The sequence below is a fragment of the Citrobacter sp. RHB36-C18 genome, assembly GCF_013814485.1.
GTDB classification, from domain to species: domain Bacteria; phylum Pseudomonadota; class Gammaproteobacteria; order Enterobacterales; family Enterobacteriaceae; genus Citrobacter; species Citrobacter braakii.
Genome location: NZ_CP057125.1, coordinates 748,071 through 863,413, shown reverse-complemented (window position 1 = coordinate 863,413; position 115,343 = coordinate 748,071). Strand labels below are relative to the sequence as shown.

Below are 115,343 nucleotides of genomic sequence, written 5' to 3'. Positions count from 1 at the left end.
TTTGAAAGCTTATTTACATTGAAAATAATTTATATACCCTAAATAATTCGAGTTACATGAAGGCGGCAAGTGAGTAAATCCCCAGGAGTTTAGCGAACTATGTGACTGAAGTGAGCTAGCGTAGCCAAGGTACATGCAGCTTAAAGAATGACGGGTATAGACACATAATTTTTTGCACTTACCTTCCCTCCAGCCTTTGAGGTAATTTGGACACAGATGCCAATGGGAGCTGGTCAATGAAAATCGTTAACGCTGAAAAAAAACACATCCCCGCCATACGCGATATCTACGCCCATCATGTTATTCACGGTACCGGCAGCTTTGAAACTGACCCACCGGATATCCGCGAGATGCAAGCTCGTCTGGAAAAAATCCGCAGTCTGGGACTGCCGTGGGTTGTCGCATTGCAAGAAGATAAGGTCATCGGGTATTGCTATCTTACCCGCTACCGCGAGCGTTATGCCTATCGCTATACCCTCGAAGATTCGATTTATATTGACCCGACGGCACAGCGTCAGGGGGTGGGAAAAGCGTTGCTACGCCATGTAATTGAGTGGGCTGAAACGCAGGGTTATCGGCAGTTGATCGCTATCGTCGGCGACAGCAATAATCAGGGATCGCTGAAAGTCCATCAGCAGGCCGGATTTACGAAAATAGGTACGCTGACGAACATTGGATTCAAGCATGGGCTCTGGCTTGATACGGTATTAATGCAACGCAGCCTGGGTACAGGTAACAGTACGCTACCAGCGGATTTCGATGCCGCTATTTAACATTGCTAAGGGATGACTTCAGGATACTGTCTTCTGGTAACCCTCAGACAAACAGAACCACAATCAGGTATAACGTAGCTATTATATAATTCTCCGTTTTTCAGCTCGTTAGAACGAAAAAAGCACCCGAACGTTAATGAACGGATGCTTTCTAAATCGAATAACTCAGTTTTACTTAGCGGGCGGCCCCGCCTGGTGCGCCAAAGGCATCGCGGGGCAAACATCTTTTCAGCCCGAAGATGATTCATCCCTGCGCGTGATATTTCGCCAAATCCCCCCCGACAGTCTCAGGTTTTCCGGCCCGCTATTCAGGATTTGGGTTACACATTTCAGGTAATTGTCTTTCCAGCGCTCAATAAAAGAAGACTGGCTTTCGAACCTCTGCGGATCGACCATTTTCTCCAAAACAAAATGGATGCGCCCGTCTCGCCACACCGGAACACCAAATACGGTGGGTAAGTGCATTTTCCAGGCAAGTCGAGAGCAAAAGGTGGAGTAGGTAATCTGCTGGCCGAAAAAGTCGATAGTCGGCGCGCTCAAATTCAGCGCGCCGTCGATCGCCACAACAAGCGACTGCCCACTATGTAAGGTCTGTATGCAGGCTCTGACCACGTCCGCTTCGCTTTTGTCACTAACCGAAATCAACCGCTCACCGTAGCCCCCTTTGAGCACGCCAGGCGTGGAAGCCACCCATTTGCTGTTCATTTCCAGCAAGGAGAGGATCATCGGCCCGGCATACATTGCGCCCATATGAGCCGATACAACAATGCAACCACGCTTATCGAGCTGCAGCCGTTGGAAAAACTGCTCGACATGCGATATATCGGCCAACCGATACATCGGTTCGTCGGCCTGCTCTCCACGGCATTCAAGCCAGTCGAGGAGATAATTATCGGCAAGATACCCCCACTTCGCCCGGCGTTCCCATTCATCGCGCTCGATACCGGACTGTCTGCCGGCAACTTCCCATGCCCAGTCAAGGCGCTCAGGCGGTAGATTAACGGCAGATATTTGCCCATCAAGCGCCAGCAGCCCCTCTTCGAATGACTGAGGCAGATGGCTTGCTCTGGCCTGAATATAGTGCTCAAAGATGCTTTCCGCTTCGCTTGTTTTCCCCGCCTGTAACAACGCCGCCGCGGCATAACGGTTCCATTTACTGGTCACCCCTTTTTCCCTTGCCAGTTGTACAAACTCATCGCTGGCAGCAGCGTATTGCCCAACCTGGCGCAGTGCTCGGGCATACATGGCTCTGACATAAGGAAGATCAGGATGAGTCGCGAGCGACTGCTGCAGTAACGGAATGGCTTTCTCATTCTGACCCGTTCTGATTAAGGCATCGGCATACAGGGTCACGATCCGTAAATTATCAGGGTTAAATTGCAGGGCATGACGCCAATGCTCAGCGGCCTGAAGCTTCGCTTCCCGGCTGCGGCCAGATTGATAGTGGGCAAGCCCCAGGCTACGACGCAGCGCCGCACCATCCAACCCACGGGCTAATGCGGACTCCCCAGTCTGAATGGCTTCCTGATATTTACCGACAGCGCACAGCGTATCAACCGCCAGCCCCGCCGACTCCTGCTTTTCTAACGCAAAGAAAGGGAGCAATGCGCGGGCCAGGTCATGATCTTCTGGTAGGCGGCTTTTATTTAAGAAACGGAGGCAGGTCTCAATCATATCTCCCCGCGGGGGAACTTCCTGCGCCTGTGTTCTGGCCAACGAGATTGCCTGTAACTCTTTATCCACCAGCGTCAGGCTGCGCAAATGGAGGGCAAAAATTTTGCTATTGCCCGAAAAAGCGAGCCATGCCCGCTCGGCTAAGTCAGCAACAGTCGCATATTGTTTACTCTTAAGCAGCACGCTTGCGACCAGCAGGACATCCTCCGGCTGGCACACATTCACCGCCAGCAGTTTGTTAACCACCTGTAGTACAGCGTCCCGATGATGTGATGCCAGCGGCGAAATAACCCAGCGTCGCAATAAATCACGGCTATTCTTTGCTGTCAGCACACGGTCGGACAACAAAGTCAGCGCGGCATCTGTTTCATCTTTACGCAAACACGCGATAGCGAAGAGAAGAATGTTTTGCTCATTTCCAGCACTATCTCGCACTTTTTCGGGATGCTGCCCGAAATAGTGACATAGCCCCTCCCAATCCTCTTGTTTGAGCAGGGTGGTTGGCGATTTTTTTTTACATGTAGAGTGCAAGCTCATCGTATTTCCTTACTCCGCCTTATTCACGCATCCGCCTGATAGTTATCAGGAGAGAAGTCACCAGGTACGCGATGCCCAGCAACACGAAGAACAGTAACCACTTTGTTCCATCGGCATAGCGAGTGGTGTCAGACACCACCATCGGTTGAGAAATGATCAGCAAATACCGTCTCTCACGTAACGCTTGAAGCTTCCCTTGCTGTAAGGTCTGTAAGGCAGATTCCCAGCGTGTTTTGGCGATCTCACTCTGCAGGCGAAGATCTTCAAACAGGGACAGGCTTTCTGAAGAGCCTTGCGACCCTAACTTATTTGACAGGCGGTTACGTTGTTCGCCGATCTGCTTTTCCAGGACCTTGATTTTGGCCGACAGGCGAGGAATAAGGGGGTTCTGATCCAAACCATTAGCCATTAGTTGCGCGTATTCCGCTTTCGCCTCCGCCAACTGCGTTTCAAAGCCAGCAATTAATTGATAAATCGCGGTCACGGTTTCCTGCGGTTCAATATCTTTTTGTATATGCTGTATTTTTAGCAATTCAAGCCGAGCTGCCCCCAGATTTTCCTGGGCCGATTTAACATCGTTTTCCAGCCATAAAATTCGTTCCTGCTGCATCCGCGCTGAAACGGTATTAACGTGCTGTTCAGCAAAAGCCAGAATGCGCTGGGCAAAAAACTCAGCCTGTTTCGCACTCCGCGCCTTGACGTTTAAACGCAGCATGCCCTGTTGAATATCGACAGCAACCGAGACTTTCGATAAATAGTAACGATAAGGATCATCATTAATACCCAGCGGTGCGTGGTAGCGGGAAAATAATGCGATATCGTCTTGCGCGAAATAAGATAAAAAACCGAGATCTTTTTCCATCCGCTCCATCATTTCTTTCGAAAGTATAAACTCGCGAACCTGAAAGCCCTCCGACATCTCATTGCCTGCACCAAAGAAAGATGTTCCAGAAAAATTATCCTGGCTGGCATCAGTTTGCACAATAAAGGTGGCATCCGCGCTATAAAAACGCGAAGTTAATAGCCATGACATAAGCATAATAACCAGCAGCGGCAAAGCAATATAAAGAAAGAGCCGACGTAGCGATTGCTTGGCTTGCTGAACACGTCGCTCTTTAATAACCAATGACGCTCTACGGACGGAATCAGCATCCGTCGCGGACCACCCGGCGTCTGGGCGATGATGACTTTTCGCATCGGCCGTTTTTTCTGTCTGGCGAAGGGCGCGTTCATCCTCTTTTTGTTTCAGTCGCAAGGCTCGGCTTTCTTCTGCTACCTTCGCCCTTTCCTCTTTCCATTTTTTAATACGTTCTGAATTTTCCACTCTCTATCCGTATATTTTCTATTTATATATCAAAGGAATAATTATCAGTTTGAAGCATCGCCTGATTTGATTGATATTGTTCAAAAAGCGCAGATGCCTGTGCTAAATCTTCACACATCGTAATTTTCCCATGCAGCAGTACGCCAAACGCATGACAGTGTTCTTTAATAAGCCGAGGGTTACGCGTTAGCACAATCAACCCTTTCTGTTGCAGCTCATAAGCTAGCGCCGCCTGCATACGCAACTGTGAGGTATTATCCCCGGTGTACAGCTTGTCATCGGCAATATAAAGGCGACAGGGAAGCAGTAAATTAATGGCAAATGCCAGATGCGCTTTCATCGTGACAGAATATTCACTCACCCTGTCGGTATAGCGCTGTTCAAGCTGGGTCAATTGATAGCAGAAATGTGAAAACTCATCGCCATCCAGGCCATAAAGACTGGCCATCATGCGCGCATTCTCTTCGCCGGTTAACCCCGGCAGAACAAAAGCATTTGCCCCCAGTGGGAGCGCATCACCCCGTAGCCCAATAAAATCCCCTTCATCAGGAGCATCTATACCGCACAGCAATCGGGTTAGCGTCGTTTTGCCTGAACCAGGGGCGGCCAGAATACCGATATGCTCATGGTAATCCATGACAAAATCTGTTTTATCAAGGACCACCCGCGGGCCCTTATCAGACTCAAAATAGCGTGTACAACCTAATAAACCGAACACGAACGCGTCTCTCCTGAAGCTAAAGTCAGTGATTTTCAGTGTCACAAATCAGGTGAAAAATGATGCCCGCGAGGAATAACGTTGCGGAAAATGCCAGAGGGTAAAGAGGCTCAAGGTACAAGGAGTTATACCCCTCAAACATTCCTTCTCTGACTATCTCATTAGCATGAAGTAGAGGGTTCCAGCTGAATATGCTTAATAATGAATAGGGCAATTCATTCGCCGTATAAAAGACAGCTGAAATCAAAAACATCGGTCTTAGCACCACAGGAACGGCTTTGTAGACCAGCGGAAACCGTTCAGACAGTGCGTCACAAAAGTAACCAAACGATAACCCCAGAAGCCATGCGATAACCATCCCTTCAAAAATCAGGATCGGTTTCTGGGCTTCCCAGCGGGAGAAGATAAGAAAGTTAATTAATGAAACAATAATATAAATGATAACCGCATTAACAAATTCGACTGCGGCAAGAGCAAAAATCACATGTCTTTTCTTAACCTGCGAGACAACCGCCAACGATGTGGAGAATGAACGGGTGCGCATGGTTGCGGTAATGGTATAACGAAATAACAGATACGGTAATATACCTGCAATAACAAAGCTGATATCGTCAGTGAATATTGGCACGGTGCGATTTAAATATTGAAAAGAAATAACGGTAATGGTTATCCATACCAGTGGTACGGCCAGTACCATCATATAGTTTAGCAAATTACCGTTATAGCGTGTTTTGATATCGCGTGACATTAACAAAATGATTAACTCACAGACGGTAATGAGTTTCATAAAATAATAAGTATTATTTTTCAAAATATTCATATGGCGACGTTAGAAAGAATTAGAGCCGCGGATCAAAAAGCTATCGAATGCGGCTTTCACCTTAGCGAAATCAGTCAAAGAGGCGTTCGAGATATAGATAACATCGCCGTCTTCCACCCGCATGGCCTGTGCTAAAAACACCGAGTCAGGTTGGCTCATATCGACATGATAGATATTCAGTTTACGCATCTGCTGTTTCGCTTGCTCCGCTTCGTCATGCTTGTACAGAAAAACCGCCTGCGGATCGGCAAGATTGTCGTTTAATCCTTTCGCCAGCGCCAAAGCATCCACTACGCTGGAATGACGCTGAACCAGAGCATGTTTCCCCTGAACACCCGCCGCGCCGAGCACATTAACATACTCGGTCACTTGACGCAGAGTGATACGGTCATCCGGCTGTAAGACAATATCCAACCCGGGATACTGATAAATATCTGACAGTCGCGCATTGAAATAATGCTGCTGGCGCGTCACGTGAACTTCCATCATCTCTGCGCTGGTATTTTCTACTGCCGCCGCCGTTGCCAAAAAATGACTAAGACGATTCATACTCTGTTCGAGAGGGTAGCGACCCGTTTTCCCGCTGCCCTCGACCGTCACCATGGCTCCGGTGCGGGCGGTAAGCGTCACCAGCACCTGAGGATTCAGGACAACGCGCGAAAGTCGCTTTCTGATCTCTTCAGCCAGTTGTGTCACATCCAGCCCGGTAACCGGAATGATCCCGGCATAAGGCACCTGAACGATATTACCGTCAGTCACAAGAATATTTTCAAAATCCGCCCGGTCGCCGCTCGCGTTATTGGATAAATACCCCGCCCCGCCCGAGGATAAAATAGTGATATGCAGCACATCGCCTTTAGCCAAAGATGTCCAGTGCCAGTTATTTTCGGCAAAGACCGGATCGACAATAGTTTTCGGCACAGTATCGGCATCACTCAGTTTTAATGTCGGTGTGACTTCAACCAGATGATAATGAGGATCGTCCTGATTAATCAGGCTGGATTTAAATACCGCCCTGGGAATAGTGCATCCCGAAAGCAGAAAAAACGTCGTTAATAATATAATAATTTTTTTCATAACTTATTTTATAAATGAAATAGCTGAAAAAATGCTGCCCATTAATTAACGAGGCTGAGAGGCAATGGTTTGTACAAACGTTCCCACCATATGTTCAACGGTGAAGCGTTCTTGTAAAAATGACTGCGTCTGTTGGCAAATACCGGTTCTGCTGCGCCATAAATTGACCAACTGTTCTGCATAGCGGCAAGCCTGGTCAAGATTGACCGTCTGTGCATCATCAAGAATGAAACCCGAAACACCCTCAATAAAGCATTCTGCCGATCCACCTGCAGGGGTTGAAATCACCGGCACCCCGACCATTTGTGCTTCAATGAGCACATTGGGTAGCCCTTCATAACGCGAAAACAAAATGAATACGTCCATTTTTTGCAGCCAATACCCCACGTCACGCGAGACGCCAACGAATAGTATTCTCTCCAGAATCCCCAACTGTTCGGCGCGTTTCTGCGCTTCAGCGCGCAAATCACCATCGCCTACCAGCACAAAGCGTGTGGCGGGGTGGTGCTGTAAATAGCGTGCTGCAAAATCAATCCATGCAAAAGGGTTCTTATCGCCTACAAAGCGGAAAACGCCACCAATAGTTGTGTCCGCATCCTGGGTTTTTTGCGTAAACTGCTGCCAGATTTTATGTGGCACCTCAGAAGAGGGGTCGGTAGATGGCGGTAAGACGCCGTTATATACAACCTGGAAGTGCTTCGCCTCCAACTTTAGCCAGTCGGCATAATGGCGGGTCACACAATGGTTGTTACTCATAAAATCAACGCCAGGCACGGCCGCCAGCGCCTGGTAGAGAGGCTCATATTCCGGCTTGAACAGACGCTTTCTCACCACCGGCGGTAAGCCACGTAATCCCAGTTGAATTCTGGGCACGCCAGCAATCAGCGCTGCAAGCGCAATCATCAGACAAGCGCCATCCTGCCAAACGGAGAGATAATCCGGCTTGCGCTCGCATAAGTGGGGGACCAGATGCTTGATGCCGTAGTTACACACCGGCGGCAGATGAGAGAGCAATAAGCGCAACTCCGGAGATTCTATTGTCGCATCGTCAAAGAAGTTTCCGGTAATCTTCGCGATTTCAAGCACCTCGACCTGTTCTTCCAACACTTCTTTCAGGAAAAAGTCTTGTCTGAGTTCCGGTGCCAGGGAGCGAATAATGAGCTCTACCGGCTCTTCTACTTTCAGGCCGCCAATTTTCCCCTGTTGCCGATATTTTCTGGCGATCTCGATAGCCAGCCTGGAAATCTGACGCTCTGCACCGCCGCTACCTAGCGAGCCTGTACAGAGCGCAAGGCGACCAAAAGATCCGACGGGAAGCTGCCGCGGCTGACGATTTCGATAAAACAAGATGGCATGCTTCATTGCAATAATACGGGTGTTGGTCCCCACAGGGATCGCTTCCTCTTCAAGGCGTTCAAGCAAATCGCAGATCTTATTTATTTTGCCTAAATAATTGTTATATTTTTTCTGCACGCCAGTGCTAACCTTTTTAAGAATTTGCTGCGCATCTTTGGCTAGTCCCGCATTATATAAACGCCGCGCATACTCATAACGTGCTTCATCATTGTTTTGTGCAATCAGCGTTTCGTAGAGCGCGTATGCACGCGCCGTTTCATTGAAATCATGAAGAAATTCTGCTTTTTTTAGCATCGCTAATGAAGTTAAAGCCTCAGCCGGTAATTCACTGTCAATTAACGCAATAGCTTGCGCAAGCTTCCTCTCTTGTTTCAATGTTAAAAGCGTTTTCCCTAGCGCAGCTAACTTTTCTTCCTCCGTAATCATTACGACTTCCCTGATATATTTTTTTGTAATGCGGTTATGCAGGTCGAGATCTGCCTTGTCACCGGCTCCGTTGGCCCATTCACTTTCTCCAGTCGCTGCCAATACTGCAAAGCCTGGGTGTAGTCGCGTAAATGCATTGCATTTAATGCGGCATATTTCAAGGCATAGGCATTTTCGCTATCAAAAACGAGTAATTTTTTCGCATAATCCAGATGTTCATAAGACGCGATAGTGCTGCCGCCATCCTTCAGTGACTCATTAAATAATCTGATAATTTGCTTATATTCACGCATCAGGCGAGAAACATCAGGATCAATTCGTTTCAGGCTAATCAATACAGACAATGCTTCATCCAGACGCCCTTCAGTTTTCTTCTGGCGTACATATTTAAGGGCTCTGGTTGCAACATTGCGACACTCTTTCTCAAACAGCTCGTTCATCGAGGCATTCTGGAATGATGGAGAAATGCTCATGACGTTAGCAATCAAATCAATGAGGAACGGAATGTCGTTAATATGACGTATGCTGCGTAACATAATCGACTGCAGGCTGGTAATGTTCGAGTTACGAATCAGGGTCATGTGGGCCAACGTGCACGCATCCTTCCAGGCACCAAGATTCACCAGCGTTCTTGCACAATATACTGTGCTAACAGGATCGAACTCCAGAAGTGGCCACACAATTTTCGCCCCTACCAGGATATTTTCATAATCCTCACGCTCATACATTTCTCTTAATTTCTCGCGCCATGCCGTTTTAACTTCATTATTAAAGCGAGAAATACGTGCATGGGGATAAACCATAAATGCAGAGAAGGTGTAGACCAGCGAAGTACTCAGTGAGACAAAATCATCAACCGAATGTAGCGACAGCGCGGTATTGTTCCATGCCACAAAAACGTCGTGGAGTTTATCTTTATACGAGGTGCTAAGCGCCTGATGATAGCTCATATTCTTGATGCAGAAAGCTGCGTGGATGACGAGACCGGTATCATGAATCGTCGACAATACCGTCAGCGCAAATTCTGACTCATGGCGGAGTAACTGCTCAAGCGCATGCTTGAAAATCAATTCATCACTGAATTTGATTGCCAAAGATAACGCTGTTTCCATAAACGCATCATTTAGGCGCTGCGATTGAATGCCGGCATGGAAAGCTTCGGAGAATGCGTTGCCATCATTGAAATATTGCGTGCTGCTCAGGAAATTAACCCATCCGCTTTGGGTTTCAGGATTCAATAACAGTACACTTTTCCAGTATTGATATGACTTATCAAACAGCTGTAAAGCATCGGCTGAGCCGGCGGCAACGGTAAGGACTTCTTCATCTTCAATTTCATTGGAAAGCATCATCTCGGCCGTCGATAAGGCTTCCCGCCAACGCGCTAATCCATGCAGAGACCTCAGCCGACAACGTAATGTGCTGTCCGTCGTACCGATAATTTTCTCAACATCACTAATATCCTGATAAGCCTGTTCATAATAACCTAAACGGCTGAAGATTACGGACCGAAGTTGGATCAGAACGGGCTCTTGCTGCTGATTTCTTAATGCGGCAAAAAGTTGCTGTGATGCAGCAATAATGTCGCCATCGGCAAGCAGCTTAGTGATCGATAATGTAATCTCACGTATTTGGTCCTGTTTCTCTTGCCGCCTCTCATCAAGATGATGCTTAGTATTGTTGATCACTCCCTTAAAAATAGCCGCAACGATCGCATCACCAAACATGTCGGTATAATGAGTAAGATCGTCGCCATTTTTTTCCAGGGCTCGTTTCTGCCCCCACTTTTCCATCAAATTTGTCGGGTTAACGCAGGGAATATCCATCCTGGCGGCGATGGTCTCGACATTTTTAATCAACCGACTGCGGGACTGAATGACGGTTCCAGCACGAGTCACAGCATCAACATGGGTCATAAACATAACGCGATCGCGACCAAGAAGCTGAATGATTTCCATCATATCCTGTTCGATAGCATGCTCATCCATCTGCTCAACATTAATATTGCTTAATAAGGCACGATCGTCTTCCGACATTCCGGCAAAACAGGGATCGTCTTTGAGATAGGCCAGCAGTTTGTGTTGATTCCCTTGCGTGGCCAGCGACCAGTACACACGCGCTCGCTCTGTTTGGCTAAAGAACTCATAAAAATGACGAGTTATATAATTTTGTTGTAAGCACAACCCATAGGCCATAATCTTCTTCTGACTTGAAATCTCAACGATATAGAAATCAGAACGACTATGAACGTCGGTTTTTGAATAATTTACAGCAGTTCTAAAAATAAAAGGCCGGACCTTTTCAGGAATATCTATCAATCCCAAAATAAAACGGACCTGCTGTAATGCCTCGCTGCTCGTATGCGTAAATCCATATATTTTCTTAAAATTAGCCTTAAAATTAAAATAAGGCTGAGCTCTTTTTACCGGACTCGCGATACGGCAACTACCAATGGCGGTAAGCGTAAACATCTCTGACGATTTCATTAAATTCATCCACGTGAAAAGAAAGTGAGTAGTTATACTCAGGAATACAAAGCAGTCTGTTTATCGATATACCATTTTAGAGTCTGCTTAAGTCCTTCTTTGATATCAAACTCAGGCTCATATGAAAGAAATGTTTTTATTCTGGTAATATCTGCCTGACTATGCTTAACGTCACCGTCACGAAAATCTTTATAAATTGGTTCAGCACTAATTTGTTCGTCCCGCCATAAATTCAACCCATCGCGGATGAGATAATAAAGCTCATTTAGCGAAGTTCTGTCTCCAACAGCCACATTATAGACTTTATTTTTTGAGGCTAAATCATTAGTCGTTGCTGATAATAAATTTGCCTGAATCACATTTTCTATATAGCAAAAATCGCGGCTTGTTGAACCATCGCCATTGATATAAATTGGTTCATCTTTAAGAAGCGATAGTATCCAGCGAGGAATGACTGCAGAGTATGCTCCGTTAGGGTTTTGGCGGCGGCCAAATACATTAAAGTAGCGCAGGCCAATAGTGTTAAAATCATAGCTGCGAGCAAACACCTCGGCGTACAATTCATTGACGTATTTTGTAACCGCATACGGGCTTAATGGCCGGCCGATCCGGTCCTCAATTTTAGGTAAATCGGGATGGTCACCATAAGTACTACTGCTTGCGGCATAGGTGAAACCAGATACATGTGCATCTCTCGCCGCCGTCAACATATTTAAAAAACCATCAATGTTAGCGCTATTTGTCGTGATAGGATCCTGCAAGGAACGTGGTACGCTTCCCAGAGCGGCCTGATGTAAAACGTAATCGACATTCTCACAAACAGCCTGACAATCGGCAAACGATCGGATATCCCCATGAACAAAGGTAAACCGCGACCATTGTTCTTCACTGACAGCGGCACGCACATCCTCTAAATTATGTTGATAGCCAGTTGAAAAGTTATCCAACCCAATTACTGTTTGATTTAAATAGAGTAGTTCTTCTAATAATCCGGAGCCGATAAAACCTGCTACGCCAGTAATAAGCCAACGTTTTGGTTCAAGAACGAGTTGTATTTTTAATTCATCATAGGCTGTCATGATTATAACCTCACATCTGACTGCTCAGGCGAAAGGATATACTTCAAATCATAAAGCACATGTTTATCTTTTCCAAAGCCACGAATATCAGTACTCCCCATCTTCTTAAACTGCTCATGGCCAACGGCAACAATAATGGCATCATAAGAAGCCGCCTTGATTTCCGATACAGGTATAATCCCATATTCCTCTTCGACTTCCTCAGCATCCACCCAAGGGTCAAAAATATCAACATTACAGCTGTAATTACCCAACTCTTTTACAACATCGATAATGCGGGTATTCCTGATATCCGGGCAGTTTTCTTTAAAGGTGAACCCCAGAATCAGAACGTTAGAACCCTCAACATTAATTCCTTTTTTGATCATGGCTTTGATCAACTGTCCCGAAACATAGTTACCCATATTATCGTTCAGTCGACGACCCGCGAGGATAATTTCCGGATAGTAACCGATGCCCTGAGATTTATGAGTGAGATAATAGGGATCGACGCCAATGCAGTGACCACCAACCAGTCCCGGACGGAATGGCAGGAAGTTCCATTTACTTCCCGCTGCTCGCAGCACGGCTTCAGTGTCAATCTCTAATCGGTTAAAGATAATCGCCAATTCATTTACCAGCGCGATATTGAGATCGCGTTGGGTATTTTCAATCACCTTTGCCGCTTCCGCGATCTTAATGCTTTCCGTTTTGTACGTTCCTGCCGTGATGATCTGTCGATAGATCTCATCAACCAGACAGGCCGTTTCTGCAGTTGAACCTGAGGTAATTTTCTTGATAGTTGTCAGACGATATTTTTTATCGCCGGGATTGATGCGCTCTGGGCTATATCCGACAAAGAAGTCTTTGTTAAATGTCATCGCTGACATACGCTCAAGGATCGGCACGCATTCTTCTTCAGTACACCCTGGATATACCGTAGATTCATACACCACGATATCCCCCGGCCTCAGTACTTTGCCAACAGTTTCACTTGCCATAATCAAAGGGGTGAGATCTGGTTGCTTATAATCGTTGATCGGCGTCGGGACGGTAATGATGTAAAAATTGCATTCTCTGATTTCATCAATTGATGAGGTAAACGTCAGATGGCGAGCATCACGTAGCTCTTCTTCTGTGGTTTCGAGATTGACATCGATCCCTTCTTTTAGCTCGAGTATACGTTTATGATTAACATCAAAACCAACCACCTGACGAATTTTCCCAAATTCAGCAGCCAATGGTAAGCCAACATACCCGAGTCCAATAATGGCAATTTTTACATCATCTTTGCTGATCATTACTGATAAGTCCCTTATTTAATAATTATTAACTTTAAATAAATCCCAGATGTTTTCTGGAACGCTACCGCCCCTGACGTTCTTAGCCAGCGTATCTATTCTTATCGAAATCACGACAGTTTCTAGTCTAAGCAAGGCTAGAAATTTTATATTTCCTAATTTTAGTTAAATGGAGGTCGTATGCAGTATCCATTCTAAAACAACAATTAAAGATCGGATCTTTAATTGTAATTCTTAATGAGAAAACGCATAGTTTTTTATTCTGGCAATAGAAGATATCGAGGGTCTCGCACGCCGAATTTAAGAGCGATTTCTTTTCTCCAACGATACAATGTTGACGGCGAGTTCATAAATCTATCCTGAAGCTCCTCCATACCGCTTTCGGTTAAGAAGTACTTCATCTTCATGATATCTTTGTTGCTAATCTTAAAGTTACATTCCCTTCGCCCTGCCGTTATCTTGTCACCATTTCGTCGATATAGGCTTATTTTCTTAATCATCTCCGACACAGATGTTGAGGTATCGAAAACAGCAATAACATTTTTGATATTATCCAACCAAAAAAGAGCCAAAGGCATCAACCGTGAGCTGGAAATGATGATTATGATTTTATTGATATTTTTATTCCGTGAGAAAAAAACCAAGGTGCTACGTAAGCTATATTGATTAAGATTCACGAATAAATAATTTCTTTCGTTTGTAATCAGTGACATTTCATCAATAACACTAGCGGCACCACCCCCAAAGTAAATATCATTAGGTGGCCAGAAATGTTGATACTTCATGAAGCCTCCATAACCTCAAAAAACTCTATTTCATCCATGGAAAGGTAAGTGTCTACTTTTAAGCACACCGACCCTCTAAAAAATACCTAACAATCGAGTAATTGATTTTATTAATATTGCTAAATACATGAGATGAACTTTTACACAACAAGGATGTGATATCAACCCCTCGCCATTCATAGCTAAAAGCTATCAATCACTCATTCTTAGATTTGAATTACTAATGGATATCGGCATTTTAATACGATTATTGGTTGTATTATTAGCACTACCTGTGAAACCGCACTTTCATCTTTTATTCAAAATGAGAAAATTCTCAAAACACAAGGAAACATTTTCTTACAAATTACCAGCATACATACTGGGGTTAAAGGTAGCCTGACTGAATTGTCACCCATGTCTCTACCTTTAAATTCTTAGCTATACCGTGTGAGATTTTAATCAGTACAACTGAAGTCTATCTAACTATATTTGCTATATTTTTCAACAACAATGACATAATATACACAAGGCTAACGAGCCCCCCGGCATAGCAAGCATTCAAAATGGTACAAAGTACTAAACTGACTCGTATATTTTTGTGTATCTACATAATTTCGTGACCGGATAATGAGAACAAAACTAGTCACCTTAAGAAATTATCAGCAGTAATTAAACTCCTGAAGATGTTTTTAACAAAATAGATGTCACCATGTTTATCCAGGTAAAATCATACCAAGTCTAAACCATTTAAAACCTGTTACTGCCGATTAGATAAAATTGACCTACAAAAAGGCTACATTACTTATTTATGAAGAATGACCAATCTTATATCGTGTTAAATAAAGATAACTTTGGAATTATAATCTAACAATTAACTACGTGACCTGTATTAACGTTGATATATTTTCAGACAGACAATCAAACATACTCCTTAAAATTTCTTAAATAAATTCAATTGATTGATAGTTGATTTTTTGTACCACGGGGGAAATGCGATATTTAAGACACCAGTATCGCGAATTGTAAGGATTAACCAGCATATACAAGGCTCTACTATCCGAGAACGTCAAAGATTTCTCTTTGGCCCCTGTGGATAGTTAGTTTCATATGAGGTATCTCCCGCCAGGGGGGCTATCGTCTCCCACAATCGCTTTAGCCTGCATAGTCGTGCATTGAGTCTGTCTGACCGTTAAACAAAGAAACACATTGAGATTACGAAGGATAATTGAATCAGGAGAGTCAGTGAGAAGTAAGTCGTGGAGCGGGCGAAGGGAATCGAACCCTCGTATAGAGCTTGGGAAGCTCTCGTTCTACCATTGAACTACGCCCGCATTGGAGTGCGTAAGGGATTATAAACCTTACGCTCTTCTTGGCAAGGGACTAACTGACTGACTGGCGATTAATTCACCGTCAGCATTTTGGCTTACTGCCCTTTGGTGGCAAATAACGCAGCGGATCGATAGCCGTCGCCCGATAGCGGATCTGGAAATGCAGCCGCACCGTGGTCGCATCCGAGCTGCCCATCGTCGCGATCTTCTGCCCGGCTTTCACGTTTTGACCGTTGTTCACCAACATCGTGTCATTATGCGCATACGCAGTGATGTAGTCCTCACTGTGCTTAATCATAATGAGATTACCGTAGCCCCGTAGCTGATTACCGACATAAACCACCTTCCCGGCTCCGGCGGCATAAATCGGCGTACCGCGCGCAGCTGAGATATCAATGCCTTTATTGCCGCCGTCCGCGGTTGAATAAGGCAGAATCACTTTACCGCTGGCAGGCCACTGCCAGCAACGCTGTCCGACCGGTGGCCAGGAGGATTGCGGTACGGACGAAGATGGTCTGACCGCCGCCGTTTTGGTTGAGGATTTCGTCGTTGTTTTGCCAGAGCCTGAACTGGTTTTCGCGCCGCCGCTGACCTTCAGCTTTTGCCCCACTTCAATGGTATAGGGCGGTGAAATATTATTCAGGCGTGCAAGCTCTTTTACGCTGGTCCCGGTGGCGCGCGAAATACGGTATAGCGTATCTCCCCGCTTCACGGTATACACGGAGCCGGAATAACTTCCTGTATCAGACGACTTGCTCCCGGAACAGCCAGCTAACAGCAGACCGACACACAGCAGCATCGCGATACTCAGGCCATTTTTCTTCAGGCGTCCTGCACTCAAAACAATACCTCGCAACATTTTCAGACGCTTTATCATAGCAGCCAGAAACCGGATGCCAAATCATATCGCGCAACGAAGCGTCGACTCTGGCATTTCACACCCTCTGTTAATCATTCTGACTTAATACAGCATATAATGTGAATGCTTAAGATTGATGGTGGACGCTATGCGACAGGAACATGTCATTTTATTGAATGAGCAGGGCCAGCCCTGTGGAACACTGGAAAAGTATGCGGCGCATACCGCCACAACCCCCCTGCACTCTGCTTTCTCATGCTGGATATTTAACGAGCAGGGTCAACTGCTGGTCACCCGCCGTTCGCTGCACAAAAAAGCCTGGCCAGGCGTCTGGACCAACTCTGTCTGCGGTCACCCGCAGTTGGGTGAAACCACCGAAGCCGCTATTATCCGTCGGGCTAGCTTCGAGCTGGGTGCAGACATCGACTCGCTCAGCCCCGTGTATGCTGATTTTCGTTATTGCGCCACGGATCCGAGTGGAATAGTGGAAAACGAAGTATGCCCGGTTTATGCCGCACATATCGTCAGTGAGCTACAGCTAAACCCAGATGAAGTGATGGATTCCCAGTGGAGCAATCTTGAGGATGTTTTAAGCGGGATTGACGCGACGCCGTGGGCTTTTAGCCCGTGGATGGTAATGCAGGTTTCAGATGTTAAGGCACGAGAGTTACTGCGCAAGTTTGCCAACGGGAATTGATTGCCTGACGGGGCTACGCCCATCAGGCCTACATAACGCATTGTAGGCCTGATAAGGCATCAGCCGCCATCCGGCATTTCACATCTTACTTAACCGGGCGCATTGCCGGGAACAGGATTACGTCGCGGATAGTATGGCTGTTTGTGAACAGCATAACCATACGGTCGATACCAATGCCCAGGCCCGCAGTCGGCGGCAGACCATGTTCCAGAGCGGTAACATAGTCTTCGTCGTAGAACATCGCTTCGTCGTCACCTGCATCTTTGGCGTTAACCTGATCCTGGAAACGCTGCGCCTGATCTTCTGCATCGTTCAGCTCGCTGAAGCCGTTACCGATTTCACGTCCGCCAATGAAGAATTCGAAGCGATCGGTGATTTCCGGATTTTCATCATTACGACGCGCCAGCGGAGAAACTTCTGCCGGGTACTCGGTAATGAAGGTCGGTTGAATCAGGTGCGCTTCTGCAACTTCTTCAAAGATCTCGGTCACGATACGACCCAGACCCCAGCTCTTCTCAACTTTGATGCCGATAGATTCCGCAATCGCTTTTGCAGAATCGAAGTTATCCAGATCGGCCATGTTGGTTTCCGGACGGTATTTCTGAATCGCTTCGCGCATCGTCAGTTTTTCGAACGGCTTACCAAAGTCAAAGACTTCTTCGCCGTAAGGCACTTCAGTCGTTCCCAGAACGTTCTGCGCCAGCGTACGGAACAGCGATTCGGTCAGTTCGATCAGATCTTTGTAGTCCGCATAAGCCATGTAGAGTTCCATCATGGTGAACTCTGGATTATGGCGAACAGAGATGCCTTCGTTACGGAAGTTACGGTTAATTTCGAATACGCGTTCGAAGCCGCCAACCACCAGGCGCTTGAGGTACAGTTCCGGCGCGATACGCAGGTACATGTCCAGATCCAGCGCGTTATGATGGGTGATAAACGGACGCGCTGCCGCCCCGCCAGGGATCACCTGCATCATCGGGGTTTCTACTTCCATAAAGCCACGACCAACCATGAACTGGCGGATACCAGCCATAATCTGTGAACGCACTTTAAAGGTATTGCGGGATTCATCGTTAGAGATGAGGTCCAGGTAGCGTTGACGATAGCGCGCTTCCTGATCCTGCAGACCGTGGAATTTATCCGGCAATGGGCGCAACGCTTTCGTCAGCAGACGCAGCTCGGTGCAGTGGATAGACAGCTCACCGGTCTTGGTCTTGAACAACTTACCTTTCGCGCCGAGGATATCGCCCAGATCCCATTTTTTGAACTGCTCGTTGTAGACGCCTTCCGGCAGATCGTCGCGAGCAACGTACAGCTGGATACGGCCGCCAACATCCTGCAGCGTAACGAATGATGCTTTACCCATAATACGGCGAGTCATCATACGGCCAGCAACGGAAACCTCAATGTTCAGCGCTTCCAGCTCTTCGTTTTCTTTCGCGTCGAAGTCAGCATGCAGTTGGTCTGAGGTATGATCGCGACGGAAATCGTTCGGGAAGGGGATCCCCTGCTCGCGCAGGCTCGCCAGCTTCTCACGGCGCGTTTTCAGTTCATTGTTAAGGTCGGCTACCGCGTCAGCGCCCTGTACGTGTTGTTCAGACATGTTGGTTCCTCATAACCCTGCTTTCAAACTTGCTTCGATAAATTGATCCAGGCTGCCATCCAGCACCGCCTGCGTGTTGCGGGTTTCAACCCCGGTACGCAGATCTTTGATGCGGGAGTCATCAAGGACATAAGAACGAATCTGGCTACCCCAGCCGATATCTGATTTAGTATCTTCCATCGCCTGTTTCTCGGCATTCTTCTTCTGCATTTCCAGTTCATAAAGCTTCGCTTTCATCTGCTTCATGGCCTGGTCTTTGTTCTTGTGCTGGGAACGGTCGTTCTGACACTGCGTCACAATCCCGGTCGGGATGTGGGTGATACGCACCGCAGATTCGGTACGGTTAACGTGCTGACCGCCCGCACCAGAAGCGCGGTAAACGTCAATACGCAGGTCCGCCGGGTTGATATCGATATCAATATCATCGTCAACTTCCGGGTAGACAAACGCAGAGCTGAACGACGTATGGCGACGACCGCCGGAGTCGAATGGGCTTTTACGCACCAGGCGATGTACACCGGTTTCGGTACGCAACCAACCGTAAGCATATTCGCCAGCAATTCTGATGGTCACGGATTTAATACCCGCCACTTCACCTTCAGATTCTTCAATAATTTCAGTCTTAAAGCCGCGCGCTTCAGCCCAACGCAGGTACATACGCATCAGCATGCTTGCCCAGTCCTGGGCTTCCGTACCGCCTGAGCCAGCCTGAATATCGAGATAGCAATCTGCGCTATCATATTCACCGGAGAACATACGACGGAATTCCAGCTGGGCCAGCTTATCTTCCAGCGTATCAAGTTCTGCTACGGCTTCGTTAAAGGTTTCTTCGTCGTCGGCTTCTACAGCCAGTTCCAGCAGGCCGGAGACATCTTCCAGGCCCTGGCTCATCTGATCAAGCGTATCAACGATGGCCTCAAGGGAGGAACGCTCTTTACCCAGCGCCTGCGCGCGTTCGGGTTCGTTCCATACGTCCGGCTGTTCCAGCTCGGCGTTTACTTCTTCCAGACGCTCTTTCTTGGCATCATAGTCAAAGATACCCCCTAAGAACGTTAGAGCGCTCCGTGAGGTCCTGAATGCGGTTATTTACCGGATTAATTTCAAACATTGTCTGATTTCTTTTATTGGACTAGTCAAAATGCGGTTATAAGAGCGGGATTGTAACTAATCCACACCCTTTTTTATAGCGAATATACACATCATCCTTCAAGCTGCCTCTTTGTTGGCTGCGCGATTTCTCCCCAGTCACGTACTACTCATACGCTCATGGAGACTCATCCACTTGCCGCCTCGATGCAGCTTGAATGATTTTGTGTAAAGTGACGCTAAAGTGGCCAGATATTATCGATTATAATCTGCAGGCTGCGGTTGCCGCGAAACTCATTAATATCCAGTTTGTAGGCAAGCTGAACTTCGCGAACACCGTTATCCGGCCAGCAGGTGGTATCAACGTTAAACGCAATACCGTCCAGCAACGGTCCACCACCGACGGGCTCCACCATCACCTTCAGATGACGCTCACCGACCAGACGCTGCTGGAGCAGACGGAAATGCCCGTCAAACAGCGGTTCCGGGAACATTTGTCCCCACGGTCCGGCATCACGCAGCATTTGCGCGACCTCCATGGTCATCTCCGCCGCGCTCAGAGCACCGTCTGACACCACTTCGCCCTGCAGCAAGGCGGGGTCCAGCCACTCGGTTACCAGTTCGCCGAAACGCTGCTGGAAACGCTCAAACTGCGCCTCTTCCAGCGACAAACCCGCCGCCATAGCGTGACCGCCAAACTTGAGGATCATACCTGGATGAAGAGTGTCCAGGCGCTCCAGCGCATCGCGCATGTGCAACCCCTGAATCGAGCGCCCGGAGCCTTTCAGCGTACCGTCACCGGCCGGGGCAAACGCAATTACCGGACGGTGAAAGCGCTCTTTAATACGCGATGCCAGAATCCCCACCACTCCTTGATGCCACTCGGGATGATACATCGCCAGACCGCCCGGTAGCGTATCGCTACTGCGCTCCAGCTTTTCACACAGAGTCAGCGCTTCCGCCTGCATCCCCTGCTCGATCTCTTTACGCGTCTGGTTGAGTGCGTCCAGTTCATTGGCCAGCACGCGTGCTTCACCAATGTTGTCGCACAGCAACAGCGCCACGCCAACGGACATATCGTCCAGACGCCCCGCTGCATTCAGCCGTGGCCCGAGGGCAAAACCTAAATCACTGGCAGCCAATTTGAGTGGGTCGCGATTGGAAATCTCCAGCAGCGCTTTTATACCAGGGCGGCACTTTCCGGCACGAATACGGCTTAAGCCTTGCCACGTCAGAATGCGGTTATTGGCATCCAGCGGGACCACGTCGGCCACCGTGCCAAGCGCAACCAGATCGAGCAAATCCGCCAGGTTCGGCGGCGCAATTCCTCGTTCATCAAACCAGCCTTTGTCACGCAGGAAGGTGCGCAGCGCCAGCATCAGATAGAAGGCCACGCCAACGCCAGCCAGCGATTTAGACGGGAATTCACAATCGTGCAGGTTAGGATTGATGATCGCTTCAGCGCCCGGCAGCGTGTCCCCTGGCAGATGGTGATCGGTCACAACGACCGGGATCCCCAGCGTTCTGGCATGTTCAACACCCGCGTGGGACGAGATGCCGTTGTCGACGGTGACAATCAGTTGAGCGCCACGGGCATGGGCCTGATCAACGACTTCCGGGCTTAAGCCATAACCGTCTTCAAAACGATTAGGCACCAGGTAGTCCACGTTACTGCAGCCCAACGCGCGCATCGCCAGAATGCTGAGCGCGGTGCTGGTCGCGCCATCGGCGTCAAAATCGCCGACCACGATGATTCGGGTTCCTTCGCGAAAAGCGTTATAGAGGATTTCAACCGCTTTTTCGACACCGTTCAAATGCTGCCACGGCAGCATGCCTTTCACACTACGCTCAAGCTCCTGCGCGCTGCGCACGCCGCGGCTGGCGTATAAACGGCGCAGCAATGGCGGCAAGTCGGCAGGTAGCTCGGCGGTCTCGTCGGCTTCACGCCGACGAAGTTGTATCTGTTGTTTCACGCGAATTATTTACCGCTGGTTTGTTTTGCATGTGCGTCGAGGAATTCTTTCATCTCTTTCGGGCCCTGATAGCCAGGCACTACATAGCCATTGCTCAGCACAATCGCCGGCGTACCGCTGACGCCAAACTGTACGCCCAGCGCGTAGTGGTTAGCGATGTCCACATTACAGGTCGCAGGCTTCACATCTTTGCCAGCCATGGCGTCGTCAAAGGCTTTGTTTTTGTCCTTCGCACACCAGATAGATTTCATATCCTGCTCGGCCTGGCTTTCCAGTCCCTGACGAGGGAAGGCCAGATAGCGTACGGTAATCCCTAACGCATTGTAGTCTTTCATCTCTTCATGCAGCTTGTGGCAGTAGCCACAGGTGATGTCGGTGAAAACGGTAATGACGTGTTTTTCCTGCGGCGCTTTGTAGACGATCATCTCGTTTTCCAGCGCGTTCAAATGCTTCATCAGCAGTTGGTTGGTGACGTTTACCGGGCTTGCACCGCTCACGTCATACATCGGTCCCTGAATAATATGTTTACCGTCTTCGGTAACGTACAACACGCCGCTATTGGTCAGTACAGTTTTCATGCCCGCAACCGGAGCAGACTGAATCTCGGTACTCTGAACACCCAGCTTCGCTAATGACTGGCGAATCGCCGCATCGTCTGCATGTACCATGCCGGAAAACGCCGTCGCCAGCAGGGTGAACATCATAAAACGTTTTTTCATAACCTATCCTTTCCTGTCAGCACTCACGCTCGCGGGTGATGCTGTTGATGTAGTTGCCGCAAGCGCTCCGTTGCGACATGAGTATAAATCTGCGTTGTCGAGAGGTCGCTATGCCCCAGTAGCATCTGCACCACGCGCAGGTCAGCGCCATGGTTGAGCAGATGCGTGGCAAACGCATGCCGCAGGACGTGCGGGGACAGCTTTTCGCTGTCGATTCCAGCCAACACAGCATAGTGTTTGATACGATGCCAGAAGGTTTGACGAGTCATCTGTTGCGCCCGCTGGCTGGGAAACAGCACATCTATTGATACACCGTTGAGCAACCACGGCCGCCCATGCTCCAGGTACGTTTCCAGCCAGTACACCGCCTCCTCACCTAACGGGACAAGGCGCTCTTTATTACCTTTACCGATCACCCGAACCACGCCCTGACGCAGGCTGACGTCACTCATCGTCAGCCCCACCAGTTCAGACACGCGCAGGCCTGTGGCATACAATACTTCCAGCATGGCTTTGTCGCGAAGTTCCAGCGGTTGTTCTATCAGCGGTGCCTGCAGAAGTCGTTCGACCTGTGCTTCGCTGAGATCTTTGGGCAGACGCTGCGGAAGTTTAGGTGATGCAAGCGAGGCGCTGGGGTCATCTTCGCGATATTTTTCACGGTACAGATGCTGAAAAAAACGCCGCATTGCACTGAGCAAGCGTGCGGAACTGGTGGCTTTATATCCCCCATCCATCCGCTCAGCCAGCAATGCTTGCAGGTCATCACTCTGCGCGGTCGCAAGCGAGGCGCCGCGGTGATGTAGCCATTCAACAAGCATGGTCAGATCGCGACGATACGCACTTAGCGTGTTTTCCGCCAGATTTCGTTCCAGCCACAGGGCATCAAGAAACTGCTCGATGCGCGCCAGATCCTGTTCCACTCGCGCCCCTTATTTCACTCTCATTTTTGATGCATTATGCCTCATTGTGCCGAGAATGCGGCGATTCTGTTACACTACCCGCAACGCTACAGCAGAATTGAGATGTTTACGTCATGAACATGGGTCTTTTTTACGGTTCCAGCACCTGCTATACCGAAATGGCAGCAGAAAAAATCCGCGATATCCTGGGTCCCGAACTGGTGACACTGCACAACCTCAAAGATGATTCCCCGACCTTAATGGAGCAGTATGACGTGCTCATTTTAGGCATCCCAACCTGGGATTTCGGTGAAATCCAAGAGGACTGGGAAGCGGTCTGGGAGCAACTGGACGACCTCAACCTGGAAGGCAAAATTGTTGCGCTTTACGGTATGGGCGATCAGTTGGGATACGGTGAATGGTTCCTGGATGCGCTGGGTATGCTGCACGATAAACTGGTCACCAAAGGCGTAAAATTTGTTGGTTACTGGCCAACCGAAGGGTATGAATTTACCAGCGATAAGCCCGTCATTGCCGATGGACAGCTGTTTGTTGGCCTGGCGCTGGATGAAACAAACCAGTACGATCTCAGCGATGAACGCATTCAGGCCTGGTGCGAGCAAATCCTTGGTGAAATGGCCGAACACTGGTCCTGATAACCATTTTGCCGGATGTAGGCGTAAACGCCATATCCGGCCTACATGCCGCACCGAACCGTAGACCTTAACGCTGCACGCCATCAGGCATTCATCAGCATTATCCCTGCTTCGCCTGTTGCAGTATTAACCGCCGCAAATCCCGCCACTCCGCGTCATCCATACTGTCTGCCGCCAGCCACAAATGCTGACGTTTTCCGGCATCGGAACGTAAACGCAGCATCATGCCTGTTTTGACCATCCAGGGTGCGCTAGCAATAGTCCACTCTTGCCCTTGCCAGCGCAGACGACCGTCCATCAACAGCCGAATCTCGCCCTGACAGGCATTGATTCGGCGCTGGCTACGAACGCTATCGAACACCACCAGAGAGAGCAGAACCAGCCATAATGGGGTGTAGCTCAATGGCCAGGGCATCAATAAAATAAATACCGCGACCAGCCCATGAATGAGCAGCGAAAGCCATTGCGCGCGCCATGAAACGCGTAAATCAGATTGCCACTGGACCACGTTCCCGATTCCGTGTCTGGATAAGTCGCACCATCTGCTCTAGCTGAGCATCAGCCGGTTTCCCATGATTCATCAACCAGTTAAATAAGTCTGGATCATCACATTCTAGCAGACGGATAAAGATACGTTTTTCTTCATCACTTAAGCTGTCATATTCATGTTCGAAAAACGGCATGATCGAGATGTCCAGCTCACGCATACCGCGACGGCATGCCCAATGAATACGTGCTTTGTTGTTAATATCCATGTTCTTCTTCCTGTCTCGCGAAAACGAAGTATCCCGCTATTGTAACGTGTTTTTCCCTCATATTTACGGGAATATCAGCAAACGGAAGCGTGCTCGCTAAATAAAACCACATTAAGTCAAAGGATTCAGCATTTTTGGATGTCTCCTCGCAAAGCTTAATATATGGCACAAATAGCCTGTTTAAACCGCTTGCAATGGGCCATAGCTCTTTTACCATTAGTCATTATCACTGCGTTAAGCAAATCAGGACATTAATTATGGCTTTTATATCTTTTCCTCCTCGCCAGCCTTTCGCGTCAACGCGCTTGCCTCTGACGCTAATGACGCTCGATGAATGGGCGCTCGCCACCATCACCGGTGTCGACAGTGAGAAGTATATTCAGGGTCAGGTCACAGCGGATGTCAGCCAGATGACTGAGCATCAGCACGTGTTGGCAGCACATTGTGACGCCAAAGGTAAAATGTGGAGCAACCTGCGTCTGTTCCGCCAGGGTGACGGTTTTGCATGGCTTGAGCGCCGTAATCTGCGCGATGCGCAGCTCACCGAACTGAAAAAATATGCGGTCTTCTCGAAAGTGGCGATTGCCCCGGACGACGAGCGCGTACTGCTGGGCGTCGCGGGATTCCAGGCGCGTGCTGCGCTGGCCAATCTCTTTAGCGAATTACCAAACAGCGATAAGCAGGTCATTACTGAAGGTTCTTCCACCATATTGTGGTTCGAACATCCCGCTGAGCGTTTCCTGCTGATCGTTGATATTGCAACGGCGGAAACCCTGGTAGAGAAGCTGCGCGGTGAAGCGGAGTTAAATAACAGCCAACAGTGGCTGGCGCTGGATATCGAAGCAGGTATTCCGGTGATTGATACTGCCAACAGCGCACAGTTTATTCCGCAAGCCACCAATCTGCAGGCTCTGGGCGGGATCAGCTTTAAAAAAGGCTGCTATACCGGTCAGGAAATGGTTGCTCGCGCAAAATTCCGCGGAGCTAACAAACGTGCCATGTGGACGCTGGCAGGTGCGGCCAGTCGTGTACCGGAAGCAGGTGAAGACCTGGAGCTGAAAATGGGCGAGAACTGGCGTCGTACCGGCACCGTACTCGCCGCGGTGCAACTGGCGGATGGACAGGTACTGGTGCAGGTTGTGATGAATAACGACATGGAAGCCGACAGCGTGTTCCGCGTTCGTGACGACGCGAAAACGCTGCATATCGTACCGCTGCCGTATTCGCTGGAAGAGTAAATCGCCGGGTGGTGACTTTATCTTACCGGGTCGCGCGTTTTAAAGACCCGGTAAGCACAGCACCGCTGGGTAATGATAATTACGCCTGCCCCACGTACAGGTAGATCGCCAGGAAATGGCAAACGCTGCCACCCAGCACAAAGCCGTGCCAGATCGCGTGGTTGTATGGAATGCGCTTACAGACGTAGAAAATAACGCCCAGCGAATACACCACACCACCAACTGCCAGCAACGTCACACCACCCACCGCCAGCTTAACCGCCAGTTGATACACCACAATCAGCGATAGCCAGCCCATCGCCAGGTAGGTTACCAGCGACAGAACCTTAAACCGGTGCGCAATGGTCAGTTTGAATAAAATACCGAGCAGCGCCAGGCTCCAGATAACAATCATCAGTCCACGTGCCAGCGGCGAATCCAGCCCCACCAGCAGAAATGGCGTGTAGGTCCCGGCAATCAGCAGATAAATCGCGCAGTGGTCGAACTTTTTCAGCCAGACTTTCGCTCTTTGATGGGGGATCGCGTGATATAAAGTTGAGGCGAGGAACAGCAGGATCATGCTGCCGCCATACAGGCTATAGCTGGTTATCGCCATGGCGCTGGCGTTGGTATCCACTGCCTGAACCAGCAACAATACCAGTCCGACAATCCCAAACACCAGCCCGATACCGTGACTGATGCTATTGGCTATTTCCTCTGCCAGCGAATATCCCTGCGCAATTAATGGCTTCTGAACCATATTTTACTCCCGAGAAACGAACACTATGGTGATTGCTCCTCTAGCGTAACTGAGAATGGTTCCAGTGAACACCTGTTAGCTAAAATATTTGCCAACTAAATAACAATCCATAAAAATCATGATGTTATATTTTAATATTCAGCTAACATGCGTACCTTTAGAATCAAAGGCATTTAAAATCAATCACATAAAATTGTGTTTGATCCGGGTAAATCTCGGCAATCACGTGTTTAAGTTCTTCTAGCGTCATGTTTTCCTGGTGAGCATGTTTCTCTGTCAGCGTATCCAGCGTGACGGTTGAGGTGTCAACAACCTCAATCGTGCAGAAGTACCCCTCATCCTCGAAGCGCCCAACCCGTAGAATGTCACCGGCTTTGAAGTGTGATTCGGACTCGTCACGAATCGTAATGGTTTTGCGTCCGGCCAGAATGTCATCCTGGAAACGCTGAAAAAAAGTGATGTCATTTGGCTGCATGTTATTATTCCCTGTAGATGAAGTCTGATGAGTGAGTTTTGCCATTGTGAGTATGTTCTCCCACGCTGCCATCGCCAGTCTCAACAATCTTGAGATGCTGGTCTACAACTATGTCATCAAAAACCGTGACAAAGTCATGTACATGACCATTCGCGAACTGGCTGATGCCGTGGGCGTTTCCACCACCACCGTACTGCGCTTTTGCCGCAAGCTTAAGTGTGAAGGTTACTCAGAATTTCGCGTACGCTTCAAATTATATTTAGAGCAGAATGAACCGCAACAGGCTAATTTCGGTGCCAGCGAAATTATCAGCTTCTTTAAAGGCGTCAATAACGACGAGTTCGACAATTTACTCGATCAGGCTGTTGATATTATATTATCTTCCGAGCGTATTATATTCGTCGGGGCGGGAACATCCGGAGCTCTGGCAAAATATGGCGCTCGTTTTTTCTCAAACGTCGGAAAATTTAGTAACCACATCGATGACCCTTATTTCCCGGTAACTAATGATATGGCCAGAAACGCGCTGGCGATCGTGCTTTCCGTTTCTGGAGAAACCGAAGAGATCCTACGCTTTGCCAGCCAGTTCAGCCTGCATAACTGTAAGGTTCTGTCGGTCACCAGCCATGAACATTCGCGCCTCGCGAAACTTGCCGACTTTAATCTCTCCTGGCACGTTCCACAGACACGCATTGCCGGGGTATACGATATAACCACGCAGATCCCCGTTATTTATATTCTGGAATCACTCGGTCGCAAGCTGGCGAAAAGAATAGCGTAAAAAAACAATATGTTTTTTTGATGTAACAAATCACATTAACGCTATTTTGTTATATCGTGACATTTATCTTTCCTTTGTTAGACTCAAAATCAGATTGTATTAATTTGAGACTGAGCGCAGATGAAAAAACTTACCTTACCAAACGATTTTTTATGGGGCGGCGCGGTTGCGGCGCATCAGGTTGAAGGCGGCTGGAATAAAGGTGGCAAAGGGCCCAGCATTTGCGACGTACTGACCGGGGGGGCACACGGCGTTCCGCGAGAAATCACTCAGGACGTCGTGCCAGGTAAGTACTACCCCAACCACGAAGCCGTCGATTTTTACGGTCATTACAAAGAAGACATTAAGCTGTTTGCCGAGATGGGCTTCAAATGCTTCCGTACGTCAATTGCCTGGACCCGTATCTTCCCCAAAGGGGACGAAACCCAGCCAAACGAAGAAGGGCTAAAATTCTACGACGACATGTTTGATGAACTGCTAAAGTACAATATCGAACCGGTCATCACCCTTTCCCACTTCGAAATGCCGCTACACCTGGTTCAACAGTACGGTAGCTGGACCAATCGTAAAGTCGTCGATTTCTTTGTCCGTTTTGCTGAAGTGGTCTTTGAGCGCTACAAGCACAAGGTCAAATACTGGATGACCTTCAACGAGATCAACAACCAGCGTAACTGGCGTGCACCGCTGTTTGGCTATTGCTGCTCCGGCGTGGTGTATACCGAGCATGAAAACCCGGAAGAGACTATGTACCAGGTGCTGCACCACCAGTTCGTGGCCAGCGCTCTGGCGGTGAAAGCCGCACGTCGCATCAACCCTGAAATGAAAGTCGGCTGCATGCTGGCAATGGTCCCGCTATACCCGTACTCCTGTAAGCCTGAAGATGTGATGTTCGCGCAGGAATCGATGCGTGAACGCTATGTATTCACCGACGTTCAACTGCGCGGCTACTATCCATCTTATGTACTGAACGAGTGGGAGCGCCGCGAATTCAATATTCGAATGGAAGCTGGCGATGAACAAATCCTGCGTGAAGGTACCTGCGACTATCTCGGGTTTAGTTACTACATGACCAACGCGGTAAAAGCGGAAGGCGGTAGCGGCGATGCCATTTCCGGTTTTGAGGGCAGCGTGCCGAACCCGCACGTCAAAGCATCCGACTGGGGCTGGCAGATTGATCCGGTCGGCCTGCGTTACGCCTTATGCGAACTGTACGAGCGTTATCAGAAGCCATTGTTTATCGTTGAAAACGGATTTGGCGCTTACGACAAAGTGGAAGAAGACGGCAGCATCCACGATGACTACCGCATCGACTATCTGCGCGCCCACGTCGAAGAGATGATGAAAGCGGTAACGTATGACGGCGTAGATCTGATGGGCTACACGCCGTGGGGCTGCATCGACTGCGTCTCGTTCACCACCGGCCAGTACAGCAAACGCTACGGTTTTATCTACGTGAACAAACACGACGACGGCACCGGCGATATGTCGCGCTCGCGTAAGAAAAGTTTTGAGTGGTATAAAGCGGTGATTGCCAGCAACGGCGAGAATCTGTAATTTTTTGCCGGATGGCGCTGCGCTTATCCGGTTTACGGGAACTGAACCTGTAGACCAGAGCAGACATTTACGCCGCCATCCGGCAAGCAACGCATTACTTCCCGCCGGCCAGCTCCAAAAAACTGCCCGTGACGTAAGACGCCTTTTCACTCAGCAGCCAGGTAATCGCCTGCGCGACCTCTTCCGGCTGTCCGCCGCGCTGCATAGGCAACATGGATTTCACGCGATCGACCCTTCCCGGCTCACCGCCTGACGCATGCATTTCCGTGTAGATAAGACCGGGTCGCACGCAGTTCACGCGTATCCCCTGCGCCGCAACCTCCAGCGCGAGGCCGGTGGTGAGCGTGTCCACCGCACCTTTTGAGGCTGCATAATCAACATATTCGAACGGGGCACCAAGCCGTGACGCCGCCGAAGAGACATTCACAATCGCCCCGCCCTGACCGCCGTGCTTAAACGACATGCGCTTTACCGCTTCCCGACAACACAGAAAATAGCCGGTAACATTCGTCGCCAGGACGCGATTAATACGCTCAGCGATTAGGCTTTCCACCGTGCTCTGTTCAAACAAAATCCCGGCATTGTTCACCAGCGCAGTCAGCGGCTCGCCCTCGCGGTCAATGGACTCAAACATCGCCCCGACCTGGCTTTCATCGCTGATATCTGCCCGCAGAGCAAACGCCCTTCCTCCCGCAGCGGCGATATTGTTCACCACCTCCGTTGCCGCACGAATATTGTGATGAAAATTAACGGCGACCGTGTAACCCTCTTGCGCTAACTGCAGCGCGGTTGCCCGACCAATGCCGCGACTGCCCCCCGTAACCAGTGCTATAGCCATCACTATTCTCCCCAAAAATAAAGGCGCCGAAGCGCCTTTAAAACATAGTCGAATCAGCCGATTACTGATATTCGCTCATCGGCACGCAGGAGCAGAACAGATTGCGGTCACCGTAAACGTCATCCAGACGCTTCACGGTCGGCCAGTATTTGTTTGCCACCCCTGCCGGGAAGACGGCGATTTCGCGGCTGTAACCGTGATTCCACTCCGCGACCAGCTCATTTTGCGTGTGCGGGGAGTTAACCAGCGGGTTATCTGTAAGCGACCATTCACCGGCTTTCACGCGATCGATCTCTGCGCGGATTGCCAGCATCGCATTGATAAAGCGATCCAGTTCCACTTTGCTTTCAGATTCAGTCGGTTCCACCATCAGCGTACCCGCTACCGGGAACGACATGGTCGGCGCATGGAAACCGTAATCGATCAGACGCTTGGCAATATCCAGTTCGCTGATGCCGGTCTCTTCTTTCAGTGGGCGAATGTCGAGAATACATTCATGTGCCACTCGACCATCGCGACCGGTATACAGCACCGGATAGGCATCTTTCAGACGGCTGGCAATGTAGTTAGCATTGAGAATCGCCACCTGGCTTGCCTGCTTCAGACCTTCTGCGCCCATCATACGGATGTACATCCAACTGATCGGCAGAATGGATGCGCTACCGAACGGTGCCGCAGAAACCGCGCCCTGACGGGTGAGCATCCCTTCAATCTGTACTACGCTATGACCCGGCACGAACGGCGCCAGATGCGATTTAACACCGATTGGACCCATACCTGGGCCGCCGCCGCCGTGCGGAATGCAGAATGTTTTATGCAGGTTAAGGTGTGAGACATCGGCACCGATAAAGCCCGGTGTGGTGATCCCAACCTGAGCATTCATGTTCGCGCCATCAAGATAAACCTGGCCGCCAAACTGGTGCACAACGTCGCACACTTCACGGATCGTTTCTTCATACACGCCATGAGTAGAGGGATAGGTCACCATGATGCAGGAGAGGTTTTCACCCGCCTGCGCCGCTTTTTCACGCAGATCGCCAAGATCGATGTTGCCGTTCTTATCACAGGCGACAACCACTACCTGCATACCCGCCATCTGTGCGGAGGCCGGGTTGGTACCGTGGGCAGAGGCCGGGATCAGACAGATATCGCGATGGCCTTCGTTACGGCTTTCGTGATAATGGCGAATCGCCAGCAGACCCGCATACTCGCCCTGCGCGCCGGAGTTCGGCTGCATGCAGACTGCGTCATAACCGGTCAGTTTTACCAGCCATTCGGAAAGCTGGCCGATCATCTGGTGATAACCTTCTGCCTGCTCTGGCGGGCAGAACGGATGCAGTTCAGCGAATTCCGGCCAAGTGATAGGGATCATCTCGGCGGCAGCGTTCAGCTTCATGGTGCAAGATCCCAGCGGGATCATTGCCTGGTTCAGGGCCAGATCTTTGCGCTCCAGCGAGTGCATGTAACGCATCATCTCGGTTTCGCTGTGATAGCGATTAAACACCGGATGGCTGAGGATCGCATCATCACGCAGCATGCTGTCCTGAATGGAACGGCTGTCGAGCGCCACGTCTTTGTCCAGCGTTTCGATGTTCAGACCGTGGCTGTCTCCCAGCAGAACATTGAACAACTGCACCACGTTTTCACGGGTGGTGGTTTCATCAAGCGTAATACCTACCGCGTTATGGATATCGCTACGCAGGTTGATTTCTGCCGCTTCAGCACGCGCCAGTACCGCAGCCTTATCGGCCACTTCAACACACAAAGTGTCAAAGTAGTGCGCATGACGCAGCTTCAATCCTTTTTGTTGCAGACCGGCTGCCAGAATATCGGTCAGACGATGGATGCGATTAGCGATGCGTTTCAGGCCAACCGGGCCATGATAAACGGCATACAGGCTGGCGATGTTGGCCAGCAGAACCTGCGAGGTACAAATGTTGGAATTCGCTTTCTCGCGGCGGATATGCTGTTCGCGAGTCTGCATCGCCATGCGCAGGGCGGTATTACCCGCTGCATCTTTGGAGACGCCGATAATACGGCCTGGCATGGAGCGTTTGAATTCGTCTTTAGCGGCAAAGAATGCCGCGTGCGGGCCGCCGTAGCCCATCGGTACGCCGAAGCGTTGCGCAGAGCCGAAAACGATATCCGCGCCCTGTTTGCCCGGTGCAGTCAGCAGTACCAGCGCCATAAAGTCGGCAGCGACGCTGACCACTATTTTACGGGATTTCAGCTCAGCCATCAGGGCGCTGTAGTCGTGCACTTCACCGGTGGTGCCAACTTGCTGCAACAGCACGCCGAACACATCCTGATGATCCAATGCTTTTGCCGCGTCATCAACAATGACGTCAAAACCAAAAGTTTGCGCACGAGTACGCACTACGTCCAGCGTTTGCGGATGAACATCAGCCGCCACAAAGAAACGGTTAGCGTTTTTCAGTTTGCTGACGCGTTTGGCCATCGCCATGGCTTCAGCTGCAGCAGTAGCTTCATCCAGCAGAGAAGCGGAAGCCATGTCCAGGCCGGTCAGATCCAGCGTCACCTGCTGGAAGTTCAGCAGTGCTTCCAGACGGCCCTGGGAGACTTCCGGTTGATACGGGGTGTAGGCGGTGTACCAACCCGGGTTTTCCAGCATGTTACGCAGGATAACCGGTGGCAGTTGCACGGCGGTGTAGCCCATGCCAATGTAGGACGTGAAGCGCTTGTTACGCCCGGCGATGGCTTTTAATTCAGCCAGCGCAGCGTATTCGGTCGCCGCCTCGCCCACCTGTGGCGGGGTTGCGAGCTGAATGTCTTTCGGCACAATCTGGCCGATCAGCGCGTTTAACGACTCGGCGCCAACCGCATTCAGCATCTCTTGCTGCTGCGCGGCGTCCGGTCCGATGTGGCGTTCAATGAAAGCGCCGCTATTTTCAAGCTGGCTTAACGTCTGTGTCATGGGCGATGGTTCCTGAAACGTGCAGTGAATCGTAGGTGTCTCTACTTACCTGAATACGCAAAAAATTCGCGTTGCAGGAAGGCGGCGACGCAGCACATCCCCAGGGCTTACATCAGTAAGTAACTGAGGTGTGCAAGAAAGCCAACACACCTGCAACGTGAAGAATGAAGCGTATTTATTCGTCTTCTAACAAAGCTTCATATGCAGTCGCATCCAGCAGCGATTCAATTTCGCTTTCATCGCTGGCTTTGATTTTGAAGATCCAGCCCCCTGCATACGGCTCGCTGTTGACCAGTTCCGGGGAGTCGCTGAGCGCGTCGTTAACCGCAACAATCTCACCGCCTACTGGCGCATAAATATCGGATGCCGCTTTTACGGATTCCGCAACGGCGCAGTCATCGCCCGCGCTGACGGTTGCGCCAACTTCGGGCAGGTCAACGAAAACCATGTCACCTAACAGCTCCTGAGCATGTTCGGTGATCCCAACGGTGTAAGAGCCGTCAGCTTCTTTGCGCAGCCATTCGTGTTCTTTGCTGTATTTCAGTTCTGCAGGTACGTTGCTCATCAATCAATCTCCAAAAAAGGATGAATTACGCGACGGCTTTGCCGTTACGCACAAAAACAGGTTTAGTCACTTTTACCGGCATTTCGCGGTTACGGATCTGTACGATCGCGGTCTCACCAATACCCGCAGGGACACGTGCCAGCGCGATGCTGTAACCCAAGGTTGGGGAGAATGTTCCGCTGGTGATAATGCCTTCCTGCTGATTGCCGGAAGCATCGGTGAAACGCACCGGCAGTTCATTACGCAGTACGCCTTTCTCGGTCATCACCAGTCCGACCAACTGTTCGTGGCCTTTTTCACGCTGCATTTCCAGCGCTTCCCGACCGATAAAGTCGCGGTCAGTCGGTTCCCACGCGATGGTCCAGCCCATGTTGGCCGCCAGCGGAGAAATGGCTTCGTCCATCTCCTGACCGTACAGGTTCATGCCGGCCTCCAGACGCAGCGTGTCGCGCGCGCCAAGACCGCAAGGTTTGACACCTGCTTGTACCAGCGCACGCCAGAAGTCTGCCGCCTTTTCACTCGGCATGGCAATTTCATAGCCTGCTTCGCCGGTATAACCGGTGGTTGCGATAAACAAATCACCCGCCTGAACGCCGAAGAACGGCTTCATGCCTTCTACCGCCTGGCGCTGCTCGTCAGTAAACAATGTGGCTGCTTTTTCCTGCGCGTTTGGGCCCTGCACCGCAATCAGCGATAGATCGTCTCGAACGGTGATGTCGATGGCGTAGGGTTCAGCGTGTTGGGTAATCCAGGAGAGGTCTTTTTCGCGGGTGGCGGAGTTTACAACGAGGCGGAAGAAATCTTCAGTGAAGTAGTAGACAATCAGGTCATCTATCACGCCGCCCGAAGCGTTGAGCATACCGGAGTAGAGGGCTTTACCCGTCTTCGTTAGCTTCGCGACGTCGTTTGCCAGCAGATAACGCAAGAACTCCCGGGTGCGGCTACCGCGCAGGTCGACGATGGTCATATGTGACACATCAAACATTCCGGCATCGGTGCGAACAGCATGGTGTTCATCAAGCTGAGAACCGTAATGCAGTGGCATCATCCAGCCATGGAAATCTACCATGCGCGCGCCACATAGCGTGTGTTGTTCGTACAAAGGAGTCTGTTGAGCCATCTTTTCCTCGTTGAATAAGCGGGGCTACCAACTCTTTCGCGGTGAAATTTTCGCCACGAAACCCAGCACCGCAGCCGCTCCAGGGGCCACGACGCAAACGTTCTCTTTGTCTTGAACTTACCACCGAAACAGACGCTAAACCATAAGGCAAAATTAACCATCACATTAGCTTATGGCCAAAAACAGCAAAATCACCGGCAGAACAAAACCACATCCATACGGCAAATAATCAGAACAAAAAATAAATAAAAGCTGGAATTAACAGCACCAACCAACATTAAATGTGGAAAAATTGTCAAAAATGGCGTTATGAAAAAAACGTAATATTAAAAAAACTAATGCGAAAAAAGGCGTGGAATTAGATTATTTCAAATGAGAGAAGCACCCCGGCGCGCAGGCCGGGAGTGGAAAGTGTGACGGGTCTCAAACTCTTAAGATTGTCCTTACGGACGCTAGCGTAACCACTCAGGAAGATCGTTCAGTCCCATCGCCTGGCGGATGAGCTGTGGTTTTACGCCTGGCAGGGTATCGGCCAGTTTCAGACCAATATCACGCAGCAGTTTTTTCGCCGGATTCTCGCCTGCAAACAGTTCACGAAAGCCCTGCATACCGGCCAGCATCATCGCTGCGCTGTGCTTACGGCTGCGCTCGTAGCGGCGCAAATAGAGATACTGACCAATATCTTTGCCCTGACGCTGTAGCCGCTTCAGCTCATCGATCAGCTCCGCCGCATCCATAAAGCCAAGGTTAACCCCCTGACCCGCCAGCGGGTGGATGGTATGCGCCGCATCCCCCACCAGCGCCAGACGATGAGCAGCGAACTGACGGGCATAGCGTCCCGTCAGCGGAAACGCCTGACGCTCGCTTTCAAGGCTGCACAGCCCCAGGCGATTATCAAAAGCGATATTCAGCGCCTGATTAAACTCGTCAACGCTTGTCTGCTGCATGCGTTCTGCTTCCTTCGGCGAGAGCGACCAGACGATAGAGCACAGGTGCGGGTCACTGAGAGGCAGGAACGCCAGGATCCCCTCACCGTGAAACGCCTGCCGCGCAACCGCGCCGTGAGCTTCCTGCGTACGGATAGTCGCCACCAGCGCATGATGACGGTAATCCCAGAAAGTGAGCGGAATATCCGCTTTGTTGCGCAGCCAGGAGTTAGCGCCATCGGCGCCGACCACCAGGCGAGCTGTCAGCATTGCGCCATCTTTCAGGGACAGAAATGCCTCATTCTCACCCCAGGCTACCTGCTGTAACTCAGCGGGCGCCATCAGCGTAATATCCGCTGAACGCTGTGCTTTTTGCCAGAGTGCGTAATGGATCTCTGAGTTTTCAACGATGTGGCCTAAATGGCTGTAGCCCATGCTCTGGTCATCAAACGCAATACGCCCAAAGCTGTCTTTGTCCCAGACTTCCATGCCGTGGTAGCAACAAGCGCGACGGGCAACAATGTCGGACCAGACGCCCAGTCGGCTAAGCAGTTTTTCACTGGCGGCATTAATGGCCGATACGCGAAGCTGGGGAGGTGCATCCGCCGCCAAAGGCTGCGGAACATGTTGTTCTAACACCGCAACGCGCAACCCGCTGCCCTGCAAGCCGCAGGCAACCGCCAGTCCCACCATGCCGCCACCAACAATTGCTACATCAACACTTTGCACTGTTTGCTCCTGAAAATAGGACAATCAAAAACCGTAGGCCGGATAAGGCAAAGCCGCCATCCGGCATTACTTCCGCGACATTGCCTGATGGCGCTGCGCTAATCAGGCCAACTTCTTTAATTCGGCCTACAGGATATATCTATCGCGCAACCCAACCGAGGGTCCGCTCCGCCAGCGCATCGCGTGCAGGCGTGAATAATTCCATCGCCATCAGCCCGACATTCCGCCCAACGACCAGCGGGGCCCAGCGATTGGCAAACAAATACACCAAATTGTTGGTCACACCAATCGTCGTTTCGCGATCGCGTTCGCGGCGCTGCTGATAGCGTACCAGCACCGCATAATCACCGATATCTTCCGCGCAGTTTTGCGCCTGCGTCAACGTCTCAGCCAGGCTCATCACGTCGCGCAGACCAAGGTTGAAACCTTGTCCGGCAATGGGATGCAGCGTCTGTGCTGCGTTCCCCACCAGCACAGTACGATGGGTAATGGCTTTTTGCGCCGAGGTTAATGAAAGCGGATAGGCGTTGCGTTTACCGGCCTGGGTAATACGCCCCAACCGCCAGCCAAACGCAGTTTGCAGTTCGCGGCAAAATTGTTCGTCGGACCAGGCCATAATCTCATCCCGCCGCTCCAGCGGATGGCACCACACCAGCGAGCAGCGACCATCAGACATCGGTAGCATTGCCAGCGGACCATATTGCGTGAAACGTTCGAACGCTCGCCCGTCATGCGCAACGGAGGTCGTCACGTTGGCAATCACCGCCAGTTGTTCATAGGGTTGTTGCTGCCAGTCAACGCCGCAGGCGGTAGCCAGCGCGGAGCGCGTGCCATCGGCGGCCACCAACAGGCGACCATTAATCATCTCGCCATTTTCCAGCGTAACCTCAACGCGTTCCTGCGTGCGTGACACGCTGGCTACACGGTCGGGGCAGTGCAGCGTGATGCCCGGCGCTTTACGCAGCAGCGCAAACAAACGCAGCCCGACATCGTGCAGTTCTACCACCTGGCCCAGCGCCGGAATACGGTATTCCTGCGCATCCAGCGTCACAAATCCGGCATGGCCGCGATCGCTGACGTGAACCGTTTTGATCGCCGTTGCGCAATCGGCAATCGCCTGCCATACGCCAATTCGCGCCAGCTGTTGGCAGGTCCCTGCCGCCAGCGCGATCGCCCTGGCGTCAAACCCTGGATGGCGGTCAGTTTCAGGTTCGCTCGCTTCTATCAGGTGAACAGGCAGAGTCCCGTGGCTGAGCTGAGAAATGGCCAGCGCCAGCGTCGCACCGACCATACCACCACCAACGATAATCACGCTCATTGCAGTCGCGCCGCAGCCATTAAGGCTTCAATGTCATCCGCTTTCTTCACCACGCTGGCGGTCAGGTTCTCATTGCCGTCCTCGGTGATGAGGATGTCATCTTCAATACGAATGCCGATACCTCGATAAGCAGGCGGCACATCGGCGTCCGGCGCGATATACAGCCCCGGTTCGACAGTGAGTACCATTCCTGGCTCGAGAGTACGTGAGCGGTCCTGACCATAAACGCCAACGTCGTGCACATCCAGTCCCAGCCAATGGCTAAGACCATGCATAAAGAATGGGCGATGCGCATTTTCGGTAATCAGTTGGTCGATCTCGCCGTGCAAAATGCCAAGCCTCACCAGACCCGTAATCATGATGCGCACCACTTCGCCGGTGACTTCCTGGATGGACGTCCCCGGGCGATACAGGCGCAGACTGGTCTCTAATGACTCCAGTACGATGTCGTAGATTTCACGCTGGGCAGGGGAAAATTTGCCGTTTACCGGGAAGGTACGCGTAATGTCGCCCGCATAACCTTTGTATTCACACCCGGCGTCAATTAACACCAGATCGCCATCGCGCATTGCACTTTCATTTTCAGTGTAATGGAGAATACAGCCGTTTTCGCCGCTGCCGACAATCGTGTTATAGGATGGGTAACGCGCGCCATGGCGAGTAAACTCGTGGTGAATCTCCCCTTCCAACTGGTATTCAAACATTCCCGGACGGCATTTTTCCATCGCGCGGGTATGCGCCAGCGCACTGATCTCTCCGGCACGGCGCATGACCGCAATTTCTTCTGGTGATTTGAACAGGCGCATTTCATGCACCATTGGACGCCAGTCGATGATCGCGGCGGGTGCGTGCAGATTTTGTCTGGAGCCTTTACGCAGTTTATCCAACGCCGTGCACACAATCTCATCTGCCCAGGCATATTCGCCCTGCGCGTGGTACACCGCGTCCAGGCCATTGAGCAACAGGTGCAGCTGTTGGTTGATTTCACTGAAGGCCAGCGCCCGGTCAACGCCGAGTTTTGCCGGTGCGGCATCCTGGCCCAGACGGCGGCCAAACCAGATCTCCGCCGTCAGATCGCGAACTCGATTAAACAAAACGCTGTGGTTATGAGTGTCATCACTTTTAATCAGCACCAGCACGGCTTCCGGTTCGTTAAAACCGGTGAAGTACCAGAAATCACTGCTTTGGCGGTACGGGTATTCACTGTCCGCGCTGCGCGTCGCTTCAGGCGCGGCAAAAATCAGCGCGGCGCTGCCGGGCTGCATTTGTGCCAGTAAAGCCTGGCGACGACGCTGGAATTCTTGCTGAGATATCTCGCTCATCACACTCTCCTTTGCGTTTCGTTCTTAGTGCAGAGTCGGTTTACGGACTTCCGGCGCGGTCGGCTGCTGACGCGTAAACGTGTCATGACACAGCAAGGCGGCTACGCGCACGTATTCGATAATCTCTTCGAGCGACATTTCCAGCTCTTCCTGATCTTCGTCTTCGTCATATCCCAACTGAGCGATATTGCGCAGGTCGTCAATCGCTTCACCGGTTTCACCGGTCACTTTGTCGAGCTTTGGCTGCGTAACGCCAAGGCCCAGCAAAAAGTGGTTTACCCACCCCGCCAGCGCATCGGCACGATCAAACACGCTAACGTCGTCGCCTTCAGGCAGATAAAGCTGAAAAAGGAAGCCGTCGTCCTCGAGGGCATCGCTGGTGGCAGAGTGCATTTTCATCAGTGCCTGAGCCAGCTCGTGACCGAAGGCCAGACCTTCGTTCGTCAGGTCGTGCAGCAGCGGCTGCCATGAGCTGTCGTTGTTGCCGCCGCAAATCATCCCGCTGATCAAGCCGTGCATTTCGGCCGGGGTTAATCCAGCCCCTTGTTGGTTCAAAAACTGGCTAACGTCGTTGTAGCCAGGCATTTCGTTCTGTATAGACATAAGCATTCGTCATCAAAGGGAGGAATATTCATGGTATGCTACCACTTTGGGCCCTGGTGGACCAGAAAAGGGCTTGTATCTTGATACCAGGGTAGCTATAGTGTCGCCCCTTCGCGGACCCAAGGTCTGGAGACGAAGGCAGCGCAGTCAATCAGCAGGAAGGTGGCATGTCTGCACAACCCGTCGATATCCAAATATTTGGCCGTTCACTGCGAGTGAATTGCCCGCCTGAACAAAGGGATGCGTTGAATCAGGCTGCGGACGATCTCAATCAGCGATTGCAAGATCTGAAAGTTCGCACTAGAGTCACAAATACTGAGCAGTTGGTTTTCATCGCCGCGTTGAACATCAGCTATGAATTAACTCAGGAAAAAGCGAAGACGCGTGAGTACGCGGCGAGCATGGAACAACGTATTCGGATGCTACAACAGACCATCGAACAGGCGTTGCTTGATCAGGGTCGCATAACCGAAAAAACGGGCCAAAACTTTGAATAACACTTTTCGGTTTACTGTGGTAGAGTGACCTTGAAGACAAAATTTCTCTGAGATGTTTGCAAGCGGGCCAGTCCCCTGAGCCGATATTTCATACCACAAGAATGTGGCGCTCCATGGTTGGTGAGCATGCTCGGCCCGTCCGAGAAGCCTTAAAACTGTGACGACGCATTCACCTTGAACCAAGGGTTCAAGGGTTACAGCCTGCGGCGGCATCTCGGAGATTCCCTTCTACCTGGCAACAGCCATGACACTACTTTCTGAACTCCCTTTATCCCGGCAAGAAATTCGTCAACTGATTCGACAGCGTCGTCGCACGTTGACCTCTGAACAGCAACGACAATACGGTCAGCAAGCCGCGACCCGAATGCTCAGTTTTCCCCCTGTTGTACTCGCGCATACTGTGGCGGTATTTCTCTCGTTCGATGGCGAACTCAATACCCAGCCGCTGATAGATCAGCTGTGGCGAGCGGGCAAGCGCGTTTACCTTCCGGTTCTTCATCCCTTCAGTCCCGGTAATTTACTGTTCCTGCACTATCATCCGCGCAGCGACCTGGTGACCAATCGCTTAAAGATCCAGGAACCACGGCTTGATGTACGCGACGTATTGCCGCTGTCAAAGCTGGACGTACTGATTACGCCGTTAGTGGCATTTGATGAGGACGGGCAACGCCTGGGCATGGGCGGCGGATTTTATGACCGCACGCTACAAAACTGGCAACAGCATAAGATCCAACCCGTGGGCTACGCGCATGACTGCCAGTTAGTAGAAAAATTGCCGGTTGAAGAGTGGGATATCCCGCTGCCAGCGGTGGTGACGCCGTCCAAAATCTGGGAGTGGTAGCCGTTTTTTGCCGATTGACAGCGTCGTTTTTTTGACCTAAATTCCTCGGTGAAGGGTGAGGGAGGCGAACCTCCCTCCTGCGTACTCTCTGTTAATATGCTGGCCAAGCGATGATTAACAGGATCAGCAGCATGATGACGTATCTCATCATCGTCCCTTTCCTTTTTAGAGCCCCTGCTTCGGTAGGGGCTTTCCCGTTTCAGCGCTATGCTGCGCCCCTATCGTAAATTCCTTTTATTGCTGTACAACACGCAACGCTGCCTTTAGTTGCCAACTGCGGCAAAGCTCGAAAAACAGAATGTATGCGTTACAGAAAGAGATTTTGAGGCAGGGAAATCAGAGGAAAGATGGGCAGGTCAACCGCCTGCCCATGTAGAGGAAATCAGTACAGCAGACGCGCGCGAATGGTTCCCGGAAGGGCTTTCATCGCCAGCAGCGCTTTCTCCGCCACATCTTCATCCGCTTCAATATCGATAACCACATAACCTACCTGCGCGGAAGTTTGCAGATACTGCGCGGCAATGTTGACGCCCTGCTCGGCAAAAATCTGGTTCAGTGCCGTCAGTACGCCCGGACGGTTTTCGTGAATGTGCATCAGACGACGACCACCGTGCAGCGGCAGCGAAACTTCCGGGAAGTTTACCGCAGACAGCGTAGACCCGTTGTCGGAATACTTGGTCAGTTTCCCAGCTACTTCCAGACCGATGTTTTCCTGCGCTTCCAGCGTTGAACCACCAATGTGCGGCGTCAGGATCACGTTATCGAAATCACACAGCGGCGAAGTGAAAGGATCGCTGTTAGTTGCCGGTTCGGTTGGGAATACGTCGATTGCAGCCCCCGCCAGATGTTTAGTCGCTAATGCGTCGCACAGCGCAGGAATATCAACAACCGTACCGCGTGCGGCGTTAATCAGCAGCGCCCCCGGCTTCATCAGCGAAATCTCACGCGCGCCCATCAGGTTTTTGGTGGAGGCATTTTCCGGTACGTGCAGACTAACCACGTCGCTCATATTGAGCAGGTCGGAAAGATGCTGTACCTGCGTGGCATTGCCAAGCGGGAGTTTATTTTCAATATCATAGAAAAAGACATGCATCCCGAGCGATTCCGCCAGAATGCCCAACTGAGTACCAATGTGGCCGTAGCCGATGATCCCCAGTTTTTTACCACGCGCTTCAAAAGAGCCGGTAGCCAGTTTATTCCACACGCCGCGGTGCGCTTTGGCGTTCGCTTCGGGTACGCCACGTAGCAGTAGCAGCAGTTCGCCAATCACCAGCTCAGCAACGGAACGTGTGTTAGAGAATGGTGCGTTAAACACAGGGATCCCGCGCTTTGCCGCTGCACTTAGATCAACCTGGTTGGTGCCAATGCAGAAGCAGCCAATCGCGACCAGTTTCTCTGCGGCGTCAATCACATCTTCAGTCAGATGGGTACGGGATCGCAGGCCAATGAAGTGGGCATCACGGATGGACTCTTTCAGTTGTTCAGTGTCCAGAGCACCTTTGTGAAACTCGATGTTGGTATAACCTGCTGCACGAAGGCTTTCGAGTGCTTTTTGGTGCACGCCTTCAACCAGCAGAAATTTAATCTTATCTTTCTCCAGTGATACCTTTGCCATTTCCCCGACCCTGTCTTTTTTTGTTCAAACTGATGTGTTGTGTGTGGGATTTTCATCCGTCTCTTCAACATATCAAAAAATAATATTGCGGCAATATGAACGTTTGCGTCGCCGTGCTGAAGAAATGTCATTCAACGGGAAATGTCAGAGGAAAATACTGGCGATAACTTTTTCTTTGGAGAGATCGGCAGGACAATATTATAAACGTGACACAAGTCACCAAATTTGCCCTGCCAAAATTTTTTTAACGGGAGAAGACGCTCCCGTCAGATCATTTTACGATAGTTTTCACGCCGTCAGGAGTACCGATCAGCGCGACATCCGCACCACGGTTGGCAAACAGGCCGACGGTTACCACACCTGGAATCGCATTGATGGCATTCTCCAGCGCGATGGCGTCGAGGATCTCCAGACCGTGCACATCGAGGATCACGTTGCCGTTGTCCGTCACGACGCCCTGACGGTATTCAGGACGACCGCCCAGCTTCACCAACTGGCGAGCCACAGCGCTGCGCGCCATTGGGATCACTTCGACCGGCAGCGGGAAGTTGCCGAGAATATCGACTTCTTTAGACGCATCCGCGATGCAGATAAATTTCTTCGCCACGGAAGCAATGATTTTTTCACGGGTCAACGCTGCGCCGCCGCCCTTGATCATCTGCATGTGACCGTTGATTTCATCCGCGCCGTCAACGTATACGCCGAGGCTATCCACTTCGTTAAGATCGAACACGTGGATGCCAAGGCTTTTGAGTTTTTCAGTCGATGCGTCCGAACTGGATACCGCACCTTCAATCTGACCTTTCATTGTGCCCAGCGCATCAATAAAGTGTGCGGCTGTTGAACCTGTACCTACGCCCACAATGGTGCCGGGCTGTACATACTGAAGTGCCGCCCATCCTACTGCTTTTTTCAGTTCATCCTGCGTCATGATCGTTTCGCCTGTGGTGTGAATATGGTGGGAAAATTCACGCGCATTATAGAACATTGTGCAGAAAAATGTCCCCACACCCGCTCGCAAGCGGCGGATTTCGTCTTTACCCAATCAAAAATTGTGTCATAGTGCAGAACAAGCAAAAATTTCAGGAGTGCGTCAAAGCAATGAAACGTCCGGACTACAGAACACTACAAGCACTGGATGCGGTTATTCGTGAACGAGGATTTGAGCGCGCGGCGCAAAAGCTGTGCATCACGCAATCCGCGGTTTCACAGCGCATAAAACAGCTTGAGAATATGTTCGGACAACCGCTGCTGGTGCGCACCGTACCGCCGCGCCCAACGGAACAGGGACAGAAACTACTGGCGCTTCTGCGCCAGGTTGAACTGCTGGAAGACGAGTGGCTGGGCGATGAACAAACCGGCTCGACGCCGCTTCTGCTTTCGCTGGCGGTGAACGCCGACAGTCTGGCGACCTGGTTACTTCCGGCGCTGGCCCCGGTACTGGCTAATTCACCGATTCGACTGAACCTGCAGGTTGAAGATGAAACCCGAACCCAGGAACGTCTACGTCGGGGTGAAGTGGTCGGTGCGGTGAGTATTCAACATCAGGCGCTGCCAAGCTGTCTGGTGGATAAACTGGGCGCGCTGGACTACCTGTTTGTTGGCTCTAAACCTTTCGCCGAGCGTTATTTCCCAAACGGCGTCACCCGTTCCGCCCTGCTGAAAGCCCCGGCGGTCGCGTTTGACCATCTTGATGATATGCACCAGGCGTTCCTGCAACAAAACTTTGACCTGCCGCCGGGCAGCGTACCGTGCCATATCGTTAACTCGTCTGAAGCCTTCGTCCAGTTAGCCCGTCAGGGAACAACCTGCTGCATGATCCCACACTTACAGATTGAGAAAGAGCTGGAAAGCGGTGAGCTTATCGACTTAACGCCAGGCCTGTTCCAGCGTCGGATGCTGTACTGGCACCGCTTTGCACCAGAAAGCCGCATGATGCGCAACGTCACCGACGCGCTGCTGGCCTATGGCCACAACGTACTGCGTCAGGATTAATTCCTCGAACAGAGGCCGGATAGCGGCGTAAAGCCTCATCCGGCCTGCAAGCCTTTCCCCTCATTTCATGCTATTCCCGCCACGTCTTTGAAATACATCACAAAATAAAACACGCCACACGGCAAAAAACGACGTCCTGTTGGCTATTTTTTGCTGGCGACAAGCCAAATGAAAAAGCACACCGTATTCGCAAAGATTCAACTTATTGCGTAATACGGAGCAAAAAATGGCAAACGTGCAGGAGTGGCAAACACTCGCCAATAAAGAACTCAGTCGACGGGAAAAAACCGTTGAGTCGCTGGAAAGACAAACGGCGGAAGGGATTGCCATCAAGCCGCTGTACACCGAAGCGGATCTCGATAATCTGGAAGTCACGGGCACCCTGCCCGGTCTGCCGCCTTACGTGCGTGGCCCGCGCGCCACTATGTATACCGCGCAGCCGTGGACGATTCGCCAATACGCCGGTTTCTCTACCGCCAAAGAGTCCAACACCTTTTACCGCCGTAACCTCGCCGCTGGGCAAAAAGGGCTTTCCGTCGCCTTTGACCTTGCCACTCATCGTGGCTATGACTCAGACAACCCGCGCGTAGCGGGCGACGTCGGCAAAGCCGGCGTGGCGATCGATACCGTCGAAGATATGAAGGTGCTGTTCGACCAGATCCCGCTGGATAAGATGTCGGTATCGATGACCATGAACGGCGCGGTGCTGCCGGTACTGGCGTTTTATATCGTCGCGGCGCAGGAGCAAGGCGTGACGCCGGAACAGCTCACCGGGACCATTCAGAACGATATTCTGAAAGAGTACTTGTGCCGCAACACCTACATTTATCCGCCAAAACCCTCCATGCGCATTATCGCCGACATCATCGCCTGGTGCTCAGACAACATGCCGCGCTTTAATACCATCAGCATCAGCGGCTATCACATGGGTGAAGCCGGGGCAAACTGCGTACAGCAGGTGGCGTTTACGCTGGCAGACGGTATTGAATACATCAAGGCCGCGCTTTCCGCCGGACTGAAAATTGATGACTTCGCCCCGCGCCTGTCATTCTTCTTCGGCATCGGCATGGATCTGTTTATGAACGTCGCCATGCTGCGCGCTGCACGGTATCTGTGGAGCGAAGCGGTCAGCAGTTTTGGCGCGACCAACCCGAAATCTCTCGCTCTGCGTACCCACTGCCAGACCTCAGGCTGGAGCCTGACCGAGCAGGACCCGTACAACAACGTGGTACGAACCACCATTGAGGCGCTCGGCGCTACGCTTGGCGGCACCCAGTCTCTGCATACCAACGCTTTTGATGAAGCGCTCGGTCTGCCCACCGATTTCTCCGCCCGTATTGCGCGTAATACGCAGATCATCATTCAGGAAGAATCAGAGATCTGCCGCACCGTCGATCCGCTGGCCGGATCGTATTACGTCGAATCACTCACCGATCAAATCGTGAAGCAGGCGCGCACGATCATCAAGCAGATTGATGAGGCAGGCGGCATGGCGAAGGCGATTGAAGCCGGACTTCCTAAACGGATGATCGAAGAAGCGTCCGCGCGCGAACAGTCGCTGATCGACCAGGGTAAGCGCGTTATCGTCGGGGTGAACAAATACAAGCTGGATAAAGAAGACGACACGTCGGTGCTGGAGATCGACAACGTGAAGGTGCGCAACGAGCAGATTGCCTCACTGCAGCATATCCGCGCCACCCGCGACAATGATGCGGTTAAAGCCGCGCTATCCGCGCTGACCCACGCCGCGCAACAGAATGAAAATCTGCTGGCCGCCGCCGTCAACGCCGCCCGCGTTCGCGCCACGCTCGGCGAAATCTCCGATGCGCTCGAGGCCGCCTTTGACCGTTATCTGGTTCCCAGCCAGTGTGTTACTGGGGTGATTGCGCAAAGCTATCACCAGTCCGACAAATCCGTCGATGAGTTCGATGCCATTGTTGCGCAAACTGAACAGTTCCTCGCAGAAAATGGCCGCCGCCCGCGTATTCTGATCGCCAAGATGGGTCAGGACGGCCACGATCGCGGCGCAAAAGTGATCGCCAGCGCCTACTCCGATCTCGGCTTCGATGTCGATCTCAGCCCGATGTTCTCCACACCGGAGGAAATTGCCCGTCTGGCGGTAGAAAACGATGTGCATGTCATTGGCGCATCATCGCTGGCGGCGGGTCATAAGACATTGATCCCGGAGCTGGTCACCGCGCTCAAAGGCTGGGGACGCGAAGACATTTGCGTCGTCGCCGGCGGGGTTATTCCGCCACAGGATTACGCTTTCCTGCACGAACATGGCGTGGCAGCCATTTATGGCCCAGGCACGCCAATGCTCGACAGCGTCCGCGATGTGTTAACCCGTATCAGTAAACATCATGATTAACGCCGCCACGCTTGAGGATACCGTCCGCCGCTTGCGACTCGGTGAACGGGCTACGCTCGCCCAGGCGATGACGCTGGTCGAAAGCAATCACCCGCGCCACCAGCCGCTGAGTACGCAATTGCTGGACGCGATTATGCCGTTCACCGGTAACGCCCTGCGTCTGGGGATCACCGGCACGCCGGGCGCGGGTAAAAGCACCTTTCTGGAAGTATTCGGCATGCTGTTAATTCGCCGTGGGTTACGGGTAGCGGTGATCGCCGTCGATCCCAGCAGCCCGGTCAGCGGCGGCAGCATTCTGGGTGATAAAACCCGCATGACGGAACTGGCTCGCGCAGAATCTGCGTTTATACGTCCGGTTCCTTCCAGCGGTCATTTAGGCGGCGCCAGCCAGCGCGCCCGCGAATTAATGCTGCTGTGCGAGGCAGCGGGCTTCAACGTGGTGATTGTGGAAACCGTCGGCGTTGGGCAGTCAGAAACCGAAGTCGCAGGCATGGTGGATTGCTTTCTCTCACTGCAAATCGCCGGCGGTGGCGACGATTTGCAGGGCATCAAAAAAGGCCTGATGGAGATGGCGGATCTGGTCGTCATCAACAAGGACGACGGTGATAACCGTACCAGCGTTGCCATCGCCCGCCATATGTACGAATCCGCCCTGCATATTCTGCGCCGCAAATATGACGAGTGGCAGCCGCAGGTTCTGACCTGTAGCGCCCTGGAAAAACGCGGCATTGAGGAGGTTTGGCAGGCGATAACCGACTTTAAAACGTGCCTTACCGCCAGCGGTCAACTGGAAAAAGTCCGCCAGCAGCAGGCGGTGGAATGGCTACACAAGCAGGCTGAAGAAGAAGCCTTGCATCTGCTGTTTGCCCGGGCTGATTTCGACCAGTATTTCCAGCAGACACTGCTGGCCGTCAAAAACAATGATCTTTCGCCGCGCACCGGCCTGCGGCACATCAGCGAATTTATCCAGCATCATTACTTTTAATAAAGAGAACATTATGTCTTATCAATACGTCAACGTGGTCATCATCCAGAAAGTCGCGGTCATTGAGTTCAATTACGCCCGCAAGCTCAATGCCCTGAGCAAAGTGTTTATTGACGATCTGATGCAGGCGCTGAACGACCTCAATCGTCCGGACATTCGCTGCATCATTCTGCGCGCCCCGAGCGGGGCCAAAGTGTTCTCTGCCGGGCATGATATTCATGAACTCCCCACCGGACGTCGCGATCCGCTCTCTTATGACGATCCGCTGCGTCAGATAACTCGCATGATCCAAAAATATCCGAAGCCGGTGATCTCCATGGTTGAAGGCAGCGTCTGGGGCGGCGCGTTTGAGATGATCATGAGTTCCGATCTGATCATCGCAGCCAGTACGTCTACCTTCTCCATGACCCCGGTCAACCTCGGCGTGCCCTATAACCTGGTGGGCATCCACAACCTGACCCGTGACGCTGGTTTTCACATCGTTAAGGAGCTGATTTTTACCGCCTCGCCCATCACCGCTCAACGCGCCATGGCGGTCGGGATCCTCAACCATGTCGTTCCAACCGAGGAACTGGAAGATTTCACCCTGCAAATGGCGCATCACATCTCGGAAAAAGCGCCGCTGGCAATCGCCGTCATCAAAGAAGAACTGCGCGTGTTGGGCGAAGCACACACCATGAACTCTGACGAATTCGAGCGCATTCAGGGCATGCGCCGCGCGGTGTATGACAGCGAGGATTATCAGGAAGGGATGAACGCGTTTATGGAAAAACGTAAACCTAATTTTGTTGGCCATTAATCAAGTCCGACGAAGGAGACGGCCATGAAACGGATGAGCGCCGAACAGGCGGCAGAAATTATCCAGCACGATGATATGGTGGCGTTCAGCGGCTTTACCCCCGCGGGTTCGCCAAAAGCGTTACCCACCGCAATTGCCCAACGCGCCTGCGAACGGCATCAGGACGGGCAGCCTTTTCAGATCCGCCTGCTGACCGGGGCGTCAATTGGCGCCGCCGCTGATGATGCACTATCCGCGGCGGATGCCGTTTCCTGGCGTGCGCCTTATCAAACCTCATCTGGCCTGCGCGAGAAAATTAACCAGGGCCAGGTGAGGTTTGTCGATCTCCATTTGAGCGAAGTCGCGCAGATGGTTAATTACGGCTTTTTTGGCGATATCGATGTTGCCGTCATTGAAGCTTCCGCCATTGCGCCGGATGGCCGGATTTGGCTTTCCAGCGGTATTGGCAATGCACCCACCTGGCTGCTGCGGGCGAAAAAGGTGATTATCGAGTTGAATCATTACCATAATCCACGCGTGGCTGAGTTTGCCGACATCGTAATACCCGGCGCACCGCCGCGGCGTAACAGCGTGCCCATATTTCATACCATGGATCGCGTGGGCAGTCAGTGCGTGCAGATAGACCCCAGGAAAGTGGTCGCGGTGGTGGATACCGAGCTGCCCGATGCCGGGAATGCGTCGGATAAAACCAATCCGGTCAGCCAACAAATTGCCGATAACGTCGTCACTTTCCTACTGGCAGAAATGGCGCACAAACGCATTCCAGCAGAGTTTCTGCCCTTACAAAGCGGCGTGGGCAATATCAACAACGCGGTAATGGCGAGACTGGGAGAGAATCCGGATATCCCGCCCTTTATGATGTATTCAGAGGTGTTACAGGAATCGGTGGTGCATCTGCTGGAAACGGGCAAGATCACCGGTGCCAGCGCCTCCAGCCTGACCATCTCAGCCCCGTCGCTACAGAAGATTTACGACAACATGGACTTCTTCGCCAGCCGAATTGTGCTGCGCCCGCAGGAGATCTCCAATAACCCGGAAATCATCCGTCGGCTGGGGGTCATTGCACTCAACGTTGGGCTTGAGTTTGATATCTACGGCCATGCCAATTCCACGCACGTTGCGGGCGTGAACCTGATGAACGGTATCGGCGGCAGCGGGGATTTCGAGCGCAACGCCTATCTGTCTATCTTTATGGCGCCGTCGATTGCCAAAGGCGGGAAAATCTCAACCATCGTGCCGATGTGCAGCCATGTCGACCACAGCGAACATAGCGTTAAAGTGATCGTGACCGAACAAGGGATTGCCGATCTGCGTGGGTTATCTCCGATGCAGCGGGCGCACACGATTATCGATAACTGTGCGCATCCCCTTTACCGGGACTACCTGCACCGCTATCTGGAAAAAGCGCCCGGCGGGCATATCCATCACGATCTCAGCCATGCGTTCGATCTGCATCGCAACCTTCTCGAGACAGGATCGATGCTCGGTTAACTTGCCGTACCGTCACGATCTTCAGCAATATGCTGGAGCATGGTGCCGGTATAGCGATGATTTTTCAGCGAATAGAGAAACTCCTGCATATACATGGGGCTGCCGGGCGCGTCGAAATACTTTAGCGTCGACGGATTCACCAGCCGCCAGGCAAAATGAGGGATCACCGTCAAAAACTGCCCGCGCTCCACCGCGCTAATCTTGGCCATAAAGCTGTACGGACGGTAGATAATCGTCGGATTGATCCCACAGGGCCGCATATAAGCATCCAGCATTGCCTCAAAGTTGGCGCGATTCTGGAAGCGCATTTGCAGCCAGGGTAGCTCGCGCAGCAGATCCTGCGGCTGTTTCTCTTCGTAGCGCCGGGAAACGAGAAACCCCAGACGTAGCGGAGGCAGTTCGCTGATCGCCAGATTTTCCAACTCCTGTACGCGGGGGGAAACGTGCTGTGGCGAGATAATGAAATCCAGTTTGCGGTCGAACAGATTATCAATCACCCCATTCTCACTGAATTCAACGGCCTGGGCCGTCACGCCGTCATATTTATCGCCAAGGCTAATCAACTGGTCAAAAATAATCGTTGGATAAGTATTATCGATACCGATGACGATTTCCCGCGAGCGACAAGAGGCGTTATGGATTTCGTTATCAATGGCAGAGAGGCGCTGATAGACGGGAAACAGCTTCTGATACAGCTCCTGTCCGGCTTTATTCAGGCTGATGTTGTTATCTTTACGGGTAAACAGCGTATAGCCGATTTGATCTTCCAGTGCAGCAATGCTTTTACCGAAAGGCGATGCGGTCATATGTATTTTTTCTGCCGCTCTGGCGATGTTATTGGTTTGCGCCAGCAGAATGAAATTACGCATTTTTTTCGAGATAAAAATATCCATAGCGTCCCCTTAAAAATCGCTATGGCCTATCCTCATTACCACGAAAAAAAAGACTGAATGTGAGGTCTCATTTTTACAGTTGCTCACAGAAAAAACCGGCTGGAATGTTTTGTCGGCCTGATGAGACGAGACGCGTAAGCATCGCCATCAGGCTAAAAACTTGCCGGATGGCGACTTACGCCTTATCAAGGCTACTTATTGGTTACTGTAGGCTCAATCTGGAAGACGACATCAACCTGATCGTCAAACTGAATAACCGGCTGTTCGTAGGTTTCCTGAGCGGAGGTTGCAGGCGCTGCATCTGCTTTCATCATCCGTACCATCGGGCTCGGTTGATAATTGGAAACGTGGTAACGCACACTGTAAACGGGACCCAGTTTGCTATTAAAGCCCGCGGCCAGCTGTTCAGCCTGATGAACCGCATCATCAATCGCCGCTTTACGCGCTTTGTCTTTGTACGCATCCGGCTGGGCAACGCCCAGCGATACCGAACGAATCTCATTCAGACCGGCCTTCAGCGCGCCATCAAGCAGAGCGTTGAGTTTGTCCAACTGACGCAGCGTGACTTCAACGGTGCGCACTGCACGATAACCTTTGAGGATGCTTTTGCCGTTCTGGTAGTCGTAGTCCGGCTGCGTACGCAAGTTTGCAGCGCTAATGTCTTTCTTCGCTATCTGGTTCTGTTCAAGGAAAGACAGATATTGCGCCACGCGCTCATCGGCCTGCTTCTTCGCGGAAGCCGCATCCTTTGCAGCAACGTTCACTTCAATCGCCAGGGTGGCGATGTCTGGTGTTGCATCTACGCTTGCCGTTCCGGAAGTCACGATGTGCGGTCCATTTGGCAACTCATTTGCCTGTACCGATAGTGCGCTGAATCCGACTAATGCCGCCAGGGCCATTATTTTGAACTTCACGGTCGTTCCTCCATGTTTCATTAATTACCCCAAAACTCAGGGCACATGCAGGCAAGCTTAGCCGATCTCGCTGCGTTGTCCATCAGACAACACTTAGTTGAACAGCGCATGAACGTGCGCAACACCTTCTTTTGCCAACTGAAAAGCGATAAACCACATCACTAATCCTACCAGCGTATTGATGATGCGCTGTGCTTTCGCAGTTCGCAGACGCGGTGCCAGCCAGGCCGCCAGCAATGCCAGACCGAAGAACCACAGGAACGAAGCGCTGACGGTTCCCAGTGCAAACCAGCGTTTAGGCTCAACATCCAGTTGTCCCCCCAGACTCCCGAGCACCACAAAGGTATCCAGGTAAACATGTGGGTTGAGCCATGTCACCGCCAGCATAGTGGCGATAATTTTCCAGCGCCCCTGCTTCATCACTTCGGCGCTGGCCAGTTCCAGATTACTGCTCATCGCCGTTTTTAGCGCACCGAATCCGTACCAGAGTAAAAATGCGACCCCGCCCCAGGTGACCAGCGCCATCAGCCATGGCGACTGCATTAGCAAGGCGCTACCGCCGAAGATACCCGCGCAAATCAGCACTAAATCGCTGATGGCGCAGAGTAAAGCAATCATGATGTGATACTGACGACGGATCCCCTGATTCATTACGAAGGCATTTTGTGGACCAAGCGGAAGTATCATGGCTGCACCAAGCGCAAGCCCTTGAAAATAGTAGGATAACATGTAAAACATCTCACATAATTGTCTTGTGGGCAGACTATACTGCGCGGGATTCATTAGAGGAAATGGATAATATTAATCAGTAATTAGCATTATTAATAATACCGCGCACACTCCCCTCCATATTCAGTCTCTGACAATAGCGATTGTGCGTTACCCGGGGTATGCTGAAAGATAAATCTGTCTATACCAAAGGAATGGGTATGAAGCATAACGCGAACATTTTTCTCTTCTGTGCCTCGCTGATAGTTACCAGTTTGTGGCCCACTGTCGCCAGCGCAGACAGAACGCTGCGCTATACCGATCACGAGCCATATGGCAACATGCGTACCCGGCTCATAAAAGAGACTTTTTTTCGTGCGATCGAACAAGAGTCGCTTGGACGTTTGAAAATCGACGCTCACTGGAACGGCGAGCTGTCCACCAGCTATGACGCCTTAAAAACGATCGGCCAGGGCAGCGTGGCGGATATGGGGATCGTGGTCCCTGAGTACACGCCCGAACAACTGCCGCGACACCAGATTTTTAAGAGCTTCCCCCTCGGACCGGGTCGTGGTGAAGCGCAGGTTAACGCCTTTCAGCGGATTTTCCGCGAGTATCGCCAGTTTGGTCGCGAGCTGGAAAACAACAATCTGGTGAATCTTCAGTTTTTCCTCGGCTATCCGGTTGGATTTTTTACTACCAAGCCGAACGTCGATTTGGCACAGCTGAATGCAAGCCAATGGCGGACCGCCAGCTTTTGGCATCAATCATTTTTACGCAACGCAGGCGGCGTGCCGGTCAGCATGCCATGGAATGAAAAAATTACCGATGCGCTTCAAACCGGACAGCTTGACGGCCTGATGGTTAACCTCGACAGCGGAGATGATATCCATGCCCAGCGGGCGGCCCCCTATATTCAGCTCTCCCCTTCGCTCTGGCTCGGACACGTTTATCTTCTGGTGATGAATAAAGACGTCTGGGATAGCCTGGACGTGAAAGATCGCGCAGCCATCAATCGGGCCGCCGCCATGACGCAAAAGCGTATTGGCGCAGTGCAGGACGCAAGCCTGACCGCAATGGCGAAAAAGATGGCAAAAGAGGGCGCACACGTTCACTACCTGAGCAACAGCGAGCTGAATGCGTGGCAAGCCGCTACCGGGTATCAGCACGTTCAGGCCGAATGGATTGCCCAACAGGAAAGTAAAGGAATAAACGATGTTGGCGAGCTGATGCAGGGTGTCAGCGCAATTCTTAACAAGACGAGATAAATCAACGCCCGCCTCTCTCTGGCGGGCGTTTTTAGCTGAAGTTACTCGGTCGCGTTCTCTTTCACGCGTTTAAAGTTCACATCCATCTGCGGGTACGGGAAGCTGATACCGTTGGCGTCAAACTCGCGCTTAATACGCTCCAGTACATCCCAGTAGACGCTTTGCAGATCGCTGCTGTTGCTCCAGACGCGTACGACGAAATTAATCGAGGAAGCGCCCAGCTCATTCAGGCGTACCGTCATTTCACGGTCTTTTAGGATGCGATCTTCAGACTGGATGATATCAGTGAGGATTTTTTTCACCTGATCGATATCGGAGTCGTAGGCCACGCCGATAATAAATTCGTTACGACGGACCGGCTCGCGAGAGAAGTTAATGATGTTCCCGGCAATGATTTTACCGTTTGGGATCACCACAATCTTACCGTCTACGGTACGCATAGTTGTGGAGAAAATCTGCACGTTAAGCACGGTTCCCGCAACGCCGCCAAGGTCTACATATTCACCCGCGCGGAACGGACGGAACATCACCAGCAGCACGCCTGCGGCGAGGTTGGACAGCGACCCTTGCAGCGCCAGACCGACAGCTAAACCTGCGGCACCGAGAACGGCGATCACGGAGGCAGTTTGCACCCCAACGCGACCCAGCGCGGCAATCAGCGTGAAAGCGATAATACCGTAGCGCACCAGTGCAGAAAGAAAGTCGGCAACGGTGGCATCAATTTTACGCGCCAGCATCAGGCGGTTAACGGTGTTTGATACGATACGCGCCACGATCATACCGATAATGACAATCGCGAGAGCCGCAACGATGTTGACGGCATAGCTCAACAGTAGCTCCTGATTGCGGACCAGCCAGGTGCCCGCACCGTTTATGCTGTCGACAACATTCAAATCTTCCATTCAATATTCCTTTTTTGCTTACCCAAACGGGAGAAATAAAGCCGCCCTAACGGGACTGGCAACCTGACAAGGGTAAACAATAAACTCAGATTTTGCCAAACAGATCACAGAATTCTCTGTCAGCAGCACATTGAAATGGCAATAAAAAAGGCCCGCATTTGCGGGCCTCATGTCACGTTGGACGGCGTAAATTACAGAACGTCAACCGCGTTCAGTTCTTTGAAAGCCTGTTCCAGACGGGTGATCATAGTTGCCTGACCAGCACGCAGCCATACGCGCGGATCGTAGTATTTCTTGTTCGGCTGATCTTCGCCTTTCGGGTTGCCCAACTGACCCTGCAGGTAAGCTTCGTTTGCTTTGTAGTAGTTCAGAACGCCTTCCCAGGTAGCCCATTGGGTATCGGTGTCGATGTTCATTTTCACTACGCCGTAGCTTACGGAGTCTTTGATTTCCTGAGCAGTAGAACCGGAACCACCGTGGAAGACGAAGTTCAGGCTGTTATGCGGCAGGTTATGTTTCTTAGAAACATAGTCCTGAGAGTCGCGCAGGATGGTCGGGGTCAGAACTACGTTACCCGGCTTGTAAACGCCGTGTACGTTACCGAAGGACGCTGCGATGGTGAAACGCGGGCTGATTTTGCTCAGCTCGGTGTATGCGTAGTCAACGTCTTCCGGTTGGGTGTACAGTGCAGAAGCGTCCATGTGGCTGTTGTCCACGCCGTCTTCTTCACCACCGGTGCAACCCAGTTCGATTTCCAGAGTCATGCCCATTTTGGACATGCGCGCCAGGTATTTGGAGCAGATTTCGATGTTCTCTTCCAGAGACTCTTCAGACAGGTCGATCATGTGAGAAGAGAACAGCGGTTTGCCAGTTGCTGCGAAGTGTTTTTCACCCGCGTCCAGCAGACCGTCGATCCACGGCAGTAGTTTCTTCGCGCAGTGGTCAGTGTGCAGGATAACCGGAACACCATAGTGTTCAGCCATCTGGTGAACGTGATGCGCACCAGAGATAGCACCCAGGATTGCAGCGCCCTGAGGAACGTCAGACTTCACGCCTTTACCCGCGATGAAAGAAGCACCACCGTTGGAGAACTGGACGATTACCGGCGCTTTAACTTTTGCAGCGGTTTCCAGAACGGCGTTGATGGAGTCGGTACCAACGCAGTTAACAGCTGGCAGAGCAAAGTTGTTTTCTTTAGCTACCTGGAAAACTTTCTGTACGTCATCACCAGTGATTACGCCTGGTTTTACGAAATCAAAAATTTTAGACATGTTGCGAGTCCTGTATCTTCGGCCTTGGAAAGGGGGCGCGCTCGACAGCGCGCTAATAATTGGGCAGGTTTCCCTGCCCATCAATGTCTTACTTTTTAGCACGCTCTTCGAGCATGGCTACTGCTGGCAGTACTTTGCCTTCCACGAATTCGAGGAATGCGCCGCCGCCAGTAGAGATGTAGGAGATTTTGTCAGCAATGCCGAACAGGTCGATTGCTGCCAGGGTGTCACCGCCGCCTGCGATAGAGAATGCTTCGCTGTCTGCGATAGCATTAGCAACGATTTCAGTACCTTTGCGGAAGTTCGGGAATTCGAACACGCCAACCGGGCCGTTCCACAGAATGGTTTTCGCATTCTTCAGGATGTCAGCCAGCTGCTGTGCAGAAGCGTCGCCGATATCCAGGATCTGCTCGTCTTCTTTTACATCGCTAACGGATTTAAGCGTAGCCGGTGCAGTTTCAGAGAATTCAGTCGCTACGCGAACGTCAGTCGGGACCGGGATATCGCAAGTCGTCAGCAGACGCTTAGCTTCATCAACCAGGTCAGCTTCGTACAGGGATTTGCCGACGTTGTGGCCTTGAGCAGCAACGAAGGTGTTCGCGATACCACCACCAACGATCAGCTGGTCAGCGATTTTTGACAGAGAGTCCAGAACGGTCAGTTTGGTAGAAACTTTAGAACCACCAACGATAGCCACCATCGGACGAGCAGGTTCTTTCAGCGCTTTACCCAGCGCGTCCAGCTCAGCAGCCAGCAGCGGACCAGCGCAAGCTACGTCGGCGAATTTACCGATACCGTGGGTAGAAGCCTGCGCACGGTGGGCTGTACCGAAAGCGTCCATTACGAATACGTCGCACAGCGCAGCGTATTTTTTGGACAGTGCTTCATCGTCTTTCTTCTCGCCTTTGTTGAAGCGAACGTTTTCCAGAACAACCAGTTCACCGGCAGCGACTTCAACGCCGTCCAGGTAATCTTTTACCAGGCGAACCGGAGCAGACAGTTTGTCTTTCAGGTAGTTAACAACCGGCAGCAGAGAGAATTCTTCGTTGTACTCGCCTTCGGTAGGACGACCCAGGTGGGAAGTTACCATCACTTTAGCACCCTGTTTCAGGGCCAGTTCGATGGTCGGCAGGGAAGCACGGATACGCGCATCGCTGGTTACTTTCCCTTCTTTAACTGGTACGTTCAGGTCCGCACGGATAAAAACGCGTTTACCAGCCAGATCCAGATCGGTCATCTTAATTACAGACATGGTGAATCCTCTCGTTGATTCATAAAGTTTTGTCGACGCTCAAGCGTCGAGCCTGAAACCAATAGCAGCCATCGCTAACGTTGTATCGAGCATACGGTTAGCAAAGCCCCATTCATTATCACACCAGACCAGCGTTTTGATCAGGTGAGCGCCACTCACGCGCGTTTGCGTACCATCAACGATGGCGCTGTGCGGGTCGTGGTTAAAATCTACAGAGACCAACGGTAATTCCGTATAGTCAACTATACCATGAAATGCACCTTGTGCTGCTTTTTGCAGCAACTGGTTGACTTCACTGGCTTTTACTGGTTTTTTCACCGTCACGCTTAAGTCGATCGCCGTCACATTTATGGTCGGTACACGCACCGCAATCGCTTCAAAACGATCGTTAAACTGCGGGAAAATTCGCGTGATGCCCGCCGCCAGTTTGGTATCAACCGGAATAATAGACTGGCTGGCCGCTCGCGTGCGACGCAGGTCAGGATGATAGGCATCAATAACCTGCTGATCGTGCATCGCGGAGTGGATCGTGGTGACGGTACCAGACTCAATGCCGTAAGCATCATCCAGCAATTTAATGACGGGTATTATGCAATTCGTGGTGCAGGAGGCGTTGGAAACGATCCGGTGTTCAGCGCGCAGCTGATCCTGATTAACGCCATACACAACGGTTGCGTCGATGTCGTGACTACCAGGATGTGAAAAGAGCACTTTTTTTGCACCAGCGGCAATATGCGCCTCGCCGTGTTCGCGGTTGCCGAAGACCCCCGTACAATCCAGCACAACGTCGACACTCAGTTCGCGCCAGGGAAGCGCATCGAGCGTTCGCTCATGCAGAATGCGGATCGCGTCATCGCCAACGATGAGCTGGTCACGTTCCTGACGAACATCCCAGGCAAAACGTCCATGGCTGGTGTCATATTTCAACAAATGCGCCATGCCTGCAGCATCCGCCAGTTCGTTGATTGCCACCACGGTGATTTCCGCCCGACGCCCGGATTCATACAAAGCACGAACCACGTTGCGTCCGATGCGACCGAAACCATTAATCGCTACGCGTACGGTCATAGGTCTCCTGCAAGGATTTCTCAGAAACGATGTGGCAGACAGAGTAATGCAGCAAATCGCTCAGGGAAACCTTACCTGTCGCAAACTGCGACTAATTGGTTAATTGTCGAACATTTAATCGACTGAAACGCTTCAGCTAGAATAAGCGAAACGCGGAATAAAAGGAATGATTGTCCAGCCAAAGAAAACAGTTATCTGACGTACATCACATTTTTCCCGCTGAGACCGGGGGAAATTATTCCAGTAAACCGTAATAATCATTACGGCTTAACAGGAATAATTGGCCTTCACGCAATCCGATATTCACCAGATTCCAGCATCTCCAGCGTCAGGTCTCCAGGCAGACTTGCTTCCAGTACCCGATGAACATTCGGTCCGTCGGTACGCTCATAAAACGCCTCAGCGTCAGCTTGTGATAGTCCGCCCGCCAGTTTACGGCCTACCAGTCGTGTACGGAGCGCGTTGGCAGGAGCACGAATAAACAGCGAGTAATCACAAAACTCAGCTAACGCCCGCCACCTTTCATCATCGCGTAATAACCAGTTTCCTTCCACAATCACAATCGGCGCGGTCACTGTTATGGCCGCTTCTACCGGATCGTGTTTTTGCCGGTCGTACTGTGGCCAGGTGCCCTCCCCCTCCCTTATCAGACGTAGATTCTGTGCAAGTTTATCCACATCAAAGGTTTCCGGCGCACCTTTGTATGCTCGCAGGTTATGAGCATCCAGCCAGGTGTTGTAGTGATGGAAGCCATCCATCGGCAGCGTCTGGATCTCCGGCAGGCCAGGATCCTGACGGGAGAGATATTCCCAGAAGGTGGTCAGCGTCGATTTACCCGTACCAGGCGGTGCGCTGAGAAAAACGATCGTTCGTCGCTGCGGGTGAGTGGCGTGTATTTTTGCCAGCTGTTGTAATAACGGTTTGTGGACGTTCTCTATCTCATCATCACGGTAATGTGCTTCAACCTGTAGCCCATTCACCGTTAGTTTGATTTTCACGGCGTTAATTCCTTTAAAATCGCCGTCACTGCCAGCGTCATTGCCGTCTTGACCATTGCGCTAAAGCGCACTTCGGACCACGCAGCAAAGTCGGCAAATTTCATCGACTCCAGCGCACCGTAGAGCGTTGCGTTGCGGGTGATACTGTTCACGTTGCTGACAAAATCCCAGGTAATGTCATCGGCAAAACCGGGGATATTATCCTGCTCATTCAGATACTGATAAAACTGAGAGAAATGGGTGATGTCGGCATAAAGCCATTTATCCATTTTTCCCAACGCATAAATCAGACGTAACGCAACGTCGATATCGTCAAGCGGTCCACTCTGGGCGAGTAACGGCTTCACTGCATATTCCACGATCTCTTCATCGTTATTAACGAACAGCGACGGTAGAAAGCGCTTAATGCCCTGGAGCAAAATGTTATGTGCCGTCGTCATAAACGAGAGTAAATTATTTTGAGCATCCAGTTGCTCAAGCACATCGTCTTCTGTCAGCGTCGTCATTCGTTTCTCGATAAATCACCATGAATGCAGAGAGTCTATTATATTACACGTTCGATCCGCGCCGCCGATCAGTAAAGTTTGCGTGCGCACACCATTCGCAACCTGTTGGATCCCTTTCACAAGATCGCCACCCGTGACTCCTGTCGCGCTGAAGAGGATCTTATTTCCCCCTACCAGTTCGTCCAGCGCGTAGATCCGGTTGATCGCAACGCCCATTTCCGCGCAGCGCTGATGTTCCTGTGCCGCAATCAGACGATTATCTGCGTTATTTCCTTTCGCTTCACAAAAATCAATCAGTTCAGCCTGCATATCGCCCCCCAGCGCTTTAACCGCACAGGCTGAAATAACCCCTTCAGGCGCGCCGCCAATGGTATACATCAGATCATAAGGATTCTCCTGCATACAGGCCAGCACGCTGGCGGCCACGTCACCATCGGGCAGAGCAAAGACCTTGACGCCAAGCCGTGTCGCCTCGGCAATCGCTGGTTGAAGGCGCGGCTTATCCAGCGTCACCATCCGTAGTCGCTCCAGCGGTTTACCCAACGCCTCTGCCACATTACGCAGATTATCTGCCAACGGCAGCGCCAGATTAATCGCCCCTTTCGCAAACCGATTAACAACCAGTTTTTTCATGTACATATCAGGAGCGTGTAACAAACTGCCGCGAGGGGCAAACGCCATGACGGCCAGCGCATTGCTTTGCCCCATAGCCACCATTCGGGTTCCTTCGATAGGATCAACGGCGATATCTACCTCAGGTCCGGTGCCGGTTCCCACTTCCTCACCAATCCACAGCATCGGGGCTTGATCAATCTCCCCTTCGCCAATAACGATGCGTCCGCGAATGGCAATACTGTTCAATGCTTCCCGCATTGCCGTCACAGCCAGACCATCAATTTTGTTTTTATCGCCGCACCCGGTTTGCGGCCAGGCTGCCAGCGCAGCCTGCTCCGTGATACGAAATAGCGGCCATGCCAGCGACATCATATCGCCGCCTCCCCGATATCAACGCCAAAGTGTGCCAAAAGGTATTTTTCTGCCTTTTCATTCCAGATACCGTGCGTCTCCTCCACCAGCAGCGCCAGTTCTTTGAATAATGGGTCAGTTTTCCCTTTCTCGGCAAAATCAGCAATGGCAGTTAGTGGCATGGTAACGCCGTTATATATCAGCTTCTTACCGCCGGGGATCGCCGGTAAATTCAATACAGTTTCCGGAACGGCATCAAGGCCGCCAATGTGCGTCACCATAAACGACGGTTGCAGTTGGCCAGTTGCACTGAGCGCAATGGCCTCTTTCATATCATCCGTTGAACCACCGGATGTCCCGACAACGTGAGTGCTGTTGTAGTGCACGTTATAAAAATTAAACGGCACTTTGAAGTTACTGTCCGTAGGGCCGGCAAAAAAATTCAGGCAACCATCTTCCGCGAGTAAATCATCAGCCATCTCAACAACTGCAGGCACTGCCGCATACACAAAGACATCATCAAAACCTGCGTCATGAGTTAACGCTCGCAGCATCGCTGTCGGAGAATCCATGCCAGTAGTATTCACATAGATGAGCTCAATCCCCTTTTCTGCCGCCAGCTCAACGGGCAACAGTTTTTTAGCCTGCGCCAGTCGTGCTTCGTCAATGTCGACCACCACCACGCGCGACGGCTGAATATTCCCGTTAATGGCATAATCTATTGCACCAATACCCATCGGCCCGGCGCAGGCCAGAAGCGCAATGTTCCCCCCTGGCTTAATCCCCATGCGATGCTCATAAACGTAAGGCGTGGTGTGAAAATTCGCGTTATACGCGCCAATAATACAGCACATCGGTTCTGCCAATGAGGCGGCGGCAAAATAAGAGCCGTGGTAAGGCAAAACGCATCCCAGGTTAATCGCCACTTCCGGGATAATCATATATGTCGCATTGCCGCCAAAATATTCATAGCTGTATCCCGCTGAATATCCACTTGGCAATCCCATCGCGGGTTGCAACACAAAACGCTGACCTTTCTTATATTTATCCGTCAGGTTTTTCCCCACCTCAACAATGATACCAGCACATTCATGTCCGGTAATAACCGGATGATTTTCCAGATCGTCCGGTACGCGTTTATGATCGCTCCCCAATGCTGCTGCTTTCCAGGTGGACAAACAAACGCTATCGGATATTACGCTTACTAACAATTCATTATCTGTAATTGCAGGCAGTTCAAACTCGCGGATACGAATATCCTGCTTGCCATATATGGCAGCAACTTTCGTTTTCATATTCACTCCAAAAATAGAAGAAGGCTAGTTCGCAGTAATGCGTTTAAATAAATCATCCAACAATGGGTCACCAATATAGTTCTTAATCAGCACTAATGGCTTTTCACTTACACGTTTAACACGACCTTCAAGACTGGCATGGGTGACAATAATATCGGCATCTTGCGGAACGTTTTCGATAGCATAATGCGTCACAGTAATATTCAATCCCGCTTTCTCCAGACGCTTACGAAACGTGGTTGCCCCCATAGCACTGGAACCCATTCCTGCATCACAGACAAAAGCGACGCGTTTAATGTTTTTATAAGAGAATTTCCCTTCCTGCTTCATCGCTTTGACGGTTCTGGCTGATTCAGCAAAGTCATCTTCACTTTCTGTTTCAACGTTCTTTTCCATTTTCAGGATGACAGAGGTAATAACAAAAGTAACAACGGTTCCCGCGGTAACTCCTGCAATGGTCGCGAGGAAAGAACCTTTCGGCGTTAATGCCAGATAAGCGAATATGGATCCTGGGCTTGGCCCCGCAACTAACCCACCGTCCAGCAGGTGGAATACCCACGTCCCGGTCATTCCCCCGGCAATCATCGCGATCAGGGTCAGAGGCTTCATCAGCACATACGGGAAATACAGTTCATGAATACCACCGAGGAAGTGGATAATCATGGCGCCTGGCGCAGACTTTTTACTCATCCCTTTGCCAAAGATAGCAAAGCCGAGTAACAAACCTAATCCCGGCCCTGGGTTAGATGCCACCATGAAGAAAATTGATTTTCCCGTTTCAGAAGCTTGCTGCATCCCCAGCGGATAATACACCCCCTGATCGATGGCATTGTTCAGAAAGAGGATTTTTGCCGGCTCATTGATTACGGATAGCAACGGCAGATAGCCCGCATGAACCAACGCTTCAATACACTCCTTCACGAAATTATTGGCAATGAGAACCGCCGGGCCGATAACTTCAAACCCCAGCAAGCATAAAAGCATTCCCGCAATACCAAGAGAGAAATTATTGATAACCATCTCGAAGCCTGCAGGAATGCGTTTTTCCAGCAGACGGTCGATATGCTTAATCACCCAACCGCCAAGCGGCCCCATTACCATCGCGCCAAGGAACATCGGGATATCCGCGCCCACAATAACGCCAATAGAACCAATGCCCCCCATTACCGCACCGCGTTTCCCGCCAACCAGATGTCCCCCTGTGGAGCCAATCATGACGGGCAGTAAATAGGTAATCATCGGACCGACAATTTTGGCGAAATGCTCATTCGGCATCCAACCAGTAGGAATAAATAATGCGGTAATAAAACCCCAGGCAATAAATGCGCCGATGTTGGGAATGACCATTGCAGTCAAAAACCCACCAAAAGCCTGGACTTTGGCACGAGCAGACTTGTTTTCCATAATAATGTCCTGAAAGGAAACCGTTAATTATGCTTGAGCGATAATATCCGCCAATTGTTTTTCTGATTTAGCCGCTAACAAAGCGGTTAGTGCTTCCTCTTCACATAATAATTCGCTTAAGGCCTGAATAGCGCCAATGTGTGAATCAGCATTAGCCGCCGACAATCCGATTAATAATCTGATACCTTCATCATCTTCGGCAAATTTCACTTCCTGTTTGAGAAGCGTTAATGACATACCGGTTTTTAACGCGCCACACTCCGGTCGAGCGTGCGGCATGGCGACGCCTGGCGCTAAAATATAATAAGGACCATTGTTAGTCGTTGAGTCTTTAATGGCCTGAATATAATCTGAATTGACATATTGATTGGCGAGTAAGGATGACATAGAAAAGTCAATTGCCTCCTGCCAGTTCTTTGCTGAATTTTTTATTGAGATAGATGATTCGGGAAAGTAATCAATCAGCCGCATACATTTTCCTTATTTTATTTTTAGGGTACGAGTTAGCGTTAAAAATAAAATACGCGCACGGCAAAATGAAATCAATCGAGGAGAAAACTACATACAGCGCAGAATGTTTTTTGGTGATGCCTTTAAAAACAATGGATTGAGAAAAGAAATATAAAAATCAACAGCAATAATGTGATTCAAGCTGCAAATATAAAACATCACTAAATATCATATTTGTGATGCAAATCTACATTTTCAGGTTGCGCACGATCAAATAAATTTACTTACTTTAAAAAAACGGGCCGCATAAGCGACCCGTTTTCACCTGTAATCAAAATTACAGCAGTTCTTTTGCTTTCGCGACAACGTTGTCGACAGTGAAGCCAAACTCTTCAAACAGCAGCTCAGCCGGTGCAGACTCACCAAAGGTAGTCATACCAACGATAGCGCCGTTCAGGCCCACGTATTTGAACCAGTAGTCTGCGATACCCGCTTCCACTGCAACACGTGCGGAAACAGCTTTCGGCAGTACAGACTCGCGATAAGCGGCATCCTGTTTGTCGAACGCGTCGGTAGACGGCATGGAAACCACGCGCGCTTTAACGCCTTCAGCGGTCAGTTTGTCCCAGGCAGCCACAGCCAGCTCAACTTCAGAACCGGTAGCGATGAAGATCAGTTCCGGCTGACCGGCGCAATCTTTCAGCACGTAACCACCGCGCGCAATGTTCGCCAGCTGCTCTTCGGTACGTTCCTGCTGTGCCAGGTTCTGGCGGGAGAGGATCAGCGCGGTCGGACCGTCCTGACGCTCTACTCCGTATTTCCATGCAACGGCAGATTCAACCTGGTCACACGGACGCCAGGTGCTCATGTTCGGGGTCACGCGCAGCGAAGCTACCTGCTCTACCGGCTGGTGAGTCGGGCCATCTTCGCCCAGACCGATGGAGTCGTGGGTATAGACCATCACCTGACGCTGTTTCATCAGCGCAGCCATACGCACCGCGTTACGGGCATATTCCACAAACATCAGGAAGGTGGAGGTGTACGGCAGGAAGCCACCGTGCAGGGAGATACCGTTAGCGATAGCGGTCATACCGAATTCACGTACACCGTAATGGATGTAGTTACCGGCAGTATCTTCGTTGATAGCTTTAGAACCAGACCACAGAGTCAGGTTACTTGGTGCCAGGTCAGCGGAGCCGCCGAGGAATTCAGGCAGCAGAGGACCAAACGCTTCAATCGCGTTCTGAGACGCTTTGCGGCTGGCGATTTTCGCCGGGTTAGCCTGCAGCTTAGCGATGAACTCGTTCGCTTTTGCGTCGAAGTCAGACGGCATTTCACCTTTCATACGACGGGTGAATTCAGCGGCTTCCTGCGGGAAGGCTTTCGCATAAGCAGCGAACTTCTCGTTCCATGCAGCTTCTTTTGCCTGGCCTGCTTCTTTCGCATCCCACTGCGCGTAGATTTCAGACGGAATTTCAAACGGCGCGTATTTCCAGCCCAGCTGTTCGCGGGTCAGTGCGATTTCTGCATCACCCAGCGGCGCACCGTGAGAGTCGTGGGTACCGGCTTTATTCGGGGAACCGAAACCGATGATGGTTTTGCACATCAGCAGGGACGGTTTGTCGGTCACAGCGCGAGCTTCTTCAACTGCGCGCTTAATCGCGTCAGCATCGTGACCATCAACGCCACGAACCACGTGCCAGCCGTAAGCTTCGAAACGCTTAGCGGTGTCATCGGTGAACCAGCCTTCAACGTGGCCATCGATAGAGATGCCGTTGTCATCGTAGAACGCTACCAGTTTACCCAGCTTCAGCGTACCGGCCAGGGAACATACCTCGTGAGAGATACCTTCCATCATGCAGCCGTCGCCCATGAAAGCATAGGTGAAGTGGTCAACGATGTCGTGACCAGGACGGTTAAACTGCGCCGCCAGCGTTTTTTCGGCGATAGCCATACCCACAGCATTCGCAATGCCCTGACCCAGAGGACCGGTAGTGGTTTCAACACCCGCGGTGTAACCCACTTCCGGGTGACCCGGAGTTTTGGAATGCAGCTGACGGAAGTTCTGCAGCTCGGACATCGGCAGATCGTAGCCGGTGAGGTGCAGCAGGCTGTAAATCAGCATGGAGCCGTGGCCGTTGGACAGCACGAAGCGGTCACGGTCAGCCCAGGACGGGTTAGTCGGGTTGTGGTTCAGGAAATCACGCCACAGGACTTCGGCAATGTCAGCCATACCCATCGGGGCACCCGGGTGACCGGATTTGGCTTTCTGTACTGCGTCCATGCTCAGCGCACGAATAGCATTGGCAAGCTCTTTACGTGAGGACATTTTGACTCCAGATCGGATAATGAAGGCTGAGCCCTTAACGACTTGACGACAGCGCGTTTTGGGCTACGCCGGAAAAAAGTGCCAACAATGTAACCCAAGCCGCGTGTCATGTACATGGAGCATCCTTTTACCGCTTCAGAAATCTCTGGATCATGCGCGCAAGTTGCGCAATCTTCTCGCCCGCTGAATGTTCTTTTCTTTATACTTAGGCCGAGCGTCGGTTTACCTGCAAACGACGCATTTTTTAGAATAATCCTGACTTTGTGCGGAAGAGAAAAAATGAAAATTCGCGCTTTACTGCTTGCTACGAGCATGGCGGCGGCATTGACCGGCTGCCAGAACATGGACTCAAACGGACTGCTTTCTTCTGGCGCAGAGGCTTTTCAGGCCTATAGTCTGAGCGATACTCAGGTAAAAGCGCTGAGCGATCAGGCCTGTAAAGATATGGACAGCAAGGCTACTATCGCCCCTGCCAGCAGCGAGTACGCAACGCGTCTTGGCAAAATCGCCGCCGCGCTTGGCGACAACATTAACGGCCAGCCGGTGAACTACAAAGTCTATATGGCGAAAGATGTGAATGCCTTTGCCATGGCGAACGGTTGTATCCGCGTGTACAGCGGCCTGATGGACATGATGACCGATAACGAAGTCGAAGCGGTGATCGGCCACGAAATGGGCCACGTCGCGCTGGGTCACGTGAAAAAAGGCATGCAGGTCGCGCTGGGCACTAACGCCGTACGTGCAGCAGCGGCTTCCGCTGGCGGCATTGTCGGCAGCCTGTCGCAGTCGCAATTGGGCGATCTTGGCGAGAAACTGGTGAACTCGCAGTTCTCCCAGCGTCAGGAATCCGAAGCGGATGATTACTCGTATGATTTGTTGCGCAAACGTGGGATCAATCCGGCAGGACTGGCCACCAGCTTTGAGAAACTGGCTAAACTGGAAGCAGGACGCCAAAGCTCAATGTTTGACGATCACCCGGCATCTGCAGAACGTGCGCAACACATTCGCGATCGCATGAGCGCAGACGGGATAAAATAATCCTCGAACAGTGCCGGATGGTGGCGTGAACGCCTTATCCGGCCTACAAATTCAGCAATAATGTAGGCCGGACTAGCGTCAGCGACATCCGGCAAAATAGTCCGAAACCCGTTATTCGCCTTTCTTCGCCGCCTGGATATACAGCATTTCCAGTGCCAGCGTAGCCGCCGCCAGCGCGGTGATCTCTGACTGATCGTAGGCCGGAGCCACTTCCACCACATCCATCCCGACGATATTCAGATCTTTCAGACCACGTACCAGCTTGATCGCGCGATCGGAAGTCAGACCGCCGATCACGGGCGTACCGGTTCCAGGAGCAAACGCCGGATCGAGGCAGTCGATATCAAAGGTCAGATACACCGGCATATCACCAACAATCTGCTTAACCTGGGCGATGATGTCATCTACGCCGCGATCGTTCACCTGGCAAGCATCCAGCACGGTAAAGCCGTTATCTTTGTCGAACTCTGTACGAATACCGATCTGCACAGAGTGATTCGGATCGATCAGACCTTCATTCGGCGCAGTGTAGAACATGGTACCGTGGTCGAATTCACAGCCGTTAGCGTAGGTGTCGGTGTGGGCATCAAAGTGCACCAGCGCCATTTTACCAAAGTGTTTAGCGTGCGCGCGCAGGAGCGGCAGCGTGACGAAGTGGTCACCGCCGAAAGAGAGCATGCGCTTACCGGCAGAAAGCAACTTCTCAGCATGTGCCTGCAGTTTTTCACTCATTTCACGGGCATCACCGAACGCATAAACCAGATCGCCGCAGTCCACCACGTTCAGGCGCTCGCGCATATCGAAGTCCCACGGGAAGCGATTGTGTTCCCACGCCAGGTTAGTGGAAACCTGACGGATCGCAGCCGGACCATGACGACCGCCCGCGCGGCCAGACGTTGCCATATCAAACGGTACGCCGGTGATCACCCAATCGGCGTCGCTGTCGTACGGCATGAAGTTCATCGGCAGACGCAAAAAACCAAAGGCGTTAGAAACCAGGGAGTTGTCGTATTGATGACCTAAGGTGCTCATGGCAAAAACCTCATATTCGTCGGTATAAAAAAACCCTTCCGCGTCGTTAGGCCCGACGAGGAAGGGTTAGATTTTTTAAAACAGATTTTGTGTAATTATCGCCTTAAAACTTCCCCGCTTCAAGCAGCGCTTTTATTGACGACATGGCGGCGGGGCATAACCATTACTGTCCGCCGGGAATGCCTGCGCAGAGCAAGGCGGGAGCGTTTTAACGACCAGGCCCTGCAAAGCAAATGCGGCGAAACCAATCACTCCGATGTTGCGCCTGTCACCCTGCGCAGAGTTAGCGGCGTAGGAGTTTGAAGCATCAGAAAACCGAAATTCGGCTTCAGTATACTTATCTTTTCTGAACCCTTTGATTGCCAGCGAATCTCCCGCATTAACAATATAACCGCTGTTATTCAGCGAACCAGGTTTGCCGTTAAGTACATCAAGCCCATCTACAGTCGCGACGATTTCATAGTTCGTATCTCGACTGTGATTGCGCACATACAATTGATAATTTGTCCCCACCCTGGCTGGAAGACTATATTGCCATTGCCCAACAGAAGAGTTGTAAAGACGGGTAATAGGGATAGAATTAAAATTAGCATCGCGAACAGCATATTCCAAATCACTAATGCGTATGCTGTATACTCTATCGTAACCCGTCGAATACTTTGCAGAATAATTTATTAATATGACTTCGGCAGGGTCGCGCTCCGCACGTTCTACAGATACGCCCGTTACCGTTGAGTGCACGTCGCCGCCCCAGGCCGTTCCCACGCCTGGCGAAGGTGCACTGCTATAATATGCGGGCACGGAACAGCCACCAGCAAGTAAAAAAATTACGGCAAAAAACACGTTCCACTTAAATCCCTTCATCTCGATTCCTTTTCTGTTTCCGAGTTATTACATCGGCAACAGTAGAGTTCTAAAAAGATAAAAGAAAGAGTTGCCACCATATTTCAGATTTCATTAATAAAAAAAGAGCCGGTTTATATAAATAAGCCGGCTCTCAAGCAGATATATCTTAATTACTCGTCTTCGAGATAGGTATATCCGTACAGACCTGCCTCAAACTCTTCGAGGAACTGCTGCTGCAACTCGGTATCCAGATCGGTGTTTTTCACCTGGTCACGGAACTGCGTTAGCAGGGTGTTCGGATCCAACTGCACGTATTGCAGCATATCCGCCACGGTATCCCCTTCGTCAGACAGCTCAACTTCCACGCTGCCGTCAGGGAAGACGAACACGTCAACCGCTTCGGTATCACCGAACAGGTTGTGCATGTTACCAAGGATCTCCTGGTACGCACCCACCATAAAGAAGCCCAGCATCGGCGGGTTCTCCGGGTCGTATTCCGGCATCGGCATGGTGGTCGCAATGCCGTCACCATCAACATAGTGGTCGATAGCGCCATCAGAGTCACAGGTGATATCCAGCAGCACCGCACGGCGCTCAGGAGCCTTGTTCAGCCCTTCCAGCGGCATCACCGGGAACAGTTGATCGATCCCCCACGCATCCGGCATCGACTGGAACAGCGAGAAGTTGACGTAAATCTTATCCGCCATACGCTCCTGCAACTCGTCGATAATCGGACGGTGCGCGCGGTTGCTCGGGTCGAGTTGTTTTTGCACATCGTGACACATGTTCAGATAGAGCTGTTCTGCCCACGCGCGTTCCTGCAGGCTAAAGGTGCCTGAAGAGTACCCAACGTGAATATCGTGCAGATCCATCTGGCTGTCGTGCAGCCATTCACGCAGCGAACGACGGGTTCCCGGCTCATGCATCTCTTGCCAGGTTTCCCACATGCTTTGCAGGGCACGCGGCGCATCGTCAGCCGGAGGCGTTGCTTCGGTATGCTCGCTACGCTCAACGCCGATAATATTAGACACCAGCACGGTATGATGCGCGGTAACAGCGCGACCGGATTCGGTAATTACCGTCGGGTGCGGCAGACCGTGCTCTTCACAGGCGTCGCCAATGGCCCAGATGATGTTGTTCGCGTATTCGTTCAGGCCGTAGTTTACGGAGCAGTCAGACTGCGAACGGGTACCTTCGTAGTCCACGCCCAGGCCACCGCCCACGTCGAAGCACTGGATATTTACGCCAAGCTTGTGCAGCTCAACGTAGAAACGCGCCGACTCACGTACGCCGGTGGCAATATCACGAATGTTCGCCATCTGTGAGCCGAGGTGGAAGTGCAGCAACTGAATACTGTCCAGACGACCGCGCTCGCGCAGCATTTCTACCAGTTGCAGCACCTGGTTTGCCGCCAGGCCAAATTTCGATTTCTCTCCGCCGGAGGACTGCCATTTGCCGGAACCCTGCGACGCCAGACGCGCACGCACGCCCAGACGCGGAACAACATTCAGTCGTTCAGCTTCATCCAGCACGATAGCGATTTCAGACATCTTCTCGATGACCAGATAGATCTTATGGCCCATCTTTTCGCCAATTAGCGCCAGGCGGATGTATTCGCGGTCTTTATAGCCGTTACACACGATCACGCTGCGGGTCATTCCAGCATGAGCCAGAACGGCCATCAGTTCAGCTTTAGAACCGGCTTCCAGCCCCAGCGGTTCGCCGGAGTGGATCAGCGATTCAATCACGCGACGGTGCTGGTTAACCTTGATCGGGTAAACGAGGAAATAGTCACCGTTGTAGCCGTAAGACTCACGGGCGCGCTTAAACGCGGCGTTAATCGAACGCAGACGGTGTTGCAGGATCTGCGGGAAGCAGAACAATGCAGGCAAACGCTGGCCCTGCGCTTCACGGGCTTTCACCAACTCAGCAAGGTCAACGCGCGCTTCTGGTACGTCGGGATCCGGGCACACGCTGATGTGGCCCAGTTCATTGACGTCATAGTAGTTATTACCCCACCAGGCAATATTGTAAGTACGCAGCATCTTGCTGGCTTCCTGGGAACTCATTGCAACCTCCTGCATGGAGCGTAGTACACCGTGTTCGCCTGCTGACGAAGGCGAACCCAAAGAAATGTCGTCAGACATAGCGAACCTCAAATTTTATTAACAAGTGTAAAACAGTTGACTACTATCGCAATCCGAAGACGCGATAACAACCCAAATACAGGCAGAATTTCCAGCAGATAGTGCTGACGCTCCGACTGTGCGACCGGTTTCTTTTTCATATCAATGTAAACACGTAACCGAACTTAATGCTGACGGTTCGGCGAAACCACGAGAAAACTCTTGTTTACCAAGAGCGCCCTTGTTCAGTTCTTAGTGACCGTTGCCGGCCCTGGAGTCCTGAGAAGCGCCGAGATGGGTATAACATCGGCAGGTATGCAAGATGCAGATTGCGGGGGACATATGTACACCAGAACGGTGCGACAGATTCAGCAGAATACAACGGTTCATTATCTCGTATCACCTCCACGGTTGCTCCTGACGGAACGAACCCATAAGCCAAAGCTAAAGTTTTAACCCGGCTGGAAGTGGCAACACGATGAAAACGTCGTGTGCTTTTTTGTCTATCCTCAATAAATCGAGTTGCGGGAAGGCGGCAACGCAGTGAATCCCCGGGCGCTTACAGGAGTAAGTGACTGGGCGAGTATTGCCAACGCACATGCAACTTGAAGTATGACGGATATGAGCCGCGCGCCGCGTTTTATACCGACAACAGTACGAAAAAGCAAAAGATAAATACGCGCATTGCCAGCACCGTCAGGAAAAATTTCCAGTTACATTTTCAGTACAATGCGAGCTCAATCAAAAAAAGCTGGAAATCAGGCGCAGAACCGACTTAAAATAGCCGTCCAGATGTTAATCCATCTATACCGATTAACACTCAGACTGCCAGTGTCCGTCATCTGCAGACTCATGGTAGAATCTTCTACACATGGCTATTCCACTCGACAGTTTGAGCTAACTACATTCTCCTTAGGTGAAATTAAATATGGCAAAACACCTTTTTACGTCCGAGTCCGTATCAGAAGGGCATCCTGACAAAATCGCTGACCAAATCTCTGATGCCGTGCTGGATGCAATCCTGGAGCAGGATCCGAAAGCACGCGTTGCCTGCGAAACCTACGTCAAAACCGGCATGGTTTTAGTTGGCGGTGAGATCACCACCAGCGCATGGGTTGATATCGAAGAGATCACCCGTAACACGGTTCGCGAAATTGGCTATGTGCATTCCGACATGGGCTTTGATGCCAACTCTTGTGCGGTACTTAGCGCGATTGGTAAACAGTCTCCGGACATCAACCAAGGTGTTGACCGTGCGGATCCGCTGGAACAGGGCGCAGGCGACCAGGGTCTGATGTTTGGTTATGCAACCAACGAAACCGACGTGCTGATGCCAGCCCCGATTACCTATGCTCACCGTCTGGTGCAGCGTCAGGCTGAAGTGCGTAAAAACGGCACCTTATCCTGGCTGCGCCCGGATGCAAAAAGCCAGGTAACCTTCCAGTATGACGACGGTAAAATCGTCGGTATTGATGCGGTTGTTCTGTCGACTCAGCACTCTGAAGATATCGATCAGAAATCGCTGCAAGAAGCCGTTATGGAAGAGATCATCAAGCCGGTACTGCCGACTGAATGGCTGACAGCTTCAACCAAGTTCTTCATCAACCCAACTGGTCGTTTCGTTATCGGCGGTCCAATGGGTGACTGCGGTCTGACGGGTCGTAAAATCATCGTTGATACCTACGGCGGCATGGCCCGTCACGGCGGCGGCGCATTTTCTGGTAAGGATCCGTCTAAAGTTGACCGTTCCGCAGCTTATGCAGCCCGCTACGTAGCGAAAAACATCGTTGCCGCTGGCCTGGCTGACCGTTGTGAGATTCAGGTTTCCTACGCAATCGGCGTGGCTGAACCGACCTCTATCATGGTGGAAACGTTCGGTACTGAAAAAGTGCCTTCAGAACAGCTGACCCTGCTGGTGCGTGAGTTCTTCGACCTGCGCCCGTATGGCCTGATTCAGATGCTGGATCTGCTGCACCCGATTTACAAAGAAACCGCCGCTTACGGTCACTTTGGTCGCGAACATTTCCCATGGGAAAAAACCGACAAAGCCGCCCTGCTGCGTGAAGCTGCCGGTCTGAAGTAATTCCCCGACGGCTCAATGCTTATGAAGACCAGCCTCGTGCTGGTCTTTTTTTATGTCATTTGCTCTCCCATCCCCCATCGCTATAACCACGCTAATTTCATTTGCTTCAATAACAAATGAAAGCGATTACATAGCACGGTATTTCTATCCACCTTGAATTCACATCTCTTCGTTACCAGCATTGCATCACTGTTACATCATATTTCAGCATTGTCTTAAAATCAGCCAATCAACTTTATTCTATAATAATAAATAATGTTAACTTTCAACTCATTAAACAATAATCCACATGAATGCCAGTGTAACCGATTACACTAATGTGATGTGATTCGCATTTTTTTACCCCGTACTCACCTACCCTTAACATCAACAAAACTAGCTACCCAACGGAGGGCATCATGCCTGACAATAAAAAGACGGGGCATTCCAACAAAGCCATGACATTTTTTGTCTGCTTCCTGGCAGCCCTGGCTGGATTACTTTTTGGCCTGGATATCGGTGTTATTGCCGGTGCTTTACCATTCATCACCGACGAGTTCCAAATTACCCCACACACTCAGGAATGGGTGGTGAGTTCCATGATGTTTGGTGCGGCAGTGGGCGCCGTCGGCAGCGGTTGGCTCTCCTTCAAGCTGGGGCGTAAAAAAAGCCTGATGATCGGCGCAATCCTGTTTGTTGCCGGTTCGCTGTTCTCCGCCGCAGCGCCAAACGTTGAAGTGCTGCTGGTTTCGCGCGTGCTGCTCGGCCTGGCAGTCGGCGTTGCGTCTTATACCGCACCGTTGTACTTGTCCGAAATCGCCCCGGAAAAAATTCGCGGCAGCATGATTTCTATGTATCAGTTAATGATCACCATCGGTATTTTAGGTGCGTATCTTTCCGATACGGCATTTAGCTACAGCGGCGCATGGCGCTGGATGCTGGGCGTGATCATCATCCCTGCCCTTTTACTGCTGGTTGGCGTCATCTTCCTGCCGGACAGCCCGCGTTGGTTTGCGGCTAAACGTCGTTTTGTCGATGCCGAACGCGTTCTGTTGCGTCTGCGTGACACCAGCGCTGAAGCCAAACGCGAGCTGGATGAAATTCGTGAAAGCCTGCAAGTGAAGCAGAGCGGCTGGGCGTTGTTTAAAGAAAACAGCAACTTCCGCCGCGCGGTTTTCCTTGGCGTCCTGTTACAGGTGATGCAGCAGTTCACCGGGATGAACGTCATTATGTATTACGCGCCAAAAATCTTTGAGCTGGCGGGTTACACCAACACCACCGAACAGATGTGGGGGACCGTTATTGTCGGTCTGACCAACGTGCTGGCAACCTTTATCGCCATTGGCCTGGTTGACCGCTGGGGCCGTAAACCTACGCTGATCCTCGGCTTTATCGTCATGGCCGTCGGTATGGGCGTGCTGGGTACAATGATGCACGTGGGTATTCACTCGCCAGCCGCACAATACTTCGCAGTGCTGATGCTGCTAATGTTTATCGTTGGCTTTGCGATGAGCGCCGGTCCGCTGATTTGGGTACTGTGCTCTGAAATCCAGCCGCTGAAAGGCCGCGATTTCGGCATCACCTGCTCTACCGCAACTAACTGGATTGCCAACATGATTGTCGGCGCAACCTTCCTGACGATGCTGAACTCGCTGGGCAGCGCCAACACCTTCTGGGTCTACGGTGGCCTGAACGTACTGTTCATCTTCCTGACCCTGTGGCTGATCCCTGAAACTAAAAACGTCTCTCTGGAACACATTGAACGTAACCTGATGAAAGGTCGTAAACTGCGCGAAATTGGCGCACACGACTAATCTCGTTAGGCTTCCTCCCCCGTGGGAGGGAGCCTTCCTCTTGCAGTCCCTTCCCTGTCGCACTATCCTCTGGCGTTATGAAAACCTCCCGTCTCCCGATCGCCATCCAGCAAGCCGTTATGCGCAGCCTGCGGGAAAAACTCGCTCAGGCCAATCTCAAGCTCGAACGCCAATACCCGGAACCAAAGCTGGTTTACCAACAGCGCGGAACCGCCGCGGGTACCGCGTGGCTACAAACCTACGAAATTCGTCTTAACCCAGTTTTGCTGATGGAGAATGTTGACGCGTTCGTTAACGAAGTGGTGCCCCATGAACTGGCGCATCTACTGGTGTGGAAACACTTTGGCCGCGTACCGCCGCACGGGAAAGAGTGGAAATGGATGATGGAGAGCGTGCTGGGCGTACCGGCCCGGCGCACGCATCAGTTTGAGCTGCAATCCGTGCAGCGTAAGACCTTTACATACCGCTGTAAGTGTCAGGAGCACCAACTGACCGTCCGCCGCCATAACCGCGTTGTACGCGGCGAAGCCACCTACCGCTGCGTTCACTGCGGTGAACCGCTGGTTGCAGAATAATCTTCAGAATTATCAGGAACTTTTCTGATCTAACTGATTGCATACAGGAATGACTTTCGCTACGTTGCGGGCTCGTTTTGACACGGAGTTCGTGATGTACCGTAATCTTTCTTTTGCTGCGGCCCTGTTAGCCGCTGCGTTTTCAGGCTCGGTTTTAGCCGAAGGCATCAACAGTTTTTCTCAGGCAAAAGCAGCGGGCGTTAAAGTTAACGCCGATGCGCCAGGCGATTTCTATTGCGGATGTAAAATTAATTGGCAAGGAAAAAAAGGGGTCGTTGACCTCGAATCCTGCGGCTATAAAGTGCGAAAAAATGAAAACCGCGCCAGTCGAATTGAATGGGAACACGTTGTCCCCGCCTGGCAATTTGGTCATCAGCGCCAGTGCTGGCAGGACGGAGGGCGTAAAAACTGCGCTAAAGATCCGGTCTATCGCAAAATGGAAAGCGATATGCATAACCTGCAGCCCGCGGTGGGTGAGGTCAATGGCGATCGCGCAAACTTTATGTACAGCCAGTGGAACGGTGGTGAAGGCCAATATGGACAATGCACCATGAAGGTTGACTTCAAAGAGAAAGTTGCCGAGCCGCCAGCCCGCGCCCGTGGCGCCATCGCGCGTACCTATTTTTACATGCGCGACCAATACAACCTGACGCTCTCCCGCCAGCAAACTCAGCTTTTTAATGCCTGGAATAAGCAGTATCCGGTCACCGATTGGGAGTGTGAGCGCGACGAACGCATTGCGAAGGTTCAGGGGAACCATAACCCCTATGTGCAACACGCTTGCCAGGCGCAAAAGAGCTAACCTACACTAGCAGCAATATTTTTTAACCATGCCCTGGCCTTTTGCAGCCCAGGGCCATGACGCGGATGTTTAACTATGCGCATTCCTCGCATTTATCACCCTGAGCCACTCACTTCCGGCAGCCAAATTTCACTGTGTGAAGATGCAGCCAACCATATCGGCCGCGTGCTGCGTATGGGACCAGGCCAGGCGCTACAGCTGTTTGATGGCAGCAATCAGGTATTCGACGCCGAAATCACCCACGCCAGTAAGAAAAGCGTGGACGTGAAGGTGCTTAACGCTGAACTCGACGATCGAGAATCGCCGCTGCACATCCACCTGGGCCAGGTGATGTCGCGGGGTGAAAAAATGGAATTTACTATCCAAAAATCGATTGAACTGGGTGTAAGCCTCATTACGCCACTTTTTTCTGAGCGCTGCGGCGTTAAACTGGACAGCGAACGCCTGAACAAGAAGCTCCAGCAGTGGCAGAAAATCGCCATTGCCGCCTGCGAACAGTGCGGTCGTAATCGGGTGCCTGAAATTCGCCCGGCGATGGATCTGGAAGCGTGGTGCGCCGAACAGGATGAAGGTCTGAAACTGAACCTGCATCCCCGCGCCAGCGCCAGCATCAATACGCTGCCGCTCCCGGTGGAACGCATCCGCTTGCTGATTGGCCCCGAAGGTGGGCTGTCGGCAGATGAAATTGCCATGACCGCACGATATCAATTTACTGATATTCTGTTAGGACCTCGCGTTCTGCGTACTGAGACAACTGCGCTCACCGCCATCACCGCGCTACAGGTGCGTTTTGGCGATCTGGGCTAACGGAGAAGAACAATGATCAAGCTCGGCATCGTGATGGATCCCATCGCAAGCATCAATATCAAGAAAGATTCCAGCTTCGCTATGCTGCTGGAAGCGCAACGTCGCGGTTACGAAATTCATTATATGGAAATGGCCGATCTCTATCTGATCAACGGTGAAGCCCGCGCCCGTACGCGTACCCTGAGCGTAGAGCAGAACTACGACAAATGGTATGAGTTCAATAGCGAGCAAGATCTCCCGCTGGCAGATCTGGACGTCATTCTGATGCGTAAGGATCCGCCGTTTGATACCGAGTTCATCTACGCAACCTATATTCTGGAACGTGCAGAGGAGAAAGGGACGCTAATCGTTAACAAACCGCAGAGCCTGCGCGATTGTAACGAGAAGCTGTTCACCGCATGGTTTGCCGACCTGACACCGGAAACGCTCGTCACGCGTAACAAAGCGCAGCTGAAAGCCTTCTGGCAAAAACACAGCGACATCATTCTCAAACCGCTGGACGGCATGGGCGGCGCATCTATTTTCCGCGTCAAGGAAGGCGATCCGAACCTTGGCGTTATTGCCGAAACACTGACCGAGCACGGTACCCGTTATTGCATGGCGCAGAACTATCTGCCGGCAATTAAAGACGGTGATAAACGCGTGCTGGTGGTCGATGGCGAACCCGTTCCGTACTGCCTGGCGCGTATTCCACAAGGCGGCGAAACCCGTGGCAACCTGGCAGCCGGCGGTCGTGGCGAGCCGCGTCCATTAACCGACAGCGACTGGGAAATTGCACGTCGCATTGGGCCAACGCTGAAAGCAAAAGGTTTGATTTTTGTCGGTCTGGATATCATTGGCGACCGTCTGACGGAAATTAACGTCACCAGCCCAACCTGTATTCGTGAAATTGAAGCGGAGTTCCCGGTTTCGATTACCGGTATGCTGATGGACGCCATCGAGGCACGTTTGCAGAAATAAATAAGTTGCCGGATGGCGATGCCTTCGCGTCTTATCCGGCCTACATTCGCACCCCGTAGGCCGGATAAGGCAAAGCCGCCATCCGGCAAAGCTATCTTCAGAGGGTGACATCTTCGCGCTTTGCCCACATACTGGGCTCTGTTGCTTTTTTGAACCAGGAAACAGAACCTCTGACAATGAATTTACAGCATCACTTTCTAATTGCCATGCCTGCTCTCCAGGATCCGATTTTCCGCCGTTCCGTGGTGTATATCTGTGAACACAATGAGAACGGAGCAATGGGGATTATCGTCAATAAGCCTCTGGAAAACTTACAAATTGAAGGGATTCTGGAAAAGCTAAAGATTACTCCAGAAGCACGCGATCCTGCCATTCGTCTGGACAAACCGGTGATGCTCGGCGGCCCGCTGGCGGAAGACCGTGGATTTATTCTACACACCCCGCCGTCACGCTTTGCCTCCAGTATTCGCATTTCAGATAACACTATCATCACGACCTCCCGCGATGTACTTGAAACCCTGGGTACGCAGGAGCAGCCATCCGAAGTGCTGGTTGCGCTGGGCTATTCATCATGGGAAAAAGGTCAACTGGAACAAGAGCTACTGGATAACGCCTGGCTCACTGCTCCCGCAGACCTCAACATCTTATTTAAAACGCCGATTGCCGACCGCTGGCGCGATGCGGCGAAGCTTATCGGGATTGATATTCAGACCATGCCTGGCGTGGCGGGACACGCCTGATGAGCGGAACATTACTCTCTTTTGATTTTGGTACGAAAAGTATCGGCGTCGCGGTTGGTCAACGCATTACCGGTACGGCGAGACCCTTGCCCGCCATCAAAGCACAGGACGGTACGCCAGACTGGAGTTTGATTGAACGCCTGCTAAAAGAGTGGCAGCCGGACGAAATCATTGTCGGCCTGCCACTCAACATGGATGGCACTGAACAACCCCTTACTGCGCGCGCACGCAAATTCGCTAACCGCATTCACGGTCGCTTTGGCGTAACCGTAACGCTGCACGATGAACGTTTGAGCACCGTCGAAGCCCGCTCAGGCCTGTTTGAGCAAGGCGGATACCGGGCGTTGAATAAAGGCAAAGTAGATTCCGCTTCTGCCGTTATTATCCTTGAAAGCTATTTCGAGCAGGGCTACTAAAGTCGCCCCTGCGCCTGGCGCTGCTGCTGACTTTGTGCAAACGTCTGCATACCTGTCTGCTGCCCGGTTTGAATCACACCGGGTAGCTGATGCGTTTTCCCTTCGCGGATCAAATTGCCCACGGCGGGAGTGTTGACGAGCAGTTCGAATAGCGCCACGCGTCCTCCCTGCTTATCTTCCTCCAGCTTTTGCGAAAGTACCGCCCGCAGGCTGTCTGCCAGCTGGTTACGCACCGGATCTTTCTCCTGAGCGGGAAAGGTGTCCACCAGCCGCGCGATGGCCTGCGCCGCCCCTCGCGTATGTAAGGTTGCCAACACCAGATGCCCGGTCTCCGCTGCCGTTAAGGCCAAACGAATAGTTTCCACGTCGCGCAGCTCGCCCAGCAAAATGACGTCGGGATCTTCGCGTAACGCGCCGCGCAAACCGGCAGCAAAAGAAGCGCAGTGTACGCCCACCTCCCGCTGTTGAATAAGACAACGCTGGCTGGTGTAGCGATATTCAATCGGATCTTCCAGCGTCAGAATATGCCCCGCAATATGTTGATTAAGGTACTCCACCATCGCCGCTAGGGTGGTTGATTTACCGCTGCCGGTGGCTCCAGTGACCAGAACTAATCCATTTTCACCGTGCAGCAGTTCAGGTATGGCCTCCGGGGTCTGAAGATCGTCTAAACGAGGACATTCAAGCGGTAGCAATCTTAGCGCCAGCGAGGTTCCCTGCTGATGAGCAAATGCGCTGGCGCGTAGACGCCGGGAGTCCGCCAGCGTAAGGGCAAAATCAATCTGCCCCTGTTCCCGCCACTGTACCTGTTGTTGCTCACTGAGCCAGCACGTCAGCAGATTCTCCACGTCAGGGGGAGTAAATGGTGCTATTTCGACTTTTCCACCTATGCGCCAGCGCGCAGGCCATGCATTGCACAGGTGTAGATCCGACACGTTATGCTTTACACTAAGGGCCACTATTTCTTCCATATTCATATGAACATCCTCGGAAAATGAACGATATCGCGCATAACCTGGCACATGTCCGGGACAAAATCTCAGCCGCCGCGACGCGTTGCGGGCGGTCTTCAGAAGAAGTTATATTGCTTGCAGTCAGCAAAACCAAACCTGCGAGCGCCATCGAAGAAGCCATGACCGCAGGGCAGCGTGCCTTCGGTGAAAACTATGTCCAGGAAGGGGTGGATAAGATCCGCTACTTTCAAGAAAACGGCGTTAACGATCTGCAGTGGCACTTTATCGGTCCGCTGCAGTCGAACAAAAGTCGTCTGGTCGCTGAACATTTTGACTGGTGCCATACGATTGATCGTCTGCGTATCGCTGCCCGTCTGAGCGAACAGCGCCCGGCGGAACTGCCGCCGCTCAATGTGTTGATTCAGATTAATATCAGCGATGAGAACAGTAAGTCAGGTATTCCGCTTGCAGAGCTTGATGCACTGGCCGCTGAAGTCGCCGCGCTGCCACGCATTACCCTGCGTGGCCTGATGGCGATTCCGGCGCCAGAGTCAGATTATGTAAGGCAGTTTGAAGTTGCACAGCAAATGGCGGTAGCATTTGCCGGGTTGAAAACACGTTACCCAAGTATCGACACGCTCTCACTGGGGATGTCTGATGATATGGATGCCGCCATTGCGGCGGGTAGCACGATGGTGCGCATCGGCACTGCCATTTTTGGTGCTCGTGATTACACTAAAAAATAAGGAAAACTAAGGAACACCATGAATACGTTGACCTTCCTGCTCTCAACGGTAATTGAGCTGTATACCATGGCGCTGCTGCTGCGCGTGTGGATGCAATGGTCTCGCTGCGATTTCTACAACCCGTTCTCGCAGTTTATTGTGAAAATCACTCAGCCCATTATTGGGCCGTTACGCCGTATTATTCCGCCGATGGGGCCAATTGACAGTGCATCGGCATTAGTTGCGCTCGTTCTGAGCTTTATCAAGGCCATCGTGCTGTTTAAGGTGGTTACGTTCCAGCCGATCATCTGGATCGCCGCCGTGCTGATTGTTCTGAAGACTATCGGACTGCTGATTTTCTGGGTTCTGCTGGTGATGGCGATTATGAGCTGGGTCAGCCAGGGCCGCAGCCCTGTGGAGTACGTGCTGATTCAACTGGCGGATCCGCTGCTGCGTCCTATTCGTCGCTTACTTCCAGGCATGGGCGGGATCGATTTCTCGCCAATGATCCTGGTTCTGCTGCTGTATGTCATTAACATGGGCATCGCAGAAGTGTTACAGGCGACAGGTAACATGCTGCTGCCGGGGCTGTGGATGGCGCTATGAGTGCCGTTACCCCCTGCGATGACGGTCTGGTTTTACGGCTCTACATTCAGCCTAAAGCCAGCCGTGACAGTATAGTAGGTTTACATGGCGACGAACTAAAAGTCGCCATTACCGCCCCACCGGTTGATGGGCAAGCCAATAGCCATCTGGTGAAGTTTCTCGGCAAACAGTTCCGTGTGGCAAAAAGCCAGGTCGTCATTGAGAAGGGCGAGCTTGGTCGTCACAAACAGGTTAAAATCATTCATCCGCAACAGATCCCGCCCGAAATTGCGGCGCTAACTGATTAGGTATCCCATGCAAAAAGTTGTCCTCGCGACCGGCAACGCCGGTAAAGTGCGTGAACTCGCCTCTCTTCTGAGTGATTTCGGTCTTGATGTTGTTGCCCAAACGGATCTGGGTGTTGATTCTGCAGAAGAAACCGGGCTGACGTTTATTGAGAACGCCATTCTGAAGGCACGTCATGCCGCGCAAATTACCGGTTTACCCGCCATTGCTGATGACTCCGGTCTGGCGGTAAATGCCCTTGGCGGCGCGCCGGGCATCTATTCAGCCCGCTATTCCGGCGAAGATGCAACCGATCAGCAGAACCTGGAAAAACTGCTCCACACCCTGCAGGATGTTCCTGATGACAAGCGCCAGGCACAATTCCACTGCGTGCTGGTGTATATGCGCCATGCAGACGATCCAACACCTGTGGTTTGCCACGGACGCTGGCCGGGCGTTATTGCCCGTGAACCTGCCGGAAACGGTGGTTTTGGCTACGACCCAATCTTCTTTGTGCCCTCTGAAGGGAAAACCGCCGCCGAACTGACCCGCGAAGAAAAGAGCGCGATTTCTCACCGCGGACAAGCGCTGAAGCTGCTGCTGGATGCCCTGCGTAATGGTTAAGCTTCCGCCGTTAAGTCTTTACATTCACATCCCGTGGTGCGTGCAGAAATGCCCGTACTGCGACTTCAACTCGCATGCGCTAAAAGGCGAAGTCCCTCATGACGACTATGTGCAGCATCTGCTGAGCGATCTGGATTCTGAGGTGGCCCACGCCCAGGGCCGTGAGGTAAAGACGATTTTTATCGGTGGTGGTACGCCGAGCCTGCTTTCTGGCCCGGCAATGCAAACGCTGCTCGACGGCGTGCGCGCACGGCTGAATCTCGCCGCAGATGCAGAAGTCACGATGGAGGCGAATCCCGGTACGGTGGAAGCCGATCGCTTTGTGGATTATCAACGTGCTGGCGTAAACCGTATCTCCATTGGTGTACAGAGCTTTAGCTCCGCCAAACTCGAACGTCTGGGACGTATTCACGGGCCGGAAGAAGCCAAACGTGCAGCGCACCTGGCGAGCGGTCTGGGACTACGCAGCTTTAACCTCGACCTGATGCACGGTTTACCGGATCAGACGCTGGAAGAAGCGCTGGGCGATTTACAGCAGGCCATCGCGCTCAACCCACCGCATCTTTCCTGGTATCAGTTGACCATCGAACCGAATACGCTGTTCGGGTCCCGACCACCGGTATTACCGGACGACGACGCGCTGTGGGATATTTTTGAGCAAGGCCACCAGTTGCTTACCGCCGCGGGGTATCAGCAGTACGAAACCTCAGCCTACGCCAGACCGGGTTATCAGTGTCAGCACAACCTAAATTACTGGCGTTTTGGCGACTACTTAGGCATTGGTTGCGGCGCGCACGGCAAAGTCACTTTCCCAGACGGTCGCATCCTGCGCACTACCAAAACGCGACATCCGCGCGGATACATGCAAGGACGTTATCTGGAAAGCCAGCGAGATGTCGCCGAGGCCGATAAGCCGTTTGAGTTCTTTATGAACCGTTTCCGGCTGCTGGAAGCCGCGCCTCGCGCGGAGTTCACGCAATATACCGGGCTTACCGAAGACGTTATTCGTCGACAGATCGATGAGGCCATTGCCCAGGGCTATCTGAGTGAATGCGATGAATACTGGCAGATTACCCAACACGGTAAGCTATTTTTGAATTCGCTGCTGGAGCTGTTTCTGGCGGAGTGATGCTCGATGCGCCCACGGGCGCATTATTGACAGGTGTGCCTTTAGTGGTCAGCATGGCGGAAAACTTTACAGGATGGTCTTTCGTCCAGGTCTTTCAAAAAATGTATAATCCCCGACCAATCCCACTAAGGTGTATAAATATGCAAAATAACGATCGGCAATCATCATAACCACAAAAATGATGAGCGAATTGATCGTTACGCATATTCAGGAGGTTTTGAGAAAACGCCCCAGTCGAATGACCGGGGCCAGAGTGATTAATACTGATTAAACATTTCCTGGATCTGCTTAGGATCCTTGGTTTGGGTCAGAGCCAGTTGCAGCAGAACACGCGCTTTTTGCGGGTTCAGAGAGCCTGAAGCCACAAATCCGTATTTCGCATCATCAACTTCAGCATCCTGGGTGGTGGCGCCCGTTGGTACACGGGATGAACGCACTACAACGGTACCTTTATGCGCGGCAGTTGCCAGCGTATCGAAAATGGTTTTATACAGGTTACCGTTACCTACACCCGCACTGACGATCCCGGCGTAACCCGCGTCTACCAATGCTTTGGCTGGCAGATCGGAGGCGTTAGCGTAGTTGTAAACAATCCCAACTTTCGGCAGCTCGGTCAGCTTAGATACGTCGAACGGCGTGGATGTGGTGTGCTTACGCGCAGGCGTACGCTGGTAGTCGATTTTACCGTTATGGATATACCCCAGCGGACCATAGTTAACAGATTTGAAAGTAGCGACATCCGTGGTGTTAGTTTTGGTCACGTCGCGACCATCCATAACGGTGTCGTTCATCACCACCAGCACACCACGGTTGGCAGAGGCTTTGTCTGCGGCGGTTACCACGGCGTTATACAGGTTGAACGGGCCATCAGCGCTCATACCCGTAGACGGACGCATTGCGCCGACCAGCACCACCGGCTTGTTGCACTTGACGGTGAGATCGAGGAAATAGGCGGTTTCTTCCATGGTATCCGTACCATGTGTTACCACGAAGCCGTCAGTTTTATCACACTCGGTATTAATCTTTTTCGCCAGCGTTAGCCAGACTTCGTCATTCATATCCTGGGAGCCGATGTTCACCACCTGCTCGCCTTTCACAACGGCGATATCTTTCAACTGAGGTACGGCATCAACCAAATTTTCTACGCCGACTTTGCCTGCCGTGTAGTTAGATTTTGTTGCGGAGTCACCGCCGCCGGCAATCGTCCCGCCGGTAGCTAAAATAGTGATGTTTGGCAGTGCAAGCGCCGCGCCGCTGAAACCCATAACCAGTGCGGCAAGTGCCGTTCTCTTGAAAAACTCCATGTTATTTCTCCAGTTACTTGAATTTGCAGCATTATGTCTATCTTACAGATGAATAATGTGACGCCATCCAATTAACCAGATTTATATCTCCATCAAATTGTTATTCTTAGAGATGGATATCAAAAAAACAGAAAAGTACAAAATAAAACGGCACAGAATGTTTCTGTGCCGTTAAAAAGAGGTGAAGATTATTTCAGAGTGCTAACCAGCGTTTTACGATCGTTTTCCAGCGTCACGACGCGGGCACAAACATCTTTGCCAAACTGCTGGAAGTCTTGTTCCTGATTCTTCCATTCGTTCTGAATTGAGGTTTGTAAACCTCCGAGGCTTCCGAGCACGCCCTGCAGCGGATTACCACCGCCCTTGAGCACGGCTTTCGCCCCCATCTCGTTGATGCTGTCCTGCAAAATACCGCCCATCGCCTGATTGACCAGCTGTTGTCCATCCGCGCGAACCTGATCAATCGCCTTATAATGGAAGGTCAGGCCGTCAGTGCGATGCTCAATAATGCGGTTCATCTGCTCTTTCAATTGCGCATCCAGCTTAGTTAAGCGGCCACGCATGTTGCTGCTTTCGCCGACCTCTTTGGCGATGATTTTATCCAGCGCCACGCGACCTTTCTCCACGCGCGCTCTGGCACCTTCGTCAATCCACGGCAGGCTGCTACGCAACGCCGCCTGATAATCTTTGGCCTGTTCACGCTGCGCGGCGTTCAGGTTGTACTGTTTACCGTTAAAGGTGACATCACCGGCCTGGGTAATGACCAGGTTGCCGTTCTCACCCTTCACCTGTACCGTTTGTGGACTCAAAATCACATCGTCACGCGGGGTGACGCTGCACTGATAATCAGCATGTGCGGCCATCGCCGTGAACGTTAGGACTGCCGCCAGCAGCGTTTTGCGCATCATATCTTTCCCTCAATACAAATTGGGCCGGCATTTGCCGACCCTTTGCTACTTAGTCCCACCAAATATCGAAAAGTTCGCTGGTGCGCACTTCTTCGAGTTTGTGCTCTTCCAGCCACTTACGCACGATAGCCTGATGTTCTTCGGTGCATTTGCCGATTTCCTGCAGACAGATCAGACCTTCCCAGGCCAGATAGCCGCTGCCGTCAAAGGCCAGCTTGTTCGGTTCGATAACTTCATTGATAAAATCATCAACGATTTGATCGACCTGCTCTCCAGATGTACCTTCCGGGAAACGCCATGCAACCGAAAATCCTACTTCCTGGAATTCGTCGATGTGCATTTTTTTACGCAGACGACGGCTACGGTTCTTTGCCATTATTTCACCCTCTCGAACATTAAGTCCCATACGCCGTGGCCAAGACGATGACCACGTTGTTCAAATTTGGTTACCGGGCGCGATTCCGGGCGCGGTACATAATCGTTACTCTCTGACTGGTTTTTATACCCGTCAATCGAGGACATCACTTCAAGCATGTGCTCCGCATAGGCTTCCCAGTCGGTTGCCATGTGGAACACGCCGCCCAGCTTCAGCTTGCTTAAGATATGCTCAGCAAACGGTACCTGAACGATACGGCGTTTATTATGACGTGCTTTATGCCACGGGTCAGGGAAAAACAGCTGAACCATAGATAAAGAATTGTCAGGAATCATTTTATGCAGGACTTCGACGGCATCATGGCACATGACACGCAGGTTCTCGACGCCCTCTTCATGAGCTGAAGCCAGACACGCGCCAACGCCCGGTGAGTGAACCTCAATGCCGAGGAAATTTTGCTCCGGACGCGCTTTCGCCATCGCCACCAGCGAAGCCCCCATACCAAAACCAATTTCAAGCGTGACTGGCGCATCGCGACCAAACAGCGCAGCGAAATCCACAGGTTCTTCGCTGAACTCAACGCCCATCACCGGCCAGTAGTTTTCCAGCGCGTGTTCCTGCCCTTTCGTCAGTCGCCCCTGGCGACGAACAAAACTACGAATCCGGCGCAGCGGGCGGCCGTTTTCATCAAATTCCGGTGAAATGACGTCGTTCTTCATAAAAGTTTAGTCTGCTGTGTTTGAGTTCTGAAAACGGGCATTATCCAAAGTTAGTTGCCGGATGCAAGTAAAGGAAGAAAGTGAGCAGCGGAAAGTTCCGGTTTACACCCCGTTGCCGCTGTGCTGCAATCTTGCCCCCGGCAATAATGAAACGGTAATCATGCAAGCGTCTCAATTCTCGGCTCAGGTTTTGAGCTGGTACGACAAATACGGGCGGAAAACGCTGCCCTGGCAAATTGACAAGACGCCTTACAAAGTATGGCTCTCTGAGGTGATGCTGCAACAAACTCAGGTTGCGACCGTTATCCCCTACTTTGAGCGCTTTATGGCGCGCTTCCCAACGGTAACGGATTTAGCCCATGCGCCGCTGGATGAAGTCCTGCATTTATGGACCGGGCTGGGCTATTACGCCCGAGCGCGTAATCTGCATAAAGCCGCGCAACAGGTTGTGACGCTGCACGGCGGCTCATTCCCGCAAACCTTTGATGAAGTGGCCGCCCTGCCAGGCGTCGGACGTTCAACTGCAGGCGCGATCCTTTCGCTCTCCCTGGGTCAGCATTTTCCGATTCTTGACGGTAACGTCAAACGTGTGCTGGCTCGCTGTTATGCTGTAAGCGGCTGGCCGGGTAAAAAAGAGGTCGAAAAGAAACTGTGGGAGTTGAGCGAGCAGGTTACGCCAGCCCATGGGGTTGAACGGTTTAATCAGGCGATGATGGATTTAGGCGCCATGGTCTGTACGCGCTCAAAACCCAAATGTTCCCTGTGTCCGTTGGAAAATGGCTGTGTGGCGAGCGCCAATGCAAGCTGGGCGCTGTACCCGGGTAAAAAGCCCAAACAGACATTACCAGAACGGACGGGCTATTTTTTACTGATGCAGCATGAAAACGAGGTGTTGCTCGCGCAGCGACCACCCAGCGGTTTATGGGGTGGCTTATACTGTTTTCCGCAGTTTGATGATGAGGATGGGCTACGCGACTGGCTGGCGCAACGGCAAATTAACGCAGATAATCTGACCCAACTTAATGCGTTTCGCCATACCTTTAGCCATTTCCACTTAGATATTGTGCCTATGTGGCTTCCCGTGTCCTCATTCACCTCATGCATGGATGAAGGCAACGCGCTCTGGTATAACTTAGCGCAACCGCCGTCGGTCGGACTGGCGGCCCCCGTGGAGCGTTTGTTACAGCAATTACGTGCCGGCACACAGGTTTAACGTACCGGTCGATAAAGAGGATTTTTTATGAGCAGAACAATTTTTTGCACTTTCCTGCAACGCGAAGCAGAAGGACAGGATTTTCAGCTGTACCCGGGCGATCTGGGAAAACGCATCTATAACGAGATTTCTAAAGAAGCATGGGCGCAATGGCAGCATAAACAAACCATGCTAATTAACGAGAAGAAACTCAATATGATGAACGTTGAACACCGTAAGTTACTGGAACAGGAGATGATTAACTTCCTGTTTGAAGGTAAGGATGTGCATATTGAAGGCTATACGCCTGAAGAAAAAAAATAAGCATCGCTTGCTGGCAATCTCGTAGGCCGGATAGGGTGCTTGCACCGCCATCCGGCAAAACGATACAACAACAAACACAACACGCACTCCCGGAATGATGAAAAAATTTCTCGCGCTTGCCGTTATCGCGCCGTTGCTCATCTCCTGTTCCAGTTCGACCAAAAAAGGCGATTCCTATAACGAAGCCTGGGTCAAGGATACCAACGGTTTTGATATTCTGATGGGGCAATTTGCCCATAACATTGAGAATCTGTGGGGATTTAAGGAAGTGCTGATTGCGGGTCCGAAGGACTACGTAAAGTATACCGATCAGTATCAAACCCGCAGCCATATCAATTTTGATGACGGTACGATAACCGTCGAGACCATTGCCGGGACAGATCCCGCCGGACATCTGCGTCTAGCGATTATCAAGACGTTGCTGATGGGCGATGATCCGGGTTCTATCGACCTCTATTCCGATGTCGACGACATTAAGATTTCCAAAGAGCCGTTCCTGTACGGGCAGGTAGTCGATAATACCGGCCAGCCTATTCGTTGGGAGGGACGTGCAACCAACTTTGCCAACTACCTGCTACAAACGCGACTGAAAAAGCGCAGCAATGGCTTGCGTATCATCTATAGCGTGACGATCAATCTGGTCCCGAACCACCTTGATAAGCGCGCGCATAAATACGTCGGCATGGTACGTCAGGCTTCACGTAAGTATGGCGTCGACGAGTCACTGATTCTGGCCATCATGCAAACCGAATCCTCGTTTAACCCGTATGCGGTCAGCCATGCCGATGCGCTGGGACTCATGCAGGTGGTACAACACAGCGCCGGAAAAGATGTGTTCCGTTCGCAGGGGCGCTCAGGCACGCCAAGCCGTAGCTTCTTGTTTGACCCGGCCAGCAACATTGATACCGGTACTGCCTATCTGGCAATGCTGAATAATGTCTATTTGGGCGGCATTGATAATCCGACCTCACGTCGCTATGCGGTGATCACCGCGTATAACGGCGGTGCGGGCAGCGTGCTGCGCGTGTTCTCGAACGATAAAATTCAGGCCGCAAACATCATTAACAGCATGTCCCCTGGGGACGTTTATCAAACGCTGACCACCCGACACCCATCTGCTGAATCACGCCGATATCTTTACAAGGTCAATTCCGCACAAAAATCATATCGTCGCCGCTAATGTATCCCTCTCTTGCCCCCTAAAACGGGGGCCTGAAGGAGGAAAAACGTTAACTCCATCACTCTTTTGCTTTGCAATCCGAAATTGTTTGCAAATATTTGTCACAGGTAACAAAAAAAGAGTGCCTCTCGTTGATAGAATCACATCATATAGCCACGGCAAATGTGCCTTTTAAAACATTCATCCGCATTACGGTGTGAGGAAATTAACATGAATCTTAAGCTGCAGCTGAAAGTTCTCTCGTTTCTGCAGTTCTGCTTATGGGGTAGTTGGCTCACTACCCTCGGCTCCTATATGTTTGTCACCCTTAAATTTGATGGTGCATCCATTGGCGCGGTGTACAGCTCGCTGGGGATCGCCGCCGTGTTTATGCCTACGCTGTTAGGGATCGTGGCTGACAAATGGATCAGTGCGAAATGGGTGTACACCATTTGTCACCTGGTCGGCGCAGCAACGCTGTTCGCCGCAGCCGAAGTCACCACGCCAGGTGCCATGTTCTTTGTGATCTTGCTTAACTCCCTGGCCTATATGCCAACGTTGGGATTAATCAACACCATCTCTTACTATCGCCTGCAATCAGCCGGGATGGATATTGTTACAGACTTCCCGCCAATCCGTATCTGGGGCACCATCGGCTTTATTCTGGCGATGTGGGCGGTAAGCTTCTCCGGCTTTGAACTGAGCCATATGCAGCTGTATATCGGCGCGACGCTGTCCGTCGTATTGGCGCTGTTCACCCTGACGCTGCCGCATATCCCGGTCGCCAATCAGCAGAAAAACCAGAGCTGGTCTTCCATGTTGGGCCTGGATGCCTTCGCGCTGTTTAAAAACAAGCGTATGGCGATTTTCTTCATCTTCTCTATGATGCTGGGCGCAGAGCTGCAAATTACCAATATGTTCGGTAATACCTTCCTGCACAGCTTCGATAACAATCCGCTGTTCTCCGGCAGCTTCATCGTTGAACACGCGTCAGTGATGATGTCGATTTCGCAGATCTCCGAGACGCTGTTTATCCTGACCATCCCGTTCTTCTTAAGCCGTTACGGTATTAAGAACGTGATGCTTATCAGTATCGTGGCGTGGATGTTGCGCTTCGGCCTGTTTGCCTACGGCGATCCAACACCGTTTGGTACCGTGCTGCTGGTTCTGTCGATGATTGTTTACGGCTGCGCCTTCGACTTCTTCAACATCTCTGGCTCCGTGTTTGTAGAGAAAGAAGTTCGCCCTGAAATCCGCGCCAGCGCACAAGGTATGTTCCTGATGATGACCAACGGCTTCGGTTGTATTCTGGGCGGTCTGGTGAGCGGTAAAGTAGTTGAACACTATACGCTGAACGGTATTACCGATTGGCAGACCGTGTGGCTGATCTTCGCAGGTTACTCGCTGGTTCTGGCTTTTGCCTTCGTTGCGCTGTTTAAATACAAACACGTACGCGTTCCGGCAGGCGCCCAGACTATCGCGCACTAATCTTTATTGATTAAATAGGGTCACCTGATGGTGGCCCTATTTGGTCAGATGACGCTTACTTCAGAACATATCCATACAGACGTTTAATGCCGTCTGCATCCGTTTCACTGTAAACCCCTTGCAGCTCCGGCGAGAAGCCCGGCAGCAGGTTTATGCCCTCTTCCAATGCCAGGAAGTAACGTTGCACCGCCCCGCCCCATACTTCGCCCGGTACCACGCACAGTACGCCCGGAGGATAAGGCAGCGCACCTTCTGCCGCAATGCGACCAGCGGCATCACAAATACGCACCAGTTCAACATCACCGCGGATAAAGGCGCTGTTAGCATCCTGCGGGTTCATCGCCACTGCAGGTAAACTCTCCTGACGGAACATCGCTTTTTGCAGATCTTTCACATCAAAGCTGACGTACAGTGAGTGCATCTCCTGACACAGTTCACGCAGCGTGTAATCCCGGTAACGTACCGGATACTTGTTGAAGATGGTGGGCAGCACGTTTGCCAGCGGCGTATCGTCTTCAATATGCTGTTCAAACTGCGCCAGCATCGCGACCAGTTGCGCCAGTTTCTCAGCGCTTTCTGCCGGGGTCAGCAGGAACAGAATCGAGTTAAGGTCGCATTTCTCCGGCACGATACCGTTTTCACGCAGATAATGCGCCAAAATCGTCGCCGGAATACCAAACTCAGTATATTGCCCGGTTTGCGCATCAATGCCCGGAGTGGTTAACAGCAGTTTGCAGGGATCGACAAAATACTGGTCGCGTGCATATCCAGAAAAACCATGCCATTTAGCACCAGGTTCAAAGCTAAAGAAGCGACGCTCGCTGGCAATCACCTGTGTCGGATAGCTTTCCCACGGTTTGCCATCTACTACCGGAGGAATAAATGGTTGAAGCATCTTACAGCGGGTAATAATCGCTTTGCGGGCCTCGATCCCCAGCGTCACACATTCCGCCCATAGCCGACGGCCGCTCTCGCCTTCATGGATTTTGGCGTTAACGTCCAGCGCCGCAAACAGCGGGTAAAACGGGCTGGTGGAAGCATGCAGCATAAACGCATTGTTCAGACGCTTATGCGGGCAGAACCGCGCCTGGCCGCGAATATGGTTATCCTTTTTATGGATCTGCGAGGTTTGCGAGAATCCGGCCTGCTGTTTGTGTACCGACTGAGTGACAAAGATTCCCGGATCGTTAGCATTGAGCTCCAGCAGTAGCGGCGAACCATCGGCCATCATCGGGATAAATTGCTCGTAACCGACCCATGCGGAATCAAACAGGATGTAATCGCACAGGTGACCGATCTTGTCGATCACCTGCCGGGCGTTGTAGATCGTACCGTCATAGGTACCCAACTGAATGATCGCCAGACGGAACGGGCGCGGTTGATCAGCCTTTTGCGGCGCAACTTCTCGAAGTTGCTGGCGCAGATACTCCTCATCAAAGCAGTGCTCATCAATGCCGCCAATAAAGCCAAACGGATTACGCGCCGCTTCCAGATAAACCGGCGTAGCACCCGCCTGGATCAGCGCCCCGTGGTGGTTCGATTTATGATTGTTGCGGTCAAACAGCACCAGATCGCCGCGCGTCAGCAGCGCATTGGTGACCACTTTATTGGCCGCAGAGGTCCCATTCAGCACAAAGTAGGTTTTATCCGCGTGGAAAACTTTCGCAGCAAATTTCTGCGCATGTTTCGCTGACCCTTCATGAATCAACAGATCGCCAAGCTTAACGTCAGCATTGCACATATCCGCGCGAAACAGATTCTCACCAAAGAACTCATAGAAATGTCGGCCCGCAGGATGCTTCTTAAAAAACTCACCGTGTTGGTGTCCCGGGCAGGCAAACGTGCTGTTCCCCATTTCGACATACTGGGTAAGCGTGTCATAGAACGGCGGCAGCAGCTCTTCCTCATACTGACAGGCAGCAGATTCCAGCTCCAGCCAGTCCTGAGCCTGACCGCGAATTACCGCATTAACGCCCGCAGGCACATCAACATCAGACTCTGCGAACAGAAACACAGGTAGATGAAAACCGGTGCGTTTCAGCAAAGCCAGGATCCCACTGCGGCTGTCCGCAACGGTAATGACGACTGCCGCAACGTCAGTAAAATCAGTACTGTCCAGCGACACCACCTGACGATGGCTGGACAGACGAGAAACCAGTTCACTACTGGCGGCAATTTTCATTGATTTCATAAGCGCAATAACCCGTTTCGGGAAAATCAAAAGTCCCGGACAACGCCGCATGGCTTTGCCCACGAAATGACAGGTCAAACTGGTTACCAGCCCCGACCGCCAGACATCAGTAAAAGCAGATAGCCTCTGATTTTACTGTTATCCTGCAGTGAGCGTGCGCTGCCCTCACCGCATGGTGGGAGCGTAAAGATAAGTCGCGGGAAGGGGCAAACGTCGCGCAAAAAGGCGATGTTGAAGGCGATGTAGGGGGAGTAATATCATCCCAGGCAGCCCCATTCAGACAGGAGAAAATTCGCGCAATCATGGCACCTTTCACTTACAGGCGCAAGATAAAATCCTGTGCGAAAACCTTACAGATAAGCAAGCATTTCGTCTGAAAGTTGCGGCATAATAATGCAATCTGAAACATAATTTCACCCAGCTAATTGCCTTTAGTATCAAGACGATGATGGGTATGCAGGAGCAAATGTGGTAATCGGACCCTTTATTAATGCCAGCGCCATTTTATTTGGTGGCATTCTCGGCGCGCTGCTCAGCCAGCATATACCAGAACGCATTCGGGTCTCCATGACCTCTATTTTCGGGCTGGCCTCGTTAGGGATTGGTATCTTGCTGGTTATCAAATGCGCCAACCTACCGGTGATGGTTCTGGCAACGCTCGTCGGCGCATTAATTGGCGAGTTCTGTCATCTGGAAAAAGGGATCAATGCTGCGGTAGCCAAAGCGCAGCAGCTTTTCACCCGCTCGGACGCCAACGTAACGCACGAATCCTTTATTCAAAGCTATGTGGCTATCATTGTGCTGTTTTGCGCCAGCGGTACCGGGATCTTCGGTGCGATACATGAAGGGATGACCGGCGACCCGAATATTTTAATCGCCAAGTCATTTTTGGATTTCTTCACGGCCATCATTTTTGCCTGTTCATTAGGAATCGCGGTATCCGCCATTTGCATGCCGATGCTGGCAATCCAGTTAACGCTTGCCACCTGTGCAGCACTGATTTTACCCCTGACGACGCCAGCTATGATGGCCGATTTCAGCGCCGTAGGCGGTCTATTGCTGCTGGCAACCGGTTTGCGTATTTGCGGCATCAAGATGTTTGCGGTTGTGAATATGCTTCCAGCCCTGCTGCTGGCAATGCCGCTTTCCGCCGCCTGGACGGCATTTTTTGGCTGAGAATGCGTGCATTAGCAGCAATGTGGTGATAGATTGTGCAGTCTGCATTGATTTGAAGAAATTTCGTTGACGAAGCGAAGCGAATCGGGTTTAATGCGCCTCGTTGCCCGGATAGCTCAGTCGGTAGAGCAGGGGATTGAAAATCCCCGTGTCCTTGGTTCGATTCCGAGTCCGGGCACCACTATTTAAAGAACCCGCCCTAGAGGCGGGTTTTTGCTTTTGGAGAAACGGACTCTCCATCAAGCTCCGTTCGATTATTCGTCTCCAGCGACTCACCCTTGCGGGGCCAGCGCGACAAGCGCGTTGTTCACCCCTTGCGGCGTTAGTCCGGGTCCGGACACCGCTGTTATTATAAATACATTAATAATGTTGCATTTTAACCGGCAGTTATCACAATCTCAATTTTGCTCATGTACTCGATATATAGTGATACATCTAACCACTCTCTGAATTTTTCAATGCACACATAAATGATGTAATCCAACTACACATCCAGGTTGGGGAGCGATATCACAAGAATATTTAGGTTAAGCTAAAATATAAAACTAACAGATGGAGATTTTAATACACTGAAACATCATTATCTGTAGTGTTCAACTGAAGTATAATTCTTATCTTAATAGATAACACGCGCATTTAAAAAACACCAGGCCATTTCTGTAAAATAATTCAACAAAACAATTATCAAGAAAATATAATACATCAAGTAATACTAATTAAAAATATATTGACGTAATCTATAACATAGGCGATAAACTATTAAACCATTATTTTCTTAAAGCTATTATCGAAAAAGGATTGATAAGATGATCAGGAAAATTATCGCTAAGATAGTTAAAAGAAATAGTAACTATAATTACAACACTTCTTCCGAAATCATCGAAACTGACACCCCCATCGCTGAACAAAAAGCAGAAAACTACAATAAAATCATCTGCCATCATTTCACTTCTGGCATATCAACACTCAACCTAATCAGAACATCATTAATTTCAACTCATGAACAATTAAATACAGAAAAAGATAAAATAACAGAACTAAACGCACAAAATAATAAAGCAATGCATTCCCTTGAATCACTCGTTATTGAGATCAATGAGGCAGGCAAAGAATCAGCAGAAATTCAAAAACAAATGACTCATCTGAAGTTATCACTGACTGAAATTAATGATGCAATTAAAGACATACAAAAAATTGCCAATCATACAAATCTAATCGCAATAAATTCAGCGATTGAAGCTGCCCGTGTAGGTGAGGCGGGAAGAGGATTTAGCGTTATATCTAAAGAGGTTAGACAACTGGCTGAAAATGTTAAAACGTGCACTAACCATATATTCTTGCAAACGGAAACCCTCCAGAATAATGGTTCTACGGTTGATACCTCCATCGAAGCACAGCTAGCAATAATCACGAAAATCACTCAGCATATGAATGAAGTTGTTTTTTCTATTAAAAGTGTAATTGAAAAATCAGCCGCAATGAAGTCAATTATTGACTACATATCAAATTTACTATTTTTAAGTATCATTAAAATGGATCATGTTATCTGGAAAATAGATCTATATAAAAAACTTACCGAGAATAAATTAGATGATACGTTGACATCATATAGTCAGTGCAGATTGGGGAAATGGTATTACGGTGATACTGGAAGATGTTTCGCTCATTTAACGGGATTTAAAAATCTGGAGGACCCTCACCAGATGTTACATAATTCCGGCGTTCTTGCAATCGAGTATTCGATTTCTGGCGACCATGAGCATATGTCCCTGGCGTTAAAAAGAATGGAACAGGCCAGTGATGAGGTAATGAATCAGCTCGAGATCCTTGGTAACGAGATTTTCAGGGAGGTTGTAAAATTTACGCCCGGTGATAACCCTTGACAAACTTTATTATTAAAATAGATAGTTAAAAGCTATTGGAGACAGTTGATGTATACTCTATTATCTAAAAATGAAAATGCTGTGATAGTTTTACATGAAATTTATGGATTGAATAATCATATCAAGCAAGTATGTAAAGAACTGCACAATTCAAGACTTGATGTATATTGCCCCAATTTTTTGAACCGCGAAGAACCTTTCTCATACGATCAACATAGCCAGGCATACGATTATTTTATGAAGTTCTGCGGATTCGATACATCAATGATCTTCGATTTACTGATAAGAATACGTGATCATTATAAAAAAATAATAATCGTCGGATTCAGTGTTGGAGGGACATTAGCATGGCTTTGTTCGGAGAATACACAATGCGATGGTATCGTCAGTTTCTACGGAAGCCGTATACGTGATTATACTGATATAATGCCCAACAGCCCAACACTGGTTATCCAGGCGAAATATGAAGAAGCCTGTGATCCTTACTTTCTCCAGCATAAACTCCGTCAGTATCCACTAGTATCGTTTCATATACTCAACAGCCGTCACGGATTTTGCGATCCTTATAATAAGGCATACAATCCGCCTGAATCAGCGAAAGCGCTGACTCTTTCGCATGATTTTATAACGAAGATCATTAACTAAGTTAATATAAACGTCTGACTCATTTGATGGTCTTTGGCTGGCTTATTTCCAGTGCTACCGCCCTCGAATGGCATTTTGTTTCAGCAGCGTATAACGATTAAGAAGCTGGTTAAGCCGTATATCGAGCTGCTGATACAAAGCGGGTGACACACTCCCCTGTTTTTTTAATTCCTCATCGATTTGACGCAACAATTCTTCTGTCGGCGGCGTTTGGTCAAGCTGGCGGCGGATAGTGAAAATGGCTGATTTCAGCTCCGACCCTGTCAGATATTTACCTTTGCGTTCATCAAGTGCATTTAGCTGGGCGGTTAACGCTTCCAGCCCCTGCTGGGCATGATGCCAGTTTTGCAGAGCGCCTTCTGACAACGCTTCCGTAGTTAACTGTTTCTGTAATCTGCTCGTGAATACTGTCGTCTGCGATTCTTCCGGCCACAGAGTGACTAACTGCTGCGCTAATGATGCAGCATATTCCCGCGACCACAAAGGTGACAAGCGATGTAAAACGTCCAATTGCCCTTGCGTTGCAGCAATTATATCTTGCTTCTTCCCCTTCAAATCTGAGGACTGCTTCAACGTGGACAATTGTTCAGGTGTCAGCACCTGCGGCAATGGCTTAACCAGTTCATATCCGTCAGCTCGCATAGGGTTGATACCAAGAAAAGCGCCTGTACTCACCACTGCTGTAACCATGACACCGATAGCAAACCCCAGCCACATGCGTCGGGTTCCATGATCGATTTTGGTAGCTAAAACCGCAGTGCTCGATTGCCCGGACGACGCTGGCTCATTAACCACAAAGACCAGTTGTGGCAAAGACGTCGCAACGTTATTTGTTGCACCTGGAGCCGGTATCATCACTACGGCCGATCCCGAATCGGGATCGGACTTCTCCAGACGCAAAGCTGCATTGTGCATCCAGGTCACGATAACCTCCAGTTTACTAAGCGCTTTCAATTCAAGCCGTTGCAGCACTGCGCAGGCATGTTTTAAACTTTGTTCAACCCGATACACCTTTGATAAATCAGCATATGACAGCGTTAGCGTACGCAATTCTTGCTGTAAGCGAACAGACAGCCATGCCAGGATCTCAACGCGGGCATGGGTTTGCTGTGGCCATATTGCATTCCAGTGGTGCGTCAGTAAGGCCTCCAGAAGTTCCGTGCCTTCGGCAAGTCCCTCCAGTCCCGCATTACGTATTCTGGCTACGGTGTACCAGGCCAGTGTTTGCAGTTCGACGCCATTATGACGAAACAATGACAGGCTTAATTGTTCAACTTTTTGCCAGTCAACGTCCGGGCGCGCAGGGTGAGTCAGCTTGCTAATTTCATCACGTAACTGCCCGAACTCCATGAAAGCACGCGGGTCCCCCCCGGTGCTGATGCGATTCTTTTCCATATCAGAACACTCCAGTCTCAAGCCAACCCTGCCTCTTGAGGTGCCGAATCAGAACCCGCCCCTCGGGCATAAACTCGGTGCCGTAACGCACAAGGCCAATTCCCTTCAGCTCAGCATCAATGGCATAGCGCAGTTCACCAGGAACGTGCTGCTCCAGCAGGACAACCGTTATTTTTTTCAGGCGAGGCTCATATTTGAGCAGAACGGCAGACAATGTCCCCATGAGCTCATGGGCCGTTCCCGGCATGCCCTGAAGGATTTTCGTCATATCGGGCAGGCCGTAGTCTGGCAGATGCGCCAGAGTGCCGGCACGGCAGTTGAGGATGCGTTGCATGTTATCCAGTACCGAGAGGATGACCTGATTTTCTTCACTGACCTGGTTGAGATTGAGACCACCGGTAAAATTTCCGGTCAGCATTTCATACAGCGAAGGCGTGTTATGTCCCTGGGTCATCATTCGTCCTTGAGCGGTTGCAGCGTCAGATGGTTGTTACCGGCTTCCAGAATGCGCGGCTTATCCGGGTCAAGTTCTTCGCGGCCTATCACCAGCTTCCAGGTGTTGTTGACCATATCCGGGTGACGGAACAGACCCACCACCGCCACAAACTGTGTATCGGCCTCCATCGGCATATTCAGGGTCGCATCACCGCCCGGCTTAACCACCACATCACGGCTTGCCAGCAGGTCAGCTTTCAGAATGGTCTCCCCGTCTATCAGCAACTGTTGGTAGACCGTTTTGTCGAAAGTTTTGCGGTCTTTCAGTTGGTAGATACGGATCACTACCGGTTCAGACAGCGAGTTACTTTCGCGGGAATCGGTATTCAGCGCCTCACGCGCGGTGAAATCCAGGTGCAGCACCTTAATCTTTTTGTAGAACACGGCGTTAAAGGCCGATTTGGTGCCATCGGTGATACCCTGCGTCACCCCGCAGCCCGTCAGACTGAATGCCAGTAGGGGTAACAGCCAGCGCGCTGTATTAGTTAAACTTGTACGTAACACATCGGTTTCCTTGTTGTGGTGTCGCGGGCTGAAGTCCGGTGTAATAGCCCAGTTCGGTCGTAAAGGTCTGGGGGATATCGTCCGGGAGGTCTTCGTCTTCCGCGCCCAGCACGCCATTCATCCCAAGCCAGAAGGGGCCTTCGCCGAGCGGCGGAGCCGCCAGCAGTCGGGTTCGGGTGGTCAGGGTGATTTTTACCCTGAAGCGCCAGCCGAGATAGACACGCAGCATCACCAGAAAGTCCTGATACAGCAGGCCATCCGGCTTCCAGCCCTGTACTTCCTGTTCATTTTCCGTGGTGAGAGCAACGAGCAGTTGGCTGTTGGCATCCATCGCTTCGTCACCGAGCGGCGTGTTGCCATCCAGCAGAAAATCATCATCGTCATGAAAGCCCAGAGGCCGATTGACCTCCACCGGACGCAGACAGTAGGGGCTGACCTTCACAGTGGTATCCGGGGCCAGCAGCGTCACCAGCGCCTGCATTCCCTCCTGGGTTTTACCGGGCTGTTGCAGTACGCCCAGCAGCGCAAGAAATCGGGATACCGGCGTGGCAATATGGTTTGCCGTACCGGGAATGCCCAACCCCACCAGGCCCAGCAACGACTGCGAGATGCTGTCAGTCCCGCCAGGCTCGAATGTGGCCGGGTAGGAATATTTTCGCCAGATACGATAAAACTGAGTCAGGATGCGGTGGCTGAAGATATCCAGAAAGCCCTGTAATGCCTCATGCCCTTCCCGGCGCTGGGTGATGTCGTCGAGATAGGCGGTTGGCAGCGGCGAATCAACGCCGTACATCCCCATAAACGTCGCGCGGATGAGCGGTGGTTTACTGTCATTCTCTTCGTCATACTCAACGACTTTGAGTTCGCTCGCCGGAAAGCCCATCCCGGGGTGTGGCGCAAATCGCACCGGGTCATCTGCGGGGTGGCTGGTTGAGCCCATCAGCGGCCGGTCCGGATTCAGTTTCTCCAGCAACTGGCAGAAACGGTAAAAGTTTATCCGGTTAAGGTCAGCCTCCAGGCGCGGGGTCAGCCGGGAATACGGCGGTTGTGCTTCTCTTCCCATTCAAGGCGTTCTCCGGTCGGTTGCAGGATGATAATCAGGCGGTTAAACAGATAGATATCGGTGTAGAGCGCGAAGAAGCGGCTCAGCATCTCGCCGAACAGGCAGATATCACCGCGTCCGGCAAAGCCGTGGCTGTCCAGCGTCACCTCAATCTGCACACCGCGTACCAGGTAGCCCTGCTCAAAGCGCTCGGTTTCGCTGTGCTTCACGTCAATGATGGCTTCCAGGCGGCGGCGGTTCATCTCGCTGTCGGTCCATTCATACAGCGCCAGGGTACCGCGCAGCACATCGGCATTATCCATCATCGACAGGAATCCGCTGCCGAGGTGACTCAGCACGCGCCAGTGGAAACGGTCCTGCGCCGGCGGATAACAGGGCAGTGTCGGCGCACACAGGTTACGCACGGCGATATTGGCCGAGGTGGTTTTCATCACCGTATCAAGCACCGTGCTCTGCAGTGCTCGTCGTGGCAGTTGGCCGTTGGTGCCGGTGAGCGTCAGCGACAGGCTTTCGTCTTCCGGTACGGTGTGGTTATCAAAGGCTTCACCGCCAAGGATAAGCCAGGTGTTATGCAGGCCCGACGGGCCACGGCGCACGCGGGTGTGGTAGTAATATTCCGGCGCTTCATGACGCATCATTCCACCTTTGTGGCGGAAACTCGAAAACGGCACGTATGTGTGCTGGCTCGATGACATTACCGAATCCACCGCGTATATCTCGGTATGGCCATCCTGCACGCGCATTGGGCGCAGCATGTATTCGGTCTGCAGGGAGTTGAGCGTCAGCGGGTCAGATTCCAGCGGGAACAGGTTAATCACCGGCACGCAGTTCAGGCGCAGGTGCTTTTCGGTAAAGCTGAAGTCATGCTCCCAGCGTTCCGCCAGCACCACGTCGATTTCAAACCAGGGGAGCTCAGCCGGGAAGGCTACGGTTTCCAGCCCACGCAGCCCCGTGAACATGAATTTCTCACGGAAGGTGAAGTACTCCAGCAACAGCTGATAGCCGCTAAAGCTGCTGCTACCCTTCGGCCACAGGTCATCGTCATCGCCAAAACCCAGCGCGCTGAAATATCCGTCGAGCGGTCTTCTGTCCATGTCTCCCGGCATCCGCAACCATAGGCGGGCCGTGTTCATGGTAAAAGCTTCATGCATGGCGCAGGCCAGCGGAGCGTCTGCATTGAAGTAGAACGGGAGCTGACTGAGATCGACACGACTCCAGTCGGCAAGATGGCTGCAATTAAAGCGCAGCGTGATGACCGAACGCCCGTCAGGGTCGGTGGACAGTCGGGCGTGCTCCAGCGACAACGGTTGAAGGGTAATCTCTTTGGTAGTGGTGTACCGGCAGCGCGTACCCTTCTCACCGATCGGTCGCGAGTTTACCTCGAAACCTTTGACGATACGCATCTGCTCTTTCATCTCACGCCAGTCAGGGGTGAACTCCACCACCGACATTGACGGAATGGTACGCAGGTAATGCGGCCACAGCAGGCTGACTAGCCCTTCGGTTAGTTCCGGTAGATCGTCATCAAGTTTCTCGCGCAAGCGGCCCATCAGGAAGGCAAAGCCTTCAAACAGGCGTTCCACATACGGGTCGCGCGCGCCCGCTTTATCGAGATTGAGCATTGCCGCCTGCTCCGGGTGAGCACGGGCAAACTCTTCGCCCGCTTCCAGCAGGTAGCGCATTTCAGCGTCGTAATAACGCAGGGTTAAATCGTCCATAAAAACCTGAATATGTGTGTTTTAAAGGTATGCCAAGTGGTGTTACCCGCAAAGCACTGCACTGCCTGCCGGATCGAGCGCAATCAGACCAGCCAGAAGCTGGTCCATCTCAGGCTGAAGCCGTGATTTATCGGTTTCACTGCGTGTAGCTTTCATACGCAGCAGTCTGAGGCGACGCGATTTCACTTCAAACAGCAGCGCCGGTGTCCACTGCGTGAGGGTGATGGACTGCGCAGCACCATCGAGCTCGCCCAGCAGATGCAGCGCCAGTTCATTCTTGCCCTTCTGCTCGGCTACACGGGCCATCAGCAGGCGCAGCAGCCATTTGTCTTTTGTGGAGTCGGAGCCCGGACGGGTCTGCAGCCAGTGTAGTGTGGCATCCAGACCGTCAGTGTCCGCTTTCTCCAACGCTTCCGGCTCAAGGGCCAGAATATCGTTGCCCGTCTCACTGACGGCACTGACCGGCTCATCGCGCCAGCCGGACATATCGTCCAGTACGCTCTGATTTATCCAGTTCAGCGTGACTTCATCGGCAAACGGCGTTCCGTCATTAAAGGCCAAGGTTTCAAGCCCGGTAAGGCGGCGCAGCAACCCTTTCAGGTCTGCAGTGATGATATCGGCCAGTACATCCTGCCCTGACTTTATCAGTGCCTGGTGGATATACCACTGCAAATCCAGCCAGAGGTGATTGGCACCGCGCGAGAAGGTATTGTCCGCCTGCTCCAGTATTTCCAGCCAGCTCTGCTGCAGATACAGGCGTTTGAGCATGGCCCGCTGGTCAGCACGCGGCGGTTCGATGCGCGTTTTCCCTTCGGCATCAGGTGCCGGAATAGCACTCAGCGTGTCATGACGCAGGCTTTTCATCAGCCGGTGTGCGGCGAGCCAGCCATCGGGCTGCTCACGCAGATATCCGGTCAGGGTACGGGCCTGGGCCAGCAAATCTTGACCAGAGGTGATGCGGCTCAAAACCGGCGTGTCTGACTCGATGGTATGCATAGCGCTCTGTGACTGAGCCTTATTACCAGCGTTCTGCGGTACCACAGCATCCACGCCACCGGCCTTCATCAGGCGAGACTCCAGAGCACTGTATAGTGCATTGAGCTCTGGCCGTGACGCTTCTGGTTCTGGCTCCAGACTGTCGCGGATGAGCAGCAGCGCACCGGCAGTGCGCAGTGCATCATCGCGTACCACTTCCGGCCAGAGTGACAGGCTGTCCAGAACGCGGGAGCCTGCGAGCCACTCCAGCGCCGGTTTACGGCTCCGCTCACGCTGAGGATGAAGCTGCGTTCCATAGCGCTGTAGCAATCTGGCCAGCAGTTCAAGCCCTTCGGCAAAGCCGGTCTCCCCGTCCTGATGCAGACGCGCCCAGCAGTAGTAGGTGGCGATCCGGATATCTTTGGCTGTGGTGGTCAGCAGTTTTTCGGCAAGCGTGCAAATCAGGCCGGTATCGATGCCGGATAGTTTATTGACCTCCTCGCGGATACGCTGAAAATCATCGTCATAACCGGGGTCTTCTCCGGTCGGACTGGTGTCATTTACCGGAGCAAGCCAGGGCTGCCAGTTTTCCGTGCGTGCCTGCGCCTGTTGCCGCAACTGAGTTTCGTCAGCCTGACAGGCGGCAACCAGATTCTGCAGTGTGCTCATTATTCGCCCCCCTCCATGTCATTGTTTCTGGTGTTGGCCATCAGCGCCTGCGCGGTGGCCTCGCTGTCAACACTGAATATCTGATCCGGCAGCGTGAAACCACGCAGTTCCAGCAACGCCAGCGGACCTTTTCCGAGTTGTGAGCGCAGCACCCACTGCAGGGTGCGACCATCCGGGGCGGTAAAACTCATCATCCACTGACTGCGGTCAAGCTGCTGGCGCTTGCCCTGGTCCAGCCAGCGAATAAAGCCCCAGGTCCCACTGAAATCCCCGAACAGACGCGCACCGGCATTGACCGTGGTCCAGGTCAGCATCGTCCCCGGCTTGTAGGTATCTCCCGGCCAGCGGAAGCTTTGCCAGTCGGCCATCTGGTTGAAGTAGTGCAGCTTTTGTCCATCAATGGTCAACTGGGTTTCCACCACCTGCGGCACAGGACGCGCCTGCAGTTCAAAGCTGATGCCCTGGCTGCCATCTGTGAACAGAATGTCTGACAGTTGACTCAGTTGGTTAATGGCCCGCAGGAAGGCCGGGTTAAAGTTCAACCTCTGGCTGTTGACCTTATCCGGTACCCACTGACTACCCTCTTTGTGCAGCACACCGTTGAGCTCTGTCGTCAGGAAGCGCTCTATACGTCCGCTGTCCTTACGCACAAATTCAGCCAGCATCGGCAAAGAGGCATCACTTTTACTCACCGCAAACGGGAAGCGCCCGTCAAAGGCCGTGTGCCAGTTCGCCACCACGGCGCGGCTCCATTTATCATTCAGGCTCGCCGCCGACGGCTGCAGCACCGTTTCCCAGGCCTGAGTCAGTGGCAACACGAACATCGTGCTGCCAAAACTGCTCCACTCTTCGCCAAGGCTTGCCGAAATAAGGCTACCGTATTGCTGGGTGTCGGTCAGATCGACGCTCTTGCCCTTAAACACGGTCTGGGCGAGAGTCTGCATCATCTCCTGTGGATCAGAAGCGCTTGCCACCTGCTGCAGGCGCAGACGCACGCGGGTGATACGGGTCAGATAGGTCTGCAGGCTCAGCGAAGTGTCAGCCGACATGACGTTGCTGCCTTTGTTTTTACCCAGAAGCTGAAGCAGCGGACCAAAGGTTTCATCCAGCGGACCCTGCGGCCCTGACGCAGACTGGTCAATCACCGGTTTGTCTTTCCCGCCGACAAGATCCTTAGCCGATTTGATAATGGAATCCGAAAGTCCCTCGCTTTGCTGGCCGGTCTGCCCCTGCCAGGCGAGAGTATTCATCAGAGCAATCAGTGGCGACTGGCGCACATCACTCATCAGCGTCAACTGGTCAGTGACGTCTGCAATGTTGTTTGCCGGGTTAAGCCGCAGACTGTTGAGAAAATTCAGCCAGCTACCCGCAAAATCAGTGAAGTAACGTTGCGTCAGGCGCGCTTTCAGGGCTTCCGGCGACAGGTCTGAGGACACTGCTTTTCGGCTGTCGCTCAGCACCCAGTCAATTTCGTCACGACGGGAGTTAGCCGCTTTCTCTATCGCCTGCTGAATACCGCCCTCCCACGCCTGACGGGTAAACATGCCTGGTACCACTTCATCAGTGGTGAACAGGCGGCGGGCATCAGTACCGCTGGTCATGTCCTCCAGAGATACATCTGCAAAGTTACGGCGCACCGATTTGAGCATGTTTTCATACAGCGTACTTTCCGCGTTGCGACGCCCGATTTGCTGCAACAGCACCTGGCGGCTCTGGCTGACCAGTTGCGCATCCGGCGTGATTTTCCACTGTGGCTGTTTTGGGAGTGTGGCGATATAGAAGGCCCACAAATCCGGCGACAGGCTTTGCCACAGACCGGTAGAGATGCCCGTCCGCGCTGGCTGCACGGTTTTCAGGGTCTGCGCGTAGAATGCGCCGTCGGCTTTATCCGGCCGGGCCATCATCATCCACGCCTTCAATTGGTCATAACCGGGTTTAGCAAGCTGCGCACGCCGATCGCTGTTCGGCACAGAGTTGATCAGCGCGGTCAGTTTTTCCGTCAGAGCGGCATTGGCCGGATCGCGAATCAGGCGATTATTCGCGACACCGTACCACGGCAGCATCGCGCTCAGCAGATGTTGGCTATGATCAAGGCCAAAGCGCTGATACAAAGGTGAGCCATTCTGAATGTGATGCTGTAAACGACCCGCATCGTTACGCAGTTCATGCAGTGTCGTCAGTTGGTAATCCGATACGGAAGGATGTTCCACCAGGTTGCGTGCTTTTGTCGCGACAGAAGAGATTTGCCCGTAGTTCAGTGAAAACGAAAGCAGCGTCCCGCCCCCCCAGACCCCGATAATGATCATCAGTATCCAGGCAAGCGTTTGTTCCCACGCCATCCCGACACGGCGGCCACGTACACGGGGGCAGTCGTCAACGATACCCTGCCAGGTCGCTGGCAGAGTCAGCGCATGGCGCTGTGATTCCGGAACATAATTCTCCGCATCGGTATAAGCAACTGCGTTTTCAGGCGACTGACTTCCCGACAGGCTGAACATCAGGCCACGCAGCGGAACGCGTTGCTGGGAGGCAGACAGCCATGGCACAAGTTGCTGAGCCCAGCGGGCGATACCGCCGTCTTTGAGGTGCTGGCCCAGGCGCAGCAGGAAGTCGTGACCGTTGTTCTCAGCGACCTGACTAATACCCTGTGCCCGCAATTCCGGCAGTATCCTTTCAAGCTGGCGGGTAATATCGTCTTCTTTTGCACGCAGCGGAAAGCGTGCCCCGACAGTCTGCTCAGGGCGTTTTGTCTGCGACCAGTTGCTGTCGCATAACTGCCATAGCCAGACCGGGGCAGAATAACGCAGCAGCTCGCTGATTTTTTCCAGCCCGCGTAAATCGTTGTCACTGACCTGTGGCGTCAGGTTAAAAGACTGAGGTATTACCCGGACAATCCCGTCCAGTGGGCGTCCACGGCGTAATTTGCGTAGTGCAGCGTATTTTTCTGTGTCGTGCTCTGCGGTCAGGCTGCCACCATAAATCAGCACCGTGCAGTTCCCTTCCAGCCATTGGCTTTCCTGCAGGCCGGGAACCAGCTGTTCGATAGCGGCTTCGTCGCCAGTGACCAGTAGCAGACGGACTTTATGACGCCAGAAGAACGAGTACCGTCTTCTGAGATGTTTGTTCAGTGCTGAAAAATCATTTTGATCCGACGTTCTTTCTTCTTTGTGATTATTTTCACCATCAGGCGTAACGGGAGAGGGATTTTGTTGCCTGGACCACGTAAAAAATACCAAGGTGCATAATGTGGCAGTCAGGATGATGAAACCAGCCATCACATACCAGAAATTATCGTCACCACTATCAGAGGGCAACTGCGTTGTCTGTGCAAAAATAAAGAGTATCAACAGCAGGACTGCCACGATGAGTAGCCCAGCCCCCAGTGGCTTTGAAATCTTTTTCATGCCGGTTATTCCTTTACGGAGTGTCGTGCAACCCTGATAAATTCCGGGCGCTGGAGACGAGCTGTAATTCGCCTCAGCAAAATAGCCAACCCGGGCAATATCACTATCAGTGACAGCAGAAGAAGAGTGATCCCTGACCAGGAGAATGCCGTTGAAGGGAAATAGCGGATCATGAGGCTGTACAGCCCGGCATTGAGCAGTAATGCCATCAGAACAGATCCTCCGGGGAAGGGTGGCTGAATAACGAAATGATCAGACCCGACTTCGGGGGCGTTGTTTCCGATCGTCACTGCCCAGGCATCTTCCTCGCCTTCGAGAAGTAGCCACTGACTGGCTGGGCCATAAGCAGCCATCTCAGCCGCAGCGCCAATCATTGCCCAGCCAGCAAGGCCGCCATACCAGACACATGCGGTGTCAAAGTCAATGACACCACCAGTTCCAATGCTATCGTACAGAGGAACCGGCAGATCATTCAGCACCCTATTCACTGACTGCCGTGGCGCATCTGACAGCCCACTGTGCCAGACAAGGTGTTTCTTGCTGGCAGGCGTGAGGGCCATATCCCGTAATTCACTGAGTTCCGTTGCAAGCGTACGGGTGTTGAGCGGCATCGCCCGGAAAATCCGTAACGCATTTTTTCCTTCACCCTGATTTAGCATCGACGGATGAATCATAAACAACGCGCTGGCAAATTCAGGTAGAACATCATCGGGAAGCCGATAGTGCATTGCCAGTACCAGTACGGGCCGCTTTGTTGACCCTACAAACTGATTCCAGTCACCAAAGGATGAATCTGCATCCTGAAAATGAACGTCGACATTCCAAGGTGTGGGACCTACTGACCAGATGCGATGGAATGACTGAGATTCACGATCTTTGTCGCTACCATTGGTCTGAACAATAATCTGGAGTGGGCCGGAAGGATATCGTCGCTGAATCGAAGGACTTATCTGAGCGATGAGATGACGAAGTAGCTGCTCAAAACGTGAAATGCCGGGCGTAATAGGGGCGTCCGACAACAACGTTAAAGGTGGCGGGTCCGCGCTATCCCCTGCCTGTGTATGTGCAAGACGAGACAACAGGTTCGTATTGGCAGTGATGAAAACATGGCTAAGAATGACGAGATGCTGATGCGCGCGTAAGCGCCATTTCAGACGCATACTCCGGCACCATTCATTCCAGTTCCAGACTCGAATTGCGAGCGTTTCCCACCAGAAACTATAGACAGCGATAGCTGCCGAAATGCCTGTAAATGTCCGGATAGTCAGTGGTAACCAGTACCCACTGCTCAACGAAGGCAACCCTGTCGTCGGTAATTTCAGCACAGCAACAATTAGGCCAATGAAAAGGCCTAATACGATAATCAAAAGACAGACCCAGGGCGACCAGGCCGTTGCCTGCGCTTTTTCAGGCACCTCCGGCAGAGACCATCCCATCAGCCAACCTCCATATCCTGCAAGCTTGCGATGACGCTTGCACCACACTGCGTTTTACAGCCATGTAGAACAATTCCACGCCCGTTTTCTTCATAGGCAGAAATATCGCACTCAATAATTTTATTTATGCCATGCTCAGGGCAGGTGACGGTATCATTTAAGAGTGCGGCATTTTTACCGGATATATCAAAACTGGATGAGGCTGATGTGACTTTACCACCATGTGTAGTGACATCCCCTAAAACAACTGCAAATTTCCCCACTTTCTATTCCTTTAATTATAATTAAACACCTGACTCCATAGTGCTTAATTTTAGAAAACTCACCGAGACTTAAAGTCAGCTTAAATATATTTATGCCTTATTTACAACTCTGTAAGCGGGTAACTTACGTTGCTCTGTATTAAACTCATCACCAACAGTATCCCGGCTAATTAAATCAGGCTCTGGCACTTTGTCAGGGATTCCACTAAAGAGATAGGGATCCTCCCCCTGTACCCAGTCAGCTTTTCGCCGTAAATCAGCCATAAATTCCTTATCCCAGGTTGCATCGCAATATCCTATCGGTAAATCATATGCCACTATCTGAGACATGAAATCAGCACGCATTGGCAAAGTACTATGGTCCGTGGGCTGGGAAACGTAGGTTCTCAGGCGAGCATCTTTCTCTTCAAATGTTTCTTTGCGAGTCACGGGTACCAGTCGAGGCTCTGATTGTGTCCCCAAATTCTTAAAGCCAATCACAATATCCTGATTAGGGTAAAGATTAATGTAGTTGTCATAGGTATTGTCGTTTTTATTTTTTTTATCCGGGTTGAACTCTCCCCAGCCATCTATTTGCCTGGCGTCATGTTCCATCCCCACTCGTGTTACATCAAAATTTGCCAATTTAGTAGCATCAATAGGCTCCGGAACTTTTTCGGCATTAATAAAAACCGTTTGCCATTCTGGAGGATCCGGATAGGTGAAACTACTGCTTTGATACTGGTCGCCTTTATCATCCCAGAAAGGTTTTCCATCCGGCAATTTTGCAAAAGGCGTCACGGGATTTGGAGCTTCGCCACATGGAGTACTGCGAGCCAGCATCCGCTGAAATAAATTTCCCTGATGCTTTTTCAGCAGAGGATGAGGATGCCCCTGAGAATCATTGGGTAATCCCTGCCAGCCAATTGAGCGTAGCGGCCGTGATCCCATAACACGGTCATGAGGACAAAAGTAGATATAAGTGCGCCCGTGATTATCGCGTTCGGTAAGACTGGTACCATTTTCATCAGCAAGAGTGACATCAGGTCGCCAGTTTTTTTTATCTGCCGTTTGTCCGACACAAAGCCCTTCATAGCCCAGTGATGACAAATGATTTTTTCTGGAAGCGACCTTATCAACAATGGCAGACAATGTACTTTGCCTCCCTTTAGGTGAGATACATTCCTCTGCAGGAAGCGACGCACCATTGAGATCGTTGTGATCCAGTGCATAGGGGGAGTTAAGTACAAATAATGCATCAGGTGCTTGTTCAGCAATTGCTACGGCAGCCATTGCGACCATGGTTCCCTGACTGTGAGAAATAATGGTCACCGTATCTTTGGGATATTTATTACGAATACTGTCAACCATGTCTGCAAGGCGTTTGGCTGCATGCGCATAATATTTTCGCGGTGGCGCATTGGTTAACAGGCGATCTTTGTCTTCATTAAACCACTGGACTTTAATACCTGCAACGCTCTCTTTAAACCCTTTCTCACTCCATAAAGAATGTAGATTATTTGTACCGTTCTGGAATGGCCCCCCGCCCCAGAAAAATGGCCCCTGAGCAATAATGCTTTCATGAGAAACACCTTGCATTTTCAACTGATGATAATCAACGCCTTTCCTATTGGCTAACGGTATAACGTATTTATCTTCATTACCTTTAGGTGAGGAATACCCCCAATAGAATCTAATCACAGGAGAGTTTGATTCTTTTGTGTTTGTCGCATCTCTTTCAACTAATGGTGTAGTTGAAACCACAGAATCGCTTTTGTATTTATTCTTAATTAGAAGATATGGTTTTTCAAGGCCAAGCCGTTTATTTAAACCTACACATAGGCTTTCTTCAGCGCTCTCAAACCATTCTCCCGTTGAATTAACACCATGGACCAGTATAATAATCCCAGGTAAATGAGGTGGTAAATCACATCCACCTCTAACCTGACAATTCTTATGTGAAGGAAATGAACTCCAGGAAGGGTGTCCATTATCATCGAACTTACACTCAAGCTCTCGGATTGGCTCTTTGCTATTGCTCATTTTTCACTACCTCCCTTTTACCATATTTCGATATATAGATTATAGTTTTGGCTTTAACTTCATTATTGCATTGATAAGATCTATCACTACCTTCATCAGATAATCGGGGGAACCCAATTCTATTTTTATAAACATCTCTTGTCATTTTTGTGGCTATATCAGATAGCTCATTTGCCAGTCTATTAGTTTCGTCATGCGATTTAGGCGGAATAGACTCTCTTGCATAGTCAAATATATTAAAACGCGGACCATAATCATTAGCATATGGTAGTTTTCTTCGAGACACTTCCTTCTTTATCCGTTTTTCAACTTCAATATCCATATCATTAAATACATTTATTAACTTACCGCTATTGCTATCGAAGCGAAATTTATTCACACCAGAAAGACCATCAGTATATCCATCACTATAAACTGGCTCTTTCTTGGACTCATCCCTTAGATAAACACCATCATTAGCCACTACCACTTTAAGCTTACTGAATCGTTCAGGGGTGTTGTACTCCTCAGCTATAATTTTATAGATAAAGGTTTTTCCATGATCTGCTGAAAAGAAGAAAAACACAGGACAACCTCTTTCTGACCTTCCGCTACCACAATATTGCCTGGTTGATGCACCGGGGAATGCCAGATAACCATTATCTGCACCATTAATAATGGTTCCCTGATAAGCCGCAACATTATTACCACGACGATATGAGAAATCATAAAAATCTGTATCCCATCCCAGTTGGGTTTTTATTTCCCTTTCAGTATCATTATAATAAATCTGCCCCCCCTTATCACAAGATATGTAGTTTTCCAGTGTCAGATATCGATTTTTATCTATGCGATAAATAATTTGAGTCGGCGCATCCGTTTCAACTTTTCGTGATTCTTCTACCTGTTGAGACCCGCTCATTCCTCCCAGACCGACCCCAAAACTGGCCCCCATTGATACACCAGCTAAAAACTGAAGTCCTTTATAAATGGCATACAGGAGCACACCAGTAATGGCTATAATTGTGAGTACTTTTCTGTCTGACTGATTCCATTTCATATTATTGCGCCTTAACCAGGGTAATGAGCATATTGTCGATAACATCAGATGAGTTCAGCGACGTCGCGCCCGACGAATCTGTAACACCGGAAACGACAGAACCATCTGGCATAGTGATTTTGTACGCCTTACCAGGTATCGGTTCTTTTGTTAGCGCATTTCTGACAACAAACTTCTCATCAAATGTTGCTGGCTCAAACGACTTCATTACCCCCTGCAGACTGCCAGAACCCGCTTTTTTGATACCGGTGTTTTTGATAAGCAGCTTACCTGGCCCGCCAATCTCAACATTCCCACCCTTAATTTTGATATATCCCCCCCCGCATATCAGCGTCAGTTCATCCTGCGCCGTCACGACCAGTTTCCTGCCACTCGAAATATGCGTGTCCTGTGTCGACCACGTGGTGATATTTCCCCCCTGAGCCTGAATATCAATATCGTTATGCGAGCTAAACAATTTTGCACCTTCACGGCTGTACAGGCTGAGTTGTTTACCCGCAGCCAGCGTGAAATCTTTCTGTGCTCCGACATCCAGTTGCTTACCTGCCGTCAGCGTCAGATTGTCACTGGCTGATACCTGCAAATCTTCGCCACTCACCAGCGCCATGCCTTTCGGCGCACTGCCCAGGATGACCTCTTCATGCAACTGCTCGATTTTTTGCTTCAGGAGTTTTTGCTGGCGGCCGATATCCGCTGCCAGCGCCTGAGCCTGTTGTGCGCTGGCCGCAAGAGATTCCATCTCCACTAATGCTGCTGAAAGCCGCGTGAGCGCAGGCTCCATATCAAGAACCTGCCCCTGCGCTTTCGCCTGCCCGTCCGCACTGATAAACAGCCCTTTCTGTGCCCGGATGGCTCCCCAACTGTCGGTTCTGAGCTCAAAACCTTCACCGCGCTTCTGCTTCTCCGCATCCACTAGATGTCCGAGATTCAGCTGACTCTTGCCGCCGTACTCAGTGGAAACCTTGATATGCTCTTTCCCGCGCTCATCGTCGAGGCGGATTTTGTTGTTCGCCGGTGTGCGCAGGACGTTACGTTTGTAGTTGCGGATGGTGACGTGATCGCCGTGGGCCGAGTCGTGAAGTACGCCAGAAATGTACGGTCTGTCCGGGTTACCGTCCTCAAAGCCAATCGCCACTTCGGTGCCCGCCAGCAGCGGCAGGTGCAGGCCGTAGGTATCACCCGCATAAGGGCGGGACTGCCGTACCCACAGGCTCTCGAATCCAGTTTCCCAGTTATCACGGTCAAACAGCATGTTGACGCGATAGCGGCCATCTTTATCGATATGGCCGTAGGTATCGTTCTCGGTGGTGCTCGTGACACGTGCCGGCAATGTGCCGGCCATCACCGGGCGTGAGCCAGGCTCAGGGCGGAAACTAAAATCAGTGCTGTCCGGGATACCGTCGAACCTGACGCCGAAGTCTTCATCACGGCGCGCATGGCTGTGCATCGCTGTGACGACCACGCCCTGAGCAAACACCTCTGCCACTTCGTACCCGCCGGTGACTTTCAGCACCTGCCCAGGAGAGAGGGTCGGGCAGCTGGTGATGGCGCGGGTCTGCGTCTGACCATTCAGGTAGCGCTCATGACGAATGCGGGCGTAGAACGCCCCCGATTCCGGCGCCGGATTGCGGTCGTATGCGCTGCCCGGCGTCAGATAATTGTCGGCATAGTGGTAGGCATCACCGTAGGTGGTGGCATCCCCGCGAGTCGCATCGACCCGGGTGTTCATGTCTTCCGTCGCCTGACGGTAGTTGTAATCACGGGTGCTGACCTGCTTCTGCACCACGTTATGATGGCTCTCCATGCCCCAGACCGAGTCCACGCCTTTTGAATGCTGTCCTGATGGCGGAACCGATGGCAGCGTCAGGCCTTTCTCATACCCCTGCTGGCCGTCATAAAATTCCACCACGTCGATGTTCAGGCGCGTATCAGTGGTAAACCGGAACCAGATGCCCACCTCACCCAACAGACGGGTAATAAAGTGCAGGTCATCCTCGCCGTACTGCATCACCTGCTCACGACGCGGGTACTCTTTTGAGAGTGAGAACAGAAAATCCTGACCGCGCATGTTGTGACGCTCGCGCAGAATTTTTTCCACGATTTGTGGGACCGACATGTCCTGATAAATGACGTTCTGATGCGAACGGTCAAGCAGCGCCAGGCGTGGCTGGAGCGTCAGGGCATAGTGGGTTTCATCTTTGGAGGTACTGAGGCGCTCAAAGCCGCTGACCACGCCCTGAAGGGTGCGCACGGCCTGTTGCATTTTGATGCCGTAACCCTGGTCTACCGGGGCCTGCAGCGTCAGGGAGGCCGCTTTCATCAGCATCATTTCTTTGCTGATGGCATGGTTGCCGCTGGTGAACTCAATTCGGTAGCTGAACGGCGAGCTCAGGGCCTCATCGCCTTCAAACGCCAGCACATCGAGCTCTGCTGCACAGCCCTTCACCGCCAGTTGGTGATGGTTGTGGCTGAATCTGATCGGGGGATTACTGCTCATGCGTGCACTCCTTGTGTACGGTCAAACTCCAGCCCGATACCCTCTTCCTCACTCCAACTAAGGCATAGCGACTGTGGTTTCTGTTTCGCAGCCATGTGGGTCAGCAACTGCTGGCTCAGCACCGGC

103 protein-coding genes, 2 tRNA genes, 1 other RNA gene and 1 pseudogene (1 of these 107 only partly in view) are annotated in these 115,343 nt (G+C 51.5%); 37 read left to right on the top strand and 70 right to left on the bottom strand.

Going from position 1 to position 115,343, the window contains the following annotated elements:
* Window positions 1–236: 236 nt before the first annotated feature.
* Window positions 237–773, top strand: coding sequence for a GNAT family N-acetyltransferase (locus HVZ52_RS04170; RefSeq protein WP_131346740.1), 537 nt, complete (start codon window positions 237–239; stop codon window positions 771–773).
* A 228-nt stretch (window positions 774–1,001) separates the two neighbouring features.
* Here HVZ52_RS04170 and vexE read toward each other — a convergent pair whose 3' ends face one another.
* From vexE to actS, 12 genes are all read right to left on the bottom strand, one after another.
* On the bottom strand, window positions 1,002–2,984 hold the full coding sequence (vexE, locus tag HVZ52_RS04165; RefSeq protein ID WP_181598899.1) for a Vi polysaccharide transport protein VexE: 1,983 nt from the start codon (window positions 2,982–2,984) through the stop codon (window positions 1,002–1,004).
* 19 nt (window positions 2,985–3,003) lie between these two features.
* Window positions 3,004–4,308 carry a Vi polysaccharide ABC transporter inner membrane protein VexD gene (vexD, locus tag HVZ52_RS04160; protein ID WP_181598898.1) on the bottom strand — a complete coding sequence of 435 codons (1,305 nt, stop codon included), beginning with the start codon at window positions 4,306–4,308 and terminating at the stop codon, window positions 3,004–3,006.
* Window positions 4,309–4,330: 22 nt separating this feature from the next.
* Entirely contained in the window at window positions 4,331–5,026 is a 696-nt protein-coding gene (gene vexC / locus HVZ52_RS04155) for a Vi polysaccharide ABC transporter ATP-binding protein VexC (protein WP_047499332.1), read from the bottom strand.
* A 25-nt stretch (window positions 5,027–5,051) separates the two neighbouring features.
* Window positions 5,052–5,846, bottom strand: coding sequence for a Vi polysaccharide ABC transporter inner membrane protein VexB (gene vexB / locus HVZ52_RS04150; protein WP_047499331.1), 795 nt, complete (start codon window positions 5,844–5,846; stop codon window positions 5,052–5,054).
* Window positions 5,847–5,855: 9 nt separating this feature from the next.
* Window positions 5,856–6,923 carry a Vi polysaccharide ABC transporter protein VexA gene (gene vexA / locus HVZ52_RS04145; protein WP_047414406.1) on the bottom strand — a complete coding sequence of 356 codons (1,068 nt, stop codon included), beginning with the start codon at window positions 6,921–6,923 and terminating at the stop codon, window positions 5,856–5,858.
* A 45-nt stretch (window positions 6,924–6,968) separates the two neighbouring features.
* On the bottom strand, window positions 6,969–8,705 hold the full coding sequence (tviE, locus tag HVZ52_RS04140; RefSeq protein WP_181598897.1) for a Vi polysaccharide biosynthesis glycosyltransferase TviE: 1,737 nt from the start codon (window positions 8,703–8,705) through the stop codon (window positions 6,969–6,971).
* Entirely contained in the window at window positions 8,705–11,200 is a 2,496-nt protein-coding gene (gene tviD / locus HVZ52_RS04135) for a Vi polysaccharide biosynthesis protein TviD (protein WP_181598896.1), read from the bottom strand. The genes tviE and tviD overlap by 1 nt, the downstream gene beginning before the upstream one ends.
* Window positions 11,201–11,229: 29 nt before the next feature.
* Window positions 11,230–12,270, bottom strand: coding sequence for a Vi polysaccharide biosynthesis UDP-N-acetylglucosaminuronic acid C-4 epimerase TviC (gene tviC, locus HVZ52_RS04130; protein WP_181598895.1), 1,041 nt, complete (start codon window positions 12,268–12,270; stop codon window positions 11,230–11,232).
* Window positions 12,271–12,272: 2 nt separating this feature from the next.
* Window positions 12,273–13,550: a Vi polysaccharide biosynthesis UDP-N-acetylglucosamine C-6 dehydrogenase TviB gene (gene tviB / locus HVZ52_RS04125; protein WP_016157409.1), complete on the bottom strand. Its 1,278-nt coding sequence runs from the start codon at window positions 13,548–13,550 to the stop codon at window positions 12,273–12,275.
* Window positions 13,551–13,807: 257 nt separating this feature from the next.
* Window positions 13,808–14,335 carry a Vi polysaccharide biosynthesis protein TviA gene (locus tag HVZ52_RS04120; RefSeq protein ID WP_047499323.1) on the bottom strand — a complete coding sequence of 176 codons (528 nt, stop codon included), beginning with the start codon at window positions 14,333–14,335 and terminating at the stop codon, window positions 13,808–13,810.
* A gap of 1,239 nt (window positions 14,336–15,574) precedes the next feature.
* Window positions 15,575–15,648: transfer RNA gene (locus HVZ52_RS04115), tRNA-Gly, on the bottom strand.
* Window positions 15,649–15,727: 79 nt separating this feature from the next.
* A complete protein-coding gene (actS, locus tag HVZ52_RS04110) occupies window positions 15,728–16,486 on the bottom strand; it encodes an amidase activator ActS (RefSeq protein WP_046274955.1) in 759 nt (252 codons plus the stop codon).
* Window positions 16,487–16,652: 166 nt separating this feature from the next.
* On the opposite strand from actS, the gene idi reads away from it, so the two are divergent.
* On the top strand, window positions 16,653–17,201 hold the full coding sequence (gene idi / locus HVZ52_RS04105; RefSeq protein ID WP_053389487.1) for an isopentenyl-diphosphate Delta-isomerase: 549 nt from the start codon (window positions 16,653–16,655) through the stop codon (window positions 17,199–17,201).
* 85 nt (window positions 17,202–17,286) lie between these two features.
* On the opposite strand, the gene lysS is transcribed toward idi, so the two are convergent.
* From lysS to xerD, 5 genes are all read right to left on the bottom strand, one after another.
* A complete protein-coding gene (gene lysS / locus HVZ52_RS04100) occupies window positions 17,287–18,804 on the bottom strand; it encodes a lysine--tRNA ligase (RefSeq protein ID WP_005123357.1) in 1,518 nt (505 codons plus the stop codon).
* A 9-nt stretch (window positions 18,805–18,813) separates the two neighbouring features.
* A protein-coding gene (gene prfB / locus HVZ52_RS04095; protein WP_100250065.1) for a peptide chain release factor 2 occupies window positions 18,814–19,912 on the bottom strand; the annotation gives its coding sequence in 2 pieces (ribosomal slippage) (window positions 18,814–19,836 and window positions 19,838–19,912; 1,098 coding nt in all).
* A 217-nt stretch (window positions 19,913–20,129) separates the two neighbouring features.
* Window positions 20,130–21,863: a single-stranded-DNA-specific exonuclease RecJ gene (recJ, locus tag HVZ52_RS04090; protein WP_016157413.1), complete on the bottom strand. Its 1,734-nt coding sequence runs from the start codon at window positions 21,861–21,863 to the stop codon at window positions 20,130–20,132.
* A gap of 5 nt (window positions 21,864–21,868) precedes the next feature.
* Complete coding sequence (gene dsbC, locus HVZ52_RS04085; RefSeq protein WP_016154345.1) at window positions 21,869–22,582, bottom strand: bifunctional protein-disulfide isomerase/oxidoreductase DsbC; 714 nt, start codon at window positions 22,580–22,582, stop codon at window positions 21,869–21,871.
* 23 nt (window positions 22,583–22,605) lie between these two features.
* A complete protein-coding gene (gene xerD / locus HVZ52_RS04080) occupies window positions 22,606–23,502 on the bottom strand; it encodes a site-specific tyrosine recombinase XerD (protein ID WP_016154346.1) in 897 nt (298 codons plus the stop codon).
* Window positions 23,503–23,615: 113 nt separating this feature from the next.
* Here xerD and fldB point away from each other — a divergent pair, with 113 nt between their 5' ends.
* Window positions 23,616–24,137, top strand: coding sequence for a flavodoxin FldB (fldB, locus tag HVZ52_RS04075; RefSeq protein WP_016154347.1), 522 nt, complete (start codon window positions 23,616–23,618; stop codon window positions 24,135–24,137).
* Between the two features lie 100 nt (window positions 24,138–24,237).
* Here the strand turns inward: fldB and HVZ52_RS04070 are convergent, their stop codons facing one another.
* Both HVZ52_RS04070 and sdhE read right to left on the bottom strand, forming a co-directional pair.
* The gene (locus HVZ52_RS04070; RefSeq protein ID WP_016154348.1) at window positions 24,238–24,645 is read right to left on the bottom strand and encodes a protein YgfX; all 408 of its coding nucleotides are present in this window, start codon (window positions 24,643–24,645) and stop codon (window positions 24,238–24,240) included.
* Complete coding sequence (sdhE, locus tag HVZ52_RS04065; protein WP_016154349.1) at window positions 24,626–24,892, bottom strand: FAD assembly factor SdhE; 267 nt, start codon at window positions 24,890–24,892, stop codon at window positions 24,626–24,628. The genes HVZ52_RS04070 and sdhE overlap by 20 nt, the downstream gene beginning before the upstream one ends.
* Window positions 24,893–25,149: 257 nt before the next feature.
* On the opposite strand from sdhE, the gene ygfZ reads away from it, so the two are divergent.
* Window positions 25,150–26,130, top strand: a complete 981-nt coding sequence (gene ygfZ / locus HVZ52_RS04060; RefSeq protein ID WP_137352061.1) for a tRNA-modifying protein YgfZ — start codon at window positions 25,150–25,152, stop codon at window positions 26,128–26,130.
* A 79-nt stretch (window positions 26,131–26,209) separates the two neighbouring features.
* Here the strand turns inward: ygfZ and HVZ52_RS04055 are convergent, their stop codons facing one another.
* On the bottom strand, window positions 26,210–26,869 hold the full coding sequence (locus HVZ52_RS04055) for a hemolysin III family protein (RefSeq protein WP_016154351.1): 660 nt from the start codon (window positions 26,867–26,869) through the stop codon (window positions 26,210–26,212).
* A gap of 163 nt (window positions 26,870–27,032) precedes the next feature.
* Window positions 27,033–27,344, bottom strand: coding sequence for a N(4)-acetylcytidine aminohydrolase (gene yqfB, locus HVZ52_RS04050; protein ID WP_181598894.1), 312 nt, complete (start codon window positions 27,342–27,344; stop codon window positions 27,033–27,035).
* A gap of 52 nt (window positions 27,345–27,396) precedes the next feature.
* Here yqfB and HVZ52_RS04045 point away from each other — a divergent pair, with 52 nt between their 5' ends.
* A complete protein-coding gene (locus HVZ52_RS04045) occupies window positions 27,397–28,125 on the top strand; it encodes a MurR/RpiR family transcriptional regulator (protein WP_008785744.1) in 729 nt (242 codons plus the stop codon).
* 120 nt (window positions 28,126–28,245) lie between these two features.
* The gene (gene bglA / locus HVZ52_RS04040; RefSeq protein WP_016154353.1) at window positions 28,246–29,679 is read left to right on the top strand and encodes a 6-phospho-beta-glucosidase BglA; all 1,434 of its coding nucleotides are present in this window, start codon (window positions 28,246–28,248) and stop codon (window positions 29,677–29,679) included.
* 94 nt (window positions 29,680–29,773) lie between these two features.
* Here the strand turns inward: bglA and HVZ52_RS04035 are convergent, their stop codons facing one another.
* From HVZ52_RS04035 to HVZ52_RS04000, 8 genes are all read right to left on the bottom strand, one after another.
* Window positions 29,774–30,517, bottom strand: coding sequence for an SDR family oxidoreductase (locus HVZ52_RS04035; protein WP_181598893.1), 744 nt, complete (start codon window positions 30,515–30,517; stop codon window positions 29,774–29,776).
* A gap of 61 nt (window positions 30,518–30,578) precedes the next feature.
* Window positions 30,579–33,452, bottom strand: coding sequence for an aminomethyl-transferring glycine dehydrogenase (gcvP, locus tag HVZ52_RS04030; protein ID WP_181598892.1), 2,874 nt, complete (start codon window positions 33,450–33,452; stop codon window positions 30,579–30,581).
* Window positions 33,453–33,627: 175 nt separating this feature from the next.
* Entirely contained in the window at window positions 33,628–34,017 is a 390-nt protein-coding gene (gene gcvH, locus HVZ52_RS04025) for a glycine cleavage system protein GcvH (RefSeq protein ID WP_003026965.1), read from the bottom strand.
* Window positions 34,018–34,042: 25 nt separating this feature from the next.
* Window positions 34,043–35,137, bottom strand: coding sequence for a glycine cleavage system aminomethyltransferase GcvT (gcvT, locus tag HVZ52_RS04020; protein ID WP_047414423.1), 1,095 nt, complete (start codon window positions 35,135–35,137; stop codon window positions 34,043–34,045).
* Window positions 35,138–35,589: 452 nt separating this feature from the next.
* On the bottom strand, window positions 35,590–36,792 hold the full coding sequence (gene ubiI, locus HVZ52_RS04015; protein ID WP_181598891.1) for an FAD-dependent 2-octaprenylphenol hydroxylase: 1,203 nt from the start codon (window positions 36,790–36,792) through the stop codon (window positions 35,590–35,592).
* Window positions 36,793–36,931: 139 nt separating this feature from the next.
* Window positions 36,932–38,110 carry a 2-octaprenyl-6-methoxyphenyl hydroxylase gene (gene ubiH / locus HVZ52_RS04010; protein ID WP_149382404.1) on the bottom strand — a complete coding sequence of 393 codons (1,179 nt, stop codon included), beginning with the start codon at window positions 38,108–38,110 and terminating at the stop codon, window positions 36,932–36,934.
* A complete protein-coding gene (pepP, locus tag HVZ52_RS04005; protein WP_155574355.1) occupies window positions 38,107–39,432 on the bottom strand; it encodes a Xaa-Pro aminopeptidase in 1,326 nt (441 codons plus the stop codon). The genes ubiH and pepP overlap by 4 nt, the downstream gene beginning before the upstream one ends.
* Window positions 39,433–39,456: 24 nt before the next feature.
* Window positions 39,457–40,035: a YecA family protein gene (locus HVZ52_RS04000; RefSeq protein WP_016157420.1), complete on the bottom strand. Its 579-nt coding sequence runs from the start codon at window positions 40,033–40,035 to the stop codon at window positions 39,457–39,459.
* Window positions 40,036–40,202: 167 nt separating this feature from the next.
* Here HVZ52_RS04000 and zapA point away from each other — a divergent pair, with 167 nt between their 5' ends.
* The 3 genes from zapA to HVZ52_RS03985 all read left to right on the top strand — a co-directional run bounded on the left by zapA (window position 40,203) and on the right by HVZ52_RS03985 (window position 41,373).
* A complete protein-coding gene (gene zapA / locus HVZ52_RS03995; protein WP_003026980.1) occupies window positions 40,203–40,532 on the top strand; it encodes a cell division protein ZapA in 330 nt (109 codons plus the stop codon).
* Between the two features lie 41 nt (window positions 40,533–40,573).
* Window positions 40,574–40,757, top strand: a non-coding RNA gene (gene ssrS, locus HVZ52_RS03990) — 6S RNA.
* 19 nt (window positions 40,758–40,776) lie between these two features.
* Window positions 40,777–41,373, top strand: coding sequence for a 5-formyltetrahydrofolate cyclo-ligase (locus HVZ52_RS03985; RefSeq protein WP_181598890.1), 597 nt, complete (start codon window positions 40,777–40,779; stop codon window positions 41,371–41,373).
* Window positions 41,374–41,755: 382 nt separating this feature from the next.
* Here HVZ52_RS03985 and serA read toward each other — a convergent pair whose 3' ends face one another.
* Both serA and rpiA read right to left on the bottom strand, forming a co-directional pair.
* Entirely contained in the window at window positions 41,756–42,988 is a 1,233-nt protein-coding gene (gene serA / locus HVZ52_RS03980; RefSeq protein WP_016154363.1) for a phosphoglycerate dehydrogenase, read from the bottom strand.
* 271 nt (window positions 42,989–43,259) lie between these two features.
* A complete protein-coding gene (rpiA, locus tag HVZ52_RS03975) occupies window positions 43,260–43,919 on the bottom strand; it encodes a ribose-5-phosphate isomerase RpiA (RefSeq protein WP_016154364.1) in 660 nt (219 codons plus the stop codon).
* Window positions 43,920–44,089: 170 nt separating this feature from the next.
* On the opposite strand from rpiA, the gene argP reads away from it, so the two are divergent.
* The 5 genes from argP (at window position 44,090) to HVZ52_RS03950 (ending at window position 50,629) form a co-directional block, all read left to right on the top strand.
* Window positions 44,090–44,983 (top strand): DNA-binding transcriptional regulator ArgP, encoded by an 894-nt coding sequence (gene argP, locus HVZ52_RS03970; RefSeq protein ID WP_003825477.1) that lies wholly within the window; start codon window positions 44,090–44,092, stop codon window positions 44,981–44,983.
* Between the two features lie 226 nt (window positions 44,984–45,209).
* Window positions 45,210–47,354, top strand: coding sequence for a methylmalonyl-CoA mutase (scpA, locus tag HVZ52_RS03965; RefSeq protein ID WP_181598889.1), 2,145 nt, complete (start codon window positions 45,210–45,212; stop codon window positions 47,352–47,354).
* The gene (gene meaB, locus HVZ52_RS03960) at window positions 47,347–48,339 is read left to right on the top strand and encodes a methylmalonyl Co-A mutase-associated GTPase MeaB (protein ID WP_181598888.1); all 993 of its coding nucleotides are present in this window, start codon (window positions 47,347–47,349) and stop codon (window positions 48,337–48,339) included. The genes scpA and meaB overlap by 8 nt, the downstream gene beginning before the upstream one ends.
* A gap of 13 nt (window positions 48,340–48,352) precedes the next feature.
* Window positions 48,353–49,138 (top strand): methylmalonyl-CoA decarboxylase, encoded by a 786-nt coding sequence (gene scpB, locus HVZ52_RS03955; RefSeq protein WP_016154367.1) that lies wholly within the window; start codon window positions 48,353–48,355, stop codon window positions 49,136–49,138.
* A gap of 24 nt (window positions 49,139–49,162) precedes the next feature.
* Window positions 49,163–50,629 carry an acetyl-CoA hydrolase/transferase family protein gene (locus HVZ52_RS03950; protein WP_046274940.1) on the top strand — a complete coding sequence of 489 codons (1,467 nt, stop codon included), beginning with the start codon at window positions 49,163–49,165 and terminating at the stop codon, window positions 50,627–50,629.
* On the opposite strand, the gene HVZ52_RS03945 is transcribed toward HVZ52_RS03950, so the two are convergent.
* From HVZ52_RS03945 to argO, 3 genes are all read right to left on the bottom strand, one after another.
* A complete protein-coding gene (locus HVZ52_RS03945; protein ID WP_046274941.1) occupies window positions 50,626–51,522 on the bottom strand; it encodes a LysR family transcriptional regulator in 897 nt (298 codons plus the stop codon). The two genes, HVZ52_RS03950 and HVZ52_RS03945, sit on opposite strands and share 4 nt — an antisense overlap.
* A 191-nt stretch (window positions 51,523–51,713) precedes the next feature.
* Complete coding sequence (locus HVZ52_RS03940) at window positions 51,714–52,436, bottom strand: oxidative stress defense protein (RefSeq protein WP_029139653.1); 723 nt, start codon at window positions 52,434–52,436, stop codon at window positions 51,714–51,716.
* Window positions 52,437–52,529: 93 nt separating this feature from the next.
* Window positions 52,530–53,165 carry an arginine exporter ArgO gene (argO, locus tag HVZ52_RS03935; RefSeq protein ID WP_003027005.1) on the bottom strand — a complete coding sequence of 212 codons (636 nt, stop codon included), beginning with the start codon at window positions 53,163–53,165 and terminating at the stop codon, window positions 52,530–52,532.
* Window positions 53,166–53,365: 200 nt separating this feature from the next.
* Here argO and dctP point away from each other — a divergent pair, with 200 nt between their 5' ends.
* Window positions 53,366–54,412, top strand: a complete 1,047-nt coding sequence (dctP, locus tag HVZ52_RS03930; protein WP_053389417.1) for a TRAP transporter substrate-binding protein DctP — start codon at window positions 53,366–53,368, stop codon at window positions 54,410–54,412.
* 41 nt (window positions 54,413–54,453) lie between these two features.
* On the opposite strand, the gene HVZ52_RS03925 is transcribed toward dctP, so the two are convergent.
* The 11 genes from HVZ52_RS03925 to tkt form a co-directional block, all read right to left on the bottom strand.
* Complete coding sequence (locus HVZ52_RS03925) at window positions 54,454–55,314, bottom strand: small-conductance mechanosensitive channel MscS (RefSeq protein ID WP_019077645.1); 861 nt, start codon at window positions 55,312–55,314, stop codon at window positions 54,454–54,456.
* A 191-nt stretch (window positions 55,315–55,505) separates the two neighbouring features.
* Window positions 55,506–56,585, bottom strand: coding sequence for a class II fructose-bisphosphate aldolase (gene fbaA / locus HVZ52_RS03920; protein WP_003027029.1), 1,080 nt, complete (start codon window positions 56,583–56,585; stop codon window positions 55,506–55,508).
* Window positions 56,586–56,673: 88 nt separating this feature from the next.
* Entirely contained in the window at window positions 56,674–57,837 is a 1,164-nt protein-coding gene (pgk, locus tag HVZ52_RS03915; RefSeq protein WP_003027032.1) for a phosphoglycerate kinase, read from the bottom strand.
* A gap of 39 nt (window positions 57,838–57,876) precedes the next feature.
* Window positions 57,877–58,905: an erythrose-4-phosphate dehydrogenase gene (gene epd, locus HVZ52_RS03910; RefSeq protein ID WP_016154379.1), complete on the bottom strand. Its 1,029-nt coding sequence runs from the start codon at window positions 58,903–58,905 to the stop codon at window positions 57,877–57,879.
* A 287-nt stretch (window positions 58,906–59,192) separates the two neighbouring features.
* Window positions 59,193–59,903 carry a nucleoside/nucleotide kinase family protein gene (locus tag HVZ52_RS03905; protein ID WP_181598887.1) on the bottom strand — a complete coding sequence of 237 codons (711 nt, stop codon included), beginning with the start codon at window positions 59,901–59,903 and terminating at the stop codon, window positions 59,193–59,195.
* On the bottom strand, window positions 59,900–60,409 hold the full coding sequence (locus HVZ52_RS03900; RefSeq protein ID WP_016154381.1) for an MltR family transcriptional regulator: 510 nt from the start codon (window positions 60,407–60,409) through the stop codon (window positions 59,900–59,902). Before HVZ52_RS03900 ends, HVZ52_RS03905 begins: the two co-directional genes overlap by 4 nt.
* A gap of 15 nt (window positions 60,410–60,424) precedes the next feature.
* On the bottom strand, window positions 60,425–61,396 hold the full coding sequence (gene glpX / locus HVZ52_RS03895) for a class II fructose-bisphosphatase (RefSeq protein WP_049268789.1): 972 nt from the start codon (window positions 61,394–61,396) through the stop codon (window positions 60,425–60,427).
* On the bottom strand, window positions 61,393–62,670 hold the full coding sequence (locus tag HVZ52_RS03890) for a zinc-binding dehydrogenase (protein WP_016154383.1): 1,278 nt from the start codon (window positions 62,668–62,670) through the stop codon (window positions 61,393–61,395). The genes glpX and HVZ52_RS03890 overlap by 4 nt, the downstream gene beginning before the upstream one ends.
* 24 nt (window positions 62,671–62,694) lie before the next feature.
* Complete coding sequence (locus HVZ52_RS03885; RefSeq protein WP_016154384.1) at window positions 62,695–64,074, bottom strand: PTS mannitol transporter subunit IICB; 1,380 nt, start codon at window positions 64,072–64,074, stop codon at window positions 62,695–62,697.
* 27 nt (window positions 64,075–64,101) lie between these two features.
* Window positions 64,102–64,545 (bottom strand): PTS mannitol transporter subunit IIA, encoded by a 444-nt coding sequence (gene cmtB, locus HVZ52_RS03880; protein ID WP_181598886.1) that lies wholly within the window; start codon window positions 64,543–64,545, stop codon window positions 64,102–64,104.
* A gap of 316 nt (window positions 64,546–64,861) precedes the next feature.
* On the bottom strand, window positions 64,862–66,853 hold the full coding sequence (gene tkt / locus HVZ52_RS03875; protein ID WP_016154386.1) for a transketolase: 1,992 nt from the start codon (window positions 66,851–66,853) through the stop codon (window positions 64,862–64,864).
* 279 nt (window positions 66,854–67,132) lie between these two features.
* Between tkt and HVZ52_RS03870 the strand changes: the two genes are divergently transcribed.
* The gene (locus HVZ52_RS03870; RefSeq protein WP_016154387.1) at window positions 67,133–67,891 is read left to right on the top strand and encodes a M48 family metallopeptidase; all 759 of its coding nucleotides are present in this window, start codon (window positions 67,133–67,135) and stop codon (window positions 67,889–67,891) included.
* Window positions 67,892–68,002: 111 nt separating this feature from the next.
* Here HVZ52_RS03870 and speB read toward each other — a convergent pair whose 3' ends face one another.
* The 5 genes from speB to HVZ52_RS23145 form a co-directional block, all read right to left on the bottom strand.
* The gene (gene speB, locus HVZ52_RS03865; protein WP_016154388.1) at window positions 68,003–68,923 is read right to left on the bottom strand and encodes an agmatinase; all 921 of its coding nucleotides are present in this window, start codon (window positions 68,921–68,923) and stop codon (window positions 68,003–68,005) included.
* Window positions 68,924–69,055: 132 nt separating this feature from the next.
* Entirely contained in the window at window positions 69,056–69,787 is a 732-nt protein-coding gene (locus tag HVZ52_RS03860; RefSeq protein ID WP_181598885.1) for a hypothetical protein, read from the bottom strand.
* 152 nt (window positions 69,788–69,939) lie between these two features.
* Window positions 69,940–71,916 carry a biosynthetic arginine decarboxylase gene (speA, locus tag HVZ52_RS03855; RefSeq protein ID WP_016154389.1) on the bottom strand — a complete coding sequence of 659 codons (1,977 nt, stop codon included), beginning with the start codon at window positions 71,914–71,916 and terminating at the stop codon, window positions 69,940–69,942.
* An 8-nt stretch (window positions 71,917–71,924) separates the two neighbouring features.
* The gene (gene yqgB, locus HVZ52_RS03850) at window positions 71,925–72,056 is read right to left on the bottom strand and encodes an acid stress response protein YqgB (RefSeq protein ID WP_049041971.1); all 132 of its coding nucleotides are present in this window, start codon (window positions 72,054–72,056) and stop codon (window positions 71,925–71,927) included.
* Between the two features lie 91 nt (window positions 72,057–72,147).
* A complete protein-coding gene (locus tag HVZ52_RS23145; protein ID WP_269149342.1) occupies window positions 72,148–72,285 on the bottom strand; it encodes a hypothetical protein in 138 nt (45 codons plus the stop codon).
* A gap of 538 nt (window positions 72,286–72,823) precedes the next feature.
* Here HVZ52_RS23145 and metK point away from each other — a divergent pair.
* From metK to ruvX, 8 genes are all read left to right on the top strand, one after another.
* The gene (gene metK / locus HVZ52_RS03840; RefSeq protein ID WP_003027071.1) at window positions 72,824–73,978 is read left to right on the top strand and encodes a methionine adenosyltransferase; all 1,155 of its coding nucleotides are present in this window, start codon (window positions 72,824–72,826) and stop codon (window positions 73,976–73,978) included.
* A 398-nt stretch (window positions 73,979–74,376) separates the two neighbouring features.
* Window positions 74,377–75,771 carry a galactose/proton symporter gene (gene galP / locus HVZ52_RS03835; protein ID WP_016154390.1) on the top strand — a complete coding sequence of 465 codons (1,395 nt, stop codon included), beginning with the start codon at window positions 74,377–74,379 and terminating at the stop codon, window positions 75,769–75,771.
* Window positions 75,772–75,848: 77 nt separating this feature from the next.
* On the top strand, window positions 75,849–76,346 hold the full coding sequence (locus HVZ52_RS03830; protein ID WP_016157438.1) for a SprT family zinc-dependent metalloprotease: 498 nt from the start codon (window positions 75,849–75,851) through the stop codon (window positions 76,344–76,346).
* A gap of 94 nt (window positions 76,347–76,440) precedes the next feature.
* Window positions 76,441–77,148 carry a deoxyribonuclease I gene (endA, locus tag HVZ52_RS03825; protein WP_019077649.1) on the top strand — a complete coding sequence of 236 codons (708 nt, stop codon included), beginning with the start codon at window positions 76,441–76,443 and terminating at the stop codon, window positions 77,146–77,148.
* A gap of 75 nt (window positions 77,149–77,223) precedes the next feature.
* On the top strand, window positions 77,224–77,955 hold the full coding sequence (rsmE, locus tag HVZ52_RS03820) for a 16S rRNA (uracil(1498)-N(3))-methyltransferase (RefSeq protein WP_016154393.1): 732 nt from the start codon (window positions 77,224–77,226) through the stop codon (window positions 77,953–77,955).
* Between the two features lie 12 nt (window positions 77,956–77,967).
* The gene (gshB, locus tag HVZ52_RS03815) at window positions 77,968–78,915 is read left to right on the top strand and encodes a glutathione synthase (protein ID WP_016154394.1); all 948 of its coding nucleotides are present in this window, start codon (window positions 77,968–77,970) and stop codon (window positions 78,913–78,915) included.
* 176 nt (window positions 78,916–79,091) lie between these two features.
* A complete protein-coding gene (locus HVZ52_RS03810; protein WP_016154395.1) occupies window positions 79,092–79,655 on the top strand; it encodes a YqgE/AlgH family protein in 564 nt (187 codons plus the stop codon).
* Window positions 79,655–80,071, top strand: a complete 417-nt coding sequence (gene ruvX, locus HVZ52_RS03805) for a Holliday junction resolvase RuvX (RefSeq protein WP_003825428.1) — start codon at window positions 79,655–79,657, stop codon at window positions 80,069–80,071. Before HVZ52_RS03810 ends, ruvX begins: the two co-directional genes overlap by 1 nt.
* Here ruvX and HVZ52_RS03800 read toward each other — a convergent pair.
* Window positions 80,068–81,048, bottom strand: coding sequence for a type IV pilus twitching motility protein PilT (locus HVZ52_RS03800; protein WP_103928580.1), 981 nt, complete (start codon window positions 81,046–81,048; stop codon window positions 80,068–80,070). The two genes, ruvX and HVZ52_RS03800, sit on opposite strands and share 4 nt — an antisense overlap.
* A 17-nt stretch (window positions 81,049–81,065) precedes the next feature.
* Here HVZ52_RS03800 and HVZ52_RS03795 point away from each other — a divergent pair, with 17 nt between their 5' ends.
* From HVZ52_RS03795 to hemW, 5 genes are read left to right on the top strand one after another with little or no spacing between them, the layout of a single operon-like run.
* Complete coding sequence (locus tag HVZ52_RS03795) at window positions 81,066–81,770, top strand: YggS family pyridoxal phosphate-dependent enzyme (protein WP_181598884.1); 705 nt, start codon at window positions 81,066–81,068, stop codon at window positions 81,768–81,770.
* 18 nt (window positions 81,771–81,788) lie between these two features.
* Window positions 81,789–82,355, top strand: coding sequence for a YggT family protein (locus tag HVZ52_RS03790; RefSeq protein WP_016154401.1), 567 nt, complete (start codon window positions 81,789–81,791; stop codon window positions 82,353–82,355).
* The gene (yggU, locus tag HVZ52_RS03785; RefSeq protein WP_005123286.1) at window positions 82,352–82,642 is read left to right on the top strand and encodes a DUF167 family protein YggU; all 291 of its coding nucleotides are present in this window, start codon (window positions 82,352–82,354) and stop codon (window positions 82,640–82,642) included. Before HVZ52_RS03790 ends, yggU begins: the two co-directional genes overlap by 4 nt.
* Before the next feature lie 7 nt (window positions 82,643–82,649).
* Window positions 82,650–83,243, top strand: coding sequence for an XTP/dITP diphosphatase (locus HVZ52_RS03780; protein ID WP_016154402.1), 594 nt, complete (start codon window positions 82,650–82,652; stop codon window positions 83,241–83,243).
* Window positions 83,236–84,372: a radical SAM family heme chaperone HemW gene (gene hemW / locus HVZ52_RS03775; protein WP_131380042.1), complete on the top strand. Its 1,137-nt coding sequence runs from the start codon at window positions 83,236–83,238 to the stop codon at window positions 84,370–84,372. Before HVZ52_RS03780 ends, hemW begins: the two co-directional genes overlap by 8 nt.
* Before the next feature lie 31 nt (window positions 84,373–84,403).
* Here the strand turns inward: hemW and HVZ52_RS22995 are convergent.
* The 5 genes and pseudogenes from HVZ52_RS22995 to trmB form a co-directional block, all read right to left on the bottom strand.
* Window positions 84,404–84,510: pseudogene (locus tag HVZ52_RS22995) on the bottom strand (DUF1202 family protein); the annotation flags it as partial.
* Between the two features lie 119 nt (window positions 84,511–84,629).
* Complete coding sequence (gene ansB / locus HVZ52_RS03765) at window positions 84,630–85,676, bottom strand: L-asparaginase 2 (RefSeq protein ID WP_016154404.1); 1,047 nt, start codon at window positions 85,674–85,676, stop codon at window positions 84,630–84,632.
* A gap of 188 nt (window positions 85,677–85,864) precedes the next feature.
* A complete protein-coding gene (locus tag HVZ52_RS03760) occupies window positions 85,865–86,584 on the bottom strand; it encodes a DUF2884 domain-containing protein (RefSeq protein WP_016157447.1) in 720 nt (239 codons plus the stop codon).
* 49 nt (window positions 86,585–86,633) lie between these two features.
* Window positions 86,634–86,960, bottom strand: coding sequence for a YggL family protein (locus HVZ52_RS03755; protein ID WP_016154406.1), 327 nt, complete (start codon window positions 86,958–86,960; stop codon window positions 86,634–86,636).
* Window positions 86,960–87,679, bottom strand: a complete 720-nt coding sequence (trmB, locus tag HVZ52_RS03750) for a tRNA (guanosine(46)-N7)-methyltransferase TrmB (RefSeq protein WP_016154407.1) — start codon at window positions 87,677–87,679, stop codon at window positions 86,960–86,962. Before trmB ends, HVZ52_RS03755 begins: the two co-directional genes overlap by 1 nt.
* A 160-nt stretch (window positions 87,680–87,839) precedes the next feature.
* Between trmB and mutY the strand changes: the two genes are divergently transcribed.
* The 4 genes from mutY (at window position 87,840) to HVZ52_RS03730 (ending at window position 91,842) form a co-directional block, all read left to right on the top strand.
* On the top strand, window positions 87,840–88,892 hold the full coding sequence (gene mutY, locus HVZ52_RS03745; RefSeq protein ID WP_049268553.1) for an A/G-specific adenine glycosylase: 1,053 nt from the start codon (window positions 87,840–87,842) through the stop codon (window positions 88,890–88,892).
* Between the two features lie 27 nt (window positions 88,893–88,919).
* Window positions 88,920–89,195 carry an oxidative damage protection protein gene (locus HVZ52_RS03740; RefSeq protein WP_016154409.1) on the top strand — a complete coding sequence of 92 codons (276 nt, stop codon included), beginning with the start codon at window positions 88,920–88,922 and terminating at the stop codon, window positions 89,193–89,195.
* Window positions 89,196–89,289: 94 nt separating this feature from the next.
* Window positions 89,290–90,375, top strand: coding sequence for a membrane-bound lytic murein transglycosylase MltC (gene mltC, locus HVZ52_RS03735; RefSeq protein ID WP_016154410.1), 1,086 nt, complete (start codon window positions 89,290–89,292; stop codon window positions 90,373–90,375).
* A gap of 210 nt (window positions 90,376–90,585) precedes the next feature.
* Window positions 90,586–91,842, top strand: a complete 1,257-nt coding sequence (locus HVZ52_RS03730) for a nucleoside permease (protein ID WP_016157449.1) — start codon at window positions 90,586–90,588, stop codon at window positions 91,840–91,842.
* A gap of 55 nt (window positions 91,843–91,897) precedes the next feature.
* On the opposite strand, the gene HVZ52_RS03725 is transcribed toward HVZ52_RS03730, so the two are convergent.
* Window positions 91,898–94,033 (bottom strand): ornithine decarboxylase, encoded by a 2,136-nt coding sequence (locus HVZ52_RS03725; protein WP_181598883.1) that lies wholly within the window; start codon window positions 94,031–94,033, stop codon window positions 91,898–91,900.
* A 468-nt stretch (window positions 94,034–94,501) separates the two neighbouring features.
* On the opposite strand from HVZ52_RS03725, the gene HVZ52_RS03720 reads away from it, so the two are divergent.
* The 4 genes from HVZ52_RS03720 (at window position 94,502) to HVZ52_RS03705 (ending at window position 97,737) form a co-directional block, all read left to right on the top strand.
* Window positions 94,502–95,209, top strand: a complete 708-nt coding sequence (locus tag HVZ52_RS03720; RefSeq protein WP_016157451.1) for a DUF554 domain-containing protein — start codon at window positions 94,502–94,504, stop codon at window positions 95,207–95,209.
* Window positions 95,210–95,314: 105 nt separating this feature from the next.
* A tRNA-Phe gene (locus HVZ52_RS03715) sits at window positions 95,315–95,390 on the top strand.
* A 625-nt stretch (window positions 95,391–96,015) separates the two neighbouring features.
* Complete coding sequence (locus tag HVZ52_RS03710) at window positions 96,016–97,092, top strand: methyl-accepting chemotaxis protein (RefSeq protein ID WP_181598882.1); 1,077 nt, start codon at window positions 96,016–96,018, stop codon at window positions 97,090–97,092.
* 48 nt (window positions 97,093–97,140) lie between these two features.
* Window positions 97,141–97,737 (top strand): dienelactone hydrolase family protein, encoded by a 597-nt coding sequence (locus tag HVZ52_RS03705; protein ID WP_181598881.1) that lies wholly within the window; start codon window positions 97,141–97,143, stop codon window positions 97,735–97,737.
* Between the two features lie 54 nt (window positions 97,738–97,791).
* On the opposite strand, the gene HVZ52_RS03700 is transcribed toward HVZ52_RS03705, so the two are convergent.
* The 13 genes from HVZ52_RS03700 to tssH form a co-directional block, all read right to left on the bottom strand.
* Window positions 97,792–99,132: a VasL domain-containing protein gene (locus tag HVZ52_RS03700; protein ID WP_181598880.1), complete on the bottom strand. Its 1,341-nt coding sequence runs from the start codon at window positions 99,130–99,132 to the stop codon at window positions 97,792–97,794.
* 1 nt (window position 99,133) lies between these two features.
* Window positions 99,134–99,586, bottom strand: a complete 453-nt coding sequence (gene tssE / locus HVZ52_RS03695) for a type VI secretion system baseplate subunit TssE (RefSeq protein ID WP_181599267.1) — start codon at window positions 99,584–99,586, stop codon at window positions 99,134–99,136.
* Complete coding sequence (gene tssJ / locus HVZ52_RS03690; RefSeq protein ID WP_053388784.1) at window positions 99,586–100,131, bottom strand: type VI secretion system lipoprotein TssJ; 546 nt, start codon at window positions 100,129–100,131, stop codon at window positions 99,586–99,588. The genes tssE and tssJ overlap by 1 nt, the downstream gene beginning before the upstream one ends.
* Window positions 100,109–101,194, bottom strand: coding sequence for a type VI secretion system baseplate subunit TssG (gene tssG / locus HVZ52_RS03685; RefSeq protein ID WP_181598879.1), 1,086 nt, complete (start codon window positions 101,192–101,194; stop codon window positions 100,109–100,111). The genes tssJ and tssG overlap by 23 nt, the downstream gene beginning before the upstream one ends.
* Window positions 101,158–102,912: a type VI secretion system baseplate subunit TssF gene (gene tssF / locus HVZ52_RS03680; RefSeq protein ID WP_181598878.1), complete on the bottom strand. Its 1,755-nt coding sequence runs from the start codon at window positions 102,910–102,912 to the stop codon at window positions 101,158–101,160. Before tssF ends, tssG begins: the two co-directional genes overlap by 37 nt.
* A 42-nt stretch (window positions 102,913–102,954) precedes the next feature.
* On the bottom strand, window positions 102,955–104,556 hold the full coding sequence (gene tssA / locus HVZ52_RS03675; protein ID WP_181547388.1) for a type VI secretion system protein TssA: 1,602 nt from the start codon (window positions 104,554–104,556) through the stop codon (window positions 102,955–102,957).
* Entirely contained in the window at window positions 104,556–107,960 is a 3,405-nt protein-coding gene (locus HVZ52_RS03670; protein WP_181598877.1) for an ImcF-related family protein, read from the bottom strand. Before HVZ52_RS03670 ends, tssA begins: the two co-directional genes overlap by 1 nt.
* 5 nt (window positions 107,961–107,965) lie before the next feature.
* Window positions 107,966–109,396: a hypothetical protein gene (locus HVZ52_RS03665; RefSeq protein ID WP_161623261.1), complete on the bottom strand. Its 1,431-nt coding sequence runs from the start codon at window positions 109,394–109,396 to the stop codon at window positions 107,966–107,968.
* Window positions 109,396–109,659, bottom strand: coding sequence for a PAAR domain-containing protein (locus HVZ52_RS03660; protein WP_016154470.1), 264 nt, complete (start codon window positions 109,657–109,659; stop codon window positions 109,396–109,398). Before HVZ52_RS03660 ends, HVZ52_RS03665 begins: the two co-directional genes overlap by 1 nt.
* 90 nt (window positions 109,660–109,749) lie before the next feature.
* The gene (locus HVZ52_RS03655) at window positions 109,750–111,681 is read right to left on the bottom strand and encodes a hypothetical protein (protein WP_181598876.1); all 1,932 of its coding nucleotides are present in this window, start codon (window positions 111,679–111,681) and stop codon (window positions 109,750–109,752) included.
* Window positions 111,671–112,720: a hypothetical protein gene (locus HVZ52_RS03650; RefSeq protein ID WP_181598875.1), complete on the bottom strand. Its 1,050-nt coding sequence runs from the start codon at window positions 112,718–112,720 to the stop codon at window positions 111,671–111,673. The genes HVZ52_RS03655 and HVZ52_RS03650 overlap by 11 nt, the downstream gene beginning before the upstream one ends.
* A 1-nt stretch (window position 112,721) precedes the next feature.
* Entirely contained in the window at window positions 112,722–115,217 is a 2,496-nt protein-coding gene (gene vgrG / locus HVZ52_RS03645; RefSeq protein ID WP_181598874.1) for a type VI secretion system Vgr family protein, read from the bottom strand.
* Window positions 115,214–115,343 carry the final stretch of a type VI secretion system ATPase TssH gene (gene tssH / locus HVZ52_RS03640; protein WP_181598873.1) on the bottom strand. Its footprint extends 2,525 nt past the window's final position, so the window shows 130 of its 2,655 coding nt (coding positions 2,526–2,655); its start codon lies off the right edge, out of view — the gene reads right to left on this strand; its stop codon occupies window positions 115,214–115,216. Before tssH ends, vgrG begins: the two co-directional genes overlap by 4 nt.

Excerpts from the sequence above, each read along its gene's own strand:
- HVZ52_RS04170 (WP_131346740.1), top strand. The coding sequence starts at position 237 with ATGAAAATCGTTAACGCTGAAAAAAAACACATCCCCGCCATACGCGAT.
- vexE (WP_181598899.1), bottom strand. The coding sequence starts at position 2,984 with ATGAGCTTGCACTCTACATGTAAAAAAAAATCGCCAACCACCCTGCTC.
- vexB (WP_047499331.1), bottom strand. The coding sequence starts at position 5,846 with ATGAATATTTTGAAAAATAATACTTATTATTTTATGAAACTCATTACC.
- vexA (WP_047414406.1), bottom strand. The coding sequence starts at position 6,923 with ATGAAAAAAATTATTATATTATTAACGACGTTTTTTCTGCTTTCGGGA.
- tviE (WP_181598897.1), bottom strand. The coding sequence starts at position 8,705 with ATGATTACGGAGGAAGAAAAGTTAGCTGCGCTAGGGAAAACGCTTTTA.
- tviD (WP_181598896.1), bottom strand. The coding sequence starts at position 11,200 with ATGAATTTAATGAAATCGTCAGAGATGTTTACGCTTACCGCCATTGGT.
- tviC (WP_181598895.1), bottom strand. The coding sequence starts at position 12,270 with ATGACAGCCTATGATGAATTAAAAATACAACTCGTTCTTGAACCAAAA.
- tviB (WP_016157409.1), bottom strand. The coding sequence starts at position 13,550 with ATGATCAGCAAAGATGATGTAAAAATTGCCATTATTGGACTCGGGTAT.
- HVZ52_RS04120 (WP_047499323.1), bottom strand. The coding sequence starts at position 14,335 with ATGAAGTATCAACATTTCTGGCCACCTAATGATATTTACTTTGGGGGT.
- idi (WP_053389487.1), top strand. The coding sequence starts at position 16,653 with ATGCGACAGGAACATGTCATTTTATTGAATGAGCAGGGCCAGCCCTGT.
- lysS (WP_005123357.1), bottom strand. The coding sequence starts at position 18,804 with ATGTCTGAACAACACGTACAGGGCGCTGACGCGGTAGCCGACCTTAAC.
- dsbC (WP_016154345.1), bottom strand. The coding sequence starts at position 22,582 with ATGAAAAAACGTTTTATGATGTTCACCCTGCTGGCGACGGCGTTTTCC.
- fldB (WP_016154347.1), top strand. The coding sequence starts at position 23,616 with ATGAACATGGGTCTTTTTTACGGTTCCAGCACCTGCTATACCGAAATG.
- sdhE (WP_016154349.1), bottom strand. The coding sequence starts at position 24,892 with ATGGATATTAACAACAAAGCACGTATTCATTGGGCATGCCGTCGCGGT.
- ygfZ (WP_137352061.1), top strand. The coding sequence starts at position 25,150 with ATGGCTTTTATATCTTTTCCTCCTCGCCAGCCTTTCGCGTCAACGCGC.
- HVZ52_RS04055 (WP_016154351.1), bottom strand. The coding sequence starts at position 26,869 with ATGGTTCAGAAGCCATTAATTGCGCAGGGATATTCGCTGGCAGAGGAA.
- yqfB (WP_181598894.1), bottom strand. The coding sequence starts at position 27,344 with ATGCAGCCAAATGACATCACTTTTTTTCAGCGTTTCCAGGATGACATT.
- HVZ52_RS04045 (WP_008785744.1), top strand. The coding sequence starts at position 27,397 with ATGTTCTCCCACGCTGCCATCGCCAGTCTCAACAATCTTGAGATGCTG.
- bglA (WP_016154353.1), top strand. The coding sequence starts at position 28,246 with ATGAAAAAACTTACCTTACCAAACGATTTTTTATGGGGCGGCGCGGTT.
- HVZ52_RS04035 (WP_181598893.1), bottom strand. The coding sequence starts at position 30,517 with ATGGCTATAGCACTGGTTACGGGGGGCAGTCGCGGCATTGGTCGGGCA.
- gcvP (WP_181598892.1), bottom strand. The coding sequence starts at position 33,452 with ATGACACAGACGTTAAGCCAGCTTGAAAATAGCGGCGCTTTCATTGAA.
- gcvH (WP_003026965.1), bottom strand. The coding sequence starts at position 34,017 with ATGAGCAACGTACCTGCAGAACTGAAATACAGCAAAGAACACGAATGG.
- gcvT (WP_047414423.1), bottom strand. The coding sequence starts at position 35,137 with ATGGCTCAACAGACTCCTTTGTACGAACAACACACGCTATGTGGCGCG.
- ubiH (WP_149382404.1), bottom strand. The coding sequence starts at position 38,110 with ATGAGCGTGATTATCGTTGGTGGTGGTATGGTCGGTGCGACGCTGGCG.
- pepP (WP_155574355.1), bottom strand. The coding sequence starts at position 39,432 with ATGAGCGAGATATCTCAGCAAGAATTCCAGCGTCGTCGCCAGGCTTTA.
- HVZ52_RS04000 (WP_016157420.1), bottom strand. The coding sequence starts at position 40,035 with ATGTCTATACAGAACGAAATGCCTGGCTACAACGACGTTAGCCAGTTT.
- zapA (WP_003026980.1), top strand. The coding sequence starts at position 40,203 with ATGTCTGCACAACCCGTCGATATCCAAATATTTGGCCGTTCACTGCGA.
- HVZ52_RS03985 (WP_181598890.1), top strand. The coding sequence starts at position 40,777 with ATGACACTACTTTCTGAACTCCCTTTATCCCGGCAAGAAATTCGTCAA.
- serA (WP_016154363.1), bottom strand. The coding sequence starts at position 42,988 with ATGGCAAAGGTATCACTGGAGAAAGATAAGATTAAATTTCTGCTGGTT.
- rpiA (WP_016154364.1), bottom strand. The coding sequence starts at position 43,919 with ATGACGCAGGATGAACTGAAAAAAGCAGTAGGATGGGCGGCACTTCAG.
- argP (WP_003825477.1), top strand. The coding sequence starts at position 44,090 with ATGAAACGTCCGGACTACAGAACACTACAAGCACTGGATGCGGTTATT.
- scpA (WP_181598889.1), top strand. The coding sequence starts at position 45,210 with ATGGCAAACGTGCAGGAGTGGCAAACACTCGCCAATAAAGAACTCAGT.
- meaB (WP_181598888.1), top strand. The coding sequence starts at position 47,347 with ATGATTAACGCCGCCACGCTTGAGGATACCGTCCGCCGCTTGCGACTC.
- scpB (WP_016154367.1), top strand. The coding sequence starts at position 48,353 with ATGTCTTATCAATACGTCAACGTGGTCATCATCCAGAAAGTCGCGGTC.
- HVZ52_RS03950 (WP_046274940.1), top strand. The coding sequence starts at position 49,163 with ATGAAACGGATGAGCGCCGAACAGGCGGCAGAAATTATCCAGCACGAT.
- HVZ52_RS03945 (WP_046274941.1), bottom strand. The coding sequence starts at position 51,522 with ATGGATATTTTTATCTCGAAAAAAATGCGTAATTTCATTCTGCTGGCG.
- argO (WP_003027005.1), bottom strand. The coding sequence starts at position 53,165 with ATGTTATCCTACTATTTTCAAGGGCTTGCGCTTGGTGCAGCCATGATA.
- dctP (WP_053389417.1), top strand. The coding sequence starts at position 53,366 with ATGAAGCATAACGCGAACATTTTTCTCTTCTGTGCCTCGCTGATAGTT.
- HVZ52_RS03925 (WP_019077645.1), bottom strand. The coding sequence starts at position 55,314 with ATGGAAGATTTGAATGTTGTCGACAGCATAAACGGTGCGGGCACCTGG.
- fbaA (WP_003027029.1), bottom strand. The coding sequence starts at position 56,585 with ATGTCTAAAATTTTTGATTTCGTAAAACCAGGCGTAATCACTGGTGAT.
- pgk (WP_003027032.1), bottom strand. The coding sequence starts at position 57,837 with ATGTCTGTAATTAAGATGACCGATCTGGATCTGGCTGGTAAACGCGTT.
- epd (WP_016154379.1), bottom strand. The coding sequence starts at position 58,905 with ATGACCGTACGCGTAGCGATTAATGGTTTCGGTCGCATCGGACGCAAC.
- HVZ52_RS03900 (WP_016154381.1), bottom strand. The coding sequence starts at position 60,409 with ATGACGACGCTGACAGAAGACGATGTGCTTGAGCAACTGGATGCTCAA.
- glpX (WP_049268789.1), bottom strand. The coding sequence starts at position 61,396 with ATGATGTCGCTGGCATGGCCGCTATTTCGTATCACGGAGCAGGCTGCG.
- HVZ52_RS03890 (WP_016154383.1), bottom strand. The coding sequence starts at position 62,670 with ATGAAAACGAAAGTTGCTGCCATATATGGCAAGCAGGATATTCGTATC.
- HVZ52_RS03885 (WP_016154384.1), bottom strand. The coding sequence starts at position 64,074 with ATGGAAAACAAGTCTGCTCGTGCCAAAGTCCAGGCTTTTGGTGGGTTT.
- cmtB (WP_181598886.1), bottom strand. The coding sequence starts at position 64,545 with ATGCGGCTGATTGATTACTTTCCCGAATCATCTATCTCAATAAAAAAT.
- tkt (WP_016154386.1), bottom strand. The coding sequence starts at position 66,853 with ATGTCCTCACGTAAAGAGCTTGCCAATGCTATTCGTGCGCTGAGCATG.
- HVZ52_RS03870 (WP_016154387.1), top strand. The coding sequence starts at position 67,133 with ATGAAAATTCGCGCTTTACTGCTTGCTACGAGCATGGCGGCGGCATTG.
- speB (WP_016154388.1), bottom strand. The coding sequence starts at position 68,923 with ATGAGCACCTTAGGTCATCAATACGACAACTCCCTGGTTTCTAACGCC.
- HVZ52_RS03860 (WP_181598885.1), bottom strand. The coding sequence starts at position 69,787 with ATGAAGGGATTTAAGTGGAACGTGTTTTTTGCCGTAATTTTTTTACTT.
- speA (WP_016154389.1), bottom strand. The coding sequence starts at position 71,916 with ATGTCTGACGACATTTCTTTGGGTTCGCCTTCGTCAGCAGGCGAACAC.
- yqgB (WP_049041971.1), bottom strand. The coding sequence starts at position 72,056 with ATGAAAAAGAAACCGGTCGCACAGTCGGAGCGTCAGCACTATCTGCTG.
- HVZ52_RS23145 (WP_269149342.1), bottom strand. The coding sequence starts at position 72,285 with ATGAACCGTTGTATTCTGCTGAATCTGTCGCACCGTTCTGGTGTACAT.
- metK (WP_003027071.1), top strand. The coding sequence starts at position 72,824 with ATGGCAAAACACCTTTTTACGTCCGAGTCCGTATCAGAAGGGCATCCT.
- galP (WP_016154390.1), top strand. The coding sequence starts at position 74,377 with ATGCCTGACAATAAAAAGACGGGGCATTCCAACAAAGCCATGACATTT.
- HVZ52_RS03830 (WP_016157438.1), top strand. The coding sequence starts at position 75,849 with ATGAAAACCTCCCGTCTCCCGATCGCCATCCAGCAAGCCGTTATGCGC.
- endA (WP_019077649.1), top strand. The coding sequence starts at position 76,441 with ATGTACCGTAATCTTTCTTTTGCTGCGGCCCTGTTAGCCGCTGCGTTT.
- rsmE (WP_016154393.1), top strand. The coding sequence starts at position 77,224 with ATGCGCATTCCTCGCATTTATCACCCTGAGCCACTCACTTCCGGCAGC.
- gshB (WP_016154394.1), top strand. The coding sequence starts at position 77,968 with ATGATCAAGCTCGGCATCGTGATGGATCCCATCGCAAGCATCAATATC.
- HVZ52_RS03810 (WP_016154395.1), top strand. The coding sequence starts at position 79,092 with ATGAATTTACAGCATCACTTTCTAATTGCCATGCCTGCTCTCCAGGAT.
- ruvX (WP_003825428.1), top strand. The coding sequence starts at position 79,655 with ATGAGCGGAACATTACTCTCTTTTGATTTTGGTACGAAAAGTATCGGC.
- HVZ52_RS03800 (WP_103928580.1), bottom strand. The coding sequence starts at position 81,048 with ATGAATATGGAAGAAATAGTGGCCCTTAGTGTAAAGCATAACGTGTCG.
- HVZ52_RS03795 (WP_181598884.1), top strand. The coding sequence starts at position 81,066 with ATGAACGATATCGCGCATAACCTGGCACATGTCCGGGACAAAATCTCA.
- HVZ52_RS03790 (WP_016154401.1), top strand. The coding sequence starts at position 81,789 with ATGAATACGTTGACCTTCCTGCTCTCAACGGTAATTGAGCTGTATACC.
- yggU (WP_005123286.1), top strand. The coding sequence starts at position 82,352 with ATGAGTGCCGTTACCCCCTGCGATGACGGTCTGGTTTTACGGCTCTAC.
- HVZ52_RS03780 (WP_016154402.1), top strand. The coding sequence starts at position 82,650 with ATGCAAAAAGTTGTCCTCGCGACCGGCAACGCCGGTAAAGTGCGTGAA.
- hemW (WP_131380042.1), top strand. The coding sequence starts at position 83,236 with ATGGTTAAGCTTCCGCCGTTAAGTCTTTACATTCACATCCCGTGGTGC.
- ansB (WP_016154404.1), bottom strand. The coding sequence starts at position 85,676 with ATGGAGTTTTTCAAGAGAACGGCACTTGCCGCACTGGTTATGGGTTTC.
- HVZ52_RS03760 (WP_016157447.1), bottom strand. The coding sequence starts at position 86,584 with ATGATGCGCAAAACGCTGCTGGCGGCAGTCCTAACGTTCACGGCGATG.
- HVZ52_RS03755 (WP_016154406.1), bottom strand. The coding sequence starts at position 86,960 with ATGGCAAAGAACCGTAGCCGTCGTCTGCGTAAAAAAATGCACATCGAC.
- trmB (WP_016154407.1), bottom strand. The coding sequence starts at position 87,679 with ATGAAGAACGACGTCATTTCACCGGAATTTGATGAAAACGGCCGCCCG.
- mutY (WP_049268553.1), top strand. The coding sequence starts at position 87,840 with ATGCAAGCGTCTCAATTCTCGGCTCAGGTTTTGAGCTGGTACGACAAA.
- HVZ52_RS03740 (WP_016154409.1), top strand. The coding sequence starts at position 88,920 with ATGAGCAGAACAATTTTTTGCACTTTCCTGCAACGCGAAGCAGAAGGA.
- mltC (WP_016154410.1), top strand. The coding sequence starts at position 89,290 with ATGATGAAAAAATTTCTCGCGCTTGCCGTTATCGCGCCGTTGCTCATC.
- HVZ52_RS03730 (WP_016157449.1), top strand. The coding sequence starts at position 90,586 with ATGAATCTTAAGCTGCAGCTGAAAGTTCTCTCGTTTCTGCAGTTCTGC.
- HVZ52_RS03725 (WP_181598883.1), bottom strand. The coding sequence starts at position 94,033 with ATGAAATCAATGAAAATTGCCGCCAGTAGTGAACTGGTTTCTCGTCTG.
- HVZ52_RS03710 (WP_181598882.1), top strand. The coding sequence starts at position 96,016 with ATGATCAGGAAAATTATCGCTAAGATAGTTAAAAGAAATAGTAACTAT.
- HVZ52_RS03705 (WP_181598881.1), top strand. The coding sequence starts at position 97,141 with ATGTATACTCTATTATCTAAAAATGAAAATGCTGTGATAGTTTTACAT.
- HVZ52_RS03700 (WP_181598880.1), bottom strand. The coding sequence starts at position 99,132 with ATGGAAAAGAATCGCATCAGCACCGGGGGGGACCCGCGTGCTTTCATG.
- tssE (WP_181599267.1), bottom strand. The coding sequence starts at position 99,586 with ATGACCCAGGGACATAACACGCCTTCGCTGTATGAAATGCTGACCGGA.
- tssG (WP_181598879.1), bottom strand. The coding sequence starts at position 101,194 with ATGGGAAGAGAAGCACAACCGCCGTATTCCCGGCTGACCCCGCGCCTG.
- tssF (WP_181598878.1), bottom strand. The coding sequence starts at position 102,912 with ATGGACGATTTAACCCTGCGTTATTACGACGCTGAAATGCGCTACCTG.
- tssA (WP_181547388.1), bottom strand. The coding sequence starts at position 104,556 with ATGAGCACACTGCAGAATCTGGTTGCCGCCTGTCAGGCTGACGAAACT.
- HVZ52_RS03670 (WP_181598877.1), bottom strand. The coding sequence starts at position 107,960 with ATGAAAAAGATTTCAAAGCCACTGGGGGCTGGGCTACTCATCGTGGCA.
- HVZ52_RS03665 (WP_161623261.1), bottom strand. The coding sequence starts at position 109,396 with ATGGGATGGTCTCTGCCGGAGGTGCCTGAAAAAGCGCAGGCAACGGCC.
- HVZ52_RS03655 (WP_181598876.1), bottom strand. The coding sequence starts at position 111,681 with ATGAGCAATAGCAAAGAGCCAATCCGAGAGCTTGAGTGTAAGTTCGAT.
- HVZ52_RS03650 (WP_181598875.1), bottom strand. The coding sequence starts at position 112,720 with ATGAAATGGAATCAGTCAGACAGAAAAGTACTCACAATTATAGCCATT.
- vgrG (WP_181598874.1), bottom strand. The coding sequence starts at position 115,217 with ATGAGCAGTAATCCCCCGATCAGATTCAGCCACAACCATCACCAACTG.